The sequence below is a fragment of the Pseudomonas zanjanensis genome, from assembly GCF_014268745.2.
Classification (GTDB): domain Bacteria; phylum Pseudomonadota; class Gammaproteobacteria; order Pseudomonadales; family Pseudomonadaceae; genus Aquipseudomonas; species Aquipseudomonas zanjanensis.
Genome location: NZ_JABWRB020000001.1, coordinates 1,317,310 through 1,432,652, shown reverse-complemented (window position 1 = coordinate 1,432,652; position 115,343 = coordinate 1,317,310). Strand labels below are relative to the sequence as shown.

The following is a 115,343-nucleotide window of genomic DNA, read 5'->3' as shown; positions in this document are numbered from 1 at the left end:
AAGGCATCAGGACAGGCCCGAGGCCAGTTGCATCACGCGTTCCTGGGTCGCTTCGCTGCGGTCGAGCGTGCCCATCAGGTCGCCTTCGTGCATCACCATGACCCGGTCGCTCATGCCCAATACTTCCGGCAGTTCCGAGGAAATCATGATCACCGCCATGCCTTCGCTGGCGAGATAGGCGATGAGCCGGTAGATCTCGGCCTTGGCGCCGACATCGATGCCGCGGGTCGGCTCGTCGAGGATCAGGATGCGTGGATTGGTCATCAGCCAGCGGGCCAGCAGCGCTTTCTGCTGGTTGCCGCCAGACAACGTGTCGATGCACTGCTCCAGCGACGGGGTCTTGACCCGCAGTTTCTTGCACATGTCCTCACACAAGGCGCGCAGGGCTTTCTGCTGGATGAAGCCGTTGCCCACGTAATGGGGCAGCACGGCCATCTCCATGTTTTCCAGCACCGACAGGCACGGGAACAGGCCACTGAGCTTGCGGTCCTCGGTCAACAGCGCGAAGCCTTTCTCGATGGCCATGTGCGGGTCGCTGATGCGCACCGGTTGGCCGTCCAGCAGGATTTCGCCGCCGGTGCTCGGGGTCACGCCGAAAATCGCTTCGGCCACGTTGGTCCGGCCCGAGCCCATCAACCCGGCGATGCCCAGGATCTCCCCGGCATGCAGGTCGAAGGACACGCCTTTGAAGATGCCGTCCAGGCTCAGGCCGCGCACCGACAGCACCAACTCACCGATGGGTTGCTCGCGCACCGGGAACAATTGGCTCAGCTCACGCCCGACCATCATCGAGATCAGGCTGTCGCCGTCCATGCTGTCGGCCCGTTGCAGGCCGATATAGGCGCCGTCGCGAAACACCGCCACTTCATCGGCGATGGCAAACACTTCGTTCATCTTATGGGTGATGTAGATGATGCCTTTGCCCTGGGACTTGAGGTCGGCAATGATCGAGAACAGGTGGGCGACTTCGGTCTCGGTGATGGCCGAAGTCGGCTCATCCATGATCAGGATGTCGGAGTCATACGAGACAGCCTTGGCAATCTCCACCATCTGTCGCTCGGCAATGCTCAGGTTGCCCACCTGCTCCTCGGGGTCGAGCTTGATGCGCAGGCGCTCCAGCAGCCGGGCGGTGCAGCGGTGCATTTCGCCATGGTCGACCATGTGCAGGCCGTTGAGCTGCTCGCGGCCGATCCAGATGTTTTCGGCGATGCTCATGTGGGGCATCAGGTTCAGTTCCTGATGGATCATCGCGATGCCGGCCTGCAACGCCGCCAGCGGCGTGTCGAAGGTCACCGGTTTGCCGCGCAGGCGCAGTTCGCCGGCGTCCGGCTGGTAGATGCCGGCGATGATCTTCATCAAGGTGGATTTGCCCGCACCGTTTTCCCCCATCAGGGCCAGCACGGAGCCGGGACGCACCCGCAATTGAACATCGGACAAGGCCACCACACCGGGAAAGCCCTTGCTGACATTGACGACTTCCAGCAGGTACGGCTCATCAAGTAATACGTCCGGCTGGAAAGTCATGGCCGGGGCGCTCGAAGCAGTCGCTGAAGCGAACATGATCAGGTACTCCCTCGGCAAGGTGGCGTTGCAACCTTGCCTGCTTATTGTTGTGGTGGGACCGGGTTGAACGTCACTTGAACTGATCGACGTTGTCCGGCGTGATCAGGCGGTACGGCACCACGACGGACGCCATTTTCTCGCCCTTGGCCATTTTGACCGCCGTGTCGATGGAGCCATCGGCCTGGCCCTTGGCGTCCTGGAACACCGAGACCGCCATTTGGCCTTTCTTGATAGCGTTCAAACCGTCCGGCGTGCCATCGACCCCGGCAATCAATACGCTGCCTTTCTCTTTACCCGCTTGCTTGAGGGCCATGGCCGCACCGATGGCCATTTCGTCGTTGTTGGACACCACCGCGTTGAACTCGCGGCCTTGGGTCAGCCAGTCGTTGACCAGGGTCATACCCTTGTCCCGCGACCAGGTACCGGTCTGCTCCTGTTCGATCTTGATGCCCGGGTACTTGGCCAGCACTTCCTTGACGCCCTTGGTGCGGTTAGTGGTGGAGTTGTTCGCCAGGTCACCCAACAGGATCACAATGTCGCCCTTGCCGCCCATCTTGTCGGCCAGGTATTGCATCTGCATGCGCCCGGCTTCGAGGTCATCGGAGGCCACGGTGACCACCCCTTCCGGCAATTTCGGATCGTCCGGGCGGCGGTTGACGTACACCAGTGGGATACCGGCAGCCACCGCGGCCTTGGTGATGCGCTGGGTCGCGGCGGTGTCCACAGGGTTGACGATGAGCGCATCGACCTTCTGGCTGATGAAGCTTTCCACCTGGCTCAGTTGCTTGACCACGTCACTGCGCGCGTCTTCGAACTGCAGGGTGACGCCATCGGGCAAGGACTTGGCTTTCTTGTCCATGGACTCGCGCAGGTAGGTCAACCAGGTGTCATCGAACTGGGACATGCTGACGCCGATCTTCAGGTCCGCCAGGGCAGCGCCGCTGGTGAGCATCAACGACAGGGCCAGCGAGGCGATACGGGTCTTGGTCTTCATGAACGGTCTTTCTCCACTTTTTTGTTGGTTTTATGGATAAGGCGTGACGGATCAGGAACGGGGCAAGCGCACGATAGGCGCACCGGGCATGCAACAGACCATGGCGCCCTTGCGCTGGATACACAGGGATTCGAACAGGGGGAGGACTGCGGACAGGCGCAGCAGATGTGGCAGGTGAAACGCAGAGCGGCTGAAGGTTTTCATCGACGGTACCTAGCTGTGTTTCTTGTTTTTGTTTCGTCTGTCGTCCGTTCAAGGCTGGCTTGGCAGGAGGCAAACAGGGTTGTCGGTAACCTGGAATCGACTTTATTGGAAAATATTTTCCATATCAACTGATTTTAGAATTTTATTCGTTTTTTATTCCATGTCCCACAGGCGCGGATAAACACACCACTTCGCCCTGCTCGGCACTCTGCCTGGCCGCATCGAGGAGGCGCGTGGTGGCCAATGCGTCACGGGCCTCCACCGGCAGCGGGCCAGCGTCCTGCAACGCGCTTTGCAGTTGTTGGTAGAACGCCAGCCAGCAGCCACGTTCGGAAGTCACTCGCTCGCGCTCGGTGCCGTGTTCGAACCAGCCCCAGCGTCGATGTTCTTCCGCCCCCCAGCGTTCGCCCTCGGTCGCCGGGCTCAAGCCGGCCAGCGCCTGGGCCTCTTGCCCATCCAGACCTTCGACGGTGTAGCAGCCCTGGGTGCCGTTGACCCGAAAACGCGGGCGCGCTGCGTTTTGCACGCAATTGCCGCTCAAGTGGGAAATCACGCCGCTGGCATGGGTCAGGGACATGAAGAAACCGTTGTCGAACACCTGGTCCGGCTGCCGATAATCCAGCTCGGCGTAGACCCGCACCACCGGGCCGAACAATTGCAGCGCCTGGTCCACCAGATGGCTGCCGAGGTCGCGCAGAAACCCGCCGCCGCTGCCTTTGCCCACCGACGTTGGCGAATAACGCTCGACGCTGGATTCAAAACGGATGATTTGCCCGAGGGCACCAGAGGCCAGCAGTTTGCGCAAGGTCAGGAAATCCGAATCCCAGCGACGGTTCTGGTACACGCTCAGCGGCACGCCGCGTTGTTCGGCGGCCAACACCATGGCCTCGGCCTGGGCGGCGTCAGGGGCGAATGGTTTGTCGCTGACCACCGCCACGCCGAGTTCGATGGCCTGCATCACAATGGCCGGGCGACCGTCCAAAGGGGTGGACACCACCACCGCATCGACGCCGGCCGCCACCAATTGTTCGAGGGTGTCGAAGGCCTGGGCATCCGGGTGATCGCTGGCCAATTGTTGACGGCGCTCGGCGGACCGCGTCACCACGCCGACAAACGTAGCCCCTGGCAGGCTGCTGATCAGCGGCGCATGAAAGAACCGCCCACCCTTGCCGTAGCCGACTAGTCCGATTCGCATGAAAGCTCCTTATCTGGAAATAACGCCGGGCCCTGTGGGAGCGAGCCTGCTCGCGATGGCGGTGGATCAGCCAGCATTGTGTTGACTGACCCACCGCTATCGCGAGCAGGCTTGCTCCCACAGTTTGTTCCCGGATGACTGCGGGAACTCTGCTCACCACAAATCCCTTGTGGGAGCTGAGCTTGCTCGCGATGGCGGCGGATCAGCCAGCATTGCGTTGACTGACCCACCGCTATCGCGAGCAGGCTCGCTCCCACAGTTTGTTCCCGGATGACTGCGGGAACTCTGCTCACCACAAATCCCTGTGGGAGCTGAGCTTGCTCGCGATGGCGGCGAATTAGCCAGCATTGCGTTGACTGACCCACCGCTATCGCGAGCAGGCTTGCTCCCACAGTTTGTTCCCGGATGACTGCGGGAACTCTGCTCACCACAAATCCCTTGTGGGAGCGGGCTTGCTCGCGAAGGCGGCGGTACATTCAGCATTGATGGCGACTGACACTACGCCTTCGCGAGCAAGCCCGCTCCCACAGAGAATGAATCTAGCCGTAAAAATGGGGGCGCTCGGGCAGATCGACCTTGACGATCTGCCCACTCTGTTGCGCCTCGACACAAGCATCCGCCGCCACCGCCGCGGCAAACCCATCCCAGGCCGACGGCCCGCCCACTTGCCCGGCACGCACGCCATCGATGAAAGCCTGCAACTCGACGTCGTAGGCAGCGATGAAGCGGTCCTTCCAATCCATCAGGATCGCATTGGACAGCTTGGCGCCGCTGCGCAGTTGCACCTGGGACGGTTCCGGCAGCTTGGCGATGCCGGTCTCCCCCACCACTTCGCATTGGATGTCATAGCCGTACTGGCAGTTGACGAACACTTCGACGTCGATGCGCGTGCCCCGGGCGGTTTCCAGCAGGACAATCTGCGGGTCCCGCAGGTGGGCCAGGGCCTTGCTGGTCTTGCGGGGGAACACCACTTGCACCGAGACGTAGTCATCGGCCAATAGCCAGCGCAACACATCCAATTCATGAATCAAGGTGTCGGTGATCGCCATGTCGGTCTTGTAGTTCTCGCCCACGCTCGGGTTGCGGTGGGCGCAGTGCAGCATCAGCGGTTCACCGATCTGGCCACTGTCGATCACCGCCTTGAGCGCGCGATAGCCTTCATCGTACGGACGCATGAAACCGACCTGCACCAGGCGCTTGCCATGGGCCACTTCGGCGTCGACGATCTTGCGGCAGCCTTCGGCCGTGACCGCCAGGGGCTTTTCACAGAACACCGGCTTGCCCGCCGCAATTGCCGCCAGCACGAACTCTTCATGGCTCGGGCCCCAGGAGGTGACGAGGATCGCCTCCACGTCCGGCGCCTTGATCAATGCATGACCGTCGGGATAGACCTCGGCGGTCAATTTCAAGTCGGCCACCACCTTCGCCGCCTGGGCGAGGTTGATGTCGGTCACCGCCACCACCTGGCTGTTGAGCAAGGTCTGGCTGCAACGACGGATATGGTCCTGGCCGATGGCCCCGGTGCCGATGACGCCCAGCTTCAAAGACATTTGGAACTCCTTTCGTAGGGTTGGGGCAATCAGTATTGACGGGCCTTGGCCAGTCGTTCGTTGAGGGTCTTGGCGACGGCATCGGTGCGGGCGCTGGTGGACACTTGCGCCACGCCAACCCGCCACCACGACAGGTATTTGTGGATCATGGTCTTGGGCAGAACCTTGATGTCGATCAGCGTCGAGACCGTCTGGCGCCGCGCATCGGCCAGGGCCGCGTGCAACTCATCCAGCGTCTTGACCTTGTAGGTCTTGCAACCGTAGGCCGCCGCGCTCATGGCGAAATCCACTGGCACAAAGGCACCGTCGAGCTTGCCGGTCTCGGGGTTGCGGAAACGGAACTCGGTACCGAAGCTGTCCATGCCGTGTTCCATTTGCAGGTTGTTGATGCAACCGAACGTCATGTTGTCCAACAGCACCACGTTGATCTTGCGGCGCTCCTGGATCGAGGTCGCCAGTTCCGAATGCAGCATCATGTAGGAGCCGTCGCCCACCAACGCATAGACCTCTTTGTCCGGCTCGGCGAGCTTCACGCCCAGGGCGGCATTGACCTCGTAGCCCATGCACGAATAACCGTACTCGACGTGATAAGTGTCGACGCCCTTGCTGCGCCAGCTGCGCTGCAAATCGCCGGGCAGGCTGCCGGCGGCGGCGACGATGATGGCGTCATCCGCCAAGGCTTGGTTGAGCGTACCGAGCACGCGGCTCTGGGTCAGGCAGGAACCGGTGAGCTCGATGAATTCGCGAAACACCGCCGGGTCCATGTGGTCGTTGATTTCCGGGACGAAATCCTCGGCCTGGTAATCCGCCTGGTAGATACGGTCCACTTCGGCGTCGAGCTGGGCCTTCGCATCGGCAACCTGCCCGCCCCATTCGGCACGATAATCCCCCATCGCGGCCGACAAGGCCTCCAGGCCCGAACGGGCGTCGGCCAACAGTTGCACGCCGTCGAGCTTCAAGGCATCGCACGGGCTGATGTTGAGATTGAGGAACCGCACATCCGGGTGCTGGAACAGCCATTTCGACGCGGTGGTGAAATCGCTATAGCGGGTGCCGATACCGATGATCAGATCGGCTTTCTTGGCCAGCAGGTTCGCCGCCAGGCAACCGGTTTCGCCGACACCGCCGACGTTCAGCGGATGGCTGGACACCACCGCGCTCTTGCCGGCCTGGGTCTCGGCAAAGGGAATCTCGAAGCGCTCGGCAAACGCCTGTAGCGCGGCGTTGGCGCCGGAGTAGCGTACGCCGCCACCGCAGATGATCAACGGCTTGCGCTTGCCCTTGAGCAACGCCAGGGCATCGCCGAGCATCGCTTCGGTGGCCGGCCGGCGGTCGATGCGGTGCACGCGTTTTTGCAGGAAGTAATCCGGGTAGTCGTAGGCTTCGGCTTGCACGTCCTGGGGCAGCGCCAGGGTCACCGCGCCGGTTTCGGCCGGGTCGGTCAGCACCCGCATCGCGTGAATCGCGGCGGTCATCAATTGCTCGGGGCGGTTGATGCGGTCCCAGTATTTGCTCACGGCCTTGAAGGCATCGTTGGTGCTGATGCTCAGGTCGTGGAACTGCTCGATCTGTTGCAGCACCGGGTCCGGCTGGCGACTGGCGTAGACATCGCCGGGCAACAGCAGCAGCGGAATGCGGTTGGCCGTGGCGGTGGCCGCGGCGGTCAGCATGTTCGCCGCACCGGGGCCGACCGAGGAACTGCAGGCGTAGATCTTGCGCCGCAAATGCTGCTTGGCAAACCCGATGGCGGCATGGGCCATGCCCTGCTCGTTGCGGCCCTGATGGACTACCAGGTCGCCGCTGTCCTGCTCCAGCGCCTGGCCCAGGCCCAGCACGTTGCCGTGGCCGAAAATGGTAAAGACCCCGGCGACGAACTTGCTCTGGACGCCATCGACTTCGATGTACTGGTTATCGAGGAATTTCACCAAGGCCTGGGCCATGGTCAGTCGTGTTGTGGTCATGCTTGCACCTTGTCTGGAATGCAAATCTGGCGGTTTGCTCACTCCCCTGTGGGAGCGGGCTTGCTCGCGAAAGCGGTATGTCAGGCCACATCAATGTTGGATGGACTGCCGCCTTCGCGAGCAAGCCCGCTCCCACAAGGGGGATCTTCATCAGGTTGATAACGGGCTCATGCCCGTGAGCTTTGCAAGTGGTTCATGCTCGCCCCCAACGCCTGGCGAATGTCGGCCAGCTCATGGACGCTCTCGGCAAATGGCTCGAAAGACAGGTAACCGTCATAACCGCCACTGAGCAACGCCTCGATCTGCTTGGCATTGCCGAGGATGTCGGCCTCGCCCACCAGCACCCGGTGGCCGTCACGAATCGTCGCCAGAGGTGCCTGGGCATCCTCGACGCCGGAGATGTGCACCAGCCCGGTCAGTTCGGGGAAGAACTCCTGCTCGCCGGCCAGATGATGGTGGAAGGTGTCGTGCACCAGGCGGAACACATCCAGCCCGCCAATGCTCTTGATCGCTTCCACCGCCGTGCGCTTGCGGCGCAACGAGCACTCTTCGAAACCCAGGGGTTCGATGAAACCGTAGATGCCGAAGGCGCGCAGGATCGGTGCCAATTCACTGAGGGCAGTACGCAGCCCAGCCGCACGCTCGGCTTCGCTGCGCGGGTCGGCGCGGTCATTGAGTGGGCACATCACCAGCCCCTCGGCGCCGCACTCGCGGGCGTAGTCGGCCAGCCGCACGGCCTGGGCGCGGCGCTCTTCGTTCCACACATCGAAGGGGTACAGGGCGTTGATCGACAGCACCTTGATGCCGCGGGCCTCGCACAATTCACGGACGCGAGCCGGCGGCATGCCGTCTTCGATCTCGACACCCTTCAGGTCGTTGCGAATCTCGATGGCATCGGTTTTCAACGCCAGGGCCAAGTCGATGAATGCCGGCAGTGACAGGCGCGGGGCAACCATTCGGTTCAAGGCAAAACGCAGGGGCTTGTTCATTGTTGTTCTCCCTCCGGCAGTCATTCGAAAAATGCGTTATTGGGCAGTCGGCATGCTGAATTCAGGACCCTTGGCGATGCTGTCGGGCCAGCGCTGCATCACACTCTTGTAGCGGCTGTAGAAGCGCAGGCCTTCCTCGCCGTAGGCATGGTGGTCGCCGAACAACGAGCGCTTCCAGCCGCCAAAGGAATGCCAGGCCATGGGCACCGGAATCGGCACGTTGATGCCCACCATGCCGACCTTGATACTGCGGGCGAACGCCCGGGCGATGCCGCCGTCGCGGGTGAAGCACGACACGCCGTTGCCGAACTCATGGGCGTTGATCAACGCCACCGCCGTGGCGAAGTCCGGCACACGCACGATCCCCAGCACCGGGCCGAAAATCTCTTGCTGGTAGATGCTCATCTCGGCAGTGACCTGATCGAACAGCGTCGCCCCGACAAAGAACCCCTGCTCCGCCCCCGGCACTTTGAAGCCTCGGCCATCGACAATCAGCCGGGCACCCTCGGCCACGCCGGCATCGATGAAACCTTCGACCTTGGCCTTGTGCTCGGCGGTGACCAGGGGCCCCATGTCGGTGCCGGGTTGCTGGCCGTTGCCGACTTTCAACTGGTCGATACGCGGCAGCAGGCGAGCGATCAGTTCGTCGCCGACGTCGCCCACTGCCACGGCGATGGAAATGGCCATGCAGCGTTCACCGGCCGAGCCGTAGGCGGCACCGATCAAGGCGTCCGCCGCCTGGTCGAGGTCGGCATCGGGCATGACGATCATGTGATTCTTGGCCCCGCCCAGGGCCTGCACACGCTTGCCGTGGGCCGTGCCCTGCTGGTGGATGTACTCGGCGATGGGCGTGGAGCCGACAAAGGAAATCGCTTCGATGTCCGGGTGCTGCAACAGCGCATCCACCGCGACCTTGTCACCCTGGACCACGTTGAACACACCGTCCGGCAGGCCGGCTTCGGTCAGCAAGCGGGCCATCAGCAAACTGGCGGACGGGTCGCGTTCCGAAGGCTTGAGGATGAAGCAGTTGCCGGCAACCAGCGCCAGGGGAATCATCCACAGCGGCACCATCACCGGGAAATTGAACGGCGTGACCCCGGCGCAAACGCCCAGGGGCTGGCGCAGGTTCCAGTTGTCGATGCCGCCACCGATGTTGTCGCTGAAATCGGTCTTGAGCAGGTTCGGCGCACCGCAGGCGTACTCGACGATCTCGATGCCGCGGGTGACCTCGCCGTGGGCATCGGACAGCACCTTGCCGTGTTCACGGCTGATGATTTGGGCCAGTTCGTCGTGGTGACGATCGAGCAGTTCCTTGAACTTGAACATCACCCGCGAACGGCGCAATGACGACTGCTCGGACCAGGCTGGGAACGCCGCCAGCGCCGAGGCCACCGCCGCGTCGACGGTACTCGGTTCGGCCAGGGCCACCCGCGCCTGCACCGCACCGGTGGCCGGATTGAAGACGTTGCTGGACCGTGGACTCTCGCTGTCCTGGACCTGACCGTTGATGTAATGGCCTACTACCGGGGCGTCGCTCATCGTGCTTGTTCTCCCTGCGTATGTGTGGGGTCAGAGATCCAGCAGCCAGCTGTGCTGCGGATCGTTGTGGAATTGCCAGACCCGCTTCGGGCCGGCCATGACGTTCAGGTAATACGACTCGTACCCGTAGGGCACGCTGACTGGGTGATAGCCCTTGGGGACGACCACCAAGTCGTTGTTCTCCACCGCCATGGCCTGGTCGATGCTGCGGTCGTCGGTGTAGACCCGCTGGAACACGAAGCCTTGGGACGGATTGACCTGGTGGTAATAGGTCTCTTCGAGGAAACTCTGGTGCGGCAGGTCGTCGGTGTCGTGCTTGTGGGGCGGGTAGCTCGAGGAATGCCCAGACGGCGTGCGCACCTCCACCACCAGCAGCGAGTGCGCCGGTTCGCTGTCCGGCAGGATGTCGCAGACATAGCGGGTATTGGCGCCTTTGCCGCGCACGCTGCGCTTCATGCTGTCCGGGCGGATCAGCCGTGGGCCATGACTGTTTTGCGCCGAACCCGGTGCGGCGCACACGGCAATCTGCACGTCGCTCAGGGCGGTGACCTGGGCCTGGCTGCCGGGCGGCAGGTAAGCGGCATAAGGTGATTTGTCCTCGAACACCGACTGGCGATCACCGAGGTTGTCCCAATCGAAGGCGCCCTGCCCCGGCGCTTCGCCCTTGAGGCTGGCGCGACCACTGAGCAGCACCAGGCACAATTCCTTGTCCCCGGCGGCCACTGGCAGGGTTTCACCGAGACGCAGGCGGTAGGCTGCGAAGCCGACGTATTCCAACTCGCCCGCCGGCAACTGGACCATGGTCCGGCCGCTGGATTGGCTCTTGATCAACAGGCTCATGACGGGCTCCTTTCGTTCAGCAAGGCGCGCAGGGTGTCGTAGCCCTTCTTGGCGTAGGCATAACTTGGGGCTACGGCAGGGTCCTGCTCGGCTTCCACCACCAGCCAGCCCTGGTAGTCGGCGGCCAGCAGCACATCGAGCAATGCGGCGAAGTCGATGTCGCCATCCCCCGGCACGGTGAAGGTGCCGTTGATGATGCAGTCGGGGAAGCTCCAGAGGTTGTTGCGGGCCAGTTGCACCACCGGTTTGCGCACGTCCTTGAAGTGCACGTGGCAGACCCGCTCGATGTGTTTGCGCAGCACCTGCAACGGCTCGCCACCGCCCATGTAGCAGTGACCCGAGTCGAACAACAGGCCCACTTCGCTGCCGGTCAGGGCCATTAGTTTGTCGATGTCCGTGGGCGATTCGACGTAGGCGCCCATGTGGTGGTGGTAGGCCAGGCGCACGCCTTGGGACAGGGTGAAGCGCGCCAGTTCGGTGAGTTTGTCGGCGTAGGCTTGCCAGGCGTCATCCGTATGGAAACGCGGCCGCTCGACCAATGGAATCCGCTGGCCCTGGATGGAGTCGGCCACTTCGCCGTAGACCAGCACCGTCGCGCCGTTCTGCGCCAGCAGCTCGACGTGGCTGGCGATGGCGTCGATTTCTTCCGCCGCCGAACGCCGGGCCAGGCGACTGGAATACCAACCGGAAACCAGCGCCAGGTCATAAGGCCGCAGCACATCGCCGACGCCCTTGGCGTCCTTGGGGAATTTGCCGTTGAGCTCAAAACCTTCGTAGCCGATGGCCTTGCCTTCACTCAGCGCCGTACTCAACGGCGTCTCGCCGCCCAACGACGGCAAGTCATCGTTGCTCCAGGAAATCGGGTTGATGCCAATTCGAATAGCGGGCATGGCTGCACCTTTTATTGTTTTCACAATCAGTAAGAACGACGCTGAACACTTGTGGGAGCGGGCTTGCTCGCGAAGGCGGCGGCATATTCAACATTGATGTTGCCTGACACACCGCTTTCGCGAGCAAGCCCGCTCCCACATTGGATCTGCGTTAACTCATCAAGCACGAGCACTGCGCCACGCCTCGATCAATTCCACAAACCTGCCCTGCACATCCCGGATCAGCGTTTCGTCGTCGATTTCCCCGGCCAGCCAGGCCCGGCTCGGCTCCTGGAAGATCGTACGGCCCACGGCAAACCCACGGCAGGTGGTGCTCCGACGGGCCTGGCGAAAGCCTTCGGCCAACGCGGTGGCCGGGGCGTTGAGGCCCAGCAGGACCACGCCACGGCAATACGGGTCGCGCTGTTGGATCAGCTCATCGAGCTGCTGCCACTCCTGCGCGCCCTGGGCCTCGATCTTCCACCACGCCGGGAAGATACCCAGGTTGTAGAGGCGCTTGAGGGCACGATAGAGCACGTCCGGGTGCGGTGATGGGTGATCCTTGGGCGGTATGATTTCCAGCAGCAATTCATGGCCGCTGGCCTGGGAGGCCTTGTACAACCCCATCAACTGCGCCTCTTGCTCCAGGCGCAGCAGCGGTTCGTCGTCAGGGTGAAATTGCACCAGGCACTTGATGATCTGCTCCTGTGGCCAAGCGATCAGGTTGCTGCCAATGGAACGCCCATGTTCGAAGGCCAGCGGCCGCGAACCTTGCACCTCCACCGGCCGCGCCACCCACCAGCTGCGCCCGGTGGCAGCGTTCAGCGAATCCTGGCCGAAGCGCTGGTCGGCCAGCAGACCGACGTCAGCCTCGATGCCCTGGTGCCGCAGGTCGGCCTCGACCCGCGCCACGGCCTGGATAAACAACTGCTTGAGTTCGCCGATGCTGCTCAACTCGCGACCGCCCTTCTGGGCCAGTTCCACCAATTGTCCGCGATGGTCGAAGGCAAAGATGAACAACTGTTTCCAAGCCTTGCGGGGTACGCTGACCTGGTGCAGCCGTTGCAACACGACATCCTGGTCGGGCCGGGTGATCGGCACCGGGCTCTGGAATAAATAGTCGAGCTCGGCCCGGGTCGGCATCGCCGGGGCGCAGGCATGGCGCGACACCACCAGGCCGCCACAGGCATTGGCCAACTGACAGCAGCGTTCATCGCTGGCATCTTCCAGCCAGCCGGCAAGAAAGCCCGACATGAACGCATCACCGGCGCCCAGTACGTTCAAGACTTCGACGCGAACACCTGGGTAAATCGCACCGTCTTCGAGCCGGGCCGGGATAGCGCCATGGATCACCGTGCAGCCCTGGGGGCCGAGCTTGACCACCAAGGTCGCCGCCGTCAGCGAGCGTACGGTGCGCAGCGCGGTCAGCAGGTCTTCGCTGCCACCGGCGATGAGGAATTCTTCTTCGGTGCCGACGATCAGGTCGAAACGCGGCAGGATGCCTTGCACGTGCTGGCTGACCTTCTGGTCGGCGACAAACCGGGTTTCTCCGTCAGCCTTGGCCGCCAGGCCCCAGAGCACCGGCCGATAGTCGATGTCGAGGACGCGCTTGACCTGGTGCTTTTGCGCATAGTCCAGCGCCTGGATACTGGCCTGGTAGACGCCATCGGTGGAGAAATGCGTGCCGGTGATCAGCAGGGCCTTGCTGGAGGCAATGAAGGTTTCGTCGATGTCTTCGGCGCGCAGCGCCATGTCCGCGCAATTTTCCCGGTAGAACACCAGAGGGAAGGTTTCCCGGTCCTTGATCCCCAGCAGGACCATGGCCGTCAGGCGCTCGGGATCGACCTTGATGCCGCTGACATCGCAGCCTTCGCGGGCCAGGGACTCCACCAGGAAACGCCCCATGTGGTCGTCCCCGACCCGGCTCAGCATCGCCGACCGAAGCCCCAGGCGCGCCGTGCCGAACGCGATGTTGGCAGAGGAACCGCCCAGGTACTTGGCGAAGCTCGAAACATCTTCCAGGCGCGCGCCGACTTGCTGCGCATAGAGGTCGACGCCCAGGCGTCCCAGGCAGATCACATCCAATTGACGCCCACTGGCAAAACGAGTCTGGCCCATGCTGGCTCCTGTTATTTTTATCAGCCTGCGCTTGTCGCCGACACCGGCGCCAACGCTGTTGGTGAATGCAGACTAAAACGAGCCGCAGGCAAGAATCAATAATTATTCTATAAATTTTTTACGTGGAATATTTTTTCCAATACGCTATGACCCAAGCGAACCAGGCACAGTGCATCGTTTCAGCACTGCTGCAACATTTGTCCGCCCATGATTTTCCCTGCGCCTACGCTGTAGACTGCGACCAGCCAACCTATTGTCGAGGGCCGGTCTTTTTTGGGCCGCCCTATAAGAACAAGCCAGAAGGATTTCCTATGACCCGCCCCGATGATCTGCCGGCGCCGTCCGAGAGCGCGTCCGAACCCGCCCTCCCGAGCCCACCGATCAATGCCGAGCGCCTGTTGCAACTGATCACCGACGAATACGAAAGCCTGCCGCGCCAGCTCAAACGCATCGCCAGCTACATGAGCCAGCAGAGTGACCGGATCATGGTGGATCGCATCAGCGACATCGCCCGGGAATGCGAAGTGCACCCCTCGGCCATCGTCCGGTTTTCCCAGCGCTTCGGCTTCAGCGGGTTCAGCGAAATGCAGGCGTTGTTTCGCGAGGCCTACACCCACAAGACCACCCCGGTGCAGAACTACCAGCAGCGCATCCGCAGCATGATCGCCAACAAGTCGCAGAAGGCCAACGGCGGCGACCTGGCCCGCGAATGCGTCAACGCAACCTTGTCGGGTATCGAGCGCCTGGGGTTGGAGCTGGACGACCAGGCGTTCGAAAAGGCCGTGGACCTGGTGGTCAACGCCGACAACATCTATGTGGTGGGTGTACGCCGTTCGTTCGCGGTTGCCGACTACCTGGTCTACAACCTGCAACACACCAACAAGCGCATTCACCTGGTGTCCGGCTTGGGGGGCAGTTACCGCGAGCAGATGCGCAGCGTGCGGGCCAACGACCTGGTCATCGCCATCAGCTTCACGCCCTACGGCAAGGAAACCCAGCACTGCCTGCGTATTGCCCAGCATCACCAGGCCAAGACCCTGATCATCACCGACAGCAACCTCTCGCCCCTGGCCAAGCGGGCCAATGCGGTGCTGCTGGTGAACGAAGGCAGCTCGTTCGCCTTCCGTTCGCTGAGCGCCACGTTGTGCCTGTGCCAGGCGTTGTTCATCGCCGTGGCTTATCGGTTGGAACTCAAGGTCGATGAAATCCATGAACAGGTCGGGTTCGAGGATTAACACCCACAAGACTTTCTGAAGGAGATGTCATGAAACTGATCGGCATGCTGGACTCGCCCTATGTGCGACGCGTCGCTATTTCCGCCAAGTGCCTGGGGATTGCCCTGGAACACGAATCCGTTTCGGTGTTCAGGCATTTCGACCGGTTCCAGCGCATCAACCCGGTGGTCAAGGCTCCGACCCTGGTGTTGGACGATGGCAACGTGCTGATGGACTCGACGTTGATCATCGACTATCTCGAGGCCTTGGCCGCGCCGGGTAAAAGCCTGATGCCGGTCGACAGTGGGCAGCGGCTGCGCTCCCTGCGCCTGATTGGCCTGGCCCTGGCGGCGTGCGAGAAATCGGTGCAGATCTACTACGAACGCAACCTGCGCCCGACGGAAATCCAACACGCCCCCTGGGTTGAACGCGTGGAAGGCCAACTGGCGGCAGCCTATGACTTGCTAGAGCAGGAACTGGGGAAACAGCCACTGGTCACCGATGGCACACTCGATCAGGCCGGTATTACCGTGGCGGTGGCCTGGAGCTTCACCCACCTGGTGGTACCGGACCAGGTGCAGGGTAAGTCATTCCCGTCGATCAGCGCGTTCACCGCCTATGCCGAAGGGTTGGAGGCGTTTGTCAGCACGCCGATGGAATAGCGAACGAGCGCAACTTCTGTGGGAGCGGGCTTGCTCGCGAAGACGGTGGCACATTCAACATCATCGTCTCAGATAGACCGCCATCGCGAGCAGGCTCGCTCCCACAACTGGTCCTGAGTGACTGCCGGACTAATGGTCAACTCAAATCCCTGTGGGAGCGAGCCTGCTCGCGAAGACGGTGGCACATTCAACATCATCGTCTCAGATAGACCGCCTTCGCGAGCAAGCCCGCTCCCACCACTGGTCCTGGGTGATTGCCGGCCTAATGGTCAACTCAAATCCCTGTGGGAGCGAGCCTGCTCGCGAAGACGGTGGCACATTCAACATCATCGTCTCAGATAGACCGCCATCGCGAGCAGGCTCGCTCCCACAACTGGTCCTGGGGACTGCCGGCCTGGTGGTCAACTCAAATCCCTGTGGGAGCCTGCTCGCGAAGACGGTGGCACATTCAACATCATCGTCTCAGATAGACCGCCATCGCGAGCAGGCTCGCTCCCACAACTGGTCCTGAGTGACTGCCGGCCTGGTGGTCAACTCAAATCCCTGTGGGAGCGGGCTTGCTCGCGAAGACGGTGGCACATTCAACATCATCGTTTCAGATAGACCCCTTCGCGAGCAGGCTCGCTCCCACAACTGGTCCTGGGGACTGCCGGCCTAATGGTCAACTCAAATCCCTGTGGGAGCGGGCTTGCTCGCGAAGACGGTGGCACATTCAACATCATCGTTTCAGATAGACCCCTTCGCGAGCAGGCTCGCTCCCACAACTGGTCCTGGGGACTGCCGGCCTAATGGTCAACTCAAATCCCTGTGGGAGCGGGCTTGCTCGCGAAGACGGTGGCACATTCAACATCATCGTCTCGGATAGACCGCCTTCGCGAGCAAGCCCGCTCCCACCACTGGTCCTGGGTGATTGCCGGCCTAATGGTCAACTCGCTCCCACAAAGGCGGCGCACGCCTTGAGTCAGCCTGGCGCGCGGGAGCGGACCTGGACCGTCACCCACTCGGACCGCTGGCTGACGTCATCCAGGCGCTCGACCTGATAAAACACGCTCACTGACCTGTCGCGCTGTTCCTGCCAATAACTGGCAGGAATCACAAACTTGAGCGATTGACCTGCCGTGGCCTCGGTGATTTCGCGCTCAAGCACATAAGCGGAGTTGCCATTGCACTGCAACCAGACCCACTCTCCCGCCTCAAGCCCGGGGTCATCGATGACAATCGTCACCCCTTCTTGCAGGGCGTCGACCTCCAGCCATCCGGCGTTCATTTCTAGAATCTGGAGCGCCTTCAGCGCAGGACGCCGCAGCGGACCGATGTGCAGCGACAAAGGCTCGGCACGACGCACCGAATGCCCGTGCCGGACCACATAGACCAAGGCCAGGTCGTGCCCTTCATGGGGAGCGATCAACGAATGATCGATCCAGAGCGATACCTTACGCCCCACCGCGTGGGCTTCTATGTCCAGCACATCGCGCCACAGCACGTTGGAATCCTTGCTGGCCGTCAGGATCAAGCGATCGCCGACCGCCATCCTGGCGTAGGGCCGGATGCTCACCCAGGTTCCTTCAGGCACCCGGTTCGGATCGAGACTGCCACCCACCGCATCGTTGGCAATGACGGGCAGCAGTTGCGGCGCGGCATCGCCGATCCCCAGTTGCAGGTGTTCCGAAGCCAGCGTGCCCGGCAACCGTTTGCCCGTCACCTGGTAGGAGATTTCCAGCGAGCCACCGTCCAGCTCGGCGATATGCGGTTCGCGCACGACGAACACGACATCTCGCCCCACTTGCCGTTCGGTGACGAACCCGGCCACTTCATGCCGGTAGGGTTCGCCATCGTTGTTGAGGCCGTGCCAACGCAGCAGCACCTCATCCCCGCACGTCATCATGGGATACGGCTTGACGGTAATCACAGCCCTGCGCCAAGCGGGGTTGATCACCCCGTCCCTGGCCGCCGCCAGGACCGGTGGCGGCAACCTGGTTTCGGACATTGAACGGGTTCGTTGAAGCGATGGATAGGTGATCATGTGCAGGCTCCAGTCCTTGGACGAAGGCACCGTTCCGATAACGGCGCCTGATGGAGCCATTAGAACCCGCCCGCGGCAAACCCACAGCCAGACAAGGCGACAGCGGGAGTGAGTCCTTGGCGCTCGCACCTGTAGCTGCAAACGACAATGGTTATCGGAGGTCTCCTACACCTTTGAGCGCCACCGGGTTACCTCCCACTATTCCCACTTTTTTTATTCCGGTTTCCCTGGATCAGGGCGGTTCCTTCCTACACCACACAGGATGAGCCTGCATTAGAGTGAAGTCGCAAATTCAAGGTGAACCTCTTCGAAAAAGGTACGAACATGCAACGGAATGCAACCACTCAATTTCCCATCCTGCTGGTCCATGGGTTGTTCGGGTTTGACAAGATCGGCGGCTTCGAACTTTTCCATGGCATCAAACAGGCCCTACGCGCAGGCGGTGCCCGGGTGTTCATCCCGTACTTGTCGGCCACCCACTCCAACGAGGGCAGAGGCGAACAATTGCTGGCGCAGATCGATCGGGTCCTGGCCGGCACCGGTACTACCCGGGTCAACCTGATCGGCCACAGCCAGGGCGCGCTGGCCGCCCGGTATGCCGCCGCGCTGGCACCTGACAAAGTGGCCTCGGTCACCTCGGTCAGCGGCCCCAACCATGGCTCCGAACTGGCCGACTTCCTGCGCAAGGCCCTTACCCCCGGACGACTGCCTGGGCATGTGGCACGGGGTGTCGCCACGCTGTTCGCTGACTTCATCTCGTTGCTGGACGGCCAGGCGCAGCTATCGCCGGCCGCCGTCGCCGCGCTGGCGGCTATGACCACAGAGGGCGTTGGCGCCTTCAATGACAAATACCCCCAGGGCCTGCCGACGCGCTGGGGCGGGAACGGACCGGAGCGGGTCAATGGCGTGCGCTACTACTCATGGAGCGGCACGTTGCAAGAACCGATGGGTAAAGAACAGCAGCCTTTGCGGACGTTCTGCCGCGCCTTTTCCGAATACTTCATCACCGAAGCCGGGCAGAACGACGGCCTGGTCGGGCGTTTCAGTTCGCACTTGGGCAGGGTCATTCGCTCCGACTACCCCATGGACCACGTGGAGGCCATCAACCCTGGAAGCGACAAGGCATGTTCGGGAACAGACCCCGCAGAGCTTTACCTGCGCCACGCCGAGCGCCTGCGCAAAGCCGGCCTTTGATCGCCGGGCCCAAGGTTTTGACGCAATTTTGACAACACCCCGTCGATGAATCCGGTAGGCTCAACACCTTTAAATACATTGAAAGGAATTTTGCCCCATGGCCAAAGCCACTGCCCGCCACATCCTGGTTTCCAGCGAAGACAAGTGCAACGAACTCAAGGCCCAGATCGAAGCCGGCGCCGATTTCGCCGAAATCGCCAAGGCCAACTCTTCCTGCCCATCCAGCCGTCAGGGCGGCGACCTGGGTTCGTTCGGCCCGGGCCAGATGGTCAAGGAATTCGACACCGTGGTATTCAGCGCGCCGATCAATACGGTCCAGGGCCCGGTCAAGACCCAGTTCGGCTACCACTTGCTGGAAGTCACCAGCCGCCAGGATTGATTCCGGTACAGAGCCCCTTCACTCAAGGGTGATGTGATTCATTGTGGCGAGGGAGCTTGCTCCCGCTGGACTGCGAAGCGGGCCCAACCATTGGCGGCTGCTGCGCACCCGAGCGGGAGCAAGCTCCCTCGCCACAAGGGCTGGCGATTCAGCCGCTGCTCGCGTACAAATCATGTCAACGTTCACCCGGCTTTAAGGCTGACAATGCGACTGGCGTTTTCTTCACTGCTATTGACTGCCGCAGTCCTGCTCACAGGAGCCCCAGGCGTCGATGCAGCACCGCAACATGCCCTGACCGTCTATGGCGAACCCGCCAAATATGCCGAAGGCTTCGGCCACTTCGCCTACGCCAATCCCCAGGCCCCCAAAGGTGGGACCATGCGCCGCTCGGCCATCGAGATCGGCCACTTCGACCACATCCTGCCCTACATCGACAAAGGCATCGGCGTCAGCCAGATCGACGGGATGCTGTATTCACCACTGGCCCAGCGCTCGCTGGACGAGCCCTATACCGTTTATGGCCTGGTGGCGCAGAAGATGGAGCGTGCCGACGATGGCCTGTCCCTGCGCTTCTACCTGAACCCCAAGGCCCGCTTCGCCGATGGCAAGCCCATCACAGCCGAGGATGTGCGCTATAGCTTCGAGCTGCTGATGACCCAAGGCAGCCTGCGCTATCGCACCCAGTTCGCGGCGGTCAAGGACGTCGTGGTCGAGGACGCGCGCACCGTGCGCTTCAACTTCAAGAACAACGAAAGCCGCACGCTGCCCCTGGACGTCGCCACCCTGCCGGTCTTTCCCGAACACTGGTGGAAGACCCGCGATTTCGCCAACGGCGGCGGCTACGAGGCCCCACTGGGCAGTGGCCCTTACCGAGTGAGCAAGGTCGATTCCGGGCGCAGCATTACCTTCGAACGCAATGCCGATTGGTGGGGCAAGGACTTGCCGGTCAGTCGCGGGCTCTACAATTTCGACCATTTCAGCATCGAATATTTCGGCGACACCGACGTCGCCCGCCAGGTGCTGCGCGGCGGCGCCTATGACTACAACCGCGAATTTTCCGCCACCGGCTATTCCATCGGCTATGACGGCCCGGCCCTGCAGGACGGGCGCCTGCAAAAGGCCCACCTGGCCAAAGAGGCGCCCCAGACCGCCCAGGGTTTTGTCTTCAACCTGCAAAAACCGCAATTCCAGGATCGCCGCGTGCGCCAAGCCCTGGCGATGCTCTGGGATTTCGAATGGAGCAACCGCCAGATGATGCGCAACCTTTATGTGCGTCAGCAGAGTTTTTTCTCCAACACCGACCTCGCCGCCCGCAAACTGCCGGACGCCGGCGAGCTGGCGATTCTCGAGCCGTTGCGCGGGCAGATTCCCGACGAAGTCTTCACCCAGGTCTTCCAGGCCCCGAAAACCGATGGCAGCGGCGTGATCCGCGACAAACAACTGCAAGCCCTGGCCTTGTTGGAACAGGCCGGCTGGAAACCCGAGGGCGACCGCCTGGTGAACGCCGAGGGTAAACCGCTGAGCTTCACGTTCCTGAACAGCCAGAACGGTCTGGATCGTCTGTTGCTGCCCTATAAACGAACCCTGGCGCAGATTGGCATCGACATGAGCATCCGGCGCATCGACGCGTCCCAATACGTCAATCGCCTGATGAGCCGTGACTACGACATGATCATCACCGGCTACCCGGTCAGCACCTCGCCGGGTCTGGAACTCTACAACTACTTTGGCTCGGCGGCGGCCAACGACCCGGGGGCCAACAACTACATGGCCCTGCAGAACCCGGCGGTGGATGCCCTGATCGACGGCCTGGTCAAGGCCACGACCAAAGCCGACATGCTGCACCATGCCCACGCCCTGGACCGGGTGCTGCAATGGAATTACTACTGGATCCCCAACTATTACCCGCCTGGCAGCTCCACCGTGTGGTGGAACCGCTTCGGCATGCCAAAGGTCCAGGCCAGCAATGACGAAGCCATCGAAAGCTGGTGGGAAGTGAGCACCACACCGCTGACCAACGAGCAGATGCGCGCCGAACGCCTCAGGCGCGGCACACCCGGAGGGCCGCATTGATGTGGGCTTATATCGCGCGGCGCCTGCTGCTGATCATTCCCACCCTGGTGATCATCCTGCTGGTGAACTTCGTCATCGTGCAGGCCGCGCCCGGCGGCCCGGTGGAACAGGCCATCGCCCACCTGCAAGGCATCGGCGGCGGCAGCATCGGCAGCTCGGGCGGTGAGATGACCGGCAGCTCCCGAGCCAGTCGCGGCCTCGACCCGCAGTTGATCAAGGACATCGAAAAACAATACGGCTTCGATAAGCCGGCCCATGAGCGCCTGTGGCTGATGCTCGGCAGCTACGCCCGCCTCGACTTCGGCAAGAGCTTCTTCCGCGGCGCCACGGTCACCGACCTGATCCTGGAAAAAATGCCGGTGACCATCTCCCTTGGGCTCTGGGCGACCTTGATCACCTACCTGGTGTCGATCCCCCTGGGCATTCGCAAGGCCGTGCGCCACGGCTCGGCATTCGATGTGTGGAGCAGCACGGCGATCATCATCGGCTACGCCATGCCGGCGTTTCTTTTCGCGATGTTCCTGATCGTGATGTTTGCCGGCGGCACTTCGCTGAACTGGTTTCCGGTGCGCGGGCTGGTGTCGGACAACTTCGAGTCGCTGTCGACGCTGGGCAAGATCGCCGATTACTTCTGGCACCTGGTGCTGCCGGTCACCTCCCTGGTGATCGGCGGCTTCGCCACGCTGACGATCCTGACCAAGAACTCGTTCCTCAATGAAATCACCCGCCAGTACGTGGTCACCGCGCGAGCCAAGGGCATGAGCGAACGCCGGGTGCTGTACGGCCACGTGTTCCGCAATGCGATGCTGTTGGTGGTCTCGGGCATTCCCCAAGCCTTTATCAGCGTGTTCTTCGCCGGTTCCTTGCTGATCGAAGTGATCTTTTCCCTCGACGGCCTGGGACGCATGAGCTACGAGGCCGCCGTGTCGCGGGATTATCCGGTGGTGTTCGGCTCGCTGTTCATCTTTACGCTGTTCGGCCTGCTGATCAAACTCATCGGCGACCTCTGCTACACCTTGGTGGATCCGCGCATCGACTTCGCCGCGAGGAACGCCTGATGTTCAAGCTTTCCCCCTTGGGCCGCCGACGTTTCGAACGTTTCAAGAAAAACCGCCGGGGCTGGTGGTCATTGTGGCTGTTCATCGGCCTGTTCATCCTGAGCCTGGGCGGCGAGTTGATCGCCAATGACAAACCGCTGGTGGTCAGCTACCAGGGCTCGCTGTATTTCCCGGTGTTCAAGCGCCATACCGAACAGGAGTTTGGTGGGCAGTTGCCGTTCCAGGCCGACTACCGCAGCAGCTACGTGCAGAACCTGATCCACAAGGACGGCGGCTGGCTGTGGTTTCCACCGATCCCGTTCAGCGACGACACGCCCAATTACGACCTCAACCAGCCGGCTCCGAGCCCGCCCTCGGCGGTGAACTGGCTGGGCACCGATGACCAGTCCCGGGACGTGCTGGCCCGGGTGATCTTCGGCGCGCGGGTGTCGATCCTGTTCGCCCTGGCCCTGACCACCATCAGCGCGTTGATCGGCATCGCCGCCGGTGCGTTGCAGGGCTATTACGGCGGCTGGGTGGATCTGCTCGGACAGCGCTTGCTGGAAGTCTGGTCCGGGCTGCCGGTGCTCTACTTGTTGATCATCCTGTCCGGCTTCGTCGAGCCGAATTTCTGGTGGCTGTTGGGAATCATGGCGCTGTTTTCCTGGCTGGCGCTGGTGGACGTGGTCCGCGCCGAGTTCCTGCGTGGGCGCAACCTTGAGTACGTCAAGGCCGCCAGGGCCCTGGGCCTGTCCGACCGCAAGGTGATCGTGCGGCATATCCTGCCCAATGCGATGAACGCCACCCTGAGCTACCTGCCCTTTATCCTCACCGGGGCGATCTCCACCCTCACCGCCCTGGATTTCCTCGGCTTCGGCATGCCAGCCGGCAGCGCATCGCTGGGCGAGTTGATCGCCCAGGGCAAGCAGAACCTGCAAGCGCCGTGGCTGGGGTTGACGGCATTTTTCACCCTGGCGCTGATTCTTTCCCTGCTGGTATTTATCGGCGAGGCGTTGCGCGACGCCTTTGATCCACGATCTTGAAACAGCCATGAAGCGGAACCTTGAGATGAGCGACAACCTGATCGAAATCCGCGACCTGAGCGTGGCCTTCAACGACCAGACGGTGGTGCGCAACCTGTGCCTGGACATCCGCCCCGGCGAATGCCTGGCCCTGGTGGGCGAATCAGGCTCCGGCAAGTCGGTGACGGCCCATTCGATTCTGCAATTGCTGCCCGAGACCGGCACTCGCACCACCGGCAGCATTCGCTACCGTGGCCAGGAACTGCTGGGGGCCGAGGCCAAGACCCTGCGGGAGTTGCGCGGCAACCGCATCGCCATGATCTTCCAGGAACCGATGACCTCGCTGAACCCACTGCACAGCGTCGAAAAGCAGATCGGTGAAACCCTGATGCTGCACCGGGGCCTGGGCGGCAAGGCGGCGCGCCAGCGCATCCTGGAACTGCTGGCCCTGGTGGGCATCCAGAAACCCGCCGAGCGGCTCAAGGCCTACCCTCATCAACTGTCCGGCGGCCAGCGGCAACGGGTGATGATCGCCATGGCCCTGGCCTGCGAGCCGGAGCTGTTGATTGCCGACGAACCGACCACGGCGCTGGACGTGACCGTGCAGCGCAAGATCCTGCTGCTGCTCAAGTCCTTGCAGCAACGGCTCGGCATGTCCTTGCTGCTGATCAGCCACGACCTCAACCTGGTGCGCAGCATCGCCCAGCGGGTGTGCGTGATGAAGGCCGGGGAAATCGTCGAGCAGGCACCCTGCGAAACCCTGTTCAGCGCACCGAAACATCCCTACAGCTGCGAGCTGCTGCACGCCGAACCGGAAGGCGAGGCCCTGCCCCGGGACGAACGCGAAGACGTGTTGCAGGTGCGGGACCTGCGGGTGAGTTTTGCCTTGGGCGGTGGGCTGTTCCGACGCAAGGAATACTTGCGCGCCGTGGACGGCATCAGCCTGAGCATCCAGCGCGGCAAGACCCTGGGCATCGTCGGCGAATCCGGTTCCGGCAAGTCCACCCTGGGCCAGGCGATCCTGCGGCTGATCGAATCCGAAGGCAGCATCCACTTCCAGGGCCATGCCCTTGAACAGTTATCCCACAAGGCCCTGCGGCCGTGGCGCAAAAAGATGCAGGTGGTGTTCCAGGACCCGTTCGGCAGCCTCAGCCCGCGCATGTCGGTGCAACAGATCATCAGCGAAGGCCTCGAAGTCCACAGCCCGTCCAGCGCCGAGGCGTGTGAGGCGCAGGTGATCCAGGCCCTCAAGGAAGTCGGACTCGACCCACAGAGCCGCCACCGCTACCCCCATGAGTTTTCCGGTGGCCAGCGCCAACGCATCGCCATCGCCCGGGCCCTGGTGCTCAAGCCGGCCCTGATCCTGCTGGACGAACCGACCTCGGCCCTGGACCGCACCGTGCAGAAACAAGTGGTCGCCCTGCTGCGCCAGCTCCAGGAAAAGCACGGCCTGACCTACCTGTTCATCAGCCATGACCTGGCGGTGGTCCGCGCCCTGGCCCACGACATGATCGTGATCAAGGATGGCAAAGTGGTCGAGCAAGGCGCCAGCCATGACGTGTTCGACTCGCCCCAGCATCCCTATACCAAGGAGTTGTTGGCGGCGGCGCATCCGGGGTGGGCATAATCGGCGTCATGCCATTGGACCGCGTCGCGGCCTTCGCGAGCAGGCTCGCTCCCACATTGGATCTTCAGCACACCGAAGATCCCCTGTGGGAGATTCTATGGTTGAGGGGAAGCCCTCAAGCCGCTTTTGGTTGGTATTCGCTTTGTCCTTTCAGCAAAGCGAATACGATCCGAGCAAGCTTGCGAGCCAGTATTACTAGCGCCTGCGTGGTAGCGAAGCCCCGAGCTCTTAGTTTTTCATAAAAGCCTTTCCAGGCAGACGTACGGCTGGCCGACATGGCTGCGTTGTGTAAAAGCCGACGAACTTCCGGGTCGCCGCGTTTGCTCAAGCTTCGCCGGTCATCTTTTTGTCCTGATTGGGACACTCGCAAATCCATTCCCAAGAAAGCGATAAAAGCGTCTGCATTCTTGAAGTCGCCCCGCTGAAATGCCGTAAGCAAACGAGCTCCGGTCAAAAATCCGATGCCCTCGACTTTCAGGCAACGGTTCAGTTGACCTAGCAAACCGGCATTTTTCAGATGATCCTTGATCGTCTTCTCGATCAATGTCTCAAGCCTCTGCATGGCGGCGATTTGCTCGGCGAAAGCTGTCTTCAGTAGTGGCTCGTTCGCCCAGCTTTGTACCAGGGCGACTCGAGCCTGAACCAAGGCAGCACGACGGCGGAAAAGGCTTAGAAGCTGGCGATACAACGGAGATGGCGGCGCCCATGGATGAAGCTCATGCCCTTCGTTCTTCAGGTAACGAGCCAGCAGCTTGGCGTCCAGCGCGTCGGTTTTGGCGCGTATTTTTACGCCTTTGCGGTAATGATGAAGTTCATAACCGCCCACCATATAGATCGTGCAACCGGCCTCATAGGCCAGATCAGCAAAATCCAAGTGATAGATATTGGTCGACTCAATGGCTACATCGACGGGTCCCGGCAATACTTTCAACCACCTTTTGATGGCCGCCTTGTCGTTAGGAATCGCTTCCAACACATCAAGCTCTGCGTGATAGATCACCAGCTCGTTCTTGGCGACATCCACGCCCACGATTGGCTTTGTGACAGAAACCGGCATTGCCATTGGAAATCCTCCGGGCTAAGGTTTGAACACTTGAAGGGGTCACCCAGAGGCGCAGGCTTGTCTCTATCGTCGATCCAGGCCGAAGCATTCTTTATCGGCGCTTGGGTGAAAGGAGGAGGGGCGAAATCTCCCACGGTCTGTACTGCGCTAACAGTCAGAATCGAGCCTTGTCCCTCCTCCTCCCTTCAAGTCCTACCATACAAGCGAGCCTGCTCGCGAAGAGGCCCGAACAGAACCCACACATTCTGGAACTAGCATGAACCCCACCGAAAGCCTCAAGGATTACAAGCGCGTGCGCACGCTGGCGATCCGTTCGTTGTTCGAGATCATCGAGCAGTCCAGCGAAGGCACGGTGATTGTCGACCGTGACGCGAATATCGTCTGGATGAACGAGCGCTACGCCCGTCGTTTCGGCCTGAACTCGGCGCAGGAAGCGATTGGCCGGGCGTGTGAGAGCGTGATCCCCAGCAGCCTGTTGCGGGAAGTGGTGCGCACCGGGCGGCCGATCCTGCTGGACATGCAGGACACCCCCAAGGAGCCGCTGGTGGTGATGCGGCTGCCGATCCACGACAGCGCGGGTGCGGTGATCGGCGCCATCGGTTTTGCCTTGTTCGATGAATTGCGCAGCCTGTCGCCGATGCTCAAGCGTTACCTGAGCATGCAAGAAGAGCTGGCCTCCACCCGTTCGCTGCTGCGGGCGCGGCAAACCAAGTACAACTTTGCCCATTTCATTGGCACCAGCAGCGCCGGCCTTGAGGTCAAGCGTCGTGCCCGGCGCAGCGCCAGCGCCGATTCGCCGGTGCTGCTGCTCGGCGAAACCGGCACCGGCAAGGAGCTGCTGGCCCAGGCCATCCACAGCGCTTCGCCGCGGGCACACAAGGCATTCGTCAGCATCAACAGTGCAGCGATTCCTGAATCGCTGCTGGAAGCCGAGTTCTTCGGCACCGCGCCGGGGGCCTTTACCGGGGCCGACCGCAAGGGCCGCGCCGGCAAGCTGCAGATTGCCCAAGGCGGCACGCTGTTCCTCGACGAGATCGGCGACATGCCGTTGCCGCTGCAAAGCAAACTGCTGCGGGTGCTCCAGGAAAAGGAATACGAGCCGGTGGGCTCCAACGAGGTGCTGCAAAGCGACGTGCGGGTGATCGCCGCCACCTCTATGGACCTGGAAGCGGCGATCAAGCGTGGAGAGTTTCGCGCCGACCTGTATTACCGCCTCAACGTGCTGCCGATCCAGGTGCCGCCGTTGCGCGAGCGCCTGGATGACTTGCCGGCCTTGAGCGAAGCGATCCTGGAAGAGCTGCGCAGCCAGCACGAACTGAACCCCGCCGCCCTCGACCTGCTGCGGCAACACGCCTGGCCGGGCAACATCCGCGAGCTGCGCAATGTGCTGGAACGGGCCGCACTGCTCAGCGATGACCTGGTACTCACGGCAACGGACATCCGCGCGGCCATCGGAACTTTCACGCCGGTGGCGCGGCCAGCGGACGTGAGCATTGAACCCCTGCCCCATGAAACCTTCAGCCAGGCCCGGGCGCGCTTCGACCGGCAAGTGATCGAAACCACCCTCGCGCAATGCGGGGGCAAGGTGGTCGAAGCGGCCGAGCGGTTGGGGCTGGGAAGGTCGACGCTGTACAAGAAGATGGTGGCGTTGGGGATTGCCGAGTCTCAATAAAGAGACTCATATCTCTATATTTAGACTCCTGTTTTGGAGCGCTTCGCGCTCATCGCGAGCAGGCTCGCTCCCACATGGGGACAGCGTTTCTACCGTTCAACGCAGTCAACTGTGGGAGCGAGCCTGCTCGCGATGAGGCCCGCACAGCTCCGAAAATCTCAAAACAGAGACTAAATCTTCAGATCACCTCCACAAAATCAAACAATCTCCTTATATTTCAGCCAGTTACACACCTGGCACAAAACTCGCTATAGCCCCGCCACCGCTTCACCACAACAATAACAATCCAGGAGACACACCATGAGTGTGATCATTGCCTTGGCAGCCCTCACGCTGCTGATGGTCGCCGCCTACCGTGGCTACAGCGTTATCCTCTTCGCCCCCATCGCCGCCCTCGGTGCCGTCCTGCTCACCGACCCGTCCGCCGTCGCCCCTGCCTTTACCGGGGTGTTCATGGAGAAAATGGTCGGTTTCATCAAGCTCTACTTCCCGGTGTTCCTACTCGGTGCGGTGTTCGGCAAGCTGATTGAATTGTCGGGATTCTCCCGTTCCATCGTCGCCGCGGCGATTCGCTTGCTGGGGACGCGCCAAGCCATGCTGGTGATCGTGCTGGTCTGCGCCGTGCTGACCTACGGCGGCGTGTCGCTGTTCGTCGTGGTGTTCGCGGTGTACCCGTTCGCCGCCGAGATGTTCCGCCAGAGCAACATTCCCAAGCGGCTGATCCCGGCCACCATCGCCCTCGGCGCGTTCTCGTTCACCATGGACGCCCTGCCCGGCACGCCGCAGATCCAGAACATCATCCCCAGCACGTTCTTCAACACCACCGCCTGGGCCGCACCGTGGCTGGGCGTGATCGGTACGATCTTCGTGTTCAGCCTTGGCATGCTGTTCTTGCAACGCCAGCGCAACAAGGCCCAACGCGAGGGCGAAGGCTACGGCACCGAGCTGCGCAACGAGCCGGAAACCGCCGAAGACATCCAGCTGCCGAACCCGTGGATTGCCGTTTCACCGCTGCTGGCGGTGGGGGTCATGAACCTGCTGTTCACCCAGTGGATTCCCCAATGGTATGGCAAGACCCACAGCCTGGCGCTGCCGGGCATGAGCGCCCCGGTGACCAGCGACATCGCCAAGCTCACCGCGATCTGGGCGGTGCAGGCGGCGTTGCTGGTGGGCATTATCATGGTCCTGCTGTTCGGCTTCCGGGCCATTCGCAGCAAACTGGCCGAAGGCAGCAAGAGCGCGGTGGGCGGTGCGTTGCTGGCGGCGATGAACACCGCGTCGGAATACGGCTTCGGCGCCGTCATCGCGTCCTTGCCCGGCTTCCTGGTACTGGCCGACTGGCTCAAGAGCATTCCCAACCCATTGGTCAACGAAGCGGTGACCGTCACGCTGCTGGCGGGCATCACCGGCTCCGCCTCGGGCGGCATGAGCATCGCCTTGGCGGCGATGTCCGAGACCTTCATCAGCGCCGCCCACGCCGCCAACATCCCTCTGGAAGTGCTGCACCGGGTGGCCGCCATGGCCAGCGGCGGCATGGACACCCTGCCCCACAACGGCGCGGTGATAACCCTGCTGGCAGTGACCGGGCTGACCCATCGCGAAGCCTATAAAGACATTTTCTGCATTACGCTGATCAAGACCCTCGCGGTGTTCTTCGTGATCGGTGTGTTCTACGCCACTGGCATTGTGTGAGGTTCCCCATGACAACCCCTCTTTCGGGCAAGACCGCCCTGGTCACCGGCTCCACCAGCGGCATCGGCCTGGGCATCGCCCTGAGCCTGGCCAAGGCCGGCGCCAACCTGATCCTCAACGGCTTCGGCGATGCCTCGACGGTGATCGCCGAGGTGAAACAGTTCGGCGGCAAGGTCGGCCATCACCCGGCCGACGTCAGCGACCCGGCACAGATCGCCGACATGCTCGCCTACGCCGAGCGTGAGTTCGGTGGCGTCGACATCCTGGTGAACAACGCCGGGATCCAGCACGTGGCCGCCGTGGAGGATTTCCCCGTGGAGCGCTGGGATTCGATCATCGCCATCAACCTGTCCTCGGTGTTCCACGCCACCCGCCTGAGCCTGCCGGGCATGCGGGCCAAGGGCTGGGGACGGATCGTCAATATCGCTTCGGTACATGGCCAGGTCGGTTCGGTGGGCAAGGCGGCGTATGTCGCGGCCAAGCACGGGGTGATCGGCCTGACCAAGGTGGTCGGCCTGGAAACCGCCACCAGCAACGTGACCTGCAACGCCATTTGCCCGGGCTGGGTGCTGACGCCGCTGGTGCAAAAACAGATCGATGATCGCATTGCCTCGGGCGTCGACCCGCAACAGGCACAGCATGACCTGCTGGCCGAGAAACAGCCGTCCCTGGAATTCGTCACCCCGCCGCAACTGGGGGAACTGGTGTTGTTCCTGTGCAGTGAAGCCGGCAGCCAGGTGCGGGGCGCGGCGTGGAATATCGATGGTGGGTGGTTGGCTCAATAGATACGCAACCTTGTGTGGTGAAAGCGCTCTTTGTGGCGAGGGAGCTTGCTCCCGCTCGGCTGCGCAGCGGCCGCCTATTGGGTCTGCTTCGCAGCCCAGCGGGAGCAAGCTCCCTCGCCACAGAAGCAACCTGGCTACAGGAAGCACCGTTTCACCGCTTGCTCCCTCGCCACAAAGTGCGCCTTGTGCTGCAATGTTTATAAGCCCGAAAAAACAAGAGGCACCCCATGTCCGACATCCTCTGGCAACCCAGTCCCGAACGCATCGCCCAGTCGCGCATGGACGCCTTTCGCCGGTTCGCCAACGCGCGGCATCAGTTGCAACTGAACGACTACCCTGCCCTGCACGCCTGGAGCATCGACCAGCGCGAGGCCTTCTGGCAGGCCATCGTCGATTTCTTCGAGATTCGCTTTCACCAAGCCCCCAACGCGATACTGGTGGAGGGCGTGCAAATGCCCAGCGCCCAGTGGTTCCCGGGCGCCACGCTGAACTTCGCCGAACACCTGCTGCGCCGCCGCGATGACGCCCTCGCCGTGGTAGCGCTGGCCGAAAACGGCGACGAGGAATACCTGACCTGGGCCGAACTCGCGGCCCAGGTCGCCGGCCTGCAAAAAAGCCTGCAAGCGGCCGGCGTGACCCGGGGCGACAGGGTCGCCGCCTGCATGCCCAACACCTGGCAGACGTTGGTGGGAATGCTCGCCAGCACCAGCCTGGGCGCCATCTGGTCGTGCTCATCGCCGGATTTTGGCACCCAGGGCGTCATCGACCGCTTCGGCCAGATCGAGCCCAAGGTGTTGATCACGTGCGCGGGTTATCGCTATGCCGGGAAAACCATCGACCAACGGCCCAAGATCAACGAGATCCTTGAACGATTGCCATCATTGCAGCAATTGATCGTGCTGCCTTATGCCCAGCCTGACGCCCACGTCGAAGACTTCAAGACCTCGGCTGCCGTCGCGTTGTGGAACGACTTTTACCAAAGCGGCGGCGAACCGGAGTTCGTCAGCGTCCCGTTCGACCACCCGCTGTACATCCTGTATTCCAGCGGCACCACCGGCGTGCCGAAGTGCATCGTCCATGGCACCGGCGGCGTGCTGCTGCAACACGTCAAGGAACATGGCCTGCACGTCGACCTCGGCCCCGAGGATCGGTTGTTCTACTACACGACCTGCGGCTGGATGATGTGGAACTGGCTGGTGTCGGCCCTCGCCGTGGGCAGCGCAGTGGTGCTCTACGATGGTTCGCCGTTCCACCCCGGCCCCGCGCGCTTGCTGGACCTGATCGATCAGCAGCGCATCAGCGTGTTCGGCACCAGCCCCAAATTCCTCGCGACCCTGGAAAGCGAGGGCCTCAAGCCACGGCAGACGCACCGCTTGGACAGCCTGAAAACCCTCCTGTCCACCGGCTCGGCACTGGCGCCCCATAGCTACGACTACGTGTACCGGGACCTCAAGCCCGACATCTGCCTGGCCTCGATGTCCGGCGGCACCGACATTGTGTCGTGCTTCGTCAACGGCAACCCGCTGTCAGCGGTCCGCCGGGGCGAGATGCAGGGCAAGAGCCTGGGCATGGCCGTGCAGGTCTGGAACGAGGCCGGCACGCCGGTCATCGGTGAAAAAGGTGAGTTGGTGTGCACCCGGCATTTCCCGGCGATGCCCATTGGTTTGTGGAACGACCCTCGGCAGGAAAAACTTCGCGCGTCCTACTTCGCCCAGTTCCCCGGGGTATGGGCCCAGGGTGACTACGCCGAGGAACTGCCCCACGGCGGCCTGTTGATCCATGGGCGCTCCGACGCCGTGCTCAACCCGGGCGGTGTGCGCATCGGCACGGCGGAAATCTATCGGCAGGTGGAAAAGGTCGAGCAGGTGCTGGACAGCGTCGCCATCGGCCAACAATGGCAGGGTGATGTCCGGGTGGTCCTGTTCGTGCGCCTGCGTGATGGCGTGATGCTGGATGAGGCCTTGGAACAACGGATTCGCCAGGTCATCCGGGCCAACACCACACCACGGCATGTGCCGGCGAAGATCCTCGCCGTCACTGATATTCCGCGGACCATCAGCGGCAAGGTAGTGGAGTTGGCGGTGCGCAACGTGGTGCATGGGGAGGCGGTAAAGAACACCGATGCCTTGGCCAATCCCGGGGCGCTGGAGCAGTTTCGCGGTCGGCCTGAGCTGGCGAGCTGACCGTCAGGGCCTCATCGCGAGCAAGCTCGCTCCCACAATGGATCTCCGGTGAAACGCGGGCCACTGTGGCGAGGGAGCTTGCTCCCGCTGGGCTGCGAAGCGGCCCCCATTGGGTCGCCTCGATCACTCCAATAGACCGCGCAAGCCGTTTTACGACGGCTGCGCCGCCGAGCGGGAGCAAGCTCCCTCGCCACAAGGTGAGTGTTTGCCTGGAATAGTCAGTCTCTGAGCATCAGAAAAGCGAGATTGCCCGCGGTGCACGATCACCTGATCAATCCATCAACCCCCACTCACCCGCCGACGGATCGGCCGGTGGCGCCGCCGCGCCCGACTCGCTGTGCAGCTTCAAACGCAATCGCAGGTTGTTCGCCGAGTCGGCATTTTTCAGCGCTTCTTCCTCATCGATGGCCCCTTCGACTACCAGGTTGAACAGCGCCTGGTCAAAAGTCTGCATGCCCAGTTCCTCTGACTTCTCCATGATCCCCTTGAGCTCACCAAGTTCGTTGCGCCGGATCAGGTCGGCCACCGTCGGTGAACCCAGCATCACCTCCACCGCCGCCCGCCGCTGGCCGGTGCGGGTGCGCACCAGACGCTGGGAAACAAAAGCCTTGAGGTTGTTGCCCAGATCATGCAGCAACTGCGGCCGGCGTTCTTCCGGGAAGAAATTGATCACCCGGTCCAAGGCCTGGTTGGCGTTATGGGCATGCAAGGTGGAAATCACCAGGTGCCCGGTGTCGGCGAAAGCCAGGGCATGCTCCATGGTTTCCCGATCGCGGATCTCGCCGATCAGCACAACATCCGGTGCCTGGCGCAACGTGTTCTTCAGGGCGGCATGAAAACTGCGGGTGTCGACACCGACTTCCCGTTGGTTGATGATGGATTTCTTGTGCCGATGGATGTACTCCACCGGATCCTCGATGGTGATGATGTGACCGCTGCTGTTGCGATTGCGGTAATCGATCAGCGCCGCGAGGGAGGTCGACTTGCCCGAGCCTGTCGCACCGACGAACAGCATCAAGCCCTGTTTCTGCATGATGGTGTCCAACAACACCCGGGGCAGTTTCAGGTCTTCGAAGCGCGGGATATCCAGCTTGACGTTGCGGATCACCATGGACACGTCGTTGCGCTGCTTGAAGATATTGACCCGGAACCGCCCGACGCCCGCCAGGGAGATCGCCAGGTTCATTTCCAGTTCCCGATCGAACTCAAGGCGCTGTTCGGCGTCCATCAAAGACTCGGCGAGACGGGCAATGTCGCCGACCTTGAAGGCCTCGTTAGCCAAGGGCTTGAGCACCCCTTCGAAACGCGCGCATGGCGGCGCACCCGTGGACATGTAAAGGTCGGAACCATTCTGGCTCGCCAGGATTCGCAACAACGGATCGATTTCCATGGACTGAAACTTCCGCGAGACATCAATGAAACAAGCTGAGCCGAACATGAAATCTTTCAGCCCCACTCGCACTTACCTTCCTCAAAGGATAGTAGACGCCGTGGTACAGACACGACAGGCAGGGAGCGCGTGATGAACGCGACAACCGCCAGCAGCGATACACAACGCCTGGTCAGCCAGGTGGACTGGGCCCAGACCCCGTTGGGCACCGCCCGGGACTGGCCGCAGAGCCTGCGCACCGCCGTGGACATCGTGCTCCATTCGCCCATGCCCATGGCCTTGCTGTGGGGCGCGCAGCTGTCCCACCTCTACAACGACGCCTTCGGCCGACTGGCTGGTGACAAACACCCTCGGGCGTTCGGCCAGCCAACCCATGCAGCCTGGCCCGAACTCAAAGGCACGACCGAAGGAATTTATCAGCGGGTGTTACAAGGCCAGACCCACACTTGCCGCGATCAGCGATGGCGCGTGCCCTTCGCCGGCCGTCTCTGCGATGTCTGGCTGGACCTGACCTACAGCCCGGTGCGTGACGAACGCGGCAGTGTCGCCGGCATTCTGGTCACCGCCATCGAGACCAGCGAGCGACGCCGCCTGGCCATGGAGTTCGAGCGGCGTTCCGAGGCCAGCCTCAAGGCCCAGCACGAAAGCGAAGAGCGCCTGCAACTGGCCCTGGCCGCCGCCGACGCGCTGGGCACCTGGGATTGGGACATCAGCGAGGACCGCTTTATTGCCGACGCGCATTTCGCCCTGTTGCATGGCGTCGATCCGGACCTGTCGCGACAATTGCCCATCAGCGCCTATCTTGAAGGCGTGCATCCCGAAGACCGGGCGATGGTTGCCCGCAGCATCAAGCACTGCATCACCCACGGCACCGAATACGCCGAGGAGTACCGGCTGCTGCAGCCCGATAATGAGTTGCGCTGGGTGTATGTGCGCGGCCGCTGCTACAAGGACCGCCACGGCCGGCCCAAGCGTTTCCTGGGCGCGGCCCTGGACCTGACCGAACGCAAGCGCACCGAGCAGGCCTTGCGCCAGAGCCAGACCGAGCTGCAACTGATCATCAACGCCATGCCGATCCTCATCAGCTACGTGGACCGCGAGGAGCGTTTCCGGCTGAACAACAGCGCCTACCTGGACTGGTACGGCATGACTCCGCAGGAGCTCTACGGCAAGACCATCCGCGAAGTGCTCGGCGATGAGGCCTATGCCGCCCGCGCCCAACAGATTGCCGACGCCCTGGCCGGCAAGCCGTGCAGCTTTGCCGTGCAGTCGGATCATCGCGACGGTCGCCCGCGCCATTCCTTGATCAACTACCTGCCGCGCCACGGCGCGGATGGTGCGGTGAACGGCTTCTACATCTTTGTGATCGACGAAACCGAGAGTCGGAAAACCGAGGAAGCCCTGCGCAACCTCAACGAAACGCTGGAGGAACGGGTCATCGCTCGAACCCAGCAACTGGCCGAGGCCAACCACCGGCTGCAGAGCGAGATGTTCGAACGCGAGCGCGCCGAAGAAGCCTTGCGCCATGCGCAGAAAATGGAAGCCGTGGGCCAGCTCACTGGCGGCATTGCCCATGACTTCAACAACATGCTGACCGGCATTCTCGGCAGCCTCGACCTGATGCAACGCTACATCGCCGCTGGCCGTGCCGCCGAGATCGGCCGCTTCAGCGAAGCGGCGGTGTCCTCGGCCAACCGCGCCGCGGCCCTGACCCATCGGTTGCTGGCGTTTTCCCGTCGCCAATCCCTGGACCGCAAGCCGCTGGACGCCAACGAGCTGGTGCGCTCGCTCGAAGACCTGCTGAGCCGGACCACCGGCGATCACATCGTGCTGCGCCTGCAACTGGCCAATGAGCTGTGGCCGGTCAGCACCGACGCCAGCCAGTTGGAAAACGCCCTGCTCAACCTGGTGATCAACGCCCGCGATGCGATGCCCGAGGGCGGCGAATTGATCGTCGAAACCGCCAACGTCTACCTCGACGGCACGGACATCAACACCCTGGAACCGGTCAAGGCCGGCGACTACGTGATGATCGCCGTCAGCGACAACGGCAGCGGCATGACCCCCGCCGTGCTGGCCAAGGCCTTCGACCCGTTCTTCACCACCAAGCCCATCGGCCAGGGCACCGGACTGGGCTTGTCGATGATCTACGGGTTTGCCCAACAGTCCGGTGGTCACCTCAACCTGGACAGCGTGCCGGGCCAAGGCACGCGAGTGCAGCTGTACCTGCCGCGCCTGCACGTTGCGCCGACCCAACAACCCGCCACGCCGGAGGCGGTCGAGGCACCACCGGCCATCGCTGGGGAAACCGTACTGCTGGTGGAAGACGAACCCGCCGTGCGCATGCTGGTGCTCGACCTGTTGAAGACCTTGGGCTACACCGCACTCGAGGCCCAGGACGCCATGATGGCACTGCCCCTGCTGGAATCGGAGCAACGCATCGACCTGTTGGTGACCGACGTCGGGCTGCCGGGCATGAATGGCCGGCAACTGGCGGAAATCGCCCGCCAGCACCGCCCGGGGCTAAAAGTGCTGTTCATGACCGGCTACGCGCAGAAAGCCGCCGAACGCCAAGGGTTCCTCGAACAGGGCATGGACATGGTCGCCAAGCCCTTCACCCTCGATCTGTTGGCCAACAAGATTCGGACGATGATCAACCATGGCGGCTGACTTGAGGCATAATCGCCGCCCCGTCGCACCCTTCAGGTCACCGCTGCAATGAAAGCCCAAGCCCGCCATATCCTGGTGAAAACCGCCGAAGAAGCCGAACAGCTCAAGCAACGCATCGCCAAGGGCGAAGCTTTCGATGTGCTGGCCAAGAAATACTCCACCTGTCCCTCGGGCAAGCGCGGCGGTGACCTGGGCGAAGTACGTCCGGGGCAGATGGTCGGGGTGATCGATGCGGTGATTTTCAAGAAGCCACTGCGGGTGGTGCACGGGCCGATCAAGAGCAAGTTCGGGTATCACCTGGTGCAGGTGTTCTACCGGGATTAAAGTGATTCAGGGCTGCGAACCGGCCTTTGTGGCGAGGGAGCTTGCTCCCGCTGGCCTGCGCAGCAGGCCCGTTTTTGCGACTGCTGCGCAGCCGAGCGGGAGCAAGCTCCCTCGCCACAAAGGCATAACCTGATTCCAAGGAGATGTCAGTCCTTGGGAATCAACGCCCCCGGCACCTGGATCACCCGGCTCGCCAACCGATGCCCCGCCTCGGCCGCTTCCACCGGGCTGCCGCCCAGCAAGCGGTTCGCCAGGTAGGCGGCGCTGAAGGAATCTCCCGCCGCCGTGGTGTCGACAACACGCTCTACCCGCACGGCAGGCACTTCATAAGATTGCCCATCGCAACGAATCAAACAGGCCTCCGCACCGCGCTTGAGCACCACTTCCGGCGTGCCCAATTGCGCATACGCAGCGAATACCGCCTCGTCATCGACATGGCCGAACAGCGCCTGTTCGTCATCCACGGTCAACAGCGCCAGCTCCACGTAAGGCAGTACGCTGCGATACGCCAGGCGCGCCGCCTCGACCGAGGCCCAGAGCCGTGGTCGGTAGTTGTTATCGAACACCACCTGGGCGCCGCGGCGCCGTGCCTCGATCAGGGCCTCAATGAGTTTGCGCCGCCCCTGCTCCCCGAGCACCGCCAGGGTGACGCCGCTGAAATACAGCACATCGTAATCCGGCAATGCGGCCAGGATCGGGGCGGCGGCCGGGGTGGTAAAACACTCGCGCACCGCCGCTTCGTTGCGCCAGTAGAGGAATCGCCGCTCGCCCGCCGCATCGGTCTGGATGCAATACAGACCCGGCAGGCGTCCAGGCAAGCGTTGAACCCTTTGCAACCCGATGTTTTCTTCGGCCCAGCGCTCACACATGGCATCGCTGAAACTGTCGTCGCCCAGGGCGGTGACGTAATCCACCGCCCCCCTGTCGCCCAAGGCGCGGGACAGGTACACGGCGGTGTTCAGGGTGTCGCCGCCGAAGCTTTGCAGCAAGCTGCCGTCGGCGCGTTGTTGCAGTTCGATCATGCATTCGCCGATCAGGGCGATGCGGGGTGTGGGGTTGCTCATGGATGTTCCTGATGGTTCGGTGGTGTTCTACGGGCCGTCTTCGCGAGCAAGCCCGCTCCCACAGGGGATCTTTGGTGAACGCAAATCCTGCGTTCACAGCGGCCCAACTGTGGGAGCGGGCTTGCTCGCGAAGGGCGCGACTCGGTCTCAAGCCTCAGAAACAAGTCTCCATAGACTCGACCACCCTCAGTTGCTCATCCACCAGGCATCCCACTCGCCACTTATCGAACGTCAGGCACGGGTGGGAAGTCCCAAACGAAATGATGTCGCCCACACGCAGCTCAACCCCCGACGCCACGCTCATGAACGCATGCTGGTCCATTACCGCCGTCACCTTGCAAGCGCTGACATCGTCCCCCACCACCGCGTCCGATCCGGGCGTGTAGCGCTTGAGCGGCACCGGTAACCCGGCGTCGTAGGCGACGTCGCGCTTGCCCAGGGCGATCACCGCGAAGCCCGGCTCCGGCAGCGATTGCACATGGGCCCAGACCTCCAGGGCCGGGTGCAGGCCTTCGTGCAGGTCGCTGCGGCGCTCCAGCACGCAGCACTGGGCCTCTTTGTAGATGCCATGGTCATGGGCCACGTAGCTGCCGGGTCGCAGCACGCTGAGGAACCGCCCGTGGGCATTCTGGGCTTCGAAGGATTCGGCGATCAGGTCGTACCAGGCCGACCCCGAGGCGGTGATGATTGGTTTGTCGATGGCAAAGGCACCGCCGTCCTGTAACTGCACCGCCAGCCGTACCAAGGAGGCTGCGAACGCGCGGATGCCGCTGATGGCGTGGTCGCCGTGGATCACCCCTTCGTAGCCTTCGATACCGGTCAACGCCAGCGCCGGTTGACTGCGGATCGCCTCGGCCAGGGCCAACACCTCGGCTTCGGTCCGGCAGCCACACCGACCACCGACCACACCGTACTCGATCATCACATTGAGCCGCACGCCGCGAGAAGCGAAGTAAGCGCCCAGGTCAGCGACGTTGTCCGGATGATCCACCAGGCAATGGAATTCGAACGCCGGGTCGGCGAGCAGATCGGCGATCAGCGCCATGTTGGGCGTGCCCACCAATTGGTTGGCCATCAACACTCGGCGCACGCCATGGGCGTAGGCGGCACGGGTCTGCACGGCGGTGGCGAGGGTCAGGCCCCAGGCGCCGGCCTCCAACTGTCGGCGAAACAACGCGGGGGTCATGCTGGTCTTGCCGTGGGGCGCCAGTTCGGCACCGCTGCGGGTGACGAAATCCTGCATCCAGCGGATGTTGTGCGCCAGGGCCGCGCGGTGCAGCACCAGCGCTGGCAGGCTGACGTCCCGCAGCAGGTGGGCGCCGACGGTGGCAGCGCCCTTCTCGACGCCGGCATTAAGGATGACAGATGACATGTTCGAACTCCTCGCGCACGGCCGCTAGTGCCGTTGCTGTCTATTCATTGATGCGACGGGCCAGGTTGTTGGCGCTTTCGATCAGCACCCGGCGGTAGTCGGCGTAATTGTTCTTGGCGTCGGCCCGTGGGGCGACGATGCACAGGGTGGCGATGGCCACGCCGCCGGGGTCTTTGACCGGTGCGGCGAAGCAATGGGTGAAGGTATCGGCGACGCTGTCGAAGGAGAAAAAACCATCGAGGCCGGCCTGGCGGATTTCCTTGAGAAATTGCTCCAGGGGCAGGCGCTCGCCGTCCGGCAGGATGAAATCGTCGGGGTCGATCAGGTCGACGATCTGCTGGTCGCTCAGATGCGCCAGTAGCAGGCGCCCGGACGCGGTCCATGGGATCGGCGCGTTTTCACCGATGTCCGAGGAGATGCGGAAATGCCGCTCGCCTTCTTTCATCAGCGCGACGGTGTATTTGCGCCCGTTGAGCAGGCACATCTGCGCCGTTTCCCGGGTCTGGCGCACGATCTCCTGCAAGGCCTGGTCGGCCTCGCGGCTCAGGTCGAAATGCCGCAAGTGCGCCTGGCCGAGGAAATACAACTGGCGGCCCAGGTAGACGTGACCGTCCTTGCCCACCGGCTCGAGGATGCGTCGCTCCAACAGCGACGCCACCAGTTCATAGACCGTGGACTTGGGGCTGCCGATGCCGCTGGCAATATCGTTCGGGCGCAGCGGTTGGCCAATTTCCTTGAGAAAATCGAGGATATCGAACGCCCGATCCAATCCCCGGGCCCGGCGTTTGATGGTGTCTTCGGTCATGTTTTCGGTTCCTGAAATTTCACCCATAGTCGCATGTATCTTTACTGTGGCGAGGGAGCTTGCTCCCGCTGGCCTGCGCAGCAGGCCCAGTTTCTCGCGACTGCTGCGCAGCCGAGCGGGAGCAAGCTCCCTCGCCACAGAAGCGAATTTTCCAGAATATCGTGTTCAGCCTTTTTTCTTGTAGGCAATGCAATCGATCTCGACCTTGCAATCGACCATCATGCTCGCCTGCACGCAGGCCCTGGCCGGGGCGTGTTCCGGGTTGAAGTATTCGCCGAACACTTTGTTGAAACTCCAGAAGTCCCGCGGGTCCTCCAGCCATACGCCGCAGCGCACCACATCTTCCAGGCCGTAGCCGGCCTCTTCGAGAATGGCGACCAGGTTCTTCATGGTCTGGTGGGTCTGCTCGACGATGCCGCCGACAATGATCTCGCCGTTCACCGCCGGCACCTGGCCGGACACGTGCAGCCAGCCATCGGCCTCCACGGCGCGGGCGAAGGGCCGTGGCTGGCCGCCGCCTGCGGTGCTGCCGGTGCCGTAACGCGTAATGCTCATGGGTATCTCCTTGTTGAATTGATTGATAGCTGAATGGATTAAAAACGGGTGTTCTTGAGGAATTCCGCCAAACGCGGCGATTGCGGCCGCTCGAACAGTTCCTTGGGTGGCCCTTGTTCTTCGATGCGGCCCTGGTTCATGAACACGATCTTGTCGGAGACCTCGAAGGCGAAGCGCATTTCGTGAGTCACCAGCAGCATGGTCATGCCGTCTTCGGCCAAGCCCTTGATCACGTTCAGCACCTCACCGACCAGCTCCGGATCCAGGGCCGAAGTGACTTCGTCGAACAGCATCAGGCTGGGGTTCATCGCAATCGCCCGGGCAATCGCCACGCGTTGCTGCTGGCCGCCGGACAACTGGCCGGGAAAGTGGTCGCGCCGCTCCAACAGGCCGACCCGCTCCAGCCATTTTTCGGCCAGGGCCACCGCTTCGTCCTTGTGCAGTTTTTTCACCTTGAGCAGGCCCAGGGTGACGTTCTGCAACGCGGTCAGATGCGGGAACAGGTTGAACTGCTGGAAGGCCATGCCGGTCATGGCCCGATGGCGGGCGATGACTTTCTCGGGGTGGCGCACGCGCTTGCCAGCCACCTCGTCATAACCGATGGACTCGCCGTCGAGCACGATCCGGCCGCCCTGGAATTCTTCCAGCATGTTCACGCAACGCAGCAATGTGGTCTTGCCCGAACCGCTGGAGCCGATCAGCGTGACCACATTGCCGCGCTGCATGCTCAGGTCCACGCCCTTGAGCACTTCCAGCGGGCCGTATTGTTTGCGCAGGCCGCGAATGTCCAGCAGCGGTTGGGCGTTTGAGAGCTTTGTACTGGAGAGTTTCGAAACGTCAGTCATGGCAAGGCCACCCGCTTTTCAATGTGCCGCCCGAGCAATTCAATGGCGTAATTGATGATGAAAAAGAGAAACCCGGCGAACAGGTAAAATTCCAACGTCATGAAGGTCCGGGCGATGATCTGCTGGGTGCTGAGCAGCAATTCGGCGACGCCGATCACCGACAGCAAGGTCGAGGCCTTGACGATCTCCGTGGAGGAATTGACCCAGGTCGGCAAGATCTGCCGCAACGCCTGGGGCAACAGCACGTAACCCAGCGCCTGGTAGAACGTCAGGCCGATGGCCTGGCTCGCTTCCATCTGCCCACGGGGCAATGCCTGCAAGGCGCCGCGCACGATCTCGGCCACGTGGGAGCCGCAGAACAGCGTCAAGCCCAGCACGCCGGCCTGGAACGCGCCGATCTGCCAGCCCAGGGCCGGGGCCATGTAGAAGCAGGCCAGCACCAGGACGAACACCGGCGTGCCGCGAATCAGGTCGACGTAGAAACGAAACGGCGCACGCATCCAGACACGGCCATACGTCAACGCCAACCCGACGACGACACCGATCAAGGTGCCCAACACAATCGCCAACAGCGAACACTGCACGCTGGTCAGGAAACCGGCCCACAGGGTGTCCCGGGCGACCCACAACTCATGCAACCAACTGGGGGATTCGTACATGGCAGACTCCTAACGGCGGATCGCCAGGCGCTGCTCGAAATACCGCAGCAGCATGGCAATGAGGTAACAGGCCGCGACATACAGGGCCGTGGTCACCAGCCAGGTTTCGATCACCCGGTAGCTCTCCACGTTGATCTTGCGGGCGTAGTAAGTCAGCTCCGGCACGGCAATCGCCGCCGCCAGGGAGGTGTCCTTGAACAGCGAGATGAAGTTGTTCGACAAGGCCGGCAATACGTTGCGCAGCATCACCGGCACGGTGACGTAGGCCTTCACCTGCCACTCGCCCAGGCCGATGGCCAATCCCGCTTCACGCTGTCCCTTGTGAATGCTCAACAGCCCGCCGCGAAACACTTCGGTCAGGTAGGCCCCGGCGTACAGCGAGAGCGTGATGACGAACGACGGCAGCTTGTCCAGGCGAATGCCCAGGCTTGGCAGGGCGAAGTAGATCAACAGGATCAGCACCAGGATCGGCGTATTGCGGATCACCGTGACATACACCGACGCCAGCACCCGCAACACGCGATGCTTGCTGAGCAGCGCGAACGCCATCGCCAGGCCGATCACGCAACCGATGGCGATCGACACCAGCGCCAGGGAAAGCCCCAGGCCGAGCCCCGCCAGCAAGGTGTCGAAATCGCGCCAGACGGCGGCAAAGTTCAACTGATAATTCATGGTCGGCAGTACCTTCGACGGTGCGCCCACAAAGGGCGCCCCGGGCTCACAGGGTCATTTGAATTCAACGGGGAAACCGATCGCCGGCGACGGCAGCTCGACGCCGAACCACTGCTTGAACGACGCCGCGTAGGTGGGGAATTCCACACCGGTCATGGCCTCATGCAAGGTGGTGTTGACGAAGTTCAGCCAGTCCTGGTCGCCGCGCTTGACCGCGCAGGCGTAGGTTTGTGGGCTCCAGGCGTAGGCCGGGCTGCGGTAGCGCCCAGGGTTCTGCACCATCAGGTATTTGACCGAGGACTGGTCGGTGGCGGCGGCATCGGCACGGCCGGAGTTCACCGCCTGGTACATCAGGTCGACGCTGTCGTACTGGTCGACCTTGGCCTTGGGCAACGCCTGGTGCACCAGTTCTTCGGCGTAGACGTTCTGCAGCACCGCCACGGTAACGTCGTCATCCGCCGCGTTGAGGTCTTCGATTTCCTTGTACTTGCTGTTGGCCGGCAGCAGCAGGCCCACGCCTTCGCGGTAGTACGGCAGGGTGAATGCCACTTGCTGGGCGCGACTGGCGGTAACGGTGATGAACTGGCAGCTCATGTCGACCTTGTCGGTCAGCAGGTTGGGAATCCGCGCATCGGACGACTGCACCACGAACTCGACTTTCTCCGGGTCATTGAACAGGCCCTTGGCGACCATCCGCGCGATGTCGATATCGAAGCCCTGCAACTTGCCATCCGCTCCCTGGAAGTGCCACGGCGCATTGGTACTGCCCGTGCCCACGATCAATTTCCCCCGCTGCAGCACGCTGTCCAGCTTGCTGTCGGCCGCCTGAGCGACCCCCATGGCAGCCGTCGTGGCCACGAAGAGAAAAACACACGCTTTGAACAAGGAAGGTCGGCGTTGCATGGCAAGCACTCCAGAGTGAGTTTATTCCGCTATACCGGAACATGGTATGTAACAACGGAATAGACAGCAGAAAGTGTGCCACAGGCTTGAGGGCCCTGGGAGAGAAAAATAGAAATTGAGGGAAATCAGGGAGATGGAAAACAAGACGATTGACGGCGTCCTGCAGGTCGCACCGCCATTGCTACCGTTGACCACGGCTGGCGGGTAGCAAGGACCCAACCCGGTGCAACTGCACCGAAACGAAACGGCGAGCGCAACGCAGAAGTGGAATTGCGAATAGGTACATGTGGGAGCGGGCTTGCTCGCGAAAGCGGCGTGCCAGGCAACCAAGAATTTGAATGTGCCGGCCTCTTCGCGAGCAAGCCCGCTCCCACAATGAATCAGCGGTGTTTTTAGGCGTGAGAGGGCGCGCTATTTGCGCTTGTAACTCTTGCTGCCGCCAGGCGTGAGGCAATAGACCCCGCCCCGGGGCCCGACGCAGTAATTGCCACTGCCGCACTGGCAGCCATCGGATGATTTGAGCAGCGATTGCGGCCGGGCGTCGTTGCGAAGCCCCAGCACCGCGGAACAGGACTTCTTCGAAGCGCTGATGGAACCGTCGTTGCACAAGAAAGTATCGCCGTCACACCCGGCAATACCGCCCTTGCGCCCGGAACACGGTTGATTGGCGGCAAGGGCCGAAGTCCCCAGGGCCAACAACAGGATCGCTACACTGGTACGAAGTAGAGTTGACGTTCCGTGACAGGGTTTCATGGCAGCTTCCAGGCCAATAGGTGGCCCTATGCTAGCATCTGATCAACTACTACACCTAACGCCCGCAAAACCTCACCCGGGACAACATCCGCAAATCCCCCTCGCGGTAATAGTCATCGCTCCAGCTGTCATCCACTGCCAGCGGCTTGACCTGCTTGAGGGCGAGTTTTTTCGCAAAGTAGCGAAAGCGGTAATGCTCATAGAAACGCAGCAGTTCCAGGCCATAGCGGTCGGCCAGGTCGGTGTCGCCCTGGATGATCAGGTAATTCTCGTCGTTGCCACTGCTGGCCGCGGCGCTCAGGTTGTGGCTGCCGCTGAGGATGGTCGGCGTGTCGCTGGTGAAGTCGGTGACGATGGCCTTGGTGTGCACCAGCAGATTGCCCTTCTGGCCTTTCATATTTTCCCGCAGCCAGCCTTCCAGGCCGGTGTTGAGCAACGCGGTGGCGGCGAACTCGGCGGTGCGGTCGGCATGGAAGCCGGTGATGCGGCTCCGGGTGTTTTGCAGGCCATAGCGCAGCACATCGTCATTGGGCGCGCCGAGCAAGGCGTCGAGAATGCGGTCGGGCAATACAAAGGCGGTGACGAACAACAGGTCCTTTCGCGCCCCCTTGATGATGTCGACGAAACGATCCAGGTCTCCCTCCCCGGTGCGTGGCGAGAACCCGGCGAACAATGCCTCTTGGGGCGCCATGGCGTTGTTCAGATTCAACCACTGGCGAGTGGCATCGACATCTTGGGGTGTCGCCCAGATTTGCTCGAACACCTTGAGATAGCTGCTGCTGATCCGAGGATCGTCCAGCACATGCACGACATTGGCCTGGCGGTAGACGCCATTGGCGGTGAAATTGGTGCTGCCGCACAGCACGGCCTCGGGTTGCAATGAACCGCTGCCCTGCACCTTGCTCAGCACAATGAACTTGTTGTGGAAAATGTTGTGGGTGACCCGCCCACGTTTGTTGGCCGCCGGCATGCTCTCGAGACTGGCTTCGTTGCGCGCGGTGGTGTCGTCTCCCGGCTCGGCGTGGTACAGCACTCGCACCCGGGCGCCGCGAGCGTGAGCGGCAGTCACCGCGTCGACGATCACTGGCAATTCGTATTCATAGATAGCGACGTCCAAGGCCCAGCTGGCATCCAGCGCCCGGTCGATGAAACCGATCAAGCGCCCCAGCAAACCGTTTTCCAGCCAGCGACGCGGGGCGTCGGGCCAGTCGTCGATGGACAGGTGCTTGTTGGCGTCGATCAACGCGTCCAGTTCGGGAAACTTGCGTTGGAACGCCTGGCTGGCGGCCACGGCACGGTTGAAAATCACGCGCTGGTTGGTCGGTTGCCCGTCGTCGCTGGTGACGGTGACTTCCAGGGATTCGCCCAACTGCGGTGCCTCGGGGCTGCCATAGGCCAGGTGCACACGGTAATGGATCGTCACGCCGGGGTTGACGGCGTAGTCGGCCCAGCGAAATTTCTGCAGGGGCGCCTTGTCGCTGGGGGTGGCATGGAATTGGGGAAAGGTATGGGCCTTATCGGGGAAGGTCAGGCTGTTGAACAGGAACAGCCAGGGCTTGTTGCCCTGCTGCTTCTCGATGGCAAAGCCCAGCAAGCCCTGGCGCCGGTGTTCAGCCAGGTCCATGGCGAGCAGCACGCCGTTGGTGCCAGCATAGGCCTTGACCCGAAAATCGTCCTGGGGATTGGTGACGAGTACGCGCATGGTTCACTCCTGTGAGGGGCTGGCTGAGCATAGTGCAGTGATGCGGGTTTATGAGTAGATCCAGGACCGAGTTGATGCCTTCGCGAGCAAGCCCGCTCCCACATGGGTTCTGCGGCGTTCACGCATGATCTGTTCACAGAGATCAAATGTGGGAGCGGGCTTGCTCGCGAAAGCGTCCGACCAGACTCCTCACATTCAAGTCATCACATTTGATCAATATGCCGATACTCAGCCCCCAACAGCCCCGCCAACTGCCGGGCCCGGCCCAGGCGAATCGGGCCTCTTTCGATGTCGATCAACAGGCACGGGCAATCGAGGACCGGCGGCGAAAGCCCTTCCTTGACGCGTCCGTCGGTCATTACCAGCACCCGATGCTGCTCCGCCGGGTAGCGCTTGCGCCGCGCCACCAGCCAACGACCGGCCTCGTTCAACGCCGCCAGCAACGGCGTTCCGCCCCCTGCACCCAAGCCATCGAGCCAGTCGCGCAGACCGGCCGAGGCCTTTAGCCCCTGCACCTGCCAGTTCGGTTGCGTGCCGCTGGCTGTCAGCAGCGCCAAGCGGGCGCGTTGTCGGTAGGCGTCGTCGAACAATTGCGCCAACAGGCCTTTGCCGTCACTCAAGGCGCGGTGACGCCGGGTCGAGGCCGACGCATCGACGATGACCAGCCACAGCTCATGGGGAGACCGATGGCGATCGTGCCAACGCAAATCTTCATGTCGGCGTGGTCGGCCGTTGAGCAACGTCCCCGGCCAGTTCACCGCACCGCTGGCCGCCGCTTTGCTCCGGCCCTGGCGACCCTGGTCGAGACGTCCGGCGCGGGGTCTGGCATTCGCCCCCGCCGGCGAACGGGGGCGAATGCCTAGGGCTTTTTTGGCCAGCTCGGCACGTCGCGCCGGGCCCCGGTCGGCAATGCCCGCGCTGGCAGATCGCCCCACTGGCCCTGGCCTTCGTTGGGTTCAGCGGTTTTTTCCGCCCCCGCCCCCCCCGGCGTCTGGGACGGCGCCGGTGCCGAATGCCCGCGCCGCCGGTGCCGCAAGGCAAACTCGGCGACCGCATCGATATCTTCGTCGGTAATCGCCGCGGCGCCGCGCCAGGCGGCATGGGCCCGGGCCGCCCGCAGCCAGACCAGGTCGGCGCGCAAGCCATCGACCCCAGCGGCAAAACAACGCTCGGTGATCTGCGCCAGCGCCGCATCATCGAGGGCGATCCCGGCCAAGCGCTCACGCGCCTGTTGGCAGCGTTCGCGCAACTGCTGCTGGGCCGTCTCCCACTCGGTGCAGAACGTCAACGGATCGCTGTCGAAATCCAACCGCCGCCGAATGATCTGGCCGCGCTCGGCCGGCGCGGTGTGACCATCGAGGGCGACGTTCAGGCCGAAACGGTCGAGCAACTGCGGACGCAGCTCGCCCTCTTCCGGGTTCATGGTACCGATCAGCACAAAGCGCGCCGAGTGCCGATGGGAAATGCCGTCACGCTCGACCAGGTTGGTGCCGCTGGCGGCCACATCAAGCAGCAGATCCACCAGGTGGTCGGGCAGCAGGTTCACTTCATCGACATACAGTACGCCACCGTCGGCCTTGGCCAATACGCCGGGAGAAAACTGCGCGCGCCCTTCCCCCAACGCCGCGTCCAGGTCCAGGGTGCCCACCAGCCGCTCTTCGGTCGCACCGAGGGGCAAGGTGACGAACTGACCGCTGGCCAGCAGGTCCGCCAGGCCCCGGGCCAATGTGGACTTGGCCATGCCCCTCGGACCTTCGATCAGCACACCGCCGATTTTCGGGTCGATCGCGGCCAGGCACAGGGCCAGTTTCAGGTCATCGGCGCCGACCACGGCGGAGAGTGGGAAATGGGGGGTGTGGGTCATGTTGAATGTCTCATGAGTGTTCGATAGTCCCCTGTGGAGAGGGAGCTTGCTCCCGCTGGGCTGCGCAGCAGACCCGAATCGGGCACCTCGGTCTGACAGATGGATTGAGTCACGGCTTATGGGGTTGCTTCGCAACCCAGCGGGAGCAAGCTCCCTCGCCACAAAGGTACTTCAGCCATCTTCTTCAATGTCCAACAACAAATTTTCCAACGCCTCGCGATACTCGCCTGGATCCTGCCACATCCCTCGCTGCTGCGCTTCGAGCATGCGCTCGGTCATGTCCCGCAGGGCGTCGGGGTTGTGCTGGCGAACGAACTCCCGGGTGTCCGGGTCGAGCAGGTAGGCATCGGCCAGCAAGGCGTACTGATGGTCATCGATCAACTGCGTTGTGGCATCGAAGGCAAACAGGTTGTCCACCGTCGCCGCCAGTTCGAAAGCGCCTTTGTAGCCGTGCCGCTTCACGCCGTCGATCCACTTCGGATTGGCCGCGCGGGAACGGATGACCCGGTTGAGTTCCTCCTTCAGGGTACGAATCCTGGGCAAGTCCGGCTGGCTGTGATCGCCATGGTAACTGGCCGCCGCATCGCCACTGAGGGTCTCGACCGCCGCCAGCATGCCGCCTTGGAATTGGTAGTAATCATTGGAGTCGAGCAGGTCGTGCTCGCGGTTGTCCTGGTTCTGCAACACCGCCTGCACCTGGCTCAAGCGCCGGGAGAACTGCTCCCGGGCGGCGGTGCCTTCATCGCTGGCACCGTAGGCGTAGCCGCCCCAGTTCAGGTACACCTCGGCCAGGTCCTCGCGGCTCTGCCACAACCGACCGTCAATCGCACCCTGCACGCCCGCGCCATAGGCACCGGGCTTGGCCCCGAAAATCCGCCAGCCGGCCTGGCGCGCCGCGGCTTCCGGCTCAAGACCCGACGCCTGCAAGGCTTCGCGCTCGCTGCGCACCTTGGCCGCCAAGGGGTTCATGTCGTCCGGCTCATCAAGGGCGGCGACGGCCTGCACGGCGGCGTCGAACAAGCGGATCAGGTTGGCAAAGGCATCCCGGAAGAACCCGGACACCCGCAACGTGACATCGACCCGGGGCCGGTCCAGCAGGCTCAACGGCAGGATCTCGAAGTCATCGACCCGCTGGCTGCCGGTGGCCCACACCGGACGCACGCCCATCAACGCCATGGCCTGGGCAATATCGTCACCGCCGGTCCGCATCGTGGCGGTGCCCCATACCGACAGGCCGAGTTGGCGCAGGTGATCGCCGTGGTCCTGCAAGTGCCGTTCAAGGATCAGGTTCGCCGACTGGAAACCGATGCGCCACGCCGTGGTGGTGGGCAGGTTGCGCACGTCCACCGAGAAAAAGTTACGCCCGGTGGGCAACACGTCCAGACGCCCGCGGCTCGGCGCGCCGCTGGGGCCGGCCGGTACGAAGCGCCCGCCCAGGGCATCGAGCAGGCCACGCATTTCCGCCGGGCCGCAGGCGTCCAGGCGCGGGGCCACGATGGATCGCAGGTTTTCAATAATGTCGAAAACCGTCTCCCAGCCCACCCCCTCCAGTGGCTCGACGACACCGTCCAGCGCCCGCTCGATCAACTGCGCCGCGAACAGCTCCAGGCGCTCGCGAGTATCACCGGCGGTGCGCCAAGGCTCGGTACTGACCTGACGCAACGCGTCGGGGCGCTCCCCCGTCCAGGGCTCGGCCAAGGCACAATCCAGCGGATCGAAGCCCAGCCCGAACGCCTTCGCCAACGCTCGCAGCAGGCTCGACTGGGCGCCTTTGCCATCGCCCCGGGGAATGCGCAGCAACGCCAGCAACGTATCGATGCGCAGCCGCCCGCTGGGCGACTCGCCAAAAACATGCAGGCCGTCGCGGATCTGCGACTCCTTCAAGTCGCACAGATAGGTGTCCAGGCGTGGCAGCCAGATCGCCGCGTCGGCATCGCTGTCCAGGGCGGCATCCAGTTGCAGCTCACGGTCGATGTGCGTCTCGCGCACCAGGTTGAGGATGTCCCGCTGCAGCTCCCGGGCGCGGCGCGGATCGAGCAATTGCGCCTCGTAGTATTCGTCGGCCAGCAGCTCGAGGTTACGCAGCGGCCCATAGGTTTCGGCCCGGGTCAGCGGCGGCATCAAGTGGTCGATGATCACCGCCTGGGTCCGTCGCTTGGCCTGGGCGCCCTCGCCCGGGTCGTTGACGATGAATGGATAGATATTCGGCAGCGGCCCCAGCAGCACGTCCGGCCAGCAGTTTTCCGAGAGCCCGACGCCCTTGCCCGGCAGCCATTCGAGGTTGCCGTGCTTGCCGACGTGGATCACTGCGTGGACGCCGTAGGCGTGGCGCAACCAGAAATAAAACGCCAGGTAACCGTGGGGCGGTACCAGGTCCGGATCGTGGTAAACCGCGCTCGGATCGACCTGATAACCCCGCGCCGGCTGGATGCCGACAAACGTCAGGCCCAGGCGCAGGCCGGCGACCATCAGGCGCCCGTCGCGGAACATCGGGTCCTGCTCGGGCGAGCCCCAGCGCGCCAGCACCGCTTGGCGATTGGCCTCGGGCAGCGCGTCGAACAGGGATTGGTAGGCATCGAGGGCCAGGCTCTGGTGGCAGGGGCGCAGGTCGAGGCTGTCCAGGTCGTTACTGACACCGCCGAGCAATTGCTGGATCAACGCAGTGCCGCTCGCCGGCAGTTCGGCCGGCAATGGATAGCCCTCGGCCTGCAAGGCCCGCAGGATATTCAGCGCCGCCGCCGGGGTGTCCAGGCCGACACCGTTGCCGATGCGCCCATCCCGGGTCGGGTAGTTGGCAAGAATCAGCGCCACTCGCTTTTGCCCAATGGGCAGGCGCGCCAGGGTGGTCCAACGTTGGGCCAGTGCGGCGACAAAATCCATGCGCTCGGGCGCGGCGCGGTAGCAGACCACGTCGCTCTGGCTGCGTTCGCTGCGCCAGGCCAAGTCCTTGAAACTGATGGGGCGGCTGATGATTCGTCCGTCCAGTTCCGGCAAGGCAATGTGCATCGCCAGGTCCCGTGGTCCCAAGCCCTGCTCGTTGGCGCGCCAGCCGGGTTCGTTGTCCTGGGCGCAAATGGCCTGGATCACCGGGATATTGCGGCGAAACGGTCGCAGATGTGGGGCTTCGGGGCTGGATTGAGCGAAGCCGGTGGTATTGAGGATCACCCCCGCTTCCACTTCGTCCAGCCAGTTCTCTACCAGCGCCAGGCAAGCCGGCTCCTTGAGGCTGGCCACGGCAATCGGCAGCGGATTGAGCCCCGCCGCTTGCAGGCGCTGGCAAAACACGTCGATGAACGCGGTGTTCGCCGCTTGCAGGTGGGAGCGATAAAACAGCACCGCCGCCACCGGTTGCCCGACCTGCCAGTCGGCTTGCCAATCGCCGAGGCTGGCGCTGGTTTTTAGCGGGTGATAGATCGCCGTGCGTGGCAAAGCCTGCGGCTCGCCCCACGGATAATCGCGGCCGAACCATTGGCTGCCGAGGTTGTGAAACAGGTCCAGGGCATTGCCCAGGCCACCCTGGCGCAAGAACTGCCAGAGCCGGTCACGGTCCTCGACGGCCACGTTGCTCAGGTCACTGAGCTCCGGGTCCGGACGGTCATCCCCCGGCACCAGGATCAGCTTCACCCCGCGTCCAGCCAGTTCCATCAGGCGCTCGATGCCGTAACGCCAATAGCCGATGCCGCCGTGCAGCGACAACAGTATGACCTTGGCGTGTTGCAGCACGTCTTCGAAATACAGGTCCACCGAGGCGTGGTTCTGCACCTGCATCGGGTTGGCGAGGCGAAACTGCGGGTAGTCGTCCGGCAACTGCCGCGCTGCTTCGGCCAATAGCGCCAGGCTGGAATCGCCGCTGCACAGGATCACCAGTTCGGCGGGGGTTTGCCCCAGGTCGGCAATGTTGTCATCCGACACGAAACCGCCGGGCTGGGTCCTGAGCAGGTGCATGGCTTAGGCGCTGAGGGCGGCGCGCAACTGCGCTTCGAGCAGCGCGGCATCCAGCGCCTGGCCGATCAGCACCAGACGGGTGACCCGCGCTTCCTCGGCGCCCCACTGACGGTCGAAATGCTTGTCGAAGCGCGTACCGACGCCCTGGATCAACAGGCGCATCGGCTTGTTCGGGATCGCCGCGAAACCCTTGACCCGCAGCACGCCGTGCTGGACCACCAGTTGCGTCAGTGCATCCAGCAGCAGGCTTTCGTCGGCCTGGGGCAGTTCGATGGAAATGGAATCGAAGGCGTCATGATCGTGGTCATCGTCGTCGCCGTCATGGTGATGGTCGTGATGGCTGTGGCGGCCGTCGATGTGTTCTTCGGAACCGGCGCCCAGGCCGATCAGCACGTCCAGTGGCAGGCGACCGCTGCTGGCTTCGATGACCTTGACCGCTGGCGGCAGTTCTTCGGCGACTTCCAGGCGCACCCTGGCCAGGTCTTCAGGGCTGATCAGGTCGGCCTTGTTGAGGATCACCAGGTCGGCGCTGGCCAGTTGGTCGGCGAACAATTCGTGCAGCGGCGATTCGTGATCCAGGTTCGGGTCGAGTTTGCGCTGGGCGTCGACCTGGTCGGGGAAGGCGGCAAAGGTACCCGCGGCCACGGCCGGGCTGTCCACGACGGTGATCACCGCATCGACGGTGCAGGCGCTGCGGATTTCCGGCCATTGGAAGGCTTGGACCAGTGGCTTGGGCAGAGCCAGGCCGGAGGTTTCAATGAGGATGTGGTCGAGGTCGCCACGCCGGGCCACCAATTCACGCATCACCGGGAAAAATTCTTCCTGCACCGTGCAGCACAGGCAACCGTTGGCCAGTTCGTAGACGCGGCCGTTGGCTTCTTCTTCGGTGCAACCGATGGTGCACTGCTTGAGGATCTCGCCGTCGATGCCCAGCTCGCCGAACTCGTTGACGATCACGGCGATGCGCCGGCCCTGGGCGTTGTCGAGCATGTGCCGCAGCAAGGTGGTCTTACCCGAGCCGAGGAAACCGGTGACGATGGTGACGGGGAGTTTGGCCAGTGTTTTCATCGGATGCCCTTTGGCAAGGTGGCGGGCAAACGGGACGACAACCGCTGGCACAGGCGTGCGGAAGATTTCGCCACCGGATCACCCCGCCCGGTTGTAGTGAGAATCTGTCTCGAGGCAGGTCTCCTGGCTGACGGCGGGCCGGTCTTTCGACTGGCAATTGCTGCGCCTTCCCGTGCGCCTTTGGTAAAAGGGCATGCACAGTGGCCTTGCAGAAACCTCACCGTTCACAGTTGCGGGGGCAGCCGCGGCTTGGACCGCGTTCCCTTCTTAGCTCCGGCGCATGCCGAAGAACCTCGAAGGCGCAAGGCTACGCAGGGTGTGGGGGGCGGGTCAATCTCCAGTGCGTTGTGCGGTGTATGTCCGGGCCTCATCGCGAGCAGGCTCGCTCCCACAGTGGATCTACATTGGCCTTGAATTTTGGGCCCGGCGAAGATCCCTGTGCGAGCTTGCTCGCGATTGGCGCGACTCGGTACTCATCTTAGACCTTCCAACCGACAACTGAGCCGCACAGGGGGACAGATACATCTTCCGAGCAGGCTTGCATCAAGAAAATGGCAAAAATAACAAGTACCACCAGCCTAACGGGTGGATGCAACTCAAACCCAGCCAATCGTTTTAGCAATAAAAAAATAGTCATCAATAGAAAAATAACGACAAGCCCCAACATAACTTCCATGAACCCTATACAAAGTTCACGCCAGGAAAACGTCTCCATCGTGCCTCCGCCGAATCAGGAACGACCCTTGTGAAAAAATGGCAAAAACACCCATTGATACTATGTTTCACCAGCTATTCAGCCACACAAGCGAATAGGCATATTTTCTGAACATACGCGCACTATGATGAAGCTACCCGCCATGACAACCAGATACTTGACCGGCTGAGAAAACTCAAATCCTGAAATTTTTTTAATTAATAAACAGACAGCTGTCATCACAAGAAGCGCCACCCCTCCCCACACTCCGCCCGTAGCCACAACCATACAGAGTTCACTCCAAAAAAAAGCGCTCACCCCACCTCCTCAATAATTAATTGACATCCCACACCAATTACAAAAAACTCTCCAGACATCACCACAAACAAATCCGAACACTATAAAACCAAGAAGCCCAACCACGAGCTTGCAACCTTCTGTCACAAGCTAAAGTTCGCGATAGAAGTCCACCCCGCATCGCGGCCACGCGCCCATACAGTGCAACCATGGACTTCCATCTGCGAATTCAAGTTAAGAAACTAGGCACCAGTATTTCCGAGCCCCCGACTCACATACCCTCCCGCCATACCGCCATAAAAACCTAACATCGCTGCCCCGGCCGCTTGTGCGGTGGTAGTGGGCGTAAAAAATCCAGTCACCGCGCCACCTAACATAGCTGCACCCGCTCCTGTCCATGTGGCCGACGAGCCGCTTCCTGCCTGCGCCCCAACATACCCCGCCCCCGCTGCTACGGCACCGGCGGCGGCCCCCAATGGACCTACAGCCCCACTGATCATCTCGATTTCAGCCAATGTCAAATCACGCATTCCCATATCTCCTTCGGTCAATAAAACGGCTCCAGTAAATTAGCTTACCGCCACCGTTAGTAATTTAAGCCCCGCACTTTCATTGAGCGGCTCTTCAAACGTCCACAATGTGTGGCATAGGGACGTTTGCGAGCCCAGTAAACTCTATCAACACCCTCCCCTCGGAAAATCTCCTTCATCCTCCCTATAGCCTCTCTTGCACCCCCGACAGGAAAACAAAAATCAATAATCCAAGTTCTACCCCCTTCATTCCACTCCGAAGGGTGAAGCAAAAACTCCGGATCCGTGAGTAAGCGCTCCTCGGAATCGGGCGCCAAGTACGCCCACGTCACATACCCCCTAGGCAGCCCAGTACGATCAAAGAAAAACACAATCTGCCGATGATCAATTGCAGGCGACAGCCAGAAACCCAATGTCAGCATCCGAAAGGTGGAATACTGCCTGCACATAAACATGACCATGCTGGCGAACCCTAAAAACTTTGCCTTCTCTTCAGTTATCGAACAGCGGCATTCAGTCCGCAGATCAAACTCCATTTTCACCTAGACACCTCCTAACTGCGCCCCGCTATTTTCAAGCGCCTCCAAAAAAGTTCATGACTGAGTCACCTGATTAACAGCACCGCCTTGATTTGAAGGTGAATTAAATATCACTGAATACTGGATGAATACCCTACATGTGTAGGGGTAGGCGGCACCTCGCCAATTGACGCCCTACCCCCACCCATGCTCTCCTGTGCGCCTAGTTACGGGTGCCCTTCACAGGGTGAAACGGGAAACCGGTGAATCGTGTGCTTTAATCCAAGCCCACGTCAGTCCGGTGCTGCCCCCGCAACGGTAAGCGAGCGAAGCGTCTGAACCACTGTGTCCACGGACATGGGAAGGGTGACGCTTGCAGGCCAGGCACAAGCCCAGCCCCTCGTGAGCCCGGAGACCGGCCCATGACTCAAGCATCAACAAACCCGCGGTGGGCGGGCGCTGTTCGAACCTTGGCGGGTTTTCGCCCGGGGTCTCATCGCGCTCGCATCCCCCACGGAACAAAAACAGAGGGAAGCGCCATGTCGACCATCAGCAGCACCGCCCGCTCCGCCAGCAGCACCACCACCCTGAGCCAACGCCTGAGCGCCGCGATCCTGGCTTCGATCCTTGGCGCGGGGCTGGTCTATTTCGCCGGGTTCTCCCACATCGAAGCAGTACACAACGCCGCCCACGATACCCGCCACAGCGCCGCCTTCCCCTGCCATTGAGAACCGACGACATGATCAAGCGTATCGCCCAGACCGCCGGTTTCAGCGGTTTGCTGGCCGCCCTGCTGTTGACCCTGTTGCAGAGTTTCTGGGTATCGCCGCTGATTCTCCAGGCGGAAACCTTCGAGAAGGCTCCGGCGACCGAGGTTCACGAACACGCCGACGGGGCCGCCCATACCCATGACGCCGAAGCCTGGGGGCCGGAAGACGGCTGGCAGCGGGTATTGTCCACTACCGGCGGCAACCTGGTGGTCGCCGTGGGTTTTGCCCTGATGCTGGCGGGCCTGTACACCTTGCGCGCACCGACTCGCACGTCCCAAGGCCTGCTCTGGGGCCTGGCCGGTTATGCCACGTTCGTCCTGGCGCCGACCCTCGGCCTGCCCCCGGAGTTGCCCGGCACCGCGGCGGCCGACCTGGCCCAGCGACAAATGTGGTGGATTGGCACCGCGGCGTCCACGGCGGTGGGCATTGCCTTGATCGCCTTCGGCCAGCATTGGCTGCTCAAGGTACTGGGCGCGGCGACGTTGCTGGTGCCCCACGTCATCGGCGCACCGCAACCGGAAGTCCATTCGATGCTGGCACCCGAAGCGCTTGAGAGCCAGTTCAAGATCGCCTCGCAGGTGACCAACGTCGCGTTCTGGCTGGCCCTGGGCCTGATCAGCGCCTGGCTGTTTCGCCGTGGCGACCAAGCTCACCACGACGCATGAGCGCCGCGCCGATCCTGGTGATCGGCCTGGGCTGCCAGCGCGGTTGCCCGGCCAGCACACTGCGGGCCTTGCTCGAACAGACGTTGCTGGCCCACGGCATCGAGCTTCACCAGGTACGGGCCCTGGCCAGTATCGACCTCAAGCGTGACGAGCCCGGGTTGTTGGAACTGGCCGAGCAATTGGGCTTGCCGCTGACCTGCTTCAGTGCCGAACAGTTGGCCGAGTACGAGCCGCGGCTCAGTCACCGTTCCGAGATCGCTTTCGAGCGAACCGGTTGCTACGGCATTGCCGAAAGCGCTGCCCTGGCCTTGGCCGACCCGTTGGGCACCACGCCGTCAACACTGCTGATCCCCCGACAGAAAGGCCCCCAATGCACGTTGGCATTGGCGGTCGTGGTGTAAAACCCGATAATCGGCGTCCAGGATCATGAGCGATATTCATCTGGGCGACGCTCACCCACCTTTCTCAGGAGCCGGTCAATGACCGTGTACTTCATCGGCGCCGGCCCCGGCGACCCGGACCTCATCACGGTCAAAGGCCAACGACTGATCCGCCAGTGCGCGGTGATCATCTACGCCGGCTCGCTGGTGCCGACCGCCGTCCTCGAAGGCCATTGTGCCGAACAGGTGATCAACAGCGCCGAGCTGCATCTGGAACAAATCATCGAATTGATCAAGAGCGCCCATTTCAAGGGCCAGGATGTGGCCCGGGTACACTCTGGCGATCCGAGTTTGTACGGCGCCATCGGCGAGCAGATTCGCTGCTTGCGGGAACTGGGCATCCCGTTCGAGATCATCCCGGGAGTAACCGCGACCTCAGCCTGCGCCGCGCTGCTGGGCGCCGAACTGACCTTGCCGGACATCTCCCAGAGCCTGATCCTCACCCGCTACGCCGACAAGTCCCCTATGCCCGCTGGGGAAGAACTGGGCAGCCTGGCGCAGCACGGGGCGACCATGGCGATTCACCTGGGGGTCAATCATCTGGAAAAGATCGTCGACGAACTGCGGCCCCACTATGGCGGCGATTGCCCGATCGCGGTGATCCACCGGGCGACCTGGCCAGATCAGGATTGGGTGATGGGGACGTTGGACGATATCGCGACAAAGGTACAAGCCAAGGGCTTTCGCCGCACGGCGCTGATTCTGGTGGGACGGGTGTTGGGCAACGATGTGTTCAGCGAGTCCTCGCTGTACCGCGCCGGGCATGCGCATCTCTACCGGCCCTGACTCCCTCAGCAAGAGCTAACCCAGATTCCCCTGTGGGAGCGAGCTTGCTCGCGATAGCGGCGGGTCAGTTGACGACGCTGTCGAATGTGCCGACGCCTTCGCGAGCAAGCTCGCTCCCACAGGGATTTGCAGCGACAAGAAAAGTGACGGTCACCGCAGCTCCCACAGGGTTCGGCAGGTGCCCACAGGTTTACGCGCCGATCACCGAAGCTTTTGTGGCGAGGGAGCTTGCTCCCGCTGGACCGCGAAGCGGTCCCCTGGCAACCCCTGCATCATCACGAGAATGCATCGATTACCTGGCGATTGCTTCGCAATCGAGCGGGAGCAAGCTCCCTCGCCACAGCGTTTTGCGCGCAGCGAACACCTATCAGTAGTAGGCGTTTTCTTTCTGCGTATGGTCAGTCACGTCGCGTACGCCCTTGAGCTCCGGGATGCGCTCGAGCAAGGTGCGCTCGATGCCTTCCTTCAAGGTCACGTCGGCCTGGCCGCAGCCCTGGCAGCCGCCGCCGAACTGGAGCACGGCGATGCCGTCCTCCACCACGTCGATCAGCGACACCTGGCCGCCGTGGCTGGCCAGCCCCGGGTTGATTTCGGTTTGCAGGTAATAATTGATGCGCTCGTTGACCGGGCTGTCGGCGTTGACCATCGGCACCTTGGCGTTCGGCGCCTTGATGGTCAACTGGCCGCCCATGCGGTCGGTGGCGTAGTCGACGACCGCATCGTCCAGGAAAGCTTCGCTGAACGAGTCGATGTACGCGGTGAAGCTCTTGAGCCCCAACGCGGTGTCTTCGGGTTTTTCTTCCCCCGGCTTGCAGTAGGCGATGCACGTCTCTGCGTACTGGGTGCCGGGCTGGGTGATGAAGATGCGGATCCCGATACCCGGGGTGTTCTGCTTGGACAGCAGGTCGGCCAGGTAATCGTGGGCGGCATCGGTAATGGTTATGGCGGTCATGGAAACTCCTCGCAGGCTTGCCGGCAGTTTACGCCAATCATCGCGCCGGACAAAGTCCTAGTATTTTTGTCAGGAAAGCATCCGGCGGCACGGGGTTTGCCACCGGACCTGTCGATCAGAGGTTCTGGTAGCGATTCATGTCCAGCACACCGCTTTCCACGGGCTCCGTCTCCTGGATGTACTGGCTCAGGTCATGAAAGTAGTACCAGAACTGCGGGTGGCTGCGGCGAATCCCCCAGCGCTCGACAATCCGCTCGAACGCCGGCGCGTCCTGGGCGCCTTGCATGGCTTCGACGAAAGCCGGCACTTGCCCGGCCGGAATGTTGAACAGGAAGTTCGGATAGCTGCTGAGCACGCCCGGGTAGACCGTCAGCGTGTCCAGCCCCGGTTGGTAGCGCCGTTCCTCGCCCAGCAGGAACGCCACGTTACTGTGGGCGCGGTTGCGCAGCAGGCTGTAGACCTCACGACGACCGCCAACGGTTTCGACGCGCAGCATCGTCGCTTCCGGCAGTTGATCGATCACCTTGAGCCCCGCCGCCGGGCGCGACACCAGCCGACTGAGGGCCTGCTCGGCGTTTTGCAGCGTCGGGTCGATGTTCGGGCGTGAGCAGTAGGCTCCGTCGCAGCGGTTGAGCGGATCGGGGCGCGCGTTCAGCTCGCCATAGCGGGCTAGCAATTGCTGGGTGAAATCGCGCTTGGGGTCGTGCTCGTCAAGCTTGAGGGCCGTCGGCTTGTCATTGTCGATGGCCTCGTAATCGAGCCACATCTTGACTTTGCCACCGTCCTGATACCAGTCGTCCAAGTAGTCTTCGCGGGAGTCAGCGGGCATCAAGCGCAGGAAGTTCTGTTCCGCGCCGTTGCGGATCAAGTCGAAATACAACCGGGTCTGGGCCTGGTGGGACACGTTGCCGAACACGTCGAAATTCACCGCCAGCTGATAATAGGTACGCTCCAGCAACGGGAAGTCGAACAGCCACATTGTCTGCGGTACCTCGCCGATCAGCCCCTTGGTGACCGAAGCACTGTCGAAATGCCGGAAAATGCTCAGCAGCGCGTTGTCGTTGCCGGCCCACAGCGTCGACCAGCTCGGTGCCGGCAGCTCGGCATAGTTGTCGCGGCGCAAGGCTTCGTATTCGTTACGTTTGTCCCGATAGTCGAGCCACAGACTGACGACACTGCCCACGTCATCGTTCTGCCCCGGCATCGCCAACAGCGGCGTGGCCTGGCCGCGGTAGTTCGGATCGGTGATGTACAGGTCGTGCTCGGGGGCCTGGAACAGCGCCCAGAAATTGTCGCGGATCACATCCGTGGCGATCTGGCCACGGCACACCGGCCCGCGAATGAACGTGCGCACGAAGTACTCGGCGTTATCGAGCATGAACTGGTAGCGGGCCTGGGCCGGGATCGCTTCGAAGGTGGAAAAAGGATTGGCCCGGCGCTCCGGCCCATAACCCGGCAGCGCGCTGACCTGCCAGTTGCCGCTGTAGAACAGGCTCTTGATGCGCGCCATTTTCGCCGCGCTCAAGCCGTAGGTGATGTGGGTCTTGTGCACGATCACCCCCTGCACCGGCCAGAGCCGGTAATAAATGCGGGTACCAGGGTCGTCGTTGGGACGGCGGGTGTTGATCAGGTCGATCGGCTGGCCCGTGGGTGTGCGCGAACGCACCCACTGGAAGAAATGCCCCGGCTCGCCGCCCTTGAAATAGATGTGCGCCAGGAACCAGTGTTCGAACAACCAGCGGCCCACCAGGCTTTCCCGGGCGCCCGGGGCATTGAGCAGGTTTTCCCATTGCACCACCTGCAAGGCTTCGGCGGCGCTTGGGGCCAGGGCCTGCTGATCGATGGGCGCACCGGCCGCCAGCCAGCGCTGCAGGGTCTGGTATTGCTGGTCAGTCAGGCCGGTGACGGCCAGGGGCATGCCTTCCTTGGGATGGGCGCCGGCATATTCGTCGAATTGACCCGGCATCGCGCAACTGTTGTCGCGGTTGAGGCCCAGGACGATCTCTTCCGGCAGCTTGGCGTTAGGCTGCAACGGCGTGCGATGGCCCAACTCCAGCATGCGCGCCATCAATGCAGCCTGGCTGCCCTGGGCGTCGAGCACTGAATAGAAGCCCTTGCGTTGCCAGGCGCGCGGGCCGGAGGCGTCATAAAACAAACGGGTCGGGTCGGCCGCCTGGCGCCGCTCGCCGTCATACACCGACAGCTTGCTCGCCCCCCGCGCCGCGCCCTCGCCGCTGCCCAGGTTCAACTGGCAGGCGGAGTCGTAGCAGGCATGGCAGGCCACGCATTTTTCCGTGAGGATCGGCTGGATATCGCGGGTGTAGGAGATCGCGGAAGCGGGATTCCCGGCGGCTGCGGTAAAAGACAACAGCAGCAACAGACTGCCGAATAAGACGCGGTACGGCATGTCTCGGGTCCCTAAGAGATAATCCGGCGATTCTACCGGGCCAGCATCGCCTTGCAAACATGAGCGATATTCATGCAAAAGCCGTCATGATCAAATCCTGCACAGGTTTGCTATTATCCCGGCCTTCGTAATGGTCTTTTTTCCAGGTAGTCCTATGTCTGATCGCAGCGCTCGCCTTTATCTTCTCCAGCAAGCCCTCAAGGAACGCATCCTGATCCTCGACGGCGGCATGGGCACGATGATCCAGAGCTACAAGCTGGAAGAACAGGACTACCGCGGCAAGCGTTTTGCCGACTGGCCGAGCGACGTCAAGGGCAACAACGATTTGCTCGTGCTGAGCCGCCCCGACGTGATCGGCGCCATTGAAAAAGCCTACCTGGATGCCGGTGCCGACATCCTGGAAACCAACACCTTCAACGCCACCCAGGTGTCCCAGGCCGACTACGGCATGCAAGGCCTGGCCTACGAGCTGAACCTGGAAGGCGCGCGCCTGGCGCGTAAAGTGGCCGATGCCAAGACCCTCGAAACCCCGGACAAGCCGCGCTTCGTCGCCGGCGTGCTCGGCCCGACCAGCCGCACCTGCTCGCTGTCGCCGGACGTGAACAACCCTGGCTACCGCAACGTGACCTTCGACGAATTGGTGGAGAACTACACCGAGGCCACCAAGGGCCTGATCGAAGGCGGCGCCGACCTGATCCTCATCGAGACGATCTTCGACACGCTGAACGCCAAGGCGGCGATCTTTGCCGTGCAAGGCGTCTACGAAGAACTGGGCGTCGAACTGCCGATCATGATCTCCGGCACCATCACCGACGCCTCTGGCCGCACCCTCTCCGGCCAGACCACCGAAGCCTTCTGGAACTCGGTGGCCCACGCCAAGCCCATTTCCGTCGGCCTGAACTGCGCCCTCGGCGCCAGCGAACTGCGCCCGTACCTGGAAGAGCTGTCGAACAAGGCCAGCACCCACGTCTCGGCCCACCCCAACGCCGGCCTGCCCAACGAATTCGGGGAATACGACGAACTGCCGGCCGAGACGGCCAAGGTCATCGAAGAGTTTGCCCAGAGCGGTTTCCTGAATATCGTCGGCGGCTGCTGCGGCACCACCCCGGCGCACATCGAAGCCATCGCCAAGGCCGTGGCCGGCTATGCGCCGCGTCAGATTCCGGAGATTCCCCGGGCCTGCCGCCTGTCGGGCCTGGAGCCGTTCACCATCGACCGCAGCTCGCTGTTCGTCAACGTCGGCGAGCGGACCAACATCACCGGTTCCGCCAAGTTCGCCCGGCTGATCCGCGAGGACAACTACACCGAAGCCCTGGAAGTGGCCCTGCAACAGGTCGAGGCCGGCGCCCAGGTGATCGACATCAACATGGACGAGGGCATGCTCGATTCGAAGAAGGCCATGGTGACCTTCCTCAATCTGATTGCCGGCGAACCGGACATTTCCCGGGTGCCGATCATGATCGACTCCTCCAAGTGGGAAGTGATCGAAGCGGGCCTCAAGTGCATCCAGGGCAAGGGCATCGTCAATTCCATCAGCATGAAGGAAGGCGTCGAGCAGTTCATCCACCACGCCAAGCTGTGCAAGCGCTACGGCGCCGCGGTGGTGGTGATGGCCTTCGACGAAGCCGGCCAGGCCGACACCGAGGCGCGCAAGAAGGAAATCTGCAAGCGCTCCTACGACATCCTGGTCAATGAAGTCGGTTTCCCGCCGGAAGACATCATCTTCGACCCGAACATCTTCGCCGTTGCCACCGGTATCGAGGAGCACAACAACTATGCCGTGGACTTCATCAACGCCTGCGCCTACATCCGCGACGAACTGCCCTACGCACTGACCTCCGGCGGCGTGTCCAACGTGTCGTTCTCGTTCCGCGGCAACAACCCGGTACGCGAAGCGATTCACTCGGTGTTCCTGCTCTATGCGATCCGCGCGGGCCTGACCATGGGCATCGTCAACGCCGGCCAACTGGAGATCTACGACCAGATCCCGGTGGAGCTGCGCGACGCCGTGGAAGACGTGATCCTCAACCGCACCCCCGAGGGCACCGACGCCCTGCTCGCCATCGCCGACAAGTACAAGGGCGACGGCAGCGTCAAGGAAGCGGAAACCGAAGAATGGCGCGGCTGGGAAGTGAACAAGCGCCTGGAGCACGCGCTGGTCAAGGGCATCACCACCCACATCGTCGAAGACACCGAGGAGTCGCGGCTGTCGTTCGCCCGGCCGATCGAGGTGATCGAAGGCCCGCTGATGGCCGGCATGAACATCGTCGGCGACCTGTTTGGCGCCGGCAAAATGTTCCTGCCCCAAGTGGTCAAGTCCGCCCGCGTCATGAAGCAGGCGGTGGCCCACCTGATCCCGTTCATCGAAGCGGAAAAAGGCGACAAGCCGGAGGCCAAGGGCAAGATCCTCATGGCGACGGTCAAGGGCGACGTGCATGACATCGGCAAGAACATCGTCGGCGTCGTGTTGGGGTGCAACGGCTATGACATCGTCGACCTGGGCGTGATGGTGCCGGCGGAGAAGATCCTGCAGGTGGCCAAGGAGCAGAAGTGCGACATCATCGGCCTGTCCGGCCTGATCACCCCGTCCCTGGATGAGATGGTGCACGTGGCACGGGAGATGCAGCGCCAGGACTTCCACCTGCCGCTGATGATTGGCGGTGCTACGACCTCCAAGGCCCACACAGCGGTGAAGATCGAGCCCAAGTACAGCAACGACGCGGTGATCTATGTCACCGACGCCTCCCGCGCCGTGGGCGTGGCGACCCAGTTGCTGTCCAAGGAGCTCAAGCCGGCGTTCGTCGAGAAAACCCGCCAGGACTATATCGACGTGCGCGAGCGCACCTCCAACCGCAGCGCCCGTACCGAACGCCTGAGCTACCCGGCGGCCGTGGCGAAGAAGCCGCAGTTCGACTGGAGCAGCTACCAGCCGGTCAAGCCGACCTTCACCGGTGCCAAGGTGCTGGACGACATCGACCTGAACGTCCTCGCCGAATACATCGACTGGACACCGTTCTTCATCTCCTGGGACCTGGCCGGCAAGTACCCACGCATCCTCACCGACGAAGTGGTCGGCGAAGCGGCCACGGCGCTGTACGCCGACGCCCGGGCGATGCTGCGCAAGCTGATCGACGAAAAACTCATCAGCGCCCGCGCCGTGTTCGGCTTCTGGCCGGCCAACCAGGTGCATGACGACGATCTGGAGGTCTATGGCGACGACGGCAAGCCACTGGCGCGCCTGCATCACCTGCGCCAGCAGATCATCAAGACCGACGGCAAGCCGAACTTCTCCCTGGCCGACTTCGTCGCGCCGAAGGACAGCGGCGTCACCGATTACGTCGGCGGCTTCATCACCACCGCCGGCATCGGCGCCGAAGAAGTCGCCAAGGCTTATCAAGAGGCCGGCGACGACTACAACTCGATCATGGTCAAGGCCCTGGCCGACCGTTTGGCCGAAGCCTGCGCCGAATGGCTGCACCAGCAGGTGCGCAAGGAACACTGGGGTTACGCCAAGGACGAAAGCCTGGACAACGAGGCGCTGATCAAGGAGCAATACACCGGCATCCGCCCTGCCCCCGGCTACCCGGCCTGCCCGGACCACACCGAGAAGGCCACGCTGTTCCGCCTGCTCGATCCCGAGGCCAGTGAAATGAAAGCCGGACGCAGCGGCGTGTTCCTCACCGAACACTACGCCATGTTCCCGGCAGCGGCGGTCAGCGGCTGGTATTTCGCCCATCCCCAGGCGCAGTACTTCGCGGTGGGCAAGATCGATAAGGATCAGGTCCAGAGCTATACCGCGCGCAAGGGCCAGGATCTGAGTGTGACGGAGCGCTGGTTGGCGCCGAATTTGGGTTACGACAACTAAGCGGAAAGACTGCGGACCGGTCTGTCGACGACACAGGCATCGACAGATCGGCCTTTGTATCCCCAGCAGCGCATCAGTTGCGGTGGGACGGTCCGGGTTGGGGTGATCGAGTACCGAACTGATCCGCTCCAGGCACGATGCTTCGCAAATCGTTCAATTCTCTTCGCGTCAGCTCAACCAGTTTGTCCGTGCGCAGGGCATCGATCGTTCTTCCCAACGCGTTGAGTTCCAAGTTGTACTGCTGCGTATCGATTCCGCCGTCAGCCCGGCGATCCTCCAATGCGTCCAGGAGTTCGTGGCGCCTGGTGTCGACAGCATTAGCGATGTCGCTCATTTGTTCTGGATGCCGCTCCTGCAGGTAGCTCGTCCAGTAGTCACGCGACGTCATGCTCACCAATAGCGCATCGCTGCGCTCTGCCTCAAGAATCGAGTTGCGCGTGCGCGCCGCCAGTTCTCCAGAGATCGGTGCGCCAAAAGCCATGTGCGTAGGCTGCCCCGGCAAATCGATACCGTCGCCCCATCCGCTCGTCAGGCCAATGCGATAGCGAAGGCGCATCTCCGCCCGATCCCTGCCTTGACCAGCCGCTTCGGCCAACGTCTCGACCCGCTCCAGTCGGAACAACTGCCGCGACAAGCGCAGCAATGCCTGGCCCCTGAGCATCGGGCGGTCCAATGGAATATCACGCAAGCATTGAAAGACAAACACTCGGACTTCCAGCTCGCTGAACGTCAAGATGCGGCCATCGATGCAGGTCCCGTGGGTTTCGGCTTCCCGAAACAGCAACTGGCGCAGCTCGCTGTTTTCGCTGGCAGCTTCCATGACGTTCCATACCCGTCGCGTCAGTTCTGCCCGGTTAAATCTGAAATCGAACGTGTCTGCCAACAGACCCAACAATTGGAAGAAGCGCTCGTGATCATTTTCTTCGGCCAACTGCGTCCAGATTCTTTGCCGAACCGTGACCTGCTCACCGTCAGCCCCCACCAGCCAGGGTGCCAACGCCTCGGTCGACGCATCGCCCGAAGGATCGAGAAGGGGTTCGACCGGAGCGACTGCGGCATGGATATCGTTACGGACATTGCCGCCTGCGCCGCCATCGGAGTCGTCATCAAAATCGGACATGTCGCCTTGCGGCGCCTCTGACAGGGCAATCAGGCCATCGATTTCGTCTCGGGAAAAACCCAAGACTTCCTCGCGGTCGCTCCGTTCAAGGTAATCCCTGAGTTCATAAAACACTTCGCGGGAAAGGTATTCGTTATCGTTGAGATCCATTCCGTCCAGCAGTCTCTGGTGAGTGACCTCCAGCAGCCCCGCCGGAAGATCCGTAAACTCGTTGCCGCTCAAGTTCAGATTCTCCAGCGCCTGGGCATCCAATAGATGGCTGGGCCAGTTTCCGATTTCGTTATAGCTGAGATCCAGCGCTTCGATCTGGCCAAAATCGGGAGGATCGAACGTATCCAGTCTATTCATGGAAAGGTTAAGCGAACGCAGGCGGCCGTGAGTCAATAACGGGTAAGCCGCTGCGGGGGGCAAGTCGTTATAACCGAACCCCAGGTGCTCCAGTTGCTCCATTTGCAAGACAGCATTCGGTACGGCGCTCAGTCCATTGCCGCCCAGGTCCAATCGGTTCAGATGGGGAAAAGCGCCCAGGAAACCGTTTGAACCTTGTTCAGTCAACAGGACTCCTGACAGGTCCAGCGTCGTCACGCCAGGAAATGGCTCAATCAGTTCAGGCAAGTCGCCCAGTTGCAGGCCATGCAGACTGAGTGTTTGTCCTGCCCCATTGTGGCGTATCAGTCCCTCTTGCCAAACCTCACGGATGCTCTTGGCCGCCAGCGCGCGGCTTTGCGCGGAAACGGTGCCCCCTGCGACTCGGACTTCTCTGGTGAAGAGCCAGTCATTCAACCGACGAGTCAGCGAGACACACGATTGGTGCCACTGGCTGACCTGGTCGTCGATCTGCGTCTCGGTCATCCCGTTTTCACGCCATTGCCCGAGCTTCAGGGCTGCCTGTTCCCGGGTCAGGATCGGATCCAGCCGCTGCAGGCGCAGTTCGCGTCCCGCATCCCCCTCGACCACGGCCAACGCCTCGGGCGGCGGTAATAGAAGTTGAGCGATCGACCAGCTTGTTTCCGTCGGCGGGAATTGATCCGGTACAGACTCCTTGGCAAATCGGGCCAATGCCCCATGGGGAAGCCCTCTTGCATCTTCGACTCGCTGATATGCCGCACCCAAGGCTGCCTCGCCATCAGGGCTGGAGAGGTTACCGTCCAAATGGGTCTTTAACAGGACTTCATCATTGGACAGCACGGTTGGCGGGAATGACTGCAGTTGGTTATCCCGCAAGTCAAGCCAGGAAAGCTGCGTCAGGTTCTCGGCACCGGTTGGCCAAGCCCGCAACCGGGTGGCTTTGAGGCCCAGTGCCTTGAGCCGGGTCAAGGCACTGACATCAAGACTCTCGAGCGGGTTGTTTTCCAGATTCAGTTGCTCAAGCATCGTCAACCCATTGAACTGCGCCTGAACAGTGGGAGTGACGAGCAGGTTGTTGTTGCGCATATCGAGTTGCGTCAAGGCTGGCAAGTCTTCGGCGTCGAAAGGCAGCTCGGTGAAGCCGTTGCCGCTTATTTCCAATGTTCGCGTACCGCTGAATGCCCTGAAAAAGTTGCGCGCCTGCTGGGAGGAAACATCCAGCGATCCCAAGCGCAGCGTTTCTACGTGGGAAAAGCTTGCGGGCGGCAACGCTGGAAGCGCCGCAAACTTCTTACCGGGAAGAGCAGACCCGGAAACCGGCAGCTCAAACAAGGAGCCGCCTGCGGTCGGCAAACCCAGGCGTTGGCGTACAGCGCTGCGCCAGCTGCCTCGCAACGCTCGAAACAACAGACCTCCGCTCTCCCACCACACTGGGGAAAGTATGGCGTATGACAAATCTTCCGCTCCCGTCGGCTCAAAAAACTGCGCAAAGATTCCATCGTGTTCCGCCCTGAGTGCTTCTACCGCAGCAAATCGTTCCTGAGGAGTATTGGAGGCACTGTCAAACGTCACGGGCAGGCGCCCGAAAGACTCAGCCTCCCCGACGAGCGAGCGCAATTGCCCGCGACAGTAGCCGTCCACCATTTGATCCACGTCCACCAAATGGCCGAATGCTCCCGAGTATTCACTGACGTACCGGTAGGCGCGCGAGAACGCTTGCGGAGTCAGCTCTGACCAATTCAGCGATAGCCCGGCCCACAACTTTTCGTGCCCTTCGAATAGTGCATCCGGCAACGTACGTATCGATGTGCGCGCCAGGTCCAGACGTTCGAGCCGGGGAAGACGCTGCACGTATTCAGGCCATTGCGATAACGTTTGAGGCGCCTCGATTTTCAACGTACGCAAACGGCTCAATGGTGTCAGGTCAAGGTTGTGCATGGCGGTCTGATCGAAACCTGAGTAATCGATGTGCAGCACTTCCAGCGAAGTCAGGGAAGAGAGCCTTTGTGGAAAACTCTCGGCCAGCGAGACAGCGGCGCTGGAGAACCGCAAGTGGGTGAGTCCTGGCATCTGGCTCACCGAGTGCGGCAGGGTGGTCAACGGTGGGTGCCCGAAAGACAGATCGAGGAATCCGGATTCCCTGAGGCCAATCTCCAATTTCGTGATCCCAGGGAAAAGTGCCAGGAAGGCATCCGCATTGGCGTCTGTCATGCCGCCGCCGAACACCGACAATTCCCGTACATGCGCAAAATGGGTGGCTATTGGGGGCAGCGGCACCTCACAGGAAAGCACCAGCCGCGCGCCTTCGGGGGATTCTTCCGCTAACGGGCGATTGCGCCAACAGTCCCTGAGCGCCTGGGCAAATCGATATCTGTGAACCTCGGCCGGGCTGCCCACCGTCTCGTCCAGCCATCGTTCAAGCGTGCCATCTAGCAACTCCCATTCGCGCTGGCGCGTTTGCAGTTCCAAATAGATCTGCCGTTCTGTCTTGCCCCGTTGTTGCCTGATAAACGCCTCGGCTTGCTGTTCGCTGGGATAAAGCGCCTCCACCCGCGCTTCAATGGAAGGGTGCATTCCCCTGCCCCGGCCGCTCGCGTAATACCCCTTGAGCGTTGCGCTCACGCGAACCGGTGGCTTGAAGCGCTTGGCGGGGGTTTCAAGCAGCTGTGTCATATCCCCACGATGCAAGTAGGCGTAATCGATGATCATGCGTTGCAGCTCGGGGCCTTGAGCATCTGGAAGCCCCAGTGCGGAACTCGCGCCATCGGGCAAAGCATGCAGGATCGCGTCGTAGAAGCTGCCGCCCCGCCAGGACACACTATCAAAAACTTCCCCAAGCTCGTTGAATGCGTAGTAGCGAGGTCCGTTTTTGATCAGGTACGTTTTCTCAGGCGCACTCTTGTCGCCGATGCTTTCAAGCAACGCACCCGTGTTGCTTCCCTCGCGCACTTCCAAACGCAGCGTACTCGGCCAGCCTGGTAGTCTTTCCAGGGCGTGCAATGCCAGGCGGCGACTGTCAGCCGAAACGATGTTGTCGCTGTGCAATCCCGCATACGCACGAACCTGGCGTCCTTGCCGTGCGTACCAGCGAGCCTCTTCCAGCATGTTCAGCGGCGCACGTCGCCTTGCATCGAGACGGGCAAGATCCGCAACGCTACCGTGGGCGATAACCTCCTGGGCGGCGGCCTCGCTGAGGCCGGGACACTCACGCTGCAAAATCCTGACGCGACCGTCCACAGGTTCCGTGCCCTTGTAGAGGCTTTCGAAAATCTGCTGCCGGGTGAGCGCTCCCAATCCTGCTGGATCTTGTGACGGGGCAATCACCTTACCTGCCTCGGCATCCGCCTTGAACAGGCGCATCGCATCCCTCAACTCAGGAGGTGGCATTGCATTGTCCATGTGCATTTTACGCAGCGCGTTGTCGCTGACGCCGCTGACATCGGCGAGCCTGAGCAGCATCTCATCCGAAAACACGGCGGTTTCATGGCCCATGCGCCTGAGCAGCGTCAGGCGATCCCAAGTCATTGGCCGCTCCAATGAATGCCGCCAGGCTCCGGTGCCGTTATGCTCGAGGATGGGTTGATACGCCGCAGCGTCCGTCGGATGCTTGATGCGCCATTTGTGGATCGACTCATCGAAAAACTGCTCGTAGACCTTTCCCTGCAGACGGATGCAGGTCATCCCACCCACTACGTATTGTCCCTGAGCGTTCGGAGCGTTCGTGTCGGAGAGCGTTACTTGGCTTTCATAGCGCCTCAGGTCCGGCTTCCACAGGCGGGTTTCGCCATTGGGCAAGGTCACGGACTCAAGGTGCTCGATCACGGGTTCGGGCTTGATTGCGGCGAGCTTGCCGACCGCGGCGCCCACACCGGCCATCACGCCCATCAACGCCAGATTTTCCGCGAGATCGATCAAGTGAGCCCTGGCTGCCCGTTTGTCGCCCTCCCCCCACTCGACTGCGCCTTCAAGGGTTTCGTACAACAGCTGTCCCGCCATGACCACCATCATGGCCTCGCCCAACACCGGAATGAACATGGACAAAACGTTCACGGTGCTGAGCCCTATTTGCAATAGGCTGGCCAGTTTCTCTTGCCTGGTCTTGGCGTCGACATCCTCCGTGGGGACCGCATGACTGCGCGCATCGGCCAGCACCTTTTCACGGTGTTGCTCATAGAGGTACTGCCACGGATCAAGGTTATCGGCCCACAACGTTCGGCCTTTCTGCGGCCACGTCGAAGGGGCGATGTAGGGATCTGGCTCGCGCGTTGCCTTTGAGGGATCGGGAGGGATACCCGGGAGGTGAATCATCAGCGAAGAGGGCATCAAGGGTTCGAAAATACCCATCCATGGCGCAGGCAATTGGAGGCTGGGCAGGCCGTCCGCTTCCTGGATGAATTGGCTGAAGTAATAAGGCTGTTTGCCGTAGGGCACGAATCGACTGAAAAAACGCTGATAAGGTGTCGGGGCAATATTCTGCGATTGCCCGGTATCGGGCGTGGTGAGCAATTGCTTGAAGCGTGTTTCAAGCTGGTCGCCATCGTAACGCTTCAGCGGATGCTCAGGGTCATGGGGCACGTATAGGATCACTTCATCGCTGTAGCGATGAAGTTCACAAATCGAAAACGCAACACAACCCACCAGTCTCTGTTTCATCAGGGACAGGTCTTCGAACCAGACCGGCTTCCCGCCGATCCAAGGGTCATTTTCACCCTCGATGACCGAAAGGATCATCGCGTGATCCCCTGGCTCGATATCCCCTGCCAACACTGCTTGCTCGGCTGCGGCCCTCATCGCAGCTTTCTGGCTGGCAATGAAGCGCTGGCGAAGCGCCGTTTCGGTCGCCGCGTCAGCCGGGTAGAAAAATGACTTGAGGTAGGCTTGGTATTTCGCGCCAATATCCAGGGTGCGGCACAGGGTGAGGAATTGACCGACCGACACGTTCAACGCCACGGGCGCAAAAGTGCCAGGCTTGTCCGTCTCTACGACAAATCCTGACGTTTCATGATAGGCGCCGTGCTCGCATTCCCAACTTTCGAAGTTGTGCAGCGCAACTTGCAGCATGGGCAACCTGAACAATGTGAACGAAGAAATCTCCACCTTGACCACGGTTGTTTCCCAGGGCCGTGTCAGGTGCAGCAAAGTCTTGTCGACATCCACCTCTGTCTCGAACTGATCTTTCAGTGCCTGGATCAACAGCGGCCTGGCGAACGTGTCGATGTCCAGGAACGACGACAGGGTTGTGTCCAGTTGATTCTGCGCTACGACACTTTGCTTGAAGCAGGCATCCACGACCTTGCGCTGCTCTGGCGAAGCGTTCGCATACCAGGCCGGCATCTGCGTTGCGACTTGCCTTATCGCCTGCCTGCGTTGCGTCGAAGCCTCTATCAGCCATGCAGGCATGGCAGCTTCCAGGAAGTCCGCGTGCAGACTTTCCGTGGCTTGCGGTTTTGACTGTGCTTTTTCCGGGTTCTGTGTGGGATCCGTCGGCATACATCGCTCCTTTGAATGAAGCGACAGCAGACCAGCTCGACTAACCGCACTGGCGGTACATAGTTATAGGCCCTTGGAAACTTGTGTAACGAAAGGCAAAAGCAATCGAATTCATCCACACAGGCGCGGCTTGACTATGCTTGGAGCGACGCGACTTTCAACGAGGGATTTATGGACGATCCAGTGGACAACAAACCGCCAACCCTGCTTCAGATGATGCACAGCGTGCTGGCTGCGGCCTTCGGCGTGCAAAGCGGCAAGAACCGCGCCCGGGATTTCACCCACGGCAAGCCGAGCCACTTCGTGATATTGGGGATCACGTTCACGGTGATCTTCGCCTTGACGTTGTTTGGCATCGTCAAGCTGGTGGTGCATCTGGCGGGGTTGTAGCGCTATTTACCTGGGACGCACAACCTTGTGGGAGCGGGCTTGCTCGCGAAAGCGTTGGTTCAGTCACTGTCGATGTTGACTGCCACACCGTCTTCGCGAGCAAGCCCGCTCCCACATTGGCTATTGCGTTGACGACAAATTACTGATGACTGACCCAGAACACCGCCGTGCCCACCACCAGGATAATCAGGAACAAAATGGCCCAGGCATCAACGGTACTGTCGCTTTTCCTTGCTTTGGTCGGATTGCTCATTGCATCGCCTCTTGTCGGTTTTGTAGGTGATTGCATAGGGACTCGACCACAGTTAAGACGATGATTGCCCGTACGACAAATGTGGGTTAGGCAATAATCAGTCTCATTAGTCGATTTGGTTCTTTACATATACTCAAACATCACTTTTGCGCATAACTCAAAACAGGTATCTTGCACCGGCTCCTCTAGGAGTGCGCGGCCGTGCGCGCAGAATTGCCGAGGCAGAACCCGATTCCAGCGAGCCAACATGCAGCTGTTTCTGATCGGCCCAAGCCTGAGACCGAGACTTATATGTACGTATATGACGAGTACGATCAGCGAATCATCGAGGACCGCGTCAAGCAGTTCCGTGATCAGACCCGACGCTATCTGGCAGGCGAGCTGAGCGAAGAAGAATTCCGCCCTCTGCGCCTGCAGAATGGCCTGTATATCCAGCGCTTCGCCCCGATGCTGCGCGTGGCTGTGCCTTATGGCCAGTTGACCTCGCGCCAGGTGCGCAAGCTGGCGCAGATTGCCCGCGACTACGACAAGGGCTATGCCCACATCAGTACCCGGCAGAACGTCCAGTACAACTGGCCGGCCCTGGAAGACGTGCCTGAGATCCTGGCCGAACTGGCCACCGTGCAGATGCACGCGATCCAGACCAGCGGCAACTGCCTGCGCAACGTCACCACCGACCAGTTCGCCGGTGTCGCGGCCGACGAGTTGATCGACCCGCGCCCTTGGTGCGAAATCGTTCGCCAGTGGACGACGTTCCACCCGGAATTCGCCTACCTGCCGCGCAAGTTCAAGATCGCCATCAACGGCTCGACCTCGGACCGTGCGGCCATCGAAGTCCATGACATCGGCCTGGAGACGGTCTACAACGCCGCCGGCGAGCTGGGCTTCCGTGTGCTGGTGGGCGGCGGCCTGGGGCGTACCCCGGTGGTCGGCGCATTCATCAACGAGTTCCTGCCGTGGCAGGACCTGCTGAGCTACCTCGACGCCATCCTGCGGGTGTACAACCGCTATGGCCGTCGCGACAACAAGTACAAGGCGCGGATCAAGATCCTGGTCAAGGCCCTGACGCCGGAAGTGTTCGCCGAGAAGGTCGAGGCCGAGATGGCTCACCTGCGTGGCGGCCAGACCACCCTGACCGAAGCCGAAGTGCATCGCGTCGCCAAGCACTTCGTCGACCCGCAGTACAAGGCGCTGGCCAATCAGGACGCCGAACTGGCTGCCCTCGACAAGGAACACCCGGGTTTCGCCCGCTGGCGCACCCGCAACACCCTGGCCCACAAGAAGCCGGGTTATGTCGCGGTGACCTTGTCCCTGAAACCGACCGGCGTCGCGCCGGGCGACATCACCGACAAGCAACTGGACGCCGTCGCCGACCTGGCCGAGCGCTACAGCTTCGGCCAACTGCGCACTTCCCACGAGCAGAACATCATCCTGGCAGACGTTGAACAGAGCCAGTTGTTCACCTTGTGGGGCGAGCTGCGTGAGCAAGGTTTCGCCACGCCGAACATCGGCCTGCTGACCGACATGATCTGCTGCCCGGGCGGCGATTTCTGCTCCCTGGCCAACGCCAAGTCGATCCCTATCGCCGAATCGATCCAGCGTCGTTTCGACGACCTGGACTACCTGTTCGACATCGGCGAGCTGGACCTGAACATTTCCGGTTGCATGAACGCCTGTGGTCACCACCACGTCGGCCATATCGGCATCCTGGGCGTGGACAAGAAAGGCGAAGAGTTCTACCAGGTCTCCCTGGGCGGCAGCGGTAGCCGCGACGCCAGCCTGGGCAAGATCCTCGGCCCGTCGTTTGCCCAGGACGACATGCCTGACGTGATCGAGAAGCTGATCGACGTGTACATCGAACAGCGTACCCCGGACGAGCGCTTCATCGACACTTACCAACGTATTGGCATCGACCTCTTCAAGGAACGCGTCTATGCAGCGAATCATTAAGAACAACGAGGTCATCGACGAAACCTGGCACCTGCTGCCCAAGGACGCGAGTTTCGATGGCATCTCCAACTGTGACGACCTGATCGTGCCCCTGGCCCTGTGGCGCGATCATGCCCACGCCCTCAAGGCTCGCGACGGCGGCCTGGGTGTGTGGCTGGACGCCGACGAGGAAGCCGAGGAAATCGGTGATGATGCCAACCAGTTGCAGGTCATCGCCCTGAACTTCCCTGCATTCACCGATGGGCGCAGCTACTCCAACGCCCGCCTGTTGCGTGATCGCTATGGTTTCAAGGGTGAACTGCGGGCCATTGGCGACGTACTGCGCGACCAGTTGTTCTACATGCGCCGTTGCGGTTTCGACGCCTTCGCCTTGCGCGCGGACAAAGACCCCTATGAAGCCCTCGAAAGCCTCAAGGACTTCTCGGTGACCTACCAGGCCGCCACTGACGAACCGCTGCCGCTGTTCCGTCGTCGCTGAAACCTGATACACAAAAAAGCCCTGATCCGGGTGTGCCGGTTCAGGGCTTTTTTGTTGATGGATGATCGATGCCCAGCCACCTCGGAATCACTGTGGGAGCGGGCTTGCTCGCGAAAGCGGCGGCACATTCAACACCCTCTATTCAGACACACCGCCTTCGCGAGCAAGCCCGCTCCCACAAGGGAATGGCGGTGAGTCGAATGCTCAGCGCCCCCCCCGAATTACCAGAACCGTTGCTGGGTCAGGCGGCTCCACCAACTGAGCAGCACACGATCCACCGAACCGCTGGCGGCCATGCCGATGCGTTCCTGCAGGCTTTTGCGTTCGGCGTAGTGCAGGTGGTACAGCTCGGCACCCTTGGCCCGTTCGGCCAGGTACTCGTCGCTGGTTTTCAGCTCGTCCACCAAGCGCTTGTCCAGCGCCGCGACACCCAGCCAGACTTCACCTGTCGCCACTTCATCGATGGCCAATTGCGGACGATAGTTGGACACGAAGTTCTTGAACAGCTCATGGGTGATGTCCAGGTCTTCCTGGAACTTCTCCCGGCCCTTCTCGGTATTTTCGCCGAACACGGTCAACGTGCGTTTGTATTCGCCGGCCGTCAACACTTCGAAATCGATGTCGTGTTTCTTCAGCAGACGGTTGACGTTGGGCAATTGCGCGACGACGCCGATGGAACCCAGGATCGCGAAGGGCGCGCTGATGATCTTCTCGCCGATGCACGCCATCATGTAGCCGCCGCTGGCCGCGACCTTGTCGATACAGACGGTCAGCGGCACGCCGGCCTGACGGATCCGCGCCAGTTGCGACGACGCCAGGCCGTAGCTGTGGACCATGCCGCCGCCGCTTTCCAGGCGCAATACCACTTCATCCTTCGGCGTCGCCAGGGTCAGCAATGCGGTAATTTCGTGACGCAGGCTCTCGGTGGCCGAGGCCTTGATGTCACCGTCGAAGTCCAGCACGAACACTCGGGGCTTGGTCGCCGGCTTGTCCTTGTTTTTCTTCCCGGCCTTTTCAGCCTTGCCTTCGGCCTTGCGCAGCGTCTTGAGCTGATCCTTGTCCAGCAGCGTCTGTTCCAGGCGCTCGCGCAGCCCCTTGTAGAAATCGTTGAGTTTGCTCACCTGCAACTGGCCGGCCGACTTGCGCCGCCCCTTGCTGCGCAGCGCAGCAAAACTGGCCAGCACCACCAGGATGGCGATCACCAGCGTCACGGTCTTGGCCAGGAAACCGGCGTATTCGATGAAAAACTCCACAGCAACTCCTTAAATGCAATGCGCCACTGAACGCAGGCGCGTAACGGTCCCAGCATACCCATGCGCCTGCGTCGCGACCAGCCAAGAAACCTATGGTTACCTTGACGCGAGCGCGACAGGGCAAGGCTGCAACAGGCATTTCAAACAAGCGTATGTTTTTTCATTGACAGCTCACCGCCATCCCCATAACCTCGCCAAACCTTCAACGTACCGGGATGACGCGGACGTGGGCAGTATCTATCTGATTCGACATGGCCAGGCCTCCTTTGGTGCGGACGACTACGATGTCCTCTCGCCCAATGGCGTACGCCAGGCGCAAGTGCTCGGCGGCCACCTCGCCGAGCTTGGTGTCGTATTCGATCGCTGCCTCTCGGGTGACCTGCGTCGCCAACAGGATACCGCCGTCGGCGCGCTGGGCCAGATTTCTGCCGCCGGCCTGCCGGTCCCCGAGCTGGAGATCGACGCCGCGTTCAACGAGTTCGACGCCGACGCGGTCATTCGTGCCCTGTTGCCAGACATGCTCCCCGAGGAGCCCGAGGCGCTGCATATCCTGCGCAACGCTGCGCAGAACCGCGCCGAGTTCCAGCGCATCTTTGCGCTGATCGTCGAACGCTGGCTCAGCGGCCGGTATGACCCGCCAGGCCTGGAAAGCTGGCTGGGTTTCGTCGAACGGGTCCAGGCGGGCCTGCAGCGTATCCTGGAGCAAGCCGACAACGCCCACAAGATCGCCGTGTTCACCTCCGGCGGCACCATCACCGCCCTGCTCCACCTGATCACCCGGATACCGGCCCGACAGGCCTTCGAACTGAACTGGCAAATCGTCAACACCTCGCTCAACCACCTGAAATTCAGGGGCCGCGAGGTGGCCCTGGCTTCCTTCAACAGCCATGCCCACCTGCAACTGTTGAAGGCCCCGGACCTCATCACCTTTCGCTGAGTCCGGATTACTGTAGACCCTTGCTGTACCACCCAAATAAGGATCGAAACCATGACCTCCGTAGCCGACGCCGTACAAGCCATGAAAGCCAAGTTCAACCCTGCCGCTGCTGCCGGCCTGGACCTGGTATTCGGTTTCCGCATCGACGATACCAAGCATTTCTCGCTGGTCGTCAAGGACAGCACCTGCGAACTGTTGGAAGGTGAAAACCCGGACGCCCAGGTGACCCTGGTGATGGACGCCGAAACCCTGGAAGGCATCGTCGACGGCAGCACCGACGGCATGCAAGCGTTCATGGGCGGCAAGCTGCGCACCGAAGGCGACATGATGCTGGCCATGAAACTGTCCGAGCTGTTCCCGGCCTGAGATTGAGTTCGCCCTCTGCGCGAACCTTTCGATTGCAAACGAATCCCGCCCCCGTGGCGGGATTCGTGTTTCTGCCTCCCTGATTTCCCACCGCACACAACCTTGATCCCTGTCAGTTCCCGCTTCACCTGCAACCGCTAACGTAACGCTTCCATCAAGGCCAGGGACGGCTCATCGGGAGCCTGCGCCTGCGCATCTCAAGGAAGAGAGATTCATGCCTCCACTGAAAATCGTTCTGCTGTCCAGCGCCTTCAACGGCCTGACCCAACGCGCCTGGCTGGACCTGCGCGAGGCTGGCTATCGCCCCAGCGTGGTGCTGTTCACCGATGCGGCCTCGGTCTGCCGGCAAATCGAAGAAAGCGGCGCCGACCTGGTGATCTGCCCGTTTCTCAAGGACCGTGTACCCAAGCAATTGTGGCGCAACCCACGACGCCCGGTGGTGATCATCCATCCGGGCATTGTTGGTGATCGCGGTGCCAGTGCCCTGGACTGGGCGATCACCCGGCAGCCCGATCGCTGGGGCGTCACAGCCTTGCAGGCGGTGGAGGAAATGGACGCAGGCCCCATCTGGGCCACTCGCGAATTCGACCTGCCCAAGGGCCTGCGCAAATCCGAGCTGTATAACGGCCCGGTCAGCGACGCGGCCATTCATTGCATCCGCGAGGTGGTGAAAAAACACCGCGACGGTTTCGCCCCGGTGCCGCTGGACTATGGCCGCCCTGACGTGATCGGGCGCTTGCAACCGAACATGACCCAGGATGATCGCAGCTTCAGCTGGCACGACAGCAGCGTTTTCATCCAGCGCTGCATCGACGCCGCGGACGGTCAACCCGGTGTGCTCGCCAGCCTGGCCGGCGAACAATTCTACCTGTACGACGCCCATCCGGATGTTCGCCATGGCCTGCCCGGCGAACTGTTGGCCGTGCGTGACGATGCGGTGCTGGTGGCAACAGGGGACGCAAGCCTGTGGATCGGCGCCCTGCGCCGCAAACCGCAACCCGGCGAACAGACGTTCAAACGCCCGGCGCGCCATGTCCTGTCGAACCGCCTCGAAGGCGTCCCGGTGCTTGACAGTTCCCTGGCCCGGCAACCGTTCAGCGACGAGCCTTATCAACCCATTCGCTACCGCGAATGCGGCCATGTGGGGGAGCTGACGTTCGAGTTCTACAACGGGGCGATGAGCACGGAGCAATGCCAGCGCCTGGTGGCGGCACTGCGCTGGGCCAAATCCCGGGACACCCAAGTGCTGTTGATTCGCGGTGGACGCGGCAGCTTTTCCAACGGCGTGCACCTGAACGTGATCCAGGCCGCCGCCGAACCCGGCCTGGAAGCCTGGGCCAACATCCAGGCCATCGACGACGTCTGCCTGGAGTTGTTCAGCGCCCGGCAACTGGTGGTCAGCGGCCTGACGGGAAACGCCGGGGCCGGTGGCGTGATGCTGGCCCTGGCCGCCGATATCGTGCTGGCGCGCCACGACATCGTGCTCAATCCCCACTACGCGACCATGGGCTTGTACGGCTCCGAATACTGGACCTACAGCCTGCCCCGCGCGGTGGGTCCGGACATGGCCTGGAAACTCACCCAGGACTGCCTGCCCATCAGCGCCCTGGAGGCATTGCGCTACGGCATGGTCCAGGAGATCGGCCCGCGTTGCCCCGACGAGTTCGGCCTGTGGCTGCTGCAACGGGCCAACCGCGCACTGCTCGATCCGGCCTACGAAAGCATCCGGGTGCGCAAGGCCGAACGCAGCCTGACGGCGATCCAGGCCTGTCGCGATGACGAACTCGCACAAATGCGCCGCGACATGGTGGACGATCGCCACGGCTTCGCCGACAAGTGCCGTCGTTTCGTCTTCAAGCACAAGGCCTGCCGTACACCCGAACGCCTGGTTGCACCTTGGGCACGGGCGGCACAACCCCAAGCCGTCGAATAACAGCCGGCTTCGAGATCATACTGCTCACTCAAGAAGAAGATGACCCCGTGGCGAGGGAGCTTGCTCCCGCTGGGCCGCGAAGCGGCCCCATGACGGTATCAGAGAGGCGCAGCAGCTCTTACAATGCCCGCTTCCCCCGCATCGGCCTGACCATGGACATCGACCTCGCCCGCACCTTCCTGGAAATCGTCCGCCACGGCAGTCTCGCCGCAGCGGCCGAGAAGCTGCACGTGACCCAGACGGCGATCACCGCCCGGGTCCAGAAGCTCGAAAGCCAGCTCGGCTGCGCGCTGTTCGTGCGCAACCGTGCCGGCGCGCGCTTGACCACCGACGGCGAGGCCTTCGTGGTCTACGCCAACCAGCTCGTGCAAACCTGGGAAGCGGCCCGCCGGGACCTGCCATTGCCCGAGGGCTATCGCAACGTCTTGCACCTGGGTGGCGAGGTCAGCCTGTGCAACCCGTTGATGCTGGCCTGGGCCGGTGCACTGCGCGAGAAAATTCCCGGTCATGCCTTGCGCATGGACATCCGCGACGGCGAAAAGCTGCTGCAGCAATTGGAACTGGGGCTGCTGGATGCGGCGGTGGTCTATCAGCCCGAATACTGGCCACGCCTGCAAGTGGAACAATTGCTGGAAGAAAAACTCATCCTGGTGCGCCTGGCCGCCCGTCCCGACCCCTACGTGTACATCGATTGGAGCGCGGATTTCCGACGCCAACACGACACCGCGCTACCGGACAAGGCCAAGGCCGCGGTGACCTTCAACCTCGGTCCCCTGGCCCTGCAATACATCCTCGAAAAGGGTGGCAGCGGCTACTTCCGCACACGGGTCGTGCAGCGCTACCTGGACAGCGGCATCCTGGAGCGGGTGCCCAAGGCGCCGGAGTTCAACTACCCGACCTACCTGGTGTATTCCCGCGATCGAGACTCAGCGGCGTTGCAGCAGGCGTTCGAAGTGCTGCGGGAGATCGTCAGGACTGGCAGCGACTGGTCGCAGCGCTGGGATCCGTTGACCTGACGGTCGGTCGTGCAAGGCTTGGAGAAGGGACTCTGTTCGTGGCGAGGGAGCTCGCTCCCGCTCGACCGGGCTGGCGCCACAGTGCTTAGCGTTCGTAAAAGCCAGGGGCCGCTGCGCAGCCCAACGGGAGCAAGCTCCCTCGCCACAAGAAGCCCTTATCACAAGAAGCCCTCGGCAGATTGCTGCCTGGGCTACCTCTGCATCCGCGCGGCGATCTGGTCCTTGATCTGAAGCCGTTCCTTCTTGAGTGTCTCCAGTGCATCGTCGGGCATTACGGCCGGGGGGCTCTCGGCCTTCACGACCTTGGCATCAAGTTTGGAATATTGCTTGATCAACGCATCGAGACTTTCATCCTCGCGGCGTTTTTTCAGGATGTCTTCTTCTGTGCACTTCAGATCCTGACAAAGATCATGGGACACCGGCATGGAGCACCTCCTTTGTTGGTTCGGTGGCAAGTGCTTTTCATGGCACTGCCTGTCACCAGCATGGCCTTGCCGGTCGGGTTCTGTCGACCGCCAATCCGACCAGCGGTGACCGTTCGTCGTACCGGATCGCTTGGCGATCAAACCTTTGCCTGGGCACAACCCTCCATTGATCAGAGACGACAAGAATCGCTCGTTCAACCTGTGTGGAGACTTACCTATGGACAAATTTACCCTGCGTCAACTCGGCCTGGCAGTTGCCCTGAGTACCAGCATGGGCATGGCATGGGCCGCGACTTCAAATGACTTTGTCGACAACGCGGCGGCCGGTGGCATTGCGGAAATCGAAACCAGCAAACTGGCCCTGGAAAAAAGCCAATCGGCGGACATCAAGGCGTTCGCCAACAAGATGATCACCGACCACACCAAGGCCAATGAAGAGCTGAAGGCGCTGGCTCAGAAACATGACATCCAGGTACCCGACGACACCACGTTGATGAAAAAAGCCAAGGCGAAGATTCTCGACGTGCGCGATGAGTCTTTTGATCCAGCCTTCGCCAACAATCAGGTCAAGGCCCACGAAGAAACCATCGAGCTGTTCAAGAAAGAAGCCAACACCGTTACCGACGACAAGAAAGCTGGCAGTACCGAACTCAAGGCGTTCGCCCAGAAGATGCTGCCGGACCTGCAACATCACCTGGATGAAGCCAAGAAACTTCAGGCTGCTCACCCAAGCAAGTAACGGCAAGCCCGTCCCTTGAGCCGCCATAGGGCTCGCTCAAGAAAAAACGGCGCTTCTTCCAATAGAGGAAGGCGCCGTTTTTGTATCTCGAATTCTTATCAGGCCTGAAGCCCCTTGCGAGCCACCGCGGCGCCGGCCTGCAACGCCCTCCCCACCTGCTCTTCGAAATCCCCCTGGCTCATCACCTGCAAGGCTGCGGCCGTGACGCCCCGATAAGCCACCAAGGCGTCGATCATCTGCTGGGGGTCACGATTGGCCAGCAGTTGGCTGCTGTTGACCACGACATTTTTTGCGGCCATCTGCGCGATGTCGCCAGGTATGCCGGCCAGCATCGCCTGACGGGCCAGGGCCGTCATCAGCAAGGCCGGAAAAGCCGGGCCGGTGCCCGAGAGCGCAGAGAGGTAATCGATGAAGTCCTCTTGCTGGACTTCTGCCGCGGCGCCTACGCATTCGAACACACGCTGCACCAGGTTTTTCGTTGCCGTTCCTACCCCGGCCGAACAATACCAAGGCGTAAAGGACTGCCCGATTTCCACCGCCGCGTTGGGCATCGCCCGCACGATCGCTGAAGCTGACGTCTGCGCTGCAATCATCTGGGCCGTAATCCCGGCCATCAATGAAATCACGATTTTGCCCGTCGCATCGATGCCCAGGCTGGCGAAATGCTCGGGGCGCACCGCGATGATCACGACGTCGCTGCGATCCACCAACCCTTGGTTGTCCGTGACCAGGCGAGCGCCTTGCTCAGCCAACGGATGGTTGCCGGAGCGATTGGAAATGATCAGGTTCCCCGCCGGCACCAGTCCCTTGGCCAGGACCGCCCTGGCAATCGCGCCACCCAACCAGCCGGTGCCGCCAATGATCCCCAAGGTTTTATTGATCATCGGCATTGCCTTCGAAAGTGTCCGTCAACGGAACGAAGACCCCGGGCTCTTTTTCGGCATAGCCGAACTTCCCGTAGAAACGATCCAACTCACGCTGTTTGGGGACCTTGCCGGTAAAGATGCTCACGTAATGTGGGATGCGCTGGAAGCGCACGGTGATCAGCTCCGTGGTGTTCATGGTGATGTAGCCGATCTGCGTCAGGTAGATCGTTCGGGCCCGTGCATCCGCCCCTTGGGTGTCGTAGCCAAAGCGCTTGAACATGCTCGCCAGGGCATTCATGCGCTGCTCGTCCACCACCGCCACCTCCTGGGCCACCTCAGCGGACTGAAGCGCCCAACTGCGCACGGCGAACTCGAATTGCGAGTCGAACAATTGCGGATTGAGCCAGCACTCGAACACATTCAGGATCGCCTCGGAAATGCTTTCGGCATAGCTTTCACTTTGCCGTATGAGCCCCCCTGTATTGGTCTCCCGCCAACGCGACAGCAACGCCGCCAGCAGTTGCTCGCGATCCTCGAAAAACCAGTAGAAGCTGGTGCGTGACAAGCCCAGGCGCTTGGCCAGCGGCATGACCCGCACCGCATCGATGCCCGACTCCTTGAGGGCCTCATAGGCCGCTTCCAGCCAACCCTCCGGCGAGCCCCGCCAGCCTGCGTCCTGGGCCTTGCCACGTGCCTTTCCTACCTGGGGCATCCTGCTTACCTTCTTCAATCATGCGTAGCGCGAATGTACTTGGATGACCGCTGAATGTACACCCAAGTACATTTAATCGACTTTTTTGGCCCAGAAGTGGCGAATTATTGATGATAAAAACTCATGAGGCACTGATTTAAAATGGTTTGTCAGCCAAAGGCACCTGGATAACTATCTCCCACAGGCAACGGACTCCAAACCAAAACAACAACGAGCCGCCATTATGAATCTTGCAGTGCACTCCTTTGGAAAACCCTCGACATCCGGCCAAAGAAAGCCGGGGCGACTGGCGTTGTCACACGCTTCTTCTGTTACCCCTTCCCTGCCCAAACTTCGATAGCTGCTGACGCGACGCCTCGCGCAGTCGTTTTGCGTTGCCTGCGAACCTGGCACGCGAAGCGGCGCCCGGGCGGTTGCTGGCGTGCGGTTTCTTTCCATCAGCCGGATCAGTGATATGTGGATGACACAAGAGAAGCTTCCCCTGGGCGAACACATCGCTCGGTATGTCGAATGGTTGACTCAACATGGCGCCGGTATTTTCGACGCCATCTCGCTGTCGCTGTCGGGTGTGATCACCGCGTTTACCACCGCACTCCTGTGGTTCAACCCCTTGGCGTTGATTGCTGTTTTCGCCCTGCTCGCCTACTACATCCAACGCAAGGTGAGCCTCACCCTCTTCGTCACCTTCGCCTTCCTGCTGATCTTCAACCTCGGTTACTGGCAAGAGACCATGGAGACCCTCGCCCAAGTGACCTTCGCCACACTCGTTTGCGTGGTCATCGGTGTACCGCTGGGCATTGTTGCCGCGCACAAACCGATGTTCTACACACTGATGCGTCCGGTACTCGATCTGATGCAGACCGTACCGACCTTCGTTTACCTCATTCCTACGCTGACGCTATTCGGTCTGGGTGTGGTCCCGGGCCTGATCTCAACGGTGGTATTCGCCATCGCCGCCCCCATTCGCCTGACCTACCTGGGCATCCGCGATGTCCCGGAAGAACTGATGGATGCCGGCAAGGCCTTCGGCTGTTCGCGCCGCCAATTATTGGCGCGCATCGAACTGCCCCACGCCATGCCCAGCATCGCCGCCGGCATCACCCAATGCATCATGCTGTCACTGTCCATGGTGGTGATCGCCGCCCTCGTGGGCGCCGACGGGCTTGGCAAGCCGGTGGTCAATGCGCTGAACACCGCCGATATCTCGATGGGTTTCGAAGCGGGCCTTGCCATCGTGCTGCTGGCGATCACGCTCGACCGCATCTGCAAGCAACGTGAAACCCTGAAAAGAGGTGACGTATGAGCATCATCCGTTTTGAAGACGTCGACGTCATCTTCGCCGCCCGCCCGAAGCCTGCCCTGGATCTGCTCGACCAAGGCTTTTCCCGTCCGGAGATTCTTCAGAAAACCGGTTTGATCGTCGGCGTGGAGAAAGCCAACCTGGAGATCAACAAAGGTGAGATCTGCGTGCTGATGGGCCTGTCCGGCTCCGGCAAGTCCAGCCTGCTGCGCTGCATCAACGGGCTGAACACCGTCAGTCGCGGCAAACTGTTCGTCGAACACCAAGGCCGGCAGATCGACATCGCCGTTTGCACCCCCGCCGAGCTGAAAATGATGCGCACCCAACGCATCGCCATGGTGTTCCAGAAGTTCGCCCTGATGCCCTGGCTGACAGTGCGCGAGAACATCAGCTTCGGCCTGGAAATGCAGGGCCGCCCGGAAAAGGAACGGCGCAAGCTGGTGGATGAAAAACTCGAGCTGGTGGGCTTGACCCAATGGCGCAATAAAAAACCCCATGAGCTGTCCGGTGGCATGCAGCAACGGGTCGGCCTGGCCCGCGCCCTGGCGATGGACGCCGACATCCTGCTGATGGACGAACCCTTCTCCGCCCTCGACCCACTGATCCGCCAAGGCTTGCAGGATGAGTTGCTCGACCTGCAGCGCAAGCTGCACAAGACCATCGTGTTCGTCAGCCATGACCTGGACGAAGCCCTGAAGCTGGGCACGCGCATCGCCATCATGAAAGACGGCAAGATCATCCAGTACAGCAAGCCTGAAGAGATCGTACTGAACCCGGCCGACGACTACGTGCGCAACTTTGTCGCCCACACCAATCCGTTGAATGTGCTGTGCGCGAAAAGCTTGATGACCCCGCTGGGCCAGTGCGTTTTCGCCCGCGACGAATATTGCCTGGATACGGCTCAAAACCTGTGGATGGTGGTCACTGCGCAGCGTCATTTGAGCAGCGTGCGAAAAGGCGCCACGACCGCACACGTCCAATCCTGGAATCCGACCCAGGCAATCGGGACCTTGGCTCGGCAACCGACGTGCGTGCCGCCGACCACGACCATGCGCGACGCCCTGCAGATCCGCTACGAAACCGGCCACCCCCTCATCGTGCAGGACGAGGCCGGTACCGTCCTGGGCATCGTGGGCGACGGTGAACTGTATCGGGCACTGCTGGGGCATAACCTGTCGCGGCCCGTGCCTTCCGCCCCCCTAAAAGAATTCTCGCTGGCTTGATGCGCCAGTCAACGGCTTTGCCCCCACCGCCACTACCCCGTTTGAGTTTGAGCGAGATCGGAAAATGACCCTTAATACCTTGAAAACCCATCGTGCACTTCTGACCGACCGCACTCCCGGTCATGGCATGCCGGGTGGTTTGTTTGGTCGCCAGGATGTTTTTGAAACCGACGTCGAGATCTTTTTCACCCAGCATTGGATTCTGGTGGGGGTCACCAGCGACGTCCCCGAACCCGGTGATGTCTCCACCCTCGATATCGGCAAGTCATCCATCCTCCTGGTGCGCGACGATGACGAGCAGGTGCAGGCATTTCGCAATGTCTGCCGGCACCGCGGGGCTCGCTTGAAGCAGGCCGGCAAGTCGACGGTGGGCATGCTGGTCTGCCCCTACCACCAGTGGACGTACGACCTCGACGGTAGCCTGAAACATGCAGCGCACATGGGGCAGGCCTTCGACCCAAAGTGCAAAAGCCTGATTCCCGTGCACACTCGGGTTGTCGGCACCCATGTCTTCGTCTGCCTGGGCGACGAACCGCCAGAAGACATCCAGTACCTCGATCAGGTCATGACACCGCGTTTCGCTCAATATGACATCGCCCGTTCAAAAATCGCCTTCGAATCGGAAATCATCGAGAACGGCAATTGGAAACTGGTGATCGAGAATAACCGCGAGTGTTATCACTGCGCAGCCACTCACCCGGAATTGACCGCCTCGTTCCTGCCCGAAGATTTCGGTTTCTGCACCGATGGCCTGGGGGAGGACTCACTCCAGGCGCTGGCGGAGTATCACCGCCGCAATGCCGAGACCAAGGCCAACTGGGAGCGCGAAGGTTATATCTGCGAGGCCGTCGAACATCTAGGTGAAGACGCCGTGACCCAGTTCCGCTCGCAGCGGCTGGCCATTGCCGGCAACGGCGAATCCCAGACCCTGGACACCCGTGTGGCGTGCACCCGGCTGTTCGGCGACCTCACTCGCCGCGACTTGGGCGACATGCATTTCTGGACCCACAACTCGTGGACCCATGTCATGAGCGACCACGCCGTGGTTTCCTACATCATCCCGCTGGCGCCCGACAAGACCCTGGTGCGCAGCAAATGGCTGGTCCATGCCGACGCGGTCGAAGGCGTCGACTACCACTTGGATAAGCTGACCGAAGTCTGGGTCGCGACCAACCTGCAGGACGCCAGCCTCGTCGGCATCACCCACAGCGGCACCCAGGATCCGGCCTACACGCCCGGGCCGTTCTCGGCCTTTACCGAAACCTATGTCGACCAGTTCTCGCGCTGGTACGCGGCGCGCCTCGCCGCCCACGGCGTGTGAGGAATGAACATGACGACTTACGAACACCTGACGCGCCCTGGAAACGCCAGCGCGGTCCAGCGTTTCACTGACCCGGCCACCTGGGGCACGTTCGGTGCGCAGTGGCACAGCGGCGAGCAGAAAACCCTGCAATGCTGCGCCGTGCGCCAGGAGACCCACGATGTCAGGACGTTCATTTTTCGCTGTGCGGACTTCAGCGCCCTGAGTTTCGAGCCCGGTCAATTCATCACGATCTCGCCGGTCATTGGCGGGCAAACCATTGCCCGCTGCTACACCCTGTCGTCCTCCCCGACCCGGCCCTTTGCATTTTCCATCACCGTCAAGCGCGTACCGGGGGGCGTGGTGTCGAACTGGCTGCATGACAACCTCAAGCCCGGCGATAGCCTGAAGGCGTCCGGCCCAGCGGGCAGCTTTACGCCGGTCGGCCATCCGGCCAACAAGTTGTTGTACCTGTCCGCCGGCTCCGGCGTGACGCCGTTGATGTCGATGACCCGGGCCGCCTGCGACATGGCTGGCAACCTCGATATCGTATTCGTGCACAGCGCTCGCACGCCCACCGACATCATCTTCCATGGGGAATTGACGCACATGCAGGCAGCCATGCCGGGGCTGCGGGTCATCAATATTTGCGAAGGGCTTGGCGACACCACGCAATGGCAGCAACCGATAGGCCGGCTCGACTTGTCGTTGCTGAGCCAGCAAGTGCCGGACTACAAGGAGCGGGAGATCTTCACCTGCGGTCCCCAGGGGTACATGGAAGCGGTCAAGTCGCTGCTCAGGGAAGCGGCGTTCGATTTCGCCCACTACCATCAGGAAAGCTTCGACATTGCCGCACTGAATGAGCAACCGTTGCTCCAGCAGACCGCTTCGCTCGATCAACCAGCCGAGTTCACGGTGACCCTGTCGCGCTCCGGCAAGACATTCAGCATGCCGGCCAATCAGACCGTGCTGTCCGCCGCCAAGAAAGCCGGCGCCATCGTGCCCTCCTCCTGCAGCCAGGGCGTCTGTGGTACCTGCAAGACCGCACTGCTCCAAGGCACGGTGGACATGAACCACAACGGCGGCATCCGGCAGCGGGAAATCGACAAGGGCCTGCGTTTGCTGTGCTGCAGCAAGCCCACTTCCGACCTGGTCCTTGATCTTTAGCCGTTCCTCGCTAATTAGGTAGTCACTGCACGCTGGCTTCTGCACAATCTCTGTGCGCCTAACACTGATAAGACTGAAGCCTGATGAAACTGCAACCCTTGCCGCCCCTCAACAGCCTGGTGGCGTTCGAGGCCGCCGCCCGCCACTTGAGCTTCACCATGGCGGCACGGGAACTGAACGTCACCCAAGGCGCCATCAGCCGCCAGGTACGCTTGCTCGAAGATTACCTGGGCACGGCACTGTTCACCCGCACGACCCGGGAGATCAACCTCACCGCCACCGGCAGCCAGTATTACGAAAGCGTGCGCGACACGCTGCAGCACATCGCCCAGGCCACCGCGGGCATACGCCATTGGCAAGGTGCGCAGCAAGTCACGGTGGTCACCAGCACGGCGATGGCGTCGCTATGGCTGCTGCCGCTGGTGTCGCAGTTCCAGCGCCAGAACGAGGAGATTGACCTGCGCATCATCGCGACGGATCAAGTCAGTGATTTTTCCCGGCTCGACTGTGACCTGGCGCTGTATTACTGCAGCACGCCGCCAAAAAACATGAAAGTCACGCCGCTGTTCAACGAGGAGATTTTCCCGGTGTGCAGCCCCGCTTATCTGGCGCAACACCCGGAAATCGAGACACTGGAGCAATTGAGTGGATGCACCTGGTTGTGGCTGGAAGACCAGCACAGTGACTGGATTGGCTGGAAAGAATGGTTCCAGCGCCTTGGCTACCCAGCGCCAGAACCTCGACGGCGCATCAATATCAACAGCTACGCCATGCTGATCCAATCGGCCCTGGCTGGCCAAGGGATCGCCCTGGCGTGGTCGGGCCTGCTCAGCAATCACCTGCAAACCGGCAACCTGGTGCGACCAACGCACGCCATCCTGCGCACCGACGCGCAGTTCTGCCTGCTGGAACCCCAAGGCCGGGCCCCGAACAGACAAAGCGTCAACCGCTTCCGCCAGTGGCTGATGGCCCATCTGGCAGAAACGGTCGACGCTTGATGGGCCGGGCGATCTAGCCGATTTTCACGTTCATGGTGATGCGCGCCGTAAAGACCTTTATCCCCGCCTCGTCGAAGATCTCGACCGGGACAATCTTGTCGCCCGAAGTCTGCCAGTCGATGTCGCTACCGTCGGCAATCGCGTGGATGGACGTCTTGGCCTTGGCCAGGTATTCGACAGTCATGCCTTTGGGAATCCAGCGAGCGCCACTGGGGATGGACACCTCGGTCATCATGCCGCCGGCCAGCTCTGCCGCGTTACACAGTGCGATGGCGTGAACGGACGCCAGGTGATTGGTGATTTCCTTGCGAAACGGCACCTTCACTTCGCCGCGACCGGGGGCCAACACCGAAATTTCCGGGTTGATGGTGCCGAAGTACGGGGCCATCTGGCAGGCCATATTGCTGAACGCGGACGGACCGACGCTTTGGTACATGCTGAGAGTCTGGCTCATGGGGTATCTCTGGTCAGGTGGGCTTGAGTCATGAACAGAACATTACTCCATTACAGAATATCGCTCTGTTACAGAACAATATTCTGTAATCTGCTACCCTGTCAATCGCTCGTGCCAAGCCTTCGTTTCAATTAACATGGCCCCTTTTTGCCTGGGCCGAAAAATGGAACCTGTCGATCTCCTCGAGCGCTGTTACCCAGGGCGTCGTGCCGAGTCCAAGCGGCATATCCTTCGATGTGCCTTGGCGCTGTTCAACCAACAGGGCATCGAAGCGACCACCATCGATATCATCCGTGCCGAAAGCGAGATGAGCGTGGGGGCCATTTATCACCATTTCGAGAACAAGGAAGGCTTGGTCGCGGCGTTGTACATGACCGCCCTGGACGATCAGGCGCGACTCAGGGACAGCTACCTCGGCGCTGTCACGTCGACCCGGGAGTGGGTGCATGCCCTGGTGTTCAGCTACGTGGATTGGGTGGTCAGCCAACCCGATTGGGCACGGTTCCAATACCAGGCGCGCTTTGCCGTCGCGCGCAGCAGCTTCAACGAGCGGCTCGCCGAGGCGAATCTGGCCAGGAACGCCGAACTGAAGAAATGGTTCAGTGACCCGGCCCACCAGCAGGATCTGCAGGACCTGCCTTTCGAGCTGATTCCCTCACTGATCATCGGTTCGGCGGAAAGCTACTGCCGCGCCTGGCTCTCCGGCCGCGTCAAACGCAGCCCTGAAGGCTACCGGCAGCAGTTGGCCGAGGCCGCCTGGCGTGCCGTTGGCATGCACGCCGGCACCTCGTCCTGAAGGTTCTGAGCCACCCGAACAGATTCATTGCATAGCGGCCCAGCCCTAGTGGCCTGTGTGGCTAATTCGAGTACAGGCCACTAGTTGCGCGTCATCGGCATGGAGCGATGACCGGAAGTGGTCGAAGCCCACGGACCTGCTATCTTGAATACAAACCTGAGTAGTTGCGATCCCATACGTATCCAGGTTTGTACAGGGAGTAATGAAGTTGGAAGCAGTGGAACTGCTCGCTATTGATGAATGGGCACCATCATTTCTACCTGGCGATTGTGATGTGGTTATCGTCAACTACAACGCCGGTGAACTTTTGTTGGCAAGTGTAGGGTCGGCCTTTGCCGCCGGGGCTTCCCGCGTGATCGTGGTGGATAACAACTCCCACGATGACAGCCTGGTGCAGTTGGAGCGAATCCACCCTGCCGGCGACTCGCTTCAGATCGTCCGCAATGCCGCCAACCTCGGCTTCGCCGTGGCGTGCAATCAAGGTGCTCGCCTGTCTGCGGCCCCCAACGTTTTTTTCTTGAACCCGGACACCGAACTGGCCGCCAATGCCATGGACCGCATGCTGCAGGCACTGCGCAGCTCGCCAGAAATCGGCATGGTCGGAGGTTTCCTGTGCAATCCGGACGGCAGCGAGCAAGCCGGTGGACGCCGCGTGTTTCCAACACCCAGGCGCGCCTTCATGCGGGCCTTTGGGCTTTCGCGGCTCGCGGCGCTTTTCCCGTCGGTGTTGTCGGATTTTTTATTGCACAAGGAGCCACTCCCCAGTGCGCCCATTGTCGTTGAAGCCATCTCCGGCGCTTGCATGCTGGTCAAGCGCGAAGCGATCGAGAGCGTCGGGCTGTGGGACGAAGACTATTTCCTTCATTGCGAGGACCTGGACTGGTGCATGCGCTTCCATCAGGCCGGCTGGCGCGTACTGTTCGTGCCGAATGCCCGGGTGATGCATGTGTTCGGCGGTTGCAGTCGTGATCGACCTTATTTCGTCGAATGGCACAAACATTTGGGGTTCCTGCGTTTCTATCGCAAATTTTTCCGTCGTAAATACCCTGCCATCCTGTGGATCAGCGTGGTGATCGGAGTCTGGTTTCGATTCAGCCTGGTGGTCCTTCGCCACGCCACCACCCGGCTTAAGCATGCATGGGACCTTCGATAATTGCGGATAGGCGTATTGGGCGGCACCAGCCTCCTGGGCGAGCGCGCCCTGCCATTGCTGGCCCATGCCGGTCACTCGGCGAGCGCCTTTGCCCGCAGCCTGCCCAGCGTGTCCTGCCCCGGGGTCACCTGGCGAAAGGCTGACGACTGGCACGGACTGGCGCTGGACACCTTCCTGTCATTCGCGCCCCTCTGGGTGCTGCCCGACTATCTGCAGCGCCTTGCCAGCACCCAGGTCAAACGTGTTGTTGTCCTCTCATCCACCAGCCGCTTTGCCAAGCACGCATCGCCCGACGCTCGGGAACGGGACGTGGCGCAACGCTTGATACGTGCAGAAGAACAGCTTGAGCAGTGGGCGGTCGAACGGCAAATCGAATGGGTGATCCTGCGACCGACCCTGATCTATGGTTTTGGCCGCGACAAGAACATTTCGGAAATCGCGCGGTTCATTCAACGCTTCGGATTTTTCCCTCTGATCGGAGGCGGCACCGGGTTGCGCCAGCCGGTGCATGGGGATGACGTCATCCAGGCGTGCCTGTCCGCCGTGAGCACGCCTGACCTGCCCAGTGGCGCCTATAACCTCTCGGGGGGAGAGGTCCTGCCTTATTGCACCATGGTCAGGCGCATATTCCAGGCCATGGGACGCCCGGAGCGAACACTGCCCCTCCCTGCCCCGGTATTGAGCCAGGCCGTTTCGATCATGCGCTGCCTGCCGCGCTACCGGCATCTTTCCAGCGCGCTGGTGGCGCGGATGAATGAAGATCTGGTGTTCGATCATTCCCACGCCAGTGATCGACTTGGCTTTGCGCCCAGGGCGTTTCAACTGATGGATGAGGACTTGCCTGGGCGCAGAGGCTGCTGACGGCGGTGGGTCAGCTGCATGTATGTTGAGTTGGCGGGCCTCATCGCGAGCAGGCTCGCTCCCACAGGGGGACTGGGTGCATATGAATTTTGTGCCTACCGAGAATCCAATGTGGGAGCGAGCCTGTTCGCGATGGCGGTGTGTCAGTCAATGAAAATGCTGGAGATGCCGGACTCTTCGCGAGCAAGCCCGCTCCCACAGGGGGGCTGGTTGCATATGAATTTTGTGCCTACCGAGAATCCAATGTGGGAGCGGGCTTGCTCGCGATAGCGGTGTGTCAGTCAATGAAGATGCTGGAGATGCCGGACTCTTCGCGAGCAGGCTCGCTCCCACAGGGGGACTGGTTGCATATGAATTTTGTGCCTACCGAGAATCCAATGTGGGAGCGAGCCTGCTCGCGATGGCGGCATGACCGTCGACGAGGATGTTGAAGGTAATGGCCCTGTGGCGGCCTAACCCTTGTCCCCCGCCTCGTTGCGGTGAACATGGGCTTGCCAAGCGCCCCATTTGCTTTCGAAGTACGCCTGGTTCTTGTCCCAGAGGGCCTGGTACTCGCCACTGGCGATCAGCTTCCTGAACGAGGCCTGCCCGTAGTGATGGATAAACGCATCTTCGGCGCAGACCGTCCGATAGCCGGCCGCCTGCACGCGACGGCTATAGTCGTCGTCCTCGAACATCCCGATCCCGAATGCCTCATCCAGATACCCCACTTCCTCGAGGACGCTGCGGCGAAAGGCGACACAAAACATCGCCAGCATCGAGATATCGAACGAGCGTCCCTTGCGGGCTTCGGTGTAGCGGCCTGCAAAGTCTTGCATCTGTTGAATATCGGTGTAGGAAACCTCGATTTTCGCTTCGTTGCCAACCGCATTCGTGACCGGCCCGACCAAGCCGATACTCGGATCCCGCACATGCCTGACCAGCGGGTCCAGCCAGCCGCCAGGCACGACCGTATCGTTGTTGAGCAGCAGCAGGACGTCACCATCGGCTTCGCGCAAACCCTGGTTGTTCGCCGCGGCAAAGCCCCGGTTGTCCGGGTTCAGGATGATCTTCGCGCTCGGCACCGCTTGGCGCAGGCGTTCAAGATAATCACCTGTCCCATCGTCCGAGCCATTGTCGACAACGATGAGCTCGTAATGGGGCCAGGTGGTGTTACGCAGAATGCTGTTGACGCATTGAATGGTCAGGTTGAGGTTGTTGTACGTCACGACCACGATGGAGACTTTTTCGTACAGGCCGACGATAGCCCGGTGCATGCTATCGAACCGATCCTTCCAATCATTGGCCCGGGCCAGCTCCACGCGCCGTTTGTACAGGGCCAGGTCGCGTTCGGCCAAGGCACGCTCGATCTGCTCGAGGAACTCATCGACCCCAGTGGCGAAGTACAGCAGGTCCTTATAAATGCTCATCTCCGTCAGTGGCGTGGAGATCACCGGCTTGCCTGCGCTGATGTACTCGTAGAACTTCACCGGATCAACCGCATGCGTCACGTTGTAGAGCCTGAAGGGAATCAGGCAGGCATCGAAATGATCCAGGTAAAGCGGCATTTGCGAGTACGGCTTGTGGCCCAACAGCTGCACATTGGGCTTGTGCTCGAGGCCCGCCAGATCCTCGACGAAAATGTCCCCCACCAGGACGAAGTTCCACGCTGGCCGCCGGTCCGCCAGCGCCGCCAGCAACGGATAATCAAGCCACTGGGCCAGGGCGCCGTAGTAACCAATGACAGGCCCGACAAGCCCGCTCAACACATCATTGGTAAAACAGTGCTGCCGGAAAAAAGCGAAATCCACCGCGTTTCGGACCAACACACAGCGTGGGTTGTAGGCACACCATTTTTCGTAAAGCAACGCGGCGGAAACGGTCACCAGGTCGGCCTGGGCAATCAGGGTCTTTTCCTCGCTCAGCAACTGTTCGCCGATGTTCGGAAAGCCATCCCAGTCATCCATGCAGTCGTAGTGAATGCGCCAGCCATGCACGGCGCGCAGGCTGAGTGCCACCGGGCTCCAGTAGGCGATATGCACCACCGAGAGGGCGGTCCTGATCTGCATGTCGGCAACCAACGCAGTAAGGGCTCGCAGCAAGGCTTGATGATTCTCAGGCGTCACGATCTTTTCGTAATACGCCGCTTGCGCGTCGCGCTGCAAGGCCACTTCAAAGACATTGGGCGCCACCGACGCCAATCGATAGAGCTGCCCCTGCTCCGGCACAACGGAGGGGACGATGTAAAACACTCGATAACCATTGTTCGCAAACTGGCTCATCAACTGCTGCGGTCGCTGAAAGCGCGCGGCCCACTCGATGTTGGCGAAGCAGAGAATATCCAGGCGCCCTTTCGTGGCGAAATCAGGCGCCACCGCAACGTTCGGCAACGGCTCCGGTGCTGCCGGGTAGACGATTGCCGCGGCCGTTTCGGGAAATTCCCGGGTGGCGGAAAAACCATAACGCATCACCCGGAACAGTGAACGCAGGGGGCGGGTGAAACGCCACGAACGGGTGTTTTGCAGGAAGTCGACTTTCGCCAGGGCGATATCGCGCTCGTTGATGGCCGCATCCCGTTGAGCCAAGGCGGCATCGCGGTCGATCAGGGCGCTGTCGAGTTTAAGCACGTGGGTACCCATGCAGCGGCGTGCTGTCACCCGGCGGCCACATGGAACTGACGGAGCCCGGCCGGTAGAACGTTGCCGTCAGGCTGCGGCGGGAAGATTGGCAACCACTCACCACGGGAGTGACGGCATGCCATGAATGGTCCGAGCGCACCAGGATCGCCGAATTGCCCACCAACGGCTCGATCTCGGCCGCCACGGCGGTGGGATCGTTGCGGTGCAGGATGGTCAGGCAGCCGCCGTCGTTGCGGTCCCAGGACTCATTGAAATACAGGATATGGGTGACCAGTTTGTCGGGCAGGTCCGGATGGGCGCCCAGGCTCGCACCGGGGCCGTAATGAAAGACGTTGACCTCCATCGGCACACTGCGCAGATCGATCCCGGTCAGCTCCGACATGGCCTCTCGATAGGCGGCCGAGCCGAGGTCCAGTGCCAGTCGCAACCACGCCTCGCTCAGTTCTTCGGGAAACACGATGGTAGAGGTGCCCATGCTCACCAGGGCCCGCGCCTCATAGTCATAGTTTTTCTCGCCACCGTAACCACTCACCGTCTTGAAGCGATCGTGAGGAAAGGTTGCCGCCAACGCGGCGGCATCCTCGGTCGAATACAGATTGCCGATTTCAGCCCATGAGAACGGATGGGCCTTTAGCGCCGCTGGCGTGAGACGAGAGAGATCTAGCATTGTCGGTTCTTGTTCGCTGTCAGGTTTCGGATACCACGGGCGATGGAACGCAGTGGTGCGGTCATTCGGAATGAATTGGAGTTCTGCAACTCAAGCATCCTGGCGTCGCTGAGGGCCAGTTGCTGGCTGAGCTGGACAATCCGTTGCTGCTGGGCGAACTCCTGCGCTGCAAGGTTTTGTGCCGGTTCGATGATGGCCGGCTCTGGCACGACGGGGCTTGCCGGCCGTTCAGTCGACACGGGGTCACGGCCCTCGGCCGAGGCTTCGAGCAAATTGGGCAGATGCTGCAGAAACGCTCCCAACACCGGCTGGGACGCTGTTTTACCCTGGCGAATGATCGCCGCGACCCGGTCCCAATGCTCGACCAACTGATCCGCCGCCGCACGCGCCGCGGGCGATGGACAGGTCTTGCCCACGCGGGCGAGAAACCATTGCGGATCGACCGTCGCCACGTCCGGCAAGGCGTGGAGCGAGTCGAACCCCGCCAGCGCCGTGTACTTACCCGTGGTCAGGTCCGCCGAGCAAAACACCGGGACGCCAAACGCCAAAGCGGTGATCGCCAGGTGGTAGCTATGGCCGATGACCGCTTGGGCCTGGCTGAGAATTTCCGCCATCAGTAATGGCTCTGGCCAGAACGACAAGGTAACGGCCCCCGGCAGGCGCCCGGCAATGACCGACGGATCGTCCCCCAGGACGGGGCCAATCGGCACCACCAGGAACTGATAGCCCTGGAATGCCTCGGCGTGGTCTTCGAACAGTTTTATAAAGGATTCCACAACGTGAATGGCATGGATCACGATGTAGGGCCCAGTCAGCCCGGCCTGTTCGCGCAGGCCAATGAACTCGGCCGAGGGTTGCTGCTCATCGATCAGGCGGGGCAAGCCAAACGCGGTATCGGGCAGCACTTCGATCTCGGCCTGTTGAGTCAGCGTGGCGAGGGAATCGCGCGACAGTGCATCTCGCACGCGCACGTACTGGCTCTGCTCAAGGGTCATTTTCAATAGGGGCCTGGCCCAATCGGGAATATCGTTGCAATGCATCCCGGGGGCATTCCATATGACCGGGACCGCGTGTTGCAGCGCGATGAGCGCAGGGGTCAACCAATAACCGGTGGGGTGGTGGATACCGGCGGTTGTCGGACCATAGCCGTGGGCAACGACTTTATCGAAGCGGATCAGGAAACCACCGCCGATCAAGACCCCATCCAGGTTCGCCGCGACATGGGGCAACTCCGTCAGCGATGTCACTGCATAAGGCCATTGCGGTCGGGTTTTCCCGTGGTAGGAAAACCGATGCAGGTTGACAGAACCCAAGCGCCGGGTCAGCTCCGCCTCGGCGATGATCGGAAACAGCAGATCGCCGTAGTTCTCCACGTCAAAGGTGCCGAATATGGCGACCTGCCACGTGCGCGTGTCCGGGTGCTCCGTCAAAACCTGTTCTCCTTGAGCGGCGCAGACCTCGGGAGGCGGTTCAACCGGCCGAGGGTCGATCCGCTGTAACCCCAGGTCAACCATGCCCAAGAAATTCTTGTGGTTCGGCAACATGTCGAACGCCAAGGGCGCGACCTGCTTTTCGATCAGTTGCGAGGTGTCTTCCGTCGCGCCGTGCAACAGCTTGAGCGTGACATGATAGCGCCCCTCGGCGAGGTTGGCCGGGAAGCGCACCGTGATCGCCGCACGCCGCCAGCCGTTTTCGGGCGGGCTGGGTTGCAGTGCGAAGTTGCCCCCGCCGATCACCAGCAGCCTGGCCTCTTGAATGGTGAAGCTGATGTTCGGTTGCGTGACCGATTCATGCAGCAACGCCTCGACGCGAATCTCGATATCGTCGCCATACAGGTAGCTGGACGAAAGTTGCTGGGTGTTGGTGAAGCAGGCAGCGCTGATGTGCCCCTCTTCGGTCCCGAAGGCCATCCCCTCCTGCCCGCCCATGAATGACTTGCGCGTCACCGGTATCACGCCGCCACTGGCCCAGCGACGTTGCTCGTCCCGCATGTCGAGCAAGTGCAGCTCGGCCATTTCATCGGGCGAGCCGCTGGCCACGACCCGGCCTGCGCGCAGGTAGATGACCCGGTGGCAGAAGCGCTTGACCATGCTCATGTCATGGGAGACGAACAGCAGCGTCGTACCTTTGGCAGCCAGTTCTTCCAGCCGGTTCAGGCATTTGAATTGAAAAGAGGCATCGCCAACGGAAAGGGCCTCGTCGACGATCAGGAGCTCCGGTTCGACACAGACCGAAACGGCGAAGGCCAACCGTACCAGCATCCCGCTGGAATAGATCTTGGTGGGCTGATCGATGAAGTCGCCGATATTGGCGAAGGCGATGATGTCATCGAAACGAGCGTCGATTTCCGAGCGATCCAAGCCCAGCACCGCCGCATTCACATAGACGTTTTCGCGACCGGTGAACTCCGGGTTGAAACCAGACCCCAGCTCGAGCAACGCCGCAATCCGACCATTGCCTTGGACACTGCCCCGGGTCGGCATCAACGTCCCGCAGATCAGTTGCAACAAGGTGGATTTGCCGCTGCCGTTACGGCCGATGATACCGACGGTCTCCCCCCTTGCGATGGTCAGCGAAACATCGTCCAAGGCCCAGAACTCGCGATAGAAACGCTTCCTGCCGCGCACCAGCATCTGCAATAGACGGTCCTTGGGCGCATCATAAATCTGATAACACTTGCTCAGGTTTTCGGCACGAATGGCCACTTCAAACGACATCGACAAAACCCTTCCATGAATCACGGCCATTATTGCGGCGCTACTCAATCAGTCCTTCGCTGGGCACTGCGGATGAGTTAAGCACAGATGGGGAAAAAAACTTCGAATGAACCTGCACGTGGTCTACCCTCCAATGAGGACGCGACACAGGGAGCATCCGGATTTTGCCTTAAGGATCAAGCACCAATGCAGTCGTTCAGCACGTCCCCCATCGCCATGATCAAGAGTGTCCTGGTCAATCGAATCCTGATCTACGTATTGATCCGCAGAGAAGTCATCGGGCGCTACAAGGGTTCGATGCTCGGCGTCTTGTGGTCGTTCTTCACTCCGGTTTTCATGCTGGTGGTCTACACATTCGTGTTCAGTGTCGTCTTCAAGGCCCGCTGGTCGGGCGGCGGGGAATCCAAGAGCGAATTCGCCCTGGTACTGTTCGCGGGCCTGTTGGTCTTCAACCTGTTTTCCGAATGCGTGAGCCGTGCGCCGGGCCTGGTGCTGGCCAATACCAACTACGTCAAGAAGATCGTGTTCCCACTGGAAACCCTACCCCTGGTGTCGCTCGGCGCAGCGCTGTTCCACATGGCTGTCAGCGTCCTGGCCTGGCTGATCTTTTATATCGTCCTGTTCGGAACGCCACCGGTAACCGCCCTTCTATTGCCATTGGTGCTTTTCCCCTTGGTGCTGATGACGCTGGGGCTCTCCTGGTTTCTCGCCTCGATCAGCGTCTACCTGCGTGATATCGGCCAGTTCATCGGCATCATCATCACGGCGATGCTGTTTCTCTCGCCGATTTTCTATCCCCTCTCGACGCTTCCGCAGAGTTATCAGGCCGCGTTGCAGGCAAACCCGCTGACGCTGCCGGTGGAAATGGTTCGCGATGTGCTGTTCTGGGGCCGGCCGCCGCAATGGGCCTACCTGGCGGCTTATTCGGCCATTTCCGTGCTGATTGCCTGCGCCGGGTTTGCCTGGTTCCAGCGGACCCGCAAAGGCTTTGCCGACGTCATATGACATTGTTGCGTGGCGCCCCGCTCAGCACCCGCTATGCTGATTCATGCCACGGCTGGAGCCTGGCTGGTGATTGACGCACACATCGTTACTGAAAGACCGAGTGTGCGTCGCCGTATTGACCAAAGGACCAGAAAACCGCATGGACCAGATCAACCGTCTTGTTGATTGCATTGACCAACTGACTCGCTCAACACAATCCAGAACCATTGAAACCTTGCAGTTGGTCAAGGAAATCGAGAATCGAGACCGGCTTATCGAACAACTGAACCTTGGTTCGAAAGCGCTTCGCACCCGTCTGTCGCTCCAAGAAGGCAAGACCGGGCGACTGCGCGAGCAACTGCGGGTGGCCGAACAGCGCCTCAAGGACGCCGAGGCATTAATCCAGACAAAAGAAAAAGAGGCAGTCGTGCTCTCCGATTGGGCGGTGGATCTGCGTGCCCAACTGGCGGCCAAGCAAGCCGAGCTGTTCAAGCTTTCCGATTGGGGCAACGCCATCGAACGTGCACCGCTGCGTTATTCGATACGCAAGCAACTGTATAAATTATCGCGTCGGGTCTACGCCTGGTTGCCACTCACCGCACAGCAGAAAAGCAAGCTGGCGCGTCGGCTTCGAAGTTGGTTGAAACCCGGCAAGGTAACACCGGGCGAATCATCGGCAGACGCCAGTTCTGCGCTGCAATCTCTACCACCGCCGGTAAACCTTGCAGTACCGTCCAGCCTCGGGCAGCCCACGATCCTGATGTTCGGCGTGATCGACTGGCACTTTCGCATCCAACGCCCACAAAACCTGGCAAAGGAACTCGCCCGGGCCGGACAGACGACTTTTTATATCTCGAACAATTTCATCGACGACGAGGCCCCCGGCTTCGAAGCAGAGCCCTTGGAAGGTTCCAACCGGCTGTTCCAGATCCGTTTCAAGGTGCTCGGTGCACCGGCCATTTATCATGCCCCGCCGTCAGCGGCCGCGATCCGCCAGTTGTGCGAAGGCCTGGCCATGCTCCTGCAATCGGCGAACGTCAACGCGGCGGATTGCATTGTCCAGCACGCCTACTGGTTCCCGCTGGCCAGGCGAGTGCCAAACGCCACGCTGGTCTATGACTGCATGGATCACCACGAAGGCTTCGGCAACGTGGCCCAGGAACTGCTCGACCTGGAAATCGCCCTGATGCGCCGGGCCGATCTGCTGGTGGCGACATCCGACTGGATCGAACAACACGGCAAGCGGGAAAACCGTAACGTTGAGGTGATCCGCAACGCTTGCGAGTTCAGTTTTTTCAGCCGACGTCCCGACAAGGTCTACCGGGCCCCCGGCAACAGAAAGATCATCGGTTACTACGGCGTCATTGCCGAATGGTTCGACCTGGACTTGGTCAAGCGGGTCGCCCAGTCCTTCCCGCAGCACCTGATCCTGTTGATCGGCAGTGATATCGTCCAGGCAAAAAGGCACTTCAAGGCCTTCCCGAATGTGGTCCTGGAGGGTGAAGTCCCGTATGCCTCCCTGCCTTACTACCTCCACGCCATGGACGTTTGCCTGCTTCCGTTCAAGGTCATGCCGTTGACCCTCGCCACCAACCCGGTCAAGGTCTATGAATACCTGAGCGCGGGGAAACCGGTGGTGTCGGTGAAACTGCCGGAGTTGAGCCAGTTTGGCAAACTGGTCTGGGCGGTTGAAGAGCCGACTGAGTTCATCTCGACCCTGCGCAGTGTCCTGGGCGCACTGCCGGAGGACAGTGCCACGCTGGCGGCCCGTCAATCGTTCGCCCGGGGCCAGACCTGGCAGCATCGGGCCGCCAGCCTGCGCGAGGCCATTGCGACCTTGCCCGTGCCCAAAGTCAGCGTCGTGGTGTTGACCTACAACAACCTCGAACTGACCAAGGCCTGCCTCGACAGCCTGTTGACCCAGAGCCAGTACCCGAACCTTGAAATCATCGTCGTCGATAACCACTCCAGCGACCAGACCCCGGCGTTCCTCACTGCCTGGGCCGACGGCCATCCAGACCGGATCGTGATCCTCAACCAGGACAACAAAGGATTCGCCGCCGGCAACAACCTGGGCCTCGCAGCGGCCAGCGGCGACTACCTGGTTATCCTCAACAACGACACGGTCGTCACCGCCGGCTGGATCAAAGGCTTGATCCGCCACCTGCAAGACCACAAGGAGATCGGCATCATTGGCCCGATCACCAACAACATCGGCAATGAGGCCAAAGTCAGCACCCGCTATGAGCGGATAGAAGACATGCCCGCCGAAGCCGCGCAAATGACCCGCGCCCGCATGGGCGAGTGGTTCGAGATCAACACCCTGGCGTTTTTCTGCGTGATGTTCCCGCGCTCGACCTACGAGCAGATCGGTGGCCTGTGCGAAGAGTACGGCCTCGGGTTTTTCGAGGATGACGACTACTGCCGCCGCGTACAGCGTCGTGGCATGCGCGCGGCCTGTGCCGAAGATGTTTTCGTTCATCACCATTTGTCTGCGTCGTTCAACACCTTGGGCGCCAGGAAAAAACAGGCACTTTTCGAAAAGAACCGGGCGATCTACGAAAGCAAGTGGGGATCCTGGGTCCCGCACACGTACCGAGACGCCTAAACGTCCTTCGCATGCAAAGCGATTTACTGAAGGGAGCAGATGAAATGTGTGGCGAGGGAGCTTGCTCCCGCGCCACGAATCTTTGGTTTGCCTTATTGGACAGCGTTGTCCCTTTAACCGAGACGATATTTTGCCCAGATTCAGCCTGAAATACGCAGTGGTGCTGTTGGTTTTACTGGCAAGTGCGGTGGTCGGTGTGTACGGTTTTTCGACGCTTGAACTGGCGTCCATGAACAGCAGTAGCCGGACGATATTGCTGTCAGTGGCAGTCCTCGCCGTCCTCACCGTCTTCACTCGCAAGCCACCGTTCATGCTTTGCCTGGGTTTACTGGCGTGCCTGGCCGTTGCCTGCGCGCAAGCTTGGCCGGTGATAGTGGTCGTAGTCTTCGCGCTGTCTGCCACGGTGCTCGGCAGGTGGATGCTCGGGCAAGCAGCCTCTGCCGACTGGAGTGTCCATCTGCTGGTAGGTGCCGGTACGTTCGGTACGCTAACGGGCCTGGCCGCGTATTGGCCGATCAACTACCCCTGGCTATATGGCGCGATGCTGTCGCTGCCGCTGCTACTGGGGTACAAACACGTCACCGGGTTATGGCGTGAACTGCCGCGGCACATCCAGGCCACCCGCTCAGCACACACCCACCTCCAGACCGGGCTTGACGTCCTGATCGGCGGCTTTGCCTGCCTTTACGTGCTGGTCGCCTTCATGCCGGAGGTCGGGCATGACGCGTTGGCCATGCACCTGTTCGTTCCTTCACACCTGGCCCAGCGACATCAATGGTCATTCGATGCCAGCACCTATGTGTGGGCCGTCATGCCCATGCTGGCCGACTGGATCTACAGCATCGTCTATATGCTGGCCGGCGAAACGGCAGCGCGCCTGAGCAACAGCGCATTCACCTTGCTGCTGGCGTGGCAGATCCGCAACATGACCCTCTGGGCCGGAGGCTCTGACACCAGTGCCCGCTGGGCAAGCCTGATCTTTTTGTCAACGCCCCTCGCCTTCGCCGAAAGCAGCAGCCTGCATATCGAGTCGGCGTGGACCGCCTTCATGCTCGCCGGCACCCTGGCGATCCTGAAGGTAGCAAGCTTCACGCCGGATCCCAGGGAGCGCCTGTCGCAACTGCTCCTGGCCGGCGTCCTGCTGGGCTTCGCCCTGGCGACCAAGGCCGTGACCCTCAGCGTCCTGCCGGTACTGCTGGTGGTCCTGCTGGTGCACTTCAAGGCCTGGGTTGTGCCAGGCATCGTCAAGACGCTCCTGCTGGGCAGTGCCGGCCTGATACTGGCCGGCGCCACTCCCTACCTCTGCGCCGGGTTCTTGACCGGCAACCCAGTGTTCCCGTTTTTCAACGCCATCTTCCATTCGCCGCTCTGGCCCGACATCAATTTCGAACCGCCGGCCACGTTCGGTACCGGGATGACCTGGGATACCCTCTATCGAATGGTCTTCAAGTCGCCTCAGTTCATCGAGGGGCGCGTCGGTGCGGCCGGCTTCCAGTGGCTGTTGCTGCCCACGGCCGCCGTCGCCGTGCTGTTGAGCGGCAACAGAAAAGCCCTGTGCATTCTCCTGGTTGGCGCCGGCGCGATGTTCATGACGTTCCACTCAACGGCCTACCTGCGTTATGTGTTCCCGTCCTTCGCGCTGTTTTCGGTGATCCTGGCCCTGCCCTTCTCCGACGCCAGGATTTTCCCCCGCAGCCTCGCCATCGTCGCCGGTGCCCTGCTGGTCCTGGCCAATACCCGTTTCATTCAGGCCGCGACTTATTACGGCGACATCAACCCCTCGGCACTGTTGAGCCAGGCAGGTCGGGAGGCCTATCTGTTGGAACGCCTGCCTATCCGGAAAATGGTCGACACCGTCAACGCCTTGAACAGCGGTGGTCAGCCCGTGGCGGTCTTTGCGTCGCCGCTGATGGCCGGTTTGCACGGCGATGCCCTTTACGCATCCTGGTACAACCTGAAGTGGAAAAACGAATTCGATGCGGCGGCCTCACCCTCGGCGCTCACCCAGCGCTTGCGCCAGCGTCAGGTGAACTGGCTGCTGATCGACCTCAAATCCCTTCCCCAGGCGCCTCTCGATCGGCTGCTCGCTGTGTCCACGTCGTCTGCCAGATTGGGTGACCTGGACCTGCGCAAGCTCAACGTCACGCACGATGAACACCTGCTCAACCCGGAGCTGTCCAGCCTCGAAGGCTGGAGCCTGACGTCACCCTCGGCGTATGACGCGGCGCGCAAGATCCTGACCGTCAACGTCAACACACCGGCCACGCAGCGGGTCGAAGTGACACCGGGACTGACGTACATCAACAGCGTGTCCGCACGCTGCGCAACAACGGCCACCACCGGCAGAATCCAGGCCAATTGGATGGACGACCAAGGCGATTTCATCACCGCCAGCATCGAGACATTTGACTGCACCACGCAATGGGAGACCCATGAAATGAGCGTCGTTGCCCCTGCAAATGCCACGTCCGCGATCATCTATGCGTCCGGGCATACCGACACTCCCGTGGCATTCAGGTCACTTTCATTCAGGCAATAGTGGGCGATATCGATGAACTCAAAAACCGAGCTTTTCACGGATGAACAGCGAGTCGCCGTCGTCATCCCCAGCTATCGGGTCACCGCGCACATTGTCGGCGTCATCGACGCCATAGGGCCGGAGGTCTGGCGCATCTATGTCATCGACGATGCCTGCCCGGACGGATCAGGCGGGCATGTCCAGGCCTCCTGTAACGACTCCCGGGTCAACGTGCTGCCCCATGACGTCAACAAAGGCGTCGGTGGTGCGGTCATGACCGGCTATCGGGCAGCCCTCGCCGACGGTGCCAGTATCATCGTCAAAGTCGACGGGGATGGTCAGATGGACCCGACGCTGATCCCGCTGTTCATCGAGCCGATCCTGGCGGGTGAAGCCGACTACACCAAGGGCAATCGATTTTTCAACCTGGAAGAAGTGCAATCGATGCCGCGGCTGCGCCTGTTCGGCAACGCCGTGTTATCGCTGATGGCCAAACTGTCGACGGGTTACTGGGATCTGTTCGACCCCACCAATGGCTACACGGCGATCCACCGTGACGTCGCCCGGCTGTTACCTCTGGACAAGGTCAGCCAGCGCTATTTTTTCGAGACCGATATTCTGTTCCGCCTGAACACGGTGCGCGCCGTCGTGGTGGACATTCCCATGGAGGCCCGCTACGGCGACGAAGTCAGCCACCTCAAGATTTCGAAGATCGTGGGCGAATTCCTTTTCAAGCACCTGCGCAATTTCACCAAGCGCGTGCTCTACAACTACTATTTGCGCGACATGTCCCTGGCGTCGATCGAGCTGCCGATCGGCATCCTCATGTTGTTGTTCGGCATCTTCTTCGGCAGTTATCACTGGTATGAATCGGCGCAGAATAGCGTCGCGACGCCCGCCGGTACCGTGATGCTCAGCGCCCTGCCCATGCTCATGGGGTTGCAGTTGATCATGGCGTTCCTCGGTTACGACATCGCCTCGGTACCCAGCCGGCCACGGCAATCCAGGCGCGGTAAGGCAACGTCATTGCGGGAAGAAAACTCATCAAAGCGCTAAGGGATTTTTTATCGGACCCGTCGCTCAAGGCATTGGATGTCGACGGCCTTGAACGCCTCGCACTTCACGGCAAAGTGCTTGAACGCAAGCGAATGCTGCGGGAAGTCTTCGTGGAATTTCACCACGGGTTTCATCGCCTGGCAGACCGCTACTTCAAGGTCGAAGGCCTTGAGGTGGAGTTGGGAGCGGGCATCGCGCCCATGCGCGATTCGTACCCAGAAGTATTGGCCACGGACATTGTCGCCACCGAGCAACTGGACATGGCGCTCAATGCCGAAGCAATGAGCCTGGACGATCATTCGGTCAGGGCCTTTTATGGCCAGAACTGTTTTCATCACTTTCCTCATCCCGAGCAATTTTTCACGGAGCTGGAAAGAACGCTCAAGGTCGGCGGCGGCGCCATTTTGATCGAGCCCTTTCACGGTCCCTTTGCCGCTTTTCTCTATAAACGCCTGTTCAAGTCCGAAGGCTTCGACATGCACTTCCCGTCTTGGGAGACACCCTCGACCGGCCCCATGAACGGCGCCAACCAGGCCCTCAGCTACATCGTCTTCGTGCGCGACAGACAGGCGTTCGAGCGCAAGCATCCAAGCCTGGAAATCGTCCACCAGGAAATCTGCGGCAATTATCTGCGCTACCTGGTTTCCGGCGGCCTGAACTTTCGCCAGTTGTTGCCTGACGCGCTGATCCCCGTGCTCAAGGTCGTGGAGAAACTGCTGCATCCGTTGAGGCGACTGTTGGCGCTGCATCACATCGTGGTGATCCGGAGGACGTCTTGACCTTTATCCGCTATGGCGCCATCCAGGTCATGGCCTATGCATTGGACATGGGCGCCTTTTTGCTGTTGATCGCACTGGTCGACGGTCACCCCGTCCTGGCCAACATTGCCGGCAAAGGCGTGGCCGGAGTGTTCGCGTTCTTTTTGCATCGACACTTCACGTTCCAGTCGACCCACGGCAGCAGCAAGGCCCAAGCACTGCGTTATTTCTCGTTGCTCGCCATCAATATCCCGGTCGCTTCAGCGCTGTTCAGCGTGGGGCTGTATGTCGTCGACAGCCCTGCCCCGGTGAAATTTGTCTGCGACGTGATCTGCGTGGCCCTGACCTACTGGATCAGCAAACTGTTCGTGTTTCATTCCACTACACCCCCGCCGGTCCCCACTGACCGCGCCGAAGGCGCATGACCATGAAGCTATTGATAACCGGCGCGACAGGCTACATCGGGCAACGTTTGTCCGCCCTCGCGACGGCAAGGGGATACGAGGTCATTTGCGCCACCCGCCACCCGGGCCCTGCCCCCTATGCCTGGCTTCCCTATGACCTGCGGGGTCCGGCGCCGGAATGCCCGGCCGGCACTCAGGCGCTGATCCATTTGGCGGCCGACACCTCGACCGGTGCCGACAACGACGCGGACGATGAAGTCAACGCGGCCCTGGCGCTGATCCGATGCGCCCAACAAGGCTCGGCCAGGTTCATCTTCATCTCCAGCCAAACCGCCGAGCCCACGGCCCCGAGCGTTTATGGCCGGACCAAGTGGCGCATCGAACAGCATGTGCTGGCCGCCGGGGGCACCGTGATCCGCCCCGGGCAAGTCTACGGTGGTCCCGAACGCGGGCTCTTTGGCCTGTTGTCGGGGCTGGTTCGCCGAAGTCCGTTCATTCCGATTCTCTGGCCAGCGCCATGCGTACAACCCATCCATGTCGATGACCTCGCGGCCTCGATATTGGCCGTCGTCGAGCGGGACGACATTCGTGCCGAAATCCTCAACCTGGGCGCCGTGCAGCCGATTGCCTTCGACCGCTTCCTGGGGGCGATTGCAGCGCACCGGGTCCGTGCCGTTCGCCTGCCAATTCCCCTGCCGGTGGCATTGCTCAGGCTGTTGCGTCGGTTGCTGGGACACTCCTTGGGCGCGAAGCTGGGCCTGGAGCGGATTTTTTCCCTCGTCCACCTGCCGCCCATGGACAGTGAGCGTTCCCTGCAAAAACTCGGCGTTCAACTACGCCCGCTCGCCCACGGCATGCATCGCTCCGGCCGTGGGCAACGTCGGGGGCTTCTCCAGGAAGCCACGGTTCTCTTGAACTATCTGCTCAAACGCCCGCCGCAAAGAAGCCTGGTCAGTCGCTATGTCAGGGCACTGGAGCGTGGGGGGAAAACCCGCCCCGTCATTAGCTCACGCTTGCTGATGAGCTGGCCGATACTCCTGGCGCTGCTGGACACCCCCGGCGTCCTGGGCAAGCCCGACGGCCAGGCGCTGGCCTGGCGCCTGCAGGTTGCACTCGCTATCGCCGAAGCCAGCCCCCAGGGGGCGCAGGTGTTTCTCGGTGTCCAACAATCGCGCAGCCCTGTTGCCACGCTGGTAGCACTGGGACTCACCGCGATCAAAGCGTTGACGTGGAAACTAGCGGCGTTGTTAGGCCGGCCCTTTGCCCGTCAACTGCTGCGTGAAAGTGAAGCCCAGCGTGAAGCCTGAATTCGATGTGATCATTGTCGGCAGTGGCCCGGCCGGGACGTCGGTTGCCTATCCGTTGGTCAAGGCGGGCCTGAAAGTCCTCATGGTCGATGCCCAGGCCAGCATCGGTTCATCGGTGCTGCCAACCCGCCCGTTCCTCAGCGCCAGGGCCAACGACGCGCATCAGTGGAAATGGATGATCGGCGATAACTTCCACGCCTTGAACCAACTGGACGCGGTATCGCCCAAGCTGAAGACACCGACCCACGCCCATGTCTTCGAAGGATTCAGCGCCGGCAATCGCATCGCGACCGACAACTTTATCGGCGTCGGCTCCCTGGCCACCGGAGGCTTGTCCAATGCCTGGGGCTGCGGCGTGGCAACGCTGGGTGCCAGCGACTTAGCCGGGCTGCCCATCGATCATGCCGAGATGCAAGCGTCCTACGAAACCGTCGCCCGCCGGATCGGCATCAGTGGCCGGATCGACGATGACCTTTCAAGCTATTTCGGCCTCGATGAATGGTCGCAACCACCGCTGCCGCTGGACGCGCTGCATCAGCGCCTGCTCGATCACTACGCCCGGCGGCGTTCGGCGTTTCCCGAGCAGGGGTTTCGCCTTGGCCGCTCCAGGGTCGCCGTCTTGAGCCAGCCCCTGGACGCGCGCAAGGCCTGCGACCTGTCGGGAAACTGCTTGTGGGGCTGTCACAACCAGGCCTTGTATAGCGCGTCGCAAGAACTGCAAAAACTCAAGCAGTACCCGGGATTCCAGCACGTCCAGGATTTCCTCGTGGAGGATCTGCAGAGACAGGACGGTTCGTGGGCGGTCACCGATCATCGCTCCTCCCGGCGCTTCTGCGGTACACGCCTGTTGTTGGCGGCGGGCACCCTGGCCTCGACCCGGCTCGCCCTCAAGGGCCTGAATCATTCGGCCCCGATACCGCTGCTGTCATCGCCGACAGCGGCCTTCCTGTTGTGGCTGCCAACAATGCTCGGAACGCCGAGGGCGCCGGCCTTTGGCCTGGGCCAGCTATCGTTCGCCCTTCAGCTATCGTCCAGTGCCACGGCTTTCGGCTCGACGTTCAGCACCACAGGCTTGCCCATGACCGAGTTTGTCAGCCGGCTCCCCCTGAGCAAACGCCACAGCATCGAGTTGCTGAAAAACCTGCTCAGTGCCTGCGTCGTCGGGAACCTCTTCCTGCCCGGGCACCTGTCCCACAACACGGCGGCATTGCGCCCCGATGGCTCGTTGAGCATCAACGGCCACGTGCATCCCGAACTCCCCGGCCTCATGAAGACTGCCGAGACAAAACTGCGCCGGATCTATTGGAAAATGGGCGCGCTGTTGATGCCCATGAGCTTCACCGTCGGCAGGCCGGGGGCAGATATCCACTATGCGGGCACGCTGCCCATGCACGCGACGCCCCGGATCGGCCAGACCGATCGCCTTGGCGAAGTCGCCGGCTTGCCCGGTGTGCATGTTGTCGACGGTGCCTGCTTGCCCAGGCTCACCGAAAAGTCCCACACGCTGACCCTCATGGCCAATGCGGACCGGATAGCCCGCTCACTTGCCACCACGATAGGACATCAAAAGGCATGACCCACAAGGTACTTTGCATCGTTGGTACGCGTCCGGAAGCCATCAAGATGGCGCCCGTGATCAAGGCGCTCCAGGCCGAAAGGAATATCGCTTGCCGGGTGCTCGCCACCGCCCAGCACCGAGGCCTGTTGGACCAGATCCTGGACGGCTTCGCAATCACGGCCGACCTGGACCTGGACATCATGCGTCCCAACCAGTCATTGGCGGCCCTGACCTCTCGCCTGCTGCTCGAACTCGACAGCGTCTTGCAAGCCGAGCAGCCCGACGTCGTCCTGGCTCAAGGCGACACGACCACGGTCATGAGTGCCGCCTTGGCGTGTTTCTACCGGCAGATTCCCTTCGGCCATGTCGAAGCGGGCCTGCGTACCGGGGACCTCCGCAATCCGTTCCCCGAGGAAGCCAATCGGGTCATCGCCGGCAAGCTGACTCGCTGGCATTTCGCGCCCACCCAGGGCGCCGTGGACAACCTGCTGCGCGAAGGCGTCAGCGCCAGCGATATCACCCTGACCGGCAATACCGTGATCGATGCCCTGCTGATGACCGCGGCACAGGACTGCGCCTTGGCTGTCCCATTGGACGCAAGCAAGCGCCTGGTGCTGGTCACCTCCCATCGGCGGGAGAATTTCGGTGAACCGTTCCAGAATATTTGCCAGGCCCTCAAGCACCTGGCCGAACGGAACCCGGGCATCCAGGTCCTCTATCCCGTCCATCCCAACCCGAACGTCAAGGAGGTCGCGCACCAACTGCTCGGCCAGACCCCGAACATCCTCCTCTGCGCACCCCTGGATTACGCGCCGTTTATCGCGGCAATGAAGCGCTCGTACCTGATCATCAGTGATTCCGGGGGGGTGCAGGAAGAAGCCCCGGCCCTGGGCAAACCCGTGCTGGTGCTGCGGGAGGAAACCGAACGCCCGGAGGCGGTCAACCTCGGCGTGGTCAAGCTGGTGGGCGCCAACCGGGACACCATCGTCGAACAGGCGCAGCGCCTGCTCGATGATCCCGAGGCTTACCAGGTCATGGCACGTGGGGTTTCTCCCTATGGCGACGGCAAGGCCGCAGCACGTATCGTCGATGTGTTAAGGCAGTACTTCCAGCCATGCGCATGATTTACCTGTCGCCGCTGCCATGGGCCAGCTTCAGCCAGCGCCCCCATCACTTCGTCGATTGGTATCACCGCCAAACCGGGGCGCCGGTGCTCTGGATCGATCCGTACCCGACACGCTTACCCACGCTGAATGACTTCAGGGGCAAGCCGTTCGTGGCCGATCAGCAAAGCGCCAGCGTTCCACCCTGGTTGCAGGTCCGCAAACCCCGTAGCTTACCCATCGAGCCCCTGCCAGGCTCAGCCATGCTGCTCAAGCGACTGTGGCGTAACCTGTTCAACGAGGCCGTGGCATTCGCTGCCCAAGGGCCCTGCATGATCTGCGTGGGGAAACCTTCCGAACTGGCCTTGCAGTTGCTGGCGCTGATCCCGCAATGCCCCGCCGTCTACGATGCCATGGACGATTTCCCGGCCTTTTACCGGGGCCTGTCACGCAGGTCCATGGAACGTCGCCAGGCGCAGCTCATTCGACGGGTGGGCACGGTACTGGCGTCATCCAATCCGCTTCGCGACAAACTCCTGGGCATCACCGCCCCGGTAGCACTGGCCCTCAACGCCTGTGACCTGCATGGGCTGGTGCCGGTCGAGCGCCTGGACCTGGGTGCCAAGCAGCAGGTGCTGGGTTATGTCGGCACGCTGGGTCGTTGGTTCGACTGGGACCTGGTTATCGCGCTGGCACGGGCCAATCCTGGAAATCTCATCCGGCTGATCGGCCCCGTCTTCACACCCCCGCCTTGCGCATTGCCGGCCAACATCGAACTGCTTCCGGAATGCTCCCATGCCAGTGCAATCGCGGCCATGGCAAGGTTTTCGGTGGGTTTGATCCCGTTCAAGCGCAATCGCCTGACCGCCTCGGTCGATCCGATCAAATACTACGAATACCGCGCCCTCGGCCTGCCCGTCATTTCCACCCGCTTCGGTGAAATGGCCCTGCGCGACCAGGAACCGGGCGTCTGGATCGTGGATGAAAGCAGCGATTTGCGCAAAACCGCCGTCGAAGCGCTCGCCACTCAGAGCGATTGTTCGGCTGTTCAGCAGTTTCGTGACGCCCATCATTGGGCCCAGCGTTTTTCTGCGATCAACCTCAAACACGCGCCATAACGGCCGATACCCCGGATAAGCCCCCACCACTGGGGCGCAGGACGGAACGGTAGGTCAGTCATGACAGAAATTTATTTGCTGATAGCGCACGGCACGGATCAGGGCGAAGCTTACGTGCTGGGCTGGTTCGACGACCGGAGCAAAGCCCGGGAAGTGGCCGAACAGAAAGAATGGGAAGCGTACCGCGCCAGCCTGAAGGAGAAACATCCGTGGTCCAGCCACGCACCGCTGGCGCCGGACCAGACGGACTATCGTCGCTACTGGATCAAGACCATCTCGAAATTCGAGCATGTGCCAGTGCCGAGGTCTTTTGCGGTCCATTGATCATCACGGCTGAATATTCGACGAAACGCGCGTGATCGGTGGCGGTCTAGACGATTAAGCCCATCCGATGAGAGCGTTCTTATGTTGAAATTCCTTGGCGGCACCGTAGGCATCATTTTCCTGATTGGCCTGATCGTGGTGATTGCGCTGTTCAAGTTCATTTTTTGAGCGTGGCGGCGGCGGTCTTTGGTTTGGTTCTGTAGGAGCTGGCGAAGCCTGCGATCTTTTGATCTTGATCATTCGCTCGCGATTCAATTGTCAGGGGAAAGATCGCAGCCTCGTTACACTCGTCAGCTCCTACACGCTGCTACAGGCTCAGCGGAGCTGGGCTCTGGAGGTTCACGGGCCTCATCCTCACCTACTTTGGCCCGTAGAGATTCAAAATAGTCGCCCTTCACTGGAAAAGTGAGAGCCGACTCTGTCCCAGCCAGTACCAGCCCACGCAGGCGCTGCCGATTCTGATCCTTGCGAATCAGTTCTCGTACATATTCATTATGGGTACTGTAGCCTCGCTGGCTAACTTGATCATCTATGAAAGATTTGAGAGCGTCCGGCAGGGTGATAGTCAGGGTAATCATGGCTTCGACCGCTTTTGACAACATTTGCCGAACCTAACACCCTTGGGCCTGCCTCGCCAGAGGCGAGCTCGCGGCAAAACTTGTAGTCCTTGGCCAACCATCAGACGTTCAGGTCGCATCGACATGACAGACATAGACACGGCTATTGCTGACTGGGAGCCACTACAGCTTGAATGGCATCAAGATTTCGCGTTCATGGACGGCGTGCTGCTGGGCGACGGGCAAGTGCCTGATGTGTACATCATGCTCAGCCCTGAAGGTGCACGCCCCGGCGAGTTGGCACAATCTGCCAGCGCCGGGCACTATCCGCCCTCGCCCTTGCTGGCCGGTCAGCCGGTTTGGCGGCATCGACGCAGCCCTTGGGTCTTGCGCGATGCCCTGCGTGATTACTACCTGCTTCCAGCCTACCGGGCACGCCACGGCTACCACGCGCTCCAAACCTTGCCGTTTCGGTTCGACAACGGCCTGGAAAGCCTCGGCCACCAGTACTGGCGTGACGCAGCCGGCGCCTATTGGTTCGGCGAGTACGCGATCAGCCAGATCCCCGAGGCCCGACCCGACAGCCTGGCCCTGTTGCCGGAGTCGCCCGCCTCGGTGACTTCAGCGTCTGCCCTGTTCAGCGACGGTGTGCATCTCTTTCTGCAAGGGCAACTTCTCGCCAGCGCCACGGCGCGGGTGCGGTATTGCAATCACCCGTCCTATCGAGTGATCGACGATCAGGTCTACAAGGGCTTCAAGCCCTTGCACCAGAAGAACGGCACGCCGCTGCCGGTGGCAAGCCCGGACGACTTCCAGATGCTCGCCCAACGCTGGGGAACCGACGGACAGTCGATCATCGTGCAAGCGCAGCAAGGTTCAAGCATTTCCTACGAATACTTCTACCGCATCGACAATGCCGACCTGGCAACCTTCACCGTGCTGAATGAACGCTACGCCAAGGACAAGCAACGCGCCTATTACCTGACCGGCAAGAGCATCCGCTACGTTGGCGATTTCCACCTGCTCAAGTGCTGGCAGCCGACGTTCGATGAGTGCGGCCGCGTGGTCAGCGCCAACGAATACGAGGATGATTATTTTGCCGTGGACGACAGTTTCGTCTACGCCGCCGGGACCCGCGTGCGTGACGCCCACGGTCCGAGCTTTCGCCATTTGGGGTTCGACTATTACCGTGATCACCGGCACATCTACAGGCGCCAGAAACGCCTCGATGTCGACGCGCAAAGCTTCGTCGTGACCCAACTCTGTCGCAATGACCAGGATTATTCACCCGTGCTGGCAGGCGACAAGCACGGCCCGCTGGGCTCAGACGGGATCATCGATACGGCCATGCAAGAGGCCTGGGCACCTTATTTCGCGGCTCATCCGCAGTTGGAGGGCTATTGGTGGCACCGTTTGCGGGCAACAACCGAGGCCGCGCAAACCCACACGCAAACGCAGTCGCTACAGGCCATCGGTCAAGGTTTCGAACTAGGCGACCAAGTGTATTTCCATGGCCGCGTGATCAACGGGCTGGACGCAGCGAGTTTCAAATTGCTCGACACGCACCTGTGCGGCGATGCCCAGGGCTTGTATCTGATCCCGTTTCATAACGCCGAAACGCAAGTGCCCGAACGGTTTTCCCAAGAACCCGCGGAGCATTTCCGCGCGCTCGGTGGGCCCTACCTGACCGACGGCAAAACCGTGTTCTGCCACCGGGTTTTCTACCATCCTCCCGAACCGATTCGTAAGGCCCATGTGGCCACCTTCGAGTCCTGCGGCCATGGCTGGGCCCAGGATCAAAATGCGGTCTATTACTACGGCGAGGCGAAAAAACGCCTACACCCCTCGGATACCCGCATTCTCGGCACCTATGCCGTCAGCCCTACCCTGATCCTCTCGGAAGGCAAGCCGCTGGATGTACCGTTCGACCCCGATGAAGTCCGCGTGCCCCACCCCGATTTCCTGCAACTGGGAACGCGCAAGTTGTTCTGTCACCGACGGCCCGTCAGCGCCAAGCGTATCGACCTGGCCACCCTGGAATTCCTGAGTGAGCGCTATGCTCGGGACAGGAACCGAATGTACTACTACGACGGTTATGCAACCCTGACCGAGGTCGATGAAGCACAGTATCGGGAGTCTCTCGACCAGCCGGTGGCAAGCGTTTAGAACTGCGTCACCACCGTCACCCCTGCCGTGTCGAACCGGTCCATGTTCATAAGTGCATCAATGGATTGTTCGAGGCTAATGGTCTTGCCCACCAGTTTTTCAGGCGCCAGCTTGCCGGATGCGATCATGTCCATCATCGCGCCGTAACGGTGAGCCTGCATGCCATGGCTGCCACAGATTTCCAGCTCGTAGGCAATGACTTTGCTCATCGGGATCGCTGGCGTGCTGTGATCGGCCAGCATCAAACCGACCTGCACATGCCGGCCACGCCGTCTTAGACTGTTGATGGAGTTGAAGCAGGTCGTTGGATGACCGAGCGCATCCAACGAAACATGAGCGCCGCCCTTCGTCATCTCAAGCACCGCCTCGGTCACATCCGCCACACGGCT

General features: G+C 61.5%; 91 protein-coding genes, 2 pseudogenes and 2 riboswitches (1 of these 95 running past the window's edge). Of the genes and pseudogenes, 48 read left to right on the top strand and 45 right to left on the bottom strand.

What is annotated here, in order from left to right:
• Positions 1 to 6 precede the first annotated feature (6 nt).
• The 11 genes from HU715_RS06465 to HU715_RS06415 form a co-directional block, all read right to left on the bottom strand.
• Positions 7 to 1,560, bottom strand: coding sequence for a sugar ABC transporter ATP-binding protein (locus HU715_RS06465; RefSeq protein ID WP_186710405.1), 1,554 nt, complete (start codon positions 1,558 to 1,560; stop codon positions 7 to 9).
• Between the two features lie 73 nt (positions 1,561 to 1,633).
• Complete coding sequence (locus HU715_RS06460; RefSeq protein WP_186710406.1) at positions 1,634 to 2,557, bottom strand: sugar ABC transporter substrate-binding protein; 924 nt, start codon at positions 2,555 to 2,557, stop codon at positions 1,634 to 1,636.
• Positions 2,558 to 2,608: 51 nt separating this feature from the next.
• A complete protein-coding gene (locus tag HU715_RS06455) occupies positions 2,609 to 2,761 on the bottom strand; it encodes a hypothetical protein (protein ID WP_186710408.1) in 153 nt (50 codons plus the stop codon).
• Positions 2,762 to 2,903: 142 nt separating this feature from the next.
• The gene (locus tag HU715_RS06450) at positions 2,904 to 3,956 is read right to left on the bottom strand and encodes a Gfo/Idh/MocA family protein (RefSeq protein ID WP_186710410.1); all 1,053 of its coding nucleotides are present in this window, start codon (positions 3,954 to 3,956) and stop codon (positions 2,904 to 2,906) included.
• A 539-nt stretch (positions 3,957 to 4,495) separates the two neighbouring features.
• Complete coding sequence (iolG, locus tag HU715_RS06445) at positions 4,496 to 5,506, bottom strand: bifunctional inositol 2-dehydrogenase/D-chiro-inositol 1-dehydrogenase (protein ID WP_186710412.1); 1,011 nt, start codon at positions 5,504 to 5,506, stop codon at positions 4,496 to 4,498.
• A 29-nt stretch (positions 5,507 to 5,535) separates the two neighbouring features.
• Positions 5,536 to 7,467 (bottom strand): 3D-(3,5/4)-trihydroxycyclohexane-1,2-dione acylhydrolase (decyclizing), encoded by a 1,932-nt coding sequence (gene iolD / locus HU715_RS06440; protein WP_186710414.1) that lies wholly within the window; start codon positions 7,465 to 7,467, stop codon positions 5,536 to 5,538.
• 167 nt (positions 7,468 to 7,634) lie between these two features.
• A complete protein-coding gene (locus tag HU715_RS06435; protein ID WP_186710416.1) occupies positions 7,635 to 8,456 on the bottom strand; it encodes a TIM barrel protein in 822 nt (273 codons plus the stop codon).
• A gap of 36 nt (positions 8,457 to 8,492) precedes the next feature.
• Positions 8,493 to 9,995, bottom strand: coding sequence for a CoA-acylating methylmalonate-semialdehyde dehydrogenase (locus tag HU715_RS06430; protein WP_186710418.1), 1,503 nt, complete (start codon positions 9,993 to 9,995; stop codon positions 8,493 to 8,495).
• A gap of 30 nt (positions 9,996 to 10,025) precedes the next feature.
• The gene (gene iolB, locus HU715_RS06425) at positions 10,026 to 10,835 is read right to left on the bottom strand and encodes a 5-deoxy-glucuronate isomerase (protein ID WP_186710421.1); all 810 of its coding nucleotides are present in this window, start codon (positions 10,833 to 10,835) and stop codon (positions 10,026 to 10,028) included.
• Positions 10,832 to 11,725, bottom strand: a complete 894-nt coding sequence (iolE, locus tag HU715_RS06420) for a myo-inosose-2 dehydratase (protein WP_186710422.1) — start codon at positions 11,723 to 11,725, stop codon at positions 10,832 to 10,834. Before iolE ends, iolB begins: the two co-directional genes overlap by 4 nt.
• A gap of 159 nt (positions 11,726 to 11,884) precedes the next feature.
• Positions 11,885 to 13,822 (bottom strand): bifunctional 5-dehydro-2-deoxygluconokinase/5-dehydro-2-deoxyphosphogluconate aldolase, encoded by a 1,938-nt coding sequence (locus HU715_RS06415; protein ID WP_186710424.1) that lies wholly within the window; start codon positions 13,820 to 13,822, stop codon positions 11,885 to 11,887.
• 311 nt (positions 13,823 to 14,133) lie between these two features.
• Here HU715_RS06415 and HU715_RS06410 point away from each other — a divergent pair, with 311 nt between their 5' ends.
• Together HU715_RS06410 and HU715_RS06405 are read left to right on the top strand one after the other, a co-directional pair.
• Positions 14,134 to 15,057 carry a MurR/RpiR family transcriptional regulator gene (locus HU715_RS06410; RefSeq protein WP_186710426.1) on the top strand — a complete coding sequence of 308 codons (924 nt, stop codon included), beginning with the start codon at positions 14,134 to 14,136 and terminating at the stop codon, positions 15,055 to 15,057.
• Positions 15,058 to 15,086: 29 nt separating this feature from the next.
• Positions 15,087 to 15,698: a glutathione S-transferase gene (locus HU715_RS06405; RefSeq protein WP_186710428.1), complete on the top strand. Its 612-nt coding sequence runs from the start codon at positions 15,087 to 15,089 to the stop codon at positions 15,696 to 15,698.
• A gap of 961 nt (positions 15,699 to 16,659) precedes the next feature.
• Here HU715_RS06405 and HU715_RS06400 read toward each other — a convergent pair.
• Positions 16,660 to 17,685, bottom strand: coding sequence for a hypothetical protein (locus tag HU715_RS06400; protein ID WP_189656378.1), 1,026 nt, complete (start codon positions 17,683 to 17,685; stop codon positions 16,660 to 16,662).
• A gap of 360 nt (positions 17,686 to 18,045) precedes the next feature.
• Here HU715_RS06400 and HU715_RS06395 point away from each other — a divergent pair, with 360 nt between their 5' ends.
• The 6 genes from HU715_RS06395 (at position 18,046) to HU715_RS06370 (ending at position 25,053) form a co-directional block, all read left to right on the top strand.
• A complete protein-coding gene (locus tag HU715_RS06395; RefSeq protein WP_186710430.1) occupies positions 18,046 to 18,915 on the top strand; it encodes an esterase/lipase family protein in 870 nt (289 codons plus the stop codon).
• A gap of 97 nt (positions 18,916 to 19,012) precedes the next feature.
• Positions 19,013 to 19,294, top strand: coding sequence for a peptidylprolyl isomerase (locus HU715_RS06390; RefSeq protein ID WP_186710432.1), 282 nt, complete (start codon positions 19,013 to 19,015; stop codon positions 19,292 to 19,294).
• Positions 19,295 to 19,498: 204 nt separating this feature from the next.
• Complete coding sequence (locus tag HU715_RS06385; protein WP_186710433.1) at positions 19,499 to 21,367, top strand: extracellular solute-binding protein; 1,869 nt, start codon at positions 19,499 to 19,501, stop codon at positions 21,365 to 21,367.
• Complete coding sequence (locus tag HU715_RS06380; RefSeq protein ID WP_186710435.1) at positions 21,367 to 22,425, top strand: microcin C ABC transporter permease YejB; 1,059 nt, start codon at positions 21,367 to 21,369, stop codon at positions 22,423 to 22,425. The genes HU715_RS06385 and HU715_RS06380 overlap by 1 nt, the downstream gene beginning before the upstream one ends.
• Entirely contained in the window at positions 22,425 to 23,447 is a 1,023-nt protein-coding gene (locus HU715_RS06375; RefSeq protein ID WP_186710437.1) for an ABC transporter permease, read from the top strand. Before HU715_RS06380 ends, HU715_RS06375 begins: the two co-directional genes overlap by 1 nt.
• Before the next feature lie 25 nt (positions 23,448 to 23,472).
• Complete coding sequence (locus HU715_RS06370) at positions 23,473 to 25,053, top strand: ABC transporter ATP-binding protein (protein WP_186710441.1); 1,581 nt, start codon at positions 23,473 to 23,475, stop codon at positions 25,051 to 25,053.
• Positions 25,054 to 25,168: 115 nt separating this feature from the next.
• On the opposite strand, the gene HU715_RS06365 is transcribed toward HU715_RS06370, so the two are convergent.
• The gene (locus tag HU715_RS06365) at positions 25,169 to 26,116 is read right to left on the bottom strand and encodes an IS110 family transposase (protein ID WP_186710884.1); all 948 of its coding nucleotides are present in this window, start codon (positions 26,114 to 26,116) and stop codon (positions 25,169 to 25,171) included.
• A gap of 256 nt (positions 26,117 to 26,372) precedes the next feature.
• Between HU715_RS06365 and HU715_RS06360 the strand changes: the two genes are divergently transcribed.
• From HU715_RS06360 to HU715_RS06345, 4 genes are all read left to right on the top strand, one after another.
• Positions 26,373 to 27,788: a sigma-54 interaction domain-containing protein gene (locus HU715_RS06360; RefSeq protein ID WP_186706699.1), complete on the top strand. Its 1,416-nt coding sequence runs from the start codon at positions 26,373 to 26,375 to the stop codon at positions 27,786 to 27,788.
• Positions 27,789 to 28,088: 300 nt separating this feature from the next.
• On the top strand, positions 28,089 to 29,480 hold the full coding sequence (locus HU715_RS06355) for a GntP family permease (protein ID WP_186706698.1): 1,392 nt from the start codon (positions 28,089 to 28,091) through the stop codon (positions 29,478 to 29,480).
• A gap of 8 nt (positions 29,481 to 29,488) precedes the next feature.
• Positions 29,489 to 30,265 (top strand): 3-hydroxybutyrate dehydrogenase, encoded by a 777-nt coding sequence (locus HU715_RS06350; RefSeq protein WP_186706697.1) that lies wholly within the window; start codon positions 29,489 to 29,491, stop codon positions 30,263 to 30,265.
• Between the two features lie 227 nt (positions 30,266 to 30,492).
• Complete coding sequence (locus HU715_RS06345) at positions 30,493 to 32,448, top strand: acetoacetate--CoA ligase (RefSeq protein ID WP_186706696.1); 1,956 nt, start codon at positions 30,493 to 30,495, stop codon at positions 32,446 to 32,448.
• Between the two features lie 271 nt (positions 32,449 to 32,719).
• Here the strand turns inward: HU715_RS06345 and HU715_RS06340 are convergent, their stop codons facing one another.
• Positions 32,720 to 33,838: a PilT/PilU family type 4a pilus ATPase gene (locus tag HU715_RS06340; protein ID WP_186706695.1), complete on the bottom strand. Its 1,119-nt coding sequence runs from the start codon at positions 33,836 to 33,838 to the stop codon at positions 32,720 to 32,722.
• A gap of 132 nt (positions 33,839 to 33,970) precedes the next feature.
• Between HU715_RS06340 and HU715_RS06335 the strand changes: the two genes are divergently transcribed.
• A complete protein-coding gene (locus HU715_RS06335; protein WP_186706694.1) occupies positions 33,971 to 36,508 on the top strand; it encodes a hybrid sensor histidine kinase/response regulator in 2,538 nt (845 codons plus the stop codon).
• Between the two features lie 48 nt (positions 36,509 to 36,556).
• Positions 36,557 to 36,832, top strand: coding sequence for a peptidylprolyl isomerase (locus HU715_RS06330; protein ID WP_003182808.1), 276 nt, complete (start codon positions 36,557 to 36,559; stop codon positions 36,830 to 36,832).
• A gap of 146 nt (positions 36,833 to 36,978) precedes the next feature.
• Here HU715_RS06330 and HU715_RS06325 read toward each other — a convergent pair whose 3' ends face one another.
• The 17 genes from HU715_RS06325 to HU715_RS27515 form a co-directional block, all read right to left on the bottom strand.
• A complete protein-coding gene (locus tag HU715_RS06325) occupies positions 36,979 to 37,896 on the bottom strand; it encodes a sugar kinase (RefSeq protein ID WP_186706693.1) in 918 nt (305 codons plus the stop codon).
• Between the two features lie 154 nt (positions 37,897 to 38,050).
• Entirely contained in the window at positions 38,051 to 39,268 is a 1,218-nt protein-coding gene (locus HU715_RS06320) for an amino acid deaminase (protein WP_186706692.1), read from the bottom strand.
• A 40-nt stretch (positions 39,269 to 39,308) separates the two neighbouring features.
• A complete protein-coding gene (locus HU715_RS06315) occupies positions 39,309 to 40,073 on the bottom strand; it encodes an IclR family transcriptional regulator (RefSeq protein ID WP_058543922.1) in 765 nt (254 codons plus the stop codon).
• A 165-nt stretch (positions 40,074 to 40,238) separates the two neighbouring features.
• Positions 40,239 to 40,628, bottom strand: a complete 390-nt coding sequence (locus tag HU715_RS06310; protein WP_186706691.1) for a RidA family protein — start codon at positions 40,626 to 40,628, stop codon at positions 40,239 to 40,241.
• 38 nt (positions 40,629 to 40,666) lie between these two features.
• Positions 40,667 to 41,473, bottom strand: coding sequence for an amino acid ABC transporter ATP-binding protein (locus HU715_RS06305; RefSeq protein ID WP_186706690.1), 807 nt, complete (start codon positions 41,471 to 41,473; stop codon positions 40,667 to 40,669).
• Entirely contained in the window at positions 41,470 to 42,132 is a 663-nt protein-coding gene (locus HU715_RS06300) for an amino acid ABC transporter permease (RefSeq protein ID WP_186706689.1), read from the bottom strand. The genes HU715_RS06305 and HU715_RS06300 overlap by 4 nt, the downstream gene beginning before the upstream one ends.
• A 9-nt stretch (positions 42,133 to 42,141) precedes the next feature.
• A complete protein-coding gene (locus HU715_RS06295) occupies positions 42,142 to 42,804 on the bottom strand; it encodes an amino acid ABC transporter permease (RefSeq protein WP_014338685.1) in 663 nt (220 codons plus the stop codon).
• Positions 42,805 to 42,858: 54 nt separating this feature from the next.
• Positions 42,859 to 43,707: a transporter substrate-binding protein gene (locus HU715_RS06290; RefSeq protein ID WP_186706688.1), complete on the bottom strand. Its 849-nt coding sequence runs from the start codon at positions 43,705 to 43,707 to the stop codon at positions 42,859 to 42,861.
• 411 nt (positions 43,708 to 44,118) lie between these two features.
• On the bottom strand, positions 44,119 to 44,460 hold the full coding sequence (locus HU715_RS06285) for a YdcA family protein (protein ID WP_186706687.1): 342 nt from the start codon (positions 44,458 to 44,460) through the stop codon (positions 44,119 to 44,121).
• A gap of 55 nt (positions 44,461 to 44,515) precedes the next feature.
• Entirely contained in the window at positions 44,516 to 46,162 is a 1,647-nt protein-coding gene (locus HU715_RS06280) for a phospholipase D-like domain-containing protein (protein WP_186706686.1), read from the bottom strand.
• Positions 46,163 to 46,365: 203 nt separating this feature from the next.
• A complete protein-coding gene (locus HU715_RS06275; protein ID WP_186706705.1) occupies positions 46,366 to 46,920 on the bottom strand; it encodes a vWA domain-containing protein in 555 nt (184 codons plus the stop codon).
• Positions 46,921 to 47,021: 101 nt separating this feature from the next.
• Positions 47,022 to 48,026 (bottom strand): magnesium chelatase ATPase subunit I, encoded by a 1,005-nt coding sequence (locus HU715_RS06270; RefSeq protein WP_186706685.1) that lies wholly within the window; start codon positions 48,024 to 48,026, stop codon positions 47,022 to 47,024.
• 171 nt (positions 48,027 to 48,197) lie between these two features.
• Positions 48,198 to 51,971: a cobaltochelatase subunit CobN gene (gene cobN, locus HU715_RS06265; protein WP_186706684.1), complete on the bottom strand. Its 3,774-nt coding sequence runs from the start codon at positions 51,969 to 51,971 to the stop codon at positions 48,198 to 48,200.
• Positions 51,972 to 51,974: 3 nt separating this feature from the next.
• A complete protein-coding gene (gene cobW, locus HU715_RS06260; protein WP_186706683.1) occupies positions 51,975 to 53,039 on the bottom strand; it encodes a cobalamin biosynthesis protein CobW in 1,065 nt (354 codons plus the stop codon).
• Positions 53,040 to 53,135: 96 nt separating this feature from the next.
• A riboswitch (cobalamin riboswitch) is annotated at positions 53,136 to 53,350 on the bottom strand.
• A 167-nt stretch (positions 53,351 to 53,517) separates the two neighbouring features.
• The gene (locus tag HU715_RS06255) at positions 53,518 to 53,754 is read right to left on the bottom strand and encodes a hypothetical protein (protein WP_186706682.1); all 237 of its coding nucleotides are present in this window, start codon (positions 53,752 to 53,754) and stop codon (positions 53,518 to 53,520) included.
• Between the two features lie 78 nt (positions 53,755 to 53,832).
• On the bottom strand, positions 53,833 to 54,051 hold the full coding sequence (locus tag HU715_RS06250; protein ID WP_186706681.1) for a hypothetical protein: 219 nt from the start codon (positions 54,049 to 54,051) through the stop codon (positions 53,833 to 53,835).
• 565 nt (positions 54,052 to 54,616) lie between these two features.
• Positions 54,617 to 55,096, bottom strand: coding sequence for a toxin-activating lysine-acyltransferase (locus HU715_RS27515; RefSeq protein ID WP_367617211.1), 480 nt, complete (start codon positions 55,094 to 55,096; stop codon positions 54,617 to 54,619).
• A gap of 196 nt (positions 55,097 to 55,292) precedes the next feature.
• Positions 55,293 to 55,516: riboswitch (cobalamin riboswitch) on the top strand.
• Positions 55,517 to 55,617: 101 nt separating this feature from the next.
• Between HU715_RS27515 and HU715_RS06240 the strand changes: the two genes are divergently transcribed.
• The 4 genes from HU715_RS06240 (at position 55,618) to cobM (ending at position 57,739) form a co-directional block, all read left to right on the top strand.
• The gene (locus tag HU715_RS06240; protein ID WP_053121497.1) at positions 55,618 to 55,806 is read left to right on the top strand and encodes a CbtB domain-containing protein; all 189 of its coding nucleotides are present in this window, start codon (positions 55,618 to 55,620) and stop codon (positions 55,804 to 55,806) included.
• An 11-nt stretch (positions 55,807 to 55,817) separates the two neighbouring features.
• Positions 55,818 to 56,513, top strand: a complete 696-nt coding sequence (locus HU715_RS06235) for a CbtA family protein (RefSeq protein WP_186706680.1) — start codon at positions 55,818 to 55,820, stop codon at positions 56,511 to 56,513.
• Positions 56,510 to 56,914: a cobalamin biosynthesis protein gene (locus HU715_RS06230; RefSeq protein ID WP_186706679.1), complete on the top strand. Its 405-nt coding sequence runs from the start codon at positions 56,510 to 56,512 to the stop codon at positions 56,912 to 56,914. Before HU715_RS06235 ends, HU715_RS06230 begins: the two co-directional genes overlap by 4 nt.
• Positions 56,915 to 56,992: 78 nt before the next feature.
• Positions 56,993 to 57,739 carry a precorrin-4 C(11)-methyltransferase gene (gene cobM, locus HU715_RS06225; RefSeq protein WP_186706678.1) on the top strand — a complete coding sequence of 249 codons (747 nt, stop codon included), beginning with the start codon at positions 56,993 to 56,995 and terminating at the stop codon, positions 57,737 to 57,739.
• A 367-nt stretch (positions 57,740 to 58,106) separates the two neighbouring features.
• Here cobM and nfuA read toward each other — a convergent pair whose 3' ends face one another.
• Both nfuA and HU715_RS06215 read right to left on the bottom strand, forming a co-directional pair.
• Positions 58,107 to 58,691, bottom strand: coding sequence for a Fe-S biogenesis protein NfuA (nfuA, locus tag HU715_RS06220; protein WP_003182850.1), 585 nt, complete (start codon positions 58,689 to 58,691; stop codon positions 58,107 to 58,109).
• A gap of 115 nt (positions 58,692 to 58,806) precedes the next feature.
• Positions 58,807 to 61,098: a fatty acid cis/trans isomerase gene (locus HU715_RS06215; protein WP_186706677.1), complete on the bottom strand. Its 2,292-nt coding sequence runs from the start codon at positions 61,096 to 61,098 to the stop codon at positions 58,807 to 58,809.
• Between the two features lie 154 nt (positions 61,099 to 61,252).
• Between HU715_RS06215 and metH the strand changes: the two genes are divergently transcribed.
• Positions 61,253 to 64,963, top strand: coding sequence for a methionine synthase (metH, locus tag HU715_RS06210; protein ID WP_186706676.1), 3,711 nt, complete (start codon positions 61,253 to 61,255; stop codon positions 64,961 to 64,963).
• A gap of 73 nt (positions 64,964 to 65,036) precedes the next feature.
• Here metH and HU715_RS06205 read toward each other — a convergent pair whose 3' ends face one another.
• Positions 65,037 to 71,921 carry an NEL-type E3 ubiquitin ligase domain-containing protein gene (locus tag HU715_RS06205; RefSeq protein ID WP_186706675.1) on the bottom strand — a complete coding sequence of 2,295 codons (6,885 nt, stop codon included), beginning with the start codon at positions 71,919 to 71,921 and terminating at the stop codon, positions 65,037 to 65,039.
• 171 nt (positions 71,922 to 72,092) lie between these two features.
• Here HU715_RS06205 and HU715_RS06200 point away from each other — a divergent pair, with 171 nt between their 5' ends.
• From HU715_RS06200 to HU715_RS06190, 3 genes are all read left to right on the top strand, one after another.
• Positions 72,093 to 72,311: a DUF2970 domain-containing protein gene (locus HU715_RS06200; protein WP_092255470.1), complete on the top strand. Its 219-nt coding sequence runs from the start codon at positions 72,093 to 72,095 to the stop codon at positions 72,309 to 72,311.
• A 544-nt stretch (positions 72,312 to 72,855) separates the two neighbouring features.
• The gene (locus HU715_RS06195) at positions 72,856 to 74,514 is read left to right on the top strand and encodes a nitrite/sulfite reductase (RefSeq protein WP_186706674.1); all 1,659 of its coding nucleotides are present in this window, start codon (positions 72,856 to 72,858) and stop codon (positions 74,512 to 74,514) included.
• Positions 74,498 to 74,992, top strand: coding sequence for a DUF934 domain-containing protein (locus HU715_RS06190; RefSeq protein WP_123413203.1), 495 nt, complete (start codon positions 74,498 to 74,500; stop codon positions 74,990 to 74,992). Before HU715_RS06195 ends, HU715_RS06190 begins: the two co-directional genes overlap by 17 nt.
• A 221-nt stretch (positions 74,993 to 75,213) precedes the next feature.
• Here HU715_RS06190 and sohB read toward each other — a convergent pair whose 3' ends face one another.
• A complete protein-coding gene (gene sohB, locus HU715_RS06185) occupies positions 75,214 to 76,245 on the bottom strand; it encodes a protease SohB (protein ID WP_186706673.1) in 1,032 nt (343 codons plus the stop codon).
• A gap of 226 nt (positions 76,246 to 76,471) precedes the next feature.
• On the opposite strand from sohB, the gene HU715_RS06180 reads away from it, so the two are divergent.
• The 4 genes from HU715_RS06180 (at position 76,472) to HU715_RS06165 (ending at position 80,497) form a co-directional block, all read left to right on the top strand.
• The gene (locus HU715_RS06180) at positions 76,472 to 77,182 is read left to right on the top strand and encodes a histidine phosphatase family protein (protein ID WP_186706672.1); all 711 of its coding nucleotides are present in this window, start codon (positions 76,472 to 76,474) and stop codon (positions 77,180 to 77,182) included.
• Between the two features lie 51 nt (positions 77,183 to 77,233).
• Complete coding sequence (locus HU715_RS06175) at positions 77,234 to 77,548, top strand: SCP2 sterol-binding domain-containing protein (RefSeq protein ID WP_186706671.1); 315 nt, start codon at positions 77,234 to 77,236, stop codon at positions 77,546 to 77,548.
• A gap of 214 nt (positions 77,549 to 77,762) precedes the next feature.
• Positions 77,763 to 79,481 (top strand): hydrogenase maturation protein, encoded by a 1,719-nt coding sequence (locus HU715_RS06170; protein WP_186706670.1) that lies wholly within the window; start codon positions 77,763 to 77,765, stop codon positions 79,479 to 79,481.
• A 152-nt stretch (positions 79,482 to 79,633) separates the two neighbouring features.
• Entirely contained in the window at positions 79,634 to 80,497 is an 864-nt protein-coding gene (locus HU715_RS06165; RefSeq protein ID WP_186706703.1) for a LysR family transcriptional regulator, read from the top strand.
• 191 nt (positions 80,498 to 80,688) lie between these two features.
• On the opposite strand, the gene HU715_RS06160 is transcribed toward HU715_RS06165, so the two are convergent.
• Entirely contained in the window at positions 80,689 to 80,922 is a 234-nt protein-coding gene (locus HU715_RS06160) for an HP1242/YdcH family protein (protein WP_186706669.1), read from the bottom strand.
• Between the two features lie 217 nt (positions 80,923 to 81,139).
• On the opposite strand from HU715_RS06160, the gene HU715_RS06155 reads away from it, so the two are divergent.
• Positions 81,140 to 81,661, top strand: a complete 522-nt coding sequence (locus HU715_RS06155; RefSeq protein WP_186706668.1) for a DUF4142 domain-containing protein — start codon at positions 81,140 to 81,142, stop codon at positions 81,659 to 81,661.
• Between the two features lie 98 nt (positions 81,662 to 81,759).
• Here HU715_RS06155 and HU715_RS06150 read toward each other — a convergent pair whose 3' ends face one another.
• Both HU715_RS06150 and HU715_RS06145 read right to left on the bottom strand, forming a co-directional pair.
• Complete coding sequence (locus tag HU715_RS06150; protein WP_186706667.1) at positions 81,760 to 82,545, bottom strand: pyrroline-5-carboxylate reductase family protein; 786 nt, start codon at positions 82,543 to 82,545, stop codon at positions 81,760 to 81,762.
• Positions 82,535 to 83,239: a TetR/AcrR family transcriptional regulator gene (locus tag HU715_RS06145; protein WP_186706666.1), complete on the bottom strand. Its 705-nt coding sequence runs from the start codon at positions 83,237 to 83,239 to the stop codon at positions 82,535 to 82,537. The genes HU715_RS06150 and HU715_RS06145 overlap by 11 nt, the downstream gene beginning before the upstream one ends.
• 454 nt (positions 83,240 to 83,693) lie before the next feature.
• On the opposite strand from HU715_RS06145, the gene choW reads away from it, so the two are divergent.
• From choW to HU715_RS06120, 5 genes are all read left to right on the top strand, one after another.
• The gene (gene choW, locus HU715_RS06140) at positions 83,694 to 84,542 is read left to right on the top strand and encodes a choline ABC transporter permease subunit (RefSeq protein WP_186706665.1); all 849 of its coding nucleotides are present in this window, start codon (positions 83,694 to 83,696) and stop codon (positions 84,540 to 84,542) included.
• Entirely contained in the window at positions 84,539 to 85,762 is a 1,224-nt protein-coding gene (gene choV, locus HU715_RS06135) for a choline ABC transporter ATP-binding protein (RefSeq protein WP_186706664.1), read from the top strand. Before choW ends, choV begins: the two co-directional genes overlap by 4 nt.
• 64 nt (positions 85,763 to 85,826) lie before the next feature.
• Entirely contained in the window at positions 85,827 to 87,083 is a 1,257-nt protein-coding gene (locus HU715_RS06130; RefSeq protein ID WP_186706663.1) for an aromatic ring-hydroxylating oxygenase subunit alpha, read from the top strand.
• Positions 87,084 to 87,092: 9 nt separating this feature from the next.
• On the top strand, positions 87,093 to 88,229 hold the full coding sequence (locus tag HU715_RS06125; RefSeq protein ID WP_186706662.1) for an FAD-binding oxidoreductase: 1,137 nt from the start codon (positions 87,093 to 87,095) through the stop codon (positions 88,227 to 88,229).
• An 83-nt stretch (positions 88,230 to 88,312) separates the two neighbouring features.
• Positions 88,313 to 89,227, top strand: a complete 915-nt coding sequence (locus HU715_RS06120) for a LysR substrate-binding domain-containing protein (RefSeq protein WP_186706661.1) — start codon at positions 88,313 to 88,315, stop codon at positions 89,225 to 89,227.
• A gap of 13 nt (positions 89,228 to 89,240) precedes the next feature.
• On the opposite strand, the gene HU715_RS06115 is transcribed toward HU715_RS06120, so the two are convergent.
• Entirely contained in the window at positions 89,241 to 89,681 is a 441-nt protein-coding gene (locus tag HU715_RS06115) for a hotdog fold domain-containing protein (protein ID WP_186706660.1), read from the bottom strand.
• Positions 89,682 to 89,844: 163 nt separating this feature from the next.
• On the opposite strand from HU715_RS06115, the gene HU715_RS06110 reads away from it, so the two are divergent.
• The 3 genes from HU715_RS06110 (at position 89,845) to HU715_RS06100 (ending at position 92,491) form a co-directional block, all read left to right on the top strand.
• A complete protein-coding gene (locus HU715_RS06110; RefSeq protein ID WP_186706659.1) occupies positions 89,845 to 90,477 on the top strand; it encodes a TetR/AcrR family transcriptional regulator in 633 nt (210 codons plus the stop codon).
• 202 nt (positions 90,478 to 90,679) lie between these two features.
• The gene (locus HU715_RS06105; RefSeq protein WP_225917562.1) at positions 90,680 to 91,630 is read left to right on the top strand and encodes a glycosyltransferase family 2 protein; all 951 of its coding nucleotides are present in this window, start codon (positions 90,680 to 90,682) and stop codon (positions 91,628 to 91,630) included.
• 15 nt (positions 91,631 to 91,645) lie between these two features.
• On the top strand, positions 91,646 to 92,491 hold the full coding sequence (locus HU715_RS06100) for an NAD-dependent epimerase/dehydratase family protein (RefSeq protein ID WP_186706658.1): 846 nt from the start codon (positions 91,646 to 91,648) through the stop codon (positions 92,489 to 92,491).
• 452 nt (positions 92,492 to 92,943) lie between these two features.
• On the opposite strand, the gene HU715_RS06095 is transcribed toward HU715_RS06100, so the two are convergent.
• The 4 genes and pseudogenes from HU715_RS06095 to HU715_RS27255 all read right to left on the bottom strand — a co-directional run.
• Entirely contained in the window at positions 92,944 to 95,097 is a 2,154-nt protein-coding gene (locus HU715_RS06095) for a glycosyltransferase (RefSeq protein ID WP_186706657.1), read from the bottom strand.
• Complete coding sequence (locus HU715_RS06090; RefSeq protein ID WP_186706656.1) at positions 95,090 to 95,776, bottom strand: 2OG-Fe(II) oxygenase; 687 nt, start codon at positions 95,774 to 95,776, stop codon at positions 95,090 to 95,092. The genes HU715_RS06095 and HU715_RS06090 overlap by 8 nt, the downstream gene beginning before the upstream one ends.
• Positions 95,770 to 97,131, bottom strand: a pseudogene (locus HU715_RS27260) (polysaccharide pyruvyl transferase family protein); the annotation flags it as partial. The gene HU715_RS06090 and the pseudogene HU715_RS27260, both read right to left, overlap by 7 nt.
• Before the next feature lie 138 nt (positions 97,132 to 97,269).
• Positions 97,270 to 98,493 (bottom strand): annotated as a pseudogene (locus HU715_RS27255) (ABC transporter ATP-binding protein); the annotation flags it as partial.
• 186 nt (positions 98,494 to 98,679) lie between these two features.
• On the opposite strand from HU715_RS27255, the gene HU715_RS06080 reads away from it, so the two are divergent.
• The 12 genes from HU715_RS06080 to HU715_RS27775 all read left to right on the top strand — a co-directional run bounded on the left by HU715_RS06080 (position 98,680) and on the right by HU715_RS27775 (position 112,399).
• Positions 98,680 to 99,498, top strand: a complete 819-nt coding sequence (locus HU715_RS06080) for an ABC transporter permease (protein ID WP_186706654.1) — start codon at positions 98,680 to 98,682, stop codon at positions 99,496 to 99,498.
• 139 nt (positions 99,499 to 99,637) lie between these two features.
• Entirely contained in the window at positions 99,638 to 102,085 is a 2,448-nt protein-coding gene (locus HU715_RS06075; RefSeq protein WP_186706653.1) for a glycosyltransferase, read from the top strand.
• Between the two features lie 130 nt (positions 102,086 to 102,215).
• Positions 102,216 to 104,624, top strand: coding sequence for a phospholipid carrier-dependent glycosyltransferase (locus tag HU715_RS06070; protein ID WP_225917561.1), 2,409 nt, complete (start codon positions 102,216 to 102,218; stop codon positions 104,622 to 104,624).
• 12 nt (positions 104,625 to 104,636) lie between these two features.
• Positions 104,637 to 105,659 carry a glycosyltransferase family 2 protein gene (locus HU715_RS06065; protein ID WP_186706652.1) on the top strand — a complete coding sequence of 341 codons (1,023 nt, stop codon included), beginning with the start codon at positions 104,637 to 104,639 and terminating at the stop codon, positions 105,657 to 105,659.
• 110 nt (positions 105,660 to 105,769) lie between these two features.
• Complete coding sequence (locus tag HU715_RS06060) at positions 105,770 to 106,438, top strand: class I SAM-dependent methyltransferase (RefSeq protein ID WP_367617197.1); 669 nt, start codon at positions 105,770 to 105,772, stop codon at positions 106,436 to 106,438.
• The gene (locus tag HU715_RS06055) at positions 106,435 to 106,842 is read left to right on the top strand and encodes a GtrA family protein (RefSeq protein WP_186706650.1); all 408 of its coding nucleotides are present in this window, start codon (positions 106,435 to 106,437) and stop codon (positions 106,840 to 106,842) included. The genes HU715_RS06060 and HU715_RS06055 overlap by 4 nt, the downstream gene beginning before the upstream one ends.
• 2 nt (positions 106,843 to 106,844) lie before the next feature.
• The gene (locus HU715_RS06050) at positions 106,845 to 108,128 is read left to right on the top strand and encodes an NAD-dependent epimerase/dehydratase family protein (protein WP_186706649.1); all 1,284 of its coding nucleotides are present in this window, start codon (positions 106,845 to 106,847) and stop codon (positions 108,126 to 108,128) included.
• Positions 108,118 to 109,704: an NAD(P)-binding protein gene (locus HU715_RS06045; protein WP_186706648.1), complete on the top strand. Its 1,587-nt coding sequence runs from the start codon at positions 108,118 to 108,120 to the stop codon at positions 109,702 to 109,704. Before HU715_RS06050 ends, HU715_RS06045 begins: the two co-directional genes overlap by 11 nt.
• The gene (gene wecB, locus HU715_RS06040) at positions 109,701 to 110,810 is read left to right on the top strand and encodes a non-hydrolyzing UDP-N-acetylglucosamine 2-epimerase (RefSeq protein WP_186706647.1); all 1,110 of its coding nucleotides are present in this window, start codon (positions 109,701 to 109,703) and stop codon (positions 110,808 to 110,810) included. Before HU715_RS06045 ends, wecB begins: the two co-directional genes overlap by 4 nt.
• Positions 110,801 to 111,907 (top strand): glycosyltransferase family protein, encoded by a 1,107-nt coding sequence (locus tag HU715_RS06035; RefSeq protein WP_186706646.1) that lies wholly within the window; start codon positions 110,801 to 110,803, stop codon positions 111,905 to 111,907. Before wecB ends, HU715_RS06035 begins: the two co-directional genes overlap by 10 nt.
• Positions 111,908 to 111,967: 60 nt before the next feature.
• Complete coding sequence (locus HU715_RS06030; RefSeq protein WP_186706645.1) at positions 111,968 to 112,231, top strand: hypothetical protein; 264 nt, start codon at positions 111,968 to 111,970, stop codon at positions 112,229 to 112,231.
• An 81-nt stretch (positions 112,232 to 112,312) separates the two neighbouring features.
• The gene (locus HU715_RS27775) at positions 112,313 to 112,399 is read left to right on the top strand and encodes a small membrane protein YohP (protein WP_442087941.1); all 87 of its coding nucleotides are present in this window, start codon (positions 112,313 to 112,315) and stop codon (positions 112,397 to 112,399) included.
• Positions 112,400 to 112,521: 122 nt separating this feature from the next.
• Here HU715_RS27775 and HU715_RS27250 read toward each other — a convergent pair whose 3' ends face one another.
• On the bottom strand, positions 112,522 to 112,809 hold the full coding sequence (locus HU715_RS27250) for a ribbon-helix-helix domain-containing protein (protein WP_225917559.1): 288 nt from the start codon (positions 112,807 to 112,809) through the stop codon (positions 112,522 to 112,524).
• 123 nt (positions 112,810 to 112,932) lie between these two features.
• Between HU715_RS27250 and HU715_RS06020 the strand changes: the two genes are divergently transcribed.
• On the top strand, positions 112,933 to 114,954 hold the full coding sequence (locus HU715_RS06020) for a DKNYY domain-containing protein (protein ID WP_186706643.1): 2,022 nt from the start codon (positions 112,933 to 112,935) through the stop codon (positions 114,952 to 114,954).
• On the opposite strand, the gene HU715_RS06015 is transcribed toward HU715_RS06020, so the two are convergent.
• On the bottom strand, positions 114,951 to 115,343 hold the 3' portion of the coding sequence (locus tag HU715_RS06015; protein WP_186706642.1) for a zinc-dependent alcohol dehydrogenase family protein. It continues 648 nt past the right edge of the window; only the last 393 of its 1,041 coding nucleotides appear in the window; the start codon falls outside the window, past its right edge; it ends in the stop codon at positions 114,951 to 114,953. The two genes, HU715_RS06020 and HU715_RS06015, sit on opposite strands and share 4 nt — an antisense overlap.

Excerpts from the sequence above, each read along its gene's own strand:
- HU715_RS06465 (WP_186710405.1), bottom strand. The coding sequence starts at position 1,560 with ATGTTCGCTTCAGCGACTGCTTCGAGCGCCCCGGCCATGACTTTCCAG.
- HU715_RS06460 (WP_186710406.1), bottom strand. The coding sequence starts at position 2,557 with ATGAAGACCAAGACCCGTATCGCCTCGCTGGCCCTGTCGTTGATGCTC.
- HU715_RS06455 (WP_186710408.1), bottom strand. The coding sequence starts at position 2,761 with ATGAAAACCTTCAGCCGCTCTGCGTTTCACCTGCCACATCTGCTGCGC.
- HU715_RS06450 (WP_186710410.1), bottom strand. The coding sequence starts at position 3,956 with ATGCGAATCGGACTAGTCGGCTACGGCAAGGGTGGGCGGTTCTTTCAT.
- iolG (WP_186710412.1), bottom strand. The coding sequence starts at position 5,506 with ATGTCTTTGAAGCTGGGCGTCATCGGCACCGGGGCCATCGGCCAGGAC.
- iolD (WP_186710414.1), bottom strand. The coding sequence starts at position 7,467 with ATGACCACAACACGACTGACCATGGCCCAGGCCTTGGTGAAATTCCTC.
- HU715_RS06435 (WP_186710416.1), bottom strand. The coding sequence starts at position 8,456 with ATGAACAAGCCCCTGCGTTTTGCCTTGAACCGAATGGTTGCCCCGCGC.
- HU715_RS06430 (WP_186710418.1), bottom strand. The coding sequence starts at position 9,995 with ATGAGCGACGCCCCGGTAGTAGGCCATTACATCAACGGTCAGGTCCAG.
- iolB (WP_186710421.1), bottom strand. The coding sequence starts at position 10,835 with ATGAGCCTGTTGATCAAGAGCCAATCCAGCGGCCGGACCATGGTCCAG.
- iolE (WP_186710422.1), bottom strand. The coding sequence starts at position 11,725 with ATGCCCGCTATTCGAATTGGCATCAACCCGATTTCCTGGAGCAACGAT.
- HU715_RS06415 (WP_186710424.1), bottom strand. The coding sequence starts at position 13,822 with ATGGGCCAGACTCGTTTTGCCAGTGGGCGTCAATTGGATGTGATCTGC.
- HU715_RS06410 (WP_186710426.1), top strand. The coding sequence starts at position 14,134 with ATGACCCGCCCCGATGATCTGCCGGCGCCGTCCGAGAGCGCGTCCGAA.
- HU715_RS06405 (WP_186710428.1), top strand. The coding sequence starts at position 15,087 with ATGAAACTGATCGGCATGCTGGACTCGCCCTATGTGCGACGCGTCGCT.
- HU715_RS06400 (WP_189656378.1), bottom strand. The coding sequence starts at position 17,685 with ATGTCCGAAACCAGGTTGCCGCCACCGGTCCTGGCGGCGGCCAGGGAC.
- HU715_RS06395 (WP_186710430.1), top strand. The coding sequence starts at position 18,046 with ATGCAACGGAATGCAACCACTCAATTTCCCATCCTGCTGGTCCATGGG.
- HU715_RS06390 (WP_186710432.1), top strand. The coding sequence starts at position 19,013 with ATGGCCAAAGCCACTGCCCGCCACATCCTGGTTTCCAGCGAAGACAAG.
- HU715_RS06385 (WP_186710433.1), top strand. The coding sequence starts at position 19,499 with ATGCGACTGGCGTTTTCTTCACTGCTATTGACTGCCGCAGTCCTGCTC.
- HU715_RS06380 (WP_186710435.1), top strand. The coding sequence starts at position 21,367 with ATGTGGGCTTATATCGCGCGGCGCCTGCTGCTGATCATTCCCACCCTG.
- HU715_RS06375 (WP_186710437.1), top strand. The coding sequence starts at position 22,425 with ATGTTCAAGCTTTCCCCCTTGGGCCGCCGACGTTTCGAACGTTTCAAG.
- HU715_RS06370 (WP_186710441.1), top strand. The coding sequence starts at position 23,473 with ATGAGCGACAACCTGATCGAAATCCGCGACCTGAGCGTGGCCTTCAAC.
- HU715_RS06365 (WP_186710884.1), bottom strand. The coding sequence starts at position 26,116 with ATGGCAATGCCGGTTTCTGTCACAAAGCCAATCGTGGGCGTGGATGTC.
- HU715_RS06360 (WP_186706699.1), top strand. The coding sequence starts at position 26,373 with ATGAACCCCACCGAAAGCCTCAAGGATTACAAGCGCGTGCGCACGCTG.
- HU715_RS06355 (WP_186706698.1), top strand. The coding sequence starts at position 28,089 with ATGAGTGTGATCATTGCCTTGGCAGCCCTCACGCTGCTGATGGTCGCC.
- HU715_RS06350 (WP_186706697.1), top strand. The coding sequence starts at position 29,489 with ATGACAACCCCTCTTTCGGGCAAGACCGCCCTGGTCACCGGCTCCACC.
- HU715_RS06345 (WP_186706696.1), top strand. The coding sequence starts at position 30,493 with ATGTCCGACATCCTCTGGCAACCCAGTCCCGAACGCATCGCCCAGTCG.
- HU715_RS06340 (WP_186706695.1), bottom strand. The coding sequence starts at position 33,838 with ATGGAAATCGATCCGTTGTTGCGAATCCTGGCGAGCCAGAATGGTTCC.
- HU715_RS06335 (WP_186706694.1), top strand. The coding sequence starts at position 33,971 with ATGAACGCGACAACCGCCAGCAGCGATACACAACGCCTGGTCAGCCAG.
- HU715_RS06330 (WP_003182808.1), top strand. The coding sequence starts at position 36,557 with ATGAAAGCCCAAGCCCGCCATATCCTGGTGAAAACCGCCGAAGAAGCC.
- HU715_RS06325 (WP_186706693.1), bottom strand. The coding sequence starts at position 37,896 with ATGAGCAACCCCACACCCCGCATCGCCCTGATCGGCGAATGCATGATC.
- HU715_RS06320 (WP_186706692.1), bottom strand. The coding sequence starts at position 39,268 with ATGTCATCTGTCATCCTTAATGCCGGCGTCGAGAAGGGCGCTGCCACC.
- HU715_RS06315 (WP_058543922.1), bottom strand. The coding sequence starts at position 40,073 with ATGACCGAAGACACCATCAAACGCCGGGCCCGGGGATTGGATCGGGCG.
- HU715_RS06310 (WP_186706691.1), bottom strand. The coding sequence starts at position 40,628 with ATGAGCATTACGCGTTACGGCACCGGCAGCACCGCAGGCGGCGGCCAG.
- HU715_RS06305 (WP_186706690.1), bottom strand. The coding sequence starts at position 41,473 with ATGACTGACGTTTCGAAACTCTCCAGTACAAAGCTCTCAAACGCCCAA.
- HU715_RS06300 (WP_186706689.1), bottom strand. The coding sequence starts at position 42,132 with ATGTACGAATCCCCCAGTTGGTTGCATGAGTTGTGGGTCGCCCGGGAC.
- HU715_RS06295 (WP_014338685.1), bottom strand. The coding sequence starts at position 42,804 with ATGAATTATCAGTTGAACTTTGCCGCCGTCTGGCGCGATTTCGACACC.
- HU715_RS06290 (WP_186706688.1), bottom strand. The coding sequence starts at position 43,707 with ATGCAACGCCGACCTTCCTTGTTCAAAGCGTGTGTTTTTCTCTTCGTG.
- HU715_RS06285 (WP_186706687.1), bottom strand. The coding sequence starts at position 44,460 with ATGAAACCCTGTCACGGAACGTCAACTCTACTTCGTACCAGTGTAGCG.
- HU715_RS06280 (WP_186706686.1), bottom strand. The coding sequence starts at position 46,162 with ATGCGCGTACTCGTCACCAATCCCCAGGACGATTTTCGGGTCAAGGCC.
- HU715_RS06270 (WP_186706685.1), bottom strand. The coding sequence starts at position 48,026 with ATGACCCACACCCCCCATTTCCCACTCTCCGCCGTGGTCGGCGCCGAT.
- cobN (WP_186706684.1), bottom strand. The coding sequence starts at position 51,971 with ATGCACCTGCTCAGGACCCAGCCCGGCGGTTTCGTGTCGGATGACAAC.
- cobW (WP_186706683.1), bottom strand. The coding sequence starts at position 53,039 with ATGAAAACACTGGCCAAACTCCCCGTCACCATCGTCACCGGTTTCCTC.
- HU715_RS06255 (WP_186706682.1), bottom strand. The coding sequence starts at position 53,754 with ATGGAGACGTTTTCCTGGCGTGAACTTTGTATAGGGTTCATGGAAGTT.
- HU715_RS27515 (WP_367617211.1), bottom strand. The coding sequence starts at position 55,096 with ATGGAGTTTGATCTGCGGACTGAATGCCGCTGTTCGATAACTGAAGAG.
- HU715_RS06240 (WP_053121497.1), top strand. The coding sequence starts at position 55,618 with ATGTCGACCATCAGCAGCACCGCCCGCTCCGCCAGCAGCACCACCACC.
- HU715_RS06235 (WP_186706680.1), top strand. The coding sequence starts at position 55,818 with ATGATCAAGCGTATCGCCCAGACCGCCGGTTTCAGCGGTTTGCTGGCC.
- HU715_RS06230 (WP_186706679.1), top strand. The coding sequence starts at position 56,510 with ATGAGCGCCGCGCCGATCCTGGTGATCGGCCTGGGCTGCCAGCGCGGT.
- cobM (WP_186706678.1), top strand. The coding sequence starts at position 56,993 with ATGACCGTGTACTTCATCGGCGCCGGCCCCGGCGACCCGGACCTCATC.
- nfuA (WP_003182850.1), bottom strand. The coding sequence starts at position 58,691 with ATGACCGCCATAACCATTACCGATGCCGCCCACGATTACCTGGCCGAC.
- HU715_RS06215 (WP_186706677.1), bottom strand. The coding sequence starts at position 61,098 with ATGCCGTACCGCGTCTTATTCGGCAGTCTGTTGCTGCTGTTGTCTTTT.
- metH (WP_186706676.1), top strand. The coding sequence starts at position 61,253 with ATGTCTGATCGCAGCGCTCGCCTTTATCTTCTCCAGCAAGCCCTCAAG.
- HU715_RS06205 (WP_186706675.1), bottom strand. The coding sequence starts at position 71,921 with ATGCCGACGGATCCCACACAGAACCCGGAAAAAGCACAGTCAAAACCG.
- HU715_RS06200 (WP_092255470.1), top strand. The coding sequence starts at position 72,093 with ATGGACGATCCAGTGGACAACAAACCGCCAACCCTGCTTCAGATGATG.
- HU715_RS06195 (WP_186706674.1), top strand. The coding sequence starts at position 72,856 with ATGTACGTATATGACGAGTACGATCAGCGAATCATCGAGGACCGCGTC.
- HU715_RS06190 (WP_123413203.1), top strand. The coding sequence starts at position 74,498 with ATGCAGCGAATCATTAAGAACAACGAGGTCATCGACGAAACCTGGCAC.
- HU715_RS06175 (WP_186706671.1), top strand. The coding sequence starts at position 77,234 with ATGACCTCCGTAGCCGACGCCGTACAAGCCATGAAAGCCAAGTTCAAC.
- HU715_RS06170 (WP_186706670.1), top strand. The coding sequence starts at position 77,763 with ATGCCTCCACTGAAAATCGTTCTGCTGTCCAGCGCCTTCAACGGCCTG.
- HU715_RS06165 (WP_186706703.1), top strand. The coding sequence starts at position 79,634 with ATGGACATCGACCTCGCCCGCACCTTCCTGGAAATCGTCCGCCACGGC.
- HU715_RS06160 (WP_186706669.1), bottom strand. The coding sequence starts at position 80,922 with ATGCCGGTGTCCCATGATCTTTGTCAGGATCTGAAGTGCACAGAAGAA.
- HU715_RS06155 (WP_186706668.1), top strand. The coding sequence starts at position 81,140 with ATGGACAAATTTACCCTGCGTCAACTCGGCCTGGCAGTTGCCCTGAGT.
- HU715_RS06150 (WP_186706667.1), bottom strand. The coding sequence starts at position 82,545 with ATGATCAATAAAACCTTGGGGATCATTGGCGGCACCGGCTGGTTGGGT.
- HU715_RS06145 (WP_186706666.1), bottom strand. The coding sequence starts at position 83,239 with ATGCCCCAGGTAGGAAAGGCACGTGGCAAGGCCCAGGACGCAGGCTGG.
- choW (WP_186706665.1), top strand. The coding sequence starts at position 83,694 with ATGTGGATGACACAAGAGAAGCTTCCCCTGGGCGAACACATCGCTCGG.
- choV (WP_186706664.1), top strand. The coding sequence starts at position 84,539 with ATGAGCATCATCCGTTTTGAAGACGTCGACGTCATCTTCGCCGCCCGC.
- HU715_RS06130 (WP_186706663.1), top strand. The coding sequence starts at position 85,827 with ATGACCCTTAATACCTTGAAAACCCATCGTGCACTTCTGACCGACCGC.
- HU715_RS06125 (WP_186706662.1), top strand. The coding sequence starts at position 87,093 with ATGACGACTTACGAACACCTGACGCGCCCTGGAAACGCCAGCGCGGTC.
- HU715_RS06120 (WP_186706661.1), top strand. The coding sequence starts at position 88,313 with ATGAAACTGCAACCCTTGCCGCCCCTCAACAGCCTGGTGGCGTTCGAG.
- HU715_RS06115 (WP_186706660.1), bottom strand. The coding sequence starts at position 89,681 with ATGAGCCAGACTCTCAGCATGTACCAAAGCGTCGGTCCGTCCGCGTTC.
- HU715_RS06110 (WP_186706659.1), top strand. The coding sequence starts at position 89,845 with ATGGAACCTGTCGATCTCCTCGAGCGCTGTTACCCAGGGCGTCGTGCC.
- HU715_RS06105 (WP_225917562.1), top strand. The coding sequence starts at position 90,680 with ATGAAGTTGGAAGCAGTGGAACTGCTCGCTATTGATGAATGGGCACCA.
- HU715_RS06090 (WP_186706656.1), bottom strand. The coding sequence starts at position 95,776 with ATGCTAGATCTCTCTCGTCTCACGCCAGCGGCGCTAAAGGCCCATCCG.
- HU715_RS06080 (WP_186706654.1), top strand. The coding sequence starts at position 98,680 with ATGCAGTCGTTCAGCACGTCCCCCATCGCCATGATCAAGAGTGTCCTG.
- HU715_RS06075 (WP_186706653.1), top strand. The coding sequence starts at position 99,638 with ATGGACCAGATCAACCGTCTTGTTGATTGCATTGACCAACTGACTCGC.
- HU715_RS06065 (WP_186706652.1), top strand. The coding sequence starts at position 104,637 with ATGAACTCAAAAACCGAGCTTTTCACGGATGAACAGCGAGTCGCCGTC.
- HU715_RS06050 (WP_186706649.1), top strand. The coding sequence starts at position 106,845 with ATGAAGCTATTGATAACCGGCGCGACAGGCTACATCGGGCAACGTTTG.
- wecB (WP_186706647.1), top strand. The coding sequence starts at position 109,701 with ATGACCCACAAGGTACTTTGCATCGTTGGTACGCGTCCGGAAGCCATC.
- HU715_RS06035 (WP_186706646.1), top strand. The coding sequence starts at position 110,801 with ATGCGCATGATTTACCTGTCGCCGCTGCCATGGGCCAGCTTCAGCCAG.
- HU715_RS06030 (WP_186706645.1), top strand. The coding sequence starts at position 111,968 with ATGACAGAAATTTATTTGCTGATAGCGCACGGCACGGATCAGGGCGAA.
- HU715_RS27775 (WP_442087941.1), top strand. The coding sequence starts at position 112,313 with ATGTTGAAATTCCTTGGCGGCACCGTAGGCATCATTTTCCTGATTGGC.
- HU715_RS27250 (WP_225917559.1), bottom strand. The coding sequence starts at position 112,809 with ATGATTACCCTGACTATCACCCTGCCGGACGCTCTCAAATCTTTCATA.
- HU715_RS06020 (WP_186706643.1), top strand. The coding sequence starts at position 112,933 with ATGACAGACATAGACACGGCTATTGCTGACTGGGAGCCACTACAGCTT.